Source organism: Catenuloplanes japonicus, from assembly GCF_000717135.1.
Classification (GTDB): domain Bacteria; phylum Actinomycetota; class Actinomycetes; order Mycobacteriales; family Micromonosporaceae; genus Catenuloplanes; species Catenuloplanes japonicus.
Genome location: NZ_JNXY01000025.1, coordinates 57,672 through 172,645, shown reverse-complemented (window position 1 = coordinate 172,645; position 114,974 = coordinate 57,672). Strand labels below are relative to the sequence as shown.

The 114,974-nt window shown below is 70.7% G+C and carries 105 protein-coding genes, 2 tRNA genes, 2 pseudogenes and 1 riboswitch (1 of these 110 only partly in view); of the genes and pseudogenes, 44 read left to right on the top strand and 65 right to left on the bottom strand.

The window, feature by feature from the left end; genetic code table 11:
• Positions 1-79: 79 nt before the first annotated feature.
• From OP04_RS31320 to OP04_RS31310, 3 genes are all read right to left on the bottom strand, one after another.
• Positions 80-874 carry a class I SAM-dependent methyltransferase gene (locus OP04_RS31320; RefSeq protein ID WP_232323804.1) on the bottom strand — a complete coding sequence of 265 codons (795 nt, stop codon included), beginning with the start codon at positions 872-874 and terminating at the stop codon, positions 80-82.
• Positions 875-1,095: 221 nt separating this feature from the next.
• Positions 1,096-1,305, bottom strand: coding sequence for a BldC family transcriptional regulator (locus tag OP04_RS52185; protein ID WP_033343489.1), 210 nt, complete (start codon positions 1,303-1,305; stop codon positions 1,096-1,098).
• Between the two features lie 379 nt (positions 1,306-1,684).
• Positions 1,685-2,527: a hypothetical protein gene (locus OP04_RS31310; protein ID WP_033343595.1), complete on the bottom strand. Its 843-nt coding sequence runs from the start codon at positions 2,525-2,527 to the stop codon at positions 1,685-1,687.
• A 165-nt stretch (positions 2,528-2,692) separates the two neighbouring features.
• Here OP04_RS31310 and OP04_RS48660 point away from each other — a divergent pair.
• Both OP04_RS48660 and OP04_RS31300 read left to right on the top strand, forming a co-directional pair.
• A pseudogene (locus OP04_RS48660) lies at positions 2,693-3,535 on the top strand (Leu/Phe/Val dehydrogenase).
• A 139-nt stretch (positions 3,536-3,674) separates the two neighbouring features.
• Positions 3,675-3,899 (top strand): DUF3073 domain-containing protein, encoded by a 225-nt coding sequence (locus tag OP04_RS31300; protein ID WP_033343488.1) that lies wholly within the window; start codon positions 3,675-3,677, stop codon positions 3,897-3,899.
• A 194-nt stretch (positions 3,900-4,093) separates the two neighbouring features.
• Here OP04_RS31300 and amcA read toward each other — a convergent pair whose 3' ends face one another.
• The 5 genes from amcA to OP04_RS52180 all read right to left on the bottom strand — a co-directional run bounded on the left by amcA (position 4,094) and on the right by OP04_RS52180 (position 9,006).
• The gene (gene amcA / locus OP04_RS31295; RefSeq protein ID WP_033343487.1) at positions 4,094-4,324 is read right to left on the bottom strand and encodes a multiple cyclophane-containing RiPP AmcA; all 231 of its coding nucleotides are present in this window, start codon (positions 4,322-4,324) and stop codon (positions 4,094-4,096) included.
• Positions 4,290-5,396 carry a cyclophane-forming radical SAM peptide maturase AmcB gene (amcB, locus tag OP04_RS31290; protein ID WP_033343594.1) on the bottom strand — a complete coding sequence of 369 codons (1,107 nt, stop codon included), beginning with the start codon at positions 5,394-5,396 and terminating at the stop codon, positions 4,290-4,292. Before amcB ends, amcA begins: the two co-directional genes overlap by 35 nt.
• 277 nt (positions 5,397-5,673) lie before the next feature.
• Positions 5,674-6,813, bottom strand: coding sequence for a phosphoribosylformylglycinamidine cyclo-ligase (purM, locus tag OP04_RS31285; protein ID WP_033343486.1), 1,140 nt, complete (start codon positions 6,811-6,813; stop codon positions 5,674-5,676).
• 107 nt (positions 6,814-6,920) lie between these two features.
• A complete protein-coding gene (purF, locus tag OP04_RS31280) occupies positions 6,921-8,522 on the bottom strand; it encodes an amidophosphoribosyltransferase (RefSeq protein ID WP_051799408.1) in 1,602 nt (533 codons plus the stop codon).
• Between the two features lie 130 nt (positions 8,523-8,652).
• Positions 8,653-9,006 (bottom strand): sterol carrier family protein, encoded by a 354-nt coding sequence (locus OP04_RS52180; protein WP_085066899.1) that lies wholly within the window; start codon positions 9,004-9,006, stop codon positions 8,653-8,655.
• A 369-nt stretch (positions 9,007-9,375) separates the two neighbouring features.
• On the opposite strand from OP04_RS52180, the gene OP04_RS54905 reads away from it, so the two are divergent.
• Positions 9,376-11,271 carry a hypothetical protein gene (locus OP04_RS54905; protein ID WP_033343485.1) on the top strand — a complete coding sequence of 632 codons (1,896 nt, stop codon included), beginning with the start codon at positions 9,376-9,378 and terminating at the stop codon, positions 11,269-11,271.
• A gap of 54 nt (positions 11,272-11,325) precedes the next feature.
• Here OP04_RS54905 and OP04_RS31270 read toward each other — a convergent pair whose 3' ends face one another.
• The 6 genes from OP04_RS31270 to OP04_RS31245 form a co-directional block, all read right to left on the bottom strand.
• Positions 11,326-12,078 carry a 2-phosphosulfolactate phosphatase gene (locus tag OP04_RS31270; RefSeq protein WP_033343592.1) on the bottom strand — a complete coding sequence of 251 codons (753 nt, stop codon included), beginning with the start codon at positions 12,076-12,078 and terminating at the stop codon, positions 11,326-11,328.
• 169 nt (positions 12,079-12,247) lie between these two features.
• On the bottom strand, positions 12,248-14,773 hold the full coding sequence (purL, locus tag OP04_RS31265) for a phosphoribosylformylglycinamidine synthase subunit PurL (RefSeq protein ID WP_051799389.1): 2,526 nt from the start codon (positions 14,771-14,773) through the stop codon (positions 12,248-12,250).
• Positions 14,770-15,465 (bottom strand): phosphoribosylformylglycinamidine synthase subunit PurQ, encoded by a 696-nt coding sequence (purQ, locus tag OP04_RS31260; protein ID WP_033343590.1) that lies wholly within the window; start codon positions 15,463-15,465, stop codon positions 14,770-14,772. The genes purL and purQ overlap by 4 nt, the downstream gene beginning before the upstream one ends.
• Positions 15,462-15,710 (bottom strand): phosphoribosylformylglycinamidine synthase subunit PurS, encoded by a 249-nt coding sequence (gene purS, locus OP04_RS31255; protein ID WP_033343484.1) that lies wholly within the window; start codon positions 15,708-15,710, stop codon positions 15,462-15,464. Before purS ends, purQ begins: the two co-directional genes overlap by 4 nt.
• 213 nt (positions 15,711-15,923) lie before the next feature.
• On the bottom strand, positions 15,924-17,339 hold the full coding sequence (gene purB / locus OP04_RS31250) for an adenylosuccinate lyase (protein WP_033343589.1): 1,416 nt from the start codon (positions 17,337-17,339) through the stop codon (positions 15,924-15,926).
• A gap of 195 nt (positions 17,340-17,534) precedes the next feature.
• Complete coding sequence (locus OP04_RS31245; RefSeq protein ID WP_033343483.1) at positions 17,535-18,821, bottom strand: acetyl-CoA C-acetyltransferase; 1,287 nt, start codon at positions 18,819-18,821, stop codon at positions 17,535-17,537.
• A gap of 39 nt (positions 18,822-18,860) precedes the next feature.
• On the opposite strand from OP04_RS31245, the gene OP04_RS31240 reads away from it, so the two are divergent.
• Entirely contained in the window at positions 18,861-20,225 is a 1,365-nt protein-coding gene (locus OP04_RS31240) for a 3-oxoacyl-ACP reductase (protein WP_033343482.1), read from the top strand.
• Positions 20,225-21,025 carry a MaoC family dehydratase gene (locus OP04_RS31235; RefSeq protein ID WP_033343481.1) on the top strand — a complete coding sequence of 267 codons (801 nt, stop codon included), beginning with the start codon at positions 20,225-20,227 and terminating at the stop codon, positions 21,023-21,025. Before OP04_RS31240 ends, OP04_RS31235 begins: the two co-directional genes overlap by 1 nt.
• Here the strand turns inward: OP04_RS31235 and OP04_RS31230 are convergent.
• The gene (locus OP04_RS31230; RefSeq protein ID WP_198154049.1) at positions 21,009-21,656 is read right to left on the bottom strand and encodes a TetR/AcrR family transcriptional regulator; all 648 of its coding nucleotides are present in this window, start codon (positions 21,654-21,656) and stop codon (positions 21,009-21,011) included. The two genes, OP04_RS31235 and OP04_RS31230, sit on opposite strands and share 17 nt — an antisense overlap.
• Before the next feature lie 59 nt (positions 21,657-21,715).
• Here OP04_RS31230 and OP04_RS31225 point away from each other — a divergent pair, with 59 nt between their 5' ends.
• The 3 genes from OP04_RS31225 to OP04_RS31215 are packed head-to-tail and all read left to right on the top strand — an operon-like array spanning position 21,716 to position 25,030.
• Positions 21,716-22,168 (top strand): SCP2 sterol-binding domain-containing protein, encoded by a 453-nt coding sequence (locus OP04_RS31225; RefSeq protein ID WP_033343479.1) that lies wholly within the window; start codon positions 21,716-21,718, stop codon positions 22,166-22,168.
• 4 nt (positions 22,169-22,172) lie between these two features.
• Entirely contained in the window at positions 22,173-23,384 is a 1,212-nt protein-coding gene (locus tag OP04_RS31220) for an acyl-CoA dehydrogenase family protein (RefSeq protein ID WP_033343478.1), read from the top strand.
• Between the two features lie 50 nt (positions 23,385-23,434).
• Positions 23,435-25,030: a diguanylate cyclase gene (locus tag OP04_RS31215; RefSeq protein ID WP_033343477.1), complete on the top strand. Its 1,596-nt coding sequence runs from the start codon at positions 23,435-23,437 to the stop codon at positions 25,028-25,030.
• Positions 25,031-25,185: 155 nt separating this feature from the next.
• Here the strand turns inward: OP04_RS31215 and OP04_RS31210 are convergent, their stop codons facing one another.
• The 4 genes from OP04_RS31210 to OP04_RS31195 form a co-directional block, all read right to left on the bottom strand.
• Positions 25,186-26,619 carry an FAD-dependent oxidoreductase gene (locus OP04_RS31210; RefSeq protein WP_051799388.1) on the bottom strand — a complete coding sequence of 478 codons (1,434 nt, stop codon included), beginning with the start codon at positions 26,617-26,619 and terminating at the stop codon, positions 25,186-25,188.
• Positions 26,620-26,658: 39 nt separating this feature from the next.
• Positions 26,659-27,801, bottom strand: coding sequence for a polysaccharide pyruvyl transferase family protein (locus OP04_RS31205; protein ID WP_033343476.1), 1,143 nt, complete (start codon positions 27,799-27,801; stop codon positions 26,659-26,661).
• Positions 27,802-27,912: 111 nt separating this feature from the next.
• The gene (gene purD, locus OP04_RS31200; protein WP_033343475.1) at positions 27,913-29,154 is read right to left on the bottom strand and encodes a phosphoribosylamine--glycine ligase; all 1,242 of its coding nucleotides are present in this window, start codon (positions 29,152-29,154) and stop codon (positions 27,913-27,915) included.
• A gap of 34 nt (positions 29,155-29,188) precedes the next feature.
• Positions 29,189-30,475 carry an adenylosuccinate synthase gene (locus OP04_RS31195; RefSeq protein ID WP_033343587.1) on the bottom strand — a complete coding sequence of 429 codons (1,287 nt, stop codon included), beginning with the start codon at positions 30,473-30,475 and terminating at the stop codon, positions 29,189-29,191.
• A gap of 127 nt (positions 30,476-30,602) precedes the next feature.
• On the opposite strand from OP04_RS31195, the gene OP04_RS31190 reads away from it, so the two are divergent.
• The gene (locus OP04_RS31190; RefSeq protein ID WP_033343474.1) at positions 30,603-31,610 is read left to right on the top strand and encodes a diacylglycerol kinase family protein; all 1,008 of its coding nucleotides are present in this window, start codon (positions 30,603-30,605) and stop codon (positions 31,608-31,610) included.
• 633 nt (positions 31,611-32,243) lie between these two features.
• The gene (locus OP04_RS55930; protein WP_232323802.1) at positions 32,244-33,797 is read left to right on the top strand and encodes a chromosome partitioning protein; all 1,554 of its coding nucleotides are present in this window, start codon (positions 32,244-32,246) and stop codon (positions 33,795-33,797) included.
• A 41-nt stretch (positions 33,798-33,838) separates the two neighbouring features.
• Here the strand turns inward: OP04_RS55930 and OP04_RS31180 are convergent, their stop codons facing one another.
• Positions 33,839-34,258 carry a DUF3151 domain-containing protein gene (locus OP04_RS31180; RefSeq protein WP_033343473.1) on the bottom strand — a complete coding sequence of 140 codons (420 nt, stop codon included), beginning with the start codon at positions 34,256-34,258 and terminating at the stop codon, positions 33,839-33,841.
• A gap of 263 nt (positions 34,259-34,521) precedes the next feature.
• On the opposite strand from OP04_RS31180, the gene OP04_RS31175 reads away from it, so the two are divergent.
• Both OP04_RS31175 and OP04_RS52170 read left to right on the top strand, forming a co-directional pair.
• Entirely contained in the window at positions 34,522-35,712 is a 1,191-nt protein-coding gene (locus tag OP04_RS31175; protein WP_033343472.1) for an LOG family protein, read from the top strand.
• A gap of 122 nt (positions 35,713-35,834) precedes the next feature.
• Entirely contained in the window at positions 35,835-36,041 is a 207-nt protein-coding gene (locus OP04_RS52170; RefSeq protein WP_085066897.1) for a hypothetical protein, read from the top strand.
• A gap of 60 nt (positions 36,042-36,101) precedes the next feature.
• Here OP04_RS52170 and OP04_RS31170 read toward each other — a convergent pair whose 3' ends face one another.
• The gene (locus OP04_RS31170; protein WP_232323801.1) at positions 36,102-36,638 is read right to left on the bottom strand and encodes a hypothetical protein; all 537 of its coding nucleotides are present in this window, start codon (positions 36,636-36,638) and stop codon (positions 36,102-36,104) included.
• Between the two features lie 78 nt (positions 36,639-36,716).
• Entirely contained in the window at positions 36,717-37,742 is a 1,026-nt protein-coding gene (fbaA, locus tag OP04_RS31165; RefSeq protein ID WP_033343470.1) for a class II fructose-bisphosphate aldolase, read from the bottom strand.
• A gap of 171 nt (positions 37,743-37,913) precedes the next feature.
• Between fbaA and OP04_RS31160 the strand changes: the two genes are divergently transcribed.
• Positions 37,914-38,117, top strand: coding sequence for a hypothetical protein (locus OP04_RS31160; RefSeq protein ID WP_033343469.1), 204 nt, complete (start codon positions 37,914-37,916; stop codon positions 38,115-38,117).
• Here OP04_RS31160 and OP04_RS31155 read toward each other — a convergent pair.
• Both OP04_RS31155 and OP04_RS31150 read right to left on the bottom strand, forming a co-directional pair.
• The gene (locus OP04_RS31155; protein WP_033343468.1) at positions 38,108-39,103 is read right to left on the bottom strand and encodes an LCP family protein; all 996 of its coding nucleotides are present in this window, start codon (positions 39,101-39,103) and stop codon (positions 38,108-38,110) included. The two genes, OP04_RS31160 and OP04_RS31155, sit on opposite strands and share 10 nt — an antisense overlap.
• Positions 39,104-39,107: 4 nt before the next feature.
• Positions 39,108-39,587 (bottom strand): SigE family RNA polymerase sigma factor, encoded by a 480-nt coding sequence (locus OP04_RS31150; protein ID WP_033343467.1) that lies wholly within the window; start codon positions 39,585-39,587, stop codon positions 39,108-39,110.
• Between the two features lie 272 nt (positions 39,588-39,859).
• Here OP04_RS31150 and OP04_RS31145 point away from each other — a divergent pair, with 272 nt between their 5' ends.
• The 4 genes from OP04_RS31145 to OP04_RS31130 all read left to right on the top strand — a co-directional run bounded on the left by OP04_RS31145 (position 39,860) and on the right by OP04_RS31130 (position 46,639).
• Positions 39,860-41,425: an LPXTG cell wall anchor domain-containing protein gene (locus tag OP04_RS31145; protein WP_033343466.1), complete on the top strand. Its 1,566-nt coding sequence runs from the start codon at positions 39,860-39,862 to the stop codon at positions 41,423-41,425.
• Between the two features lie 163 nt (positions 41,426-41,588).
• Complete coding sequence (locus OP04_RS31140) at positions 41,589-42,992, top strand: 3' terminal RNA ribose 2'-O-methyltransferase Hen1 (RefSeq protein ID WP_033343465.1); 1,404 nt, start codon at positions 41,589-41,591, stop codon at positions 42,990-42,992.
• Between the two features lie 59 nt (positions 42,993-43,051).
• On the top strand, positions 43,052-45,589 hold the full coding sequence (locus tag OP04_RS31135) for a polynucleotide kinase-phosphatase (RefSeq protein ID WP_033343464.1): 2,538 nt from the start codon (positions 43,052-43,054) through the stop codon (positions 45,587-45,589).
• A 141-nt stretch (positions 45,590-45,730) separates the two neighbouring features.
• Positions 45,731-46,639: a DedA family protein gene (locus tag OP04_RS31130; RefSeq protein ID WP_085066896.1), complete on the top strand. Its 909-nt coding sequence runs from the start codon at positions 45,731-45,733 to the stop codon at positions 46,637-46,639.
• A gap of 179 nt (positions 46,640-46,818) precedes the next feature.
• Here OP04_RS31130 and OP04_RS31125 read toward each other — a convergent pair whose 3' ends face one another.
• The 12 genes from OP04_RS31125 to clpB all read right to left on the bottom strand — a co-directional run bounded on the left by OP04_RS31125 (position 46,819) and on the right by clpB (position 57,589).
• On the bottom strand, positions 46,819-47,196 hold the full coding sequence (locus tag OP04_RS31125; protein WP_033343463.1) for an ArsR/SmtB family transcription factor: 378 nt from the start codon (positions 47,194-47,196) through the stop codon (positions 46,819-46,821).
• Between the two features lie 57 nt (positions 47,197-47,253).
• Positions 47,254-47,793: an orotate phosphoribosyltransferase gene (pyrE, locus tag OP04_RS31120; protein WP_033343462.1), complete on the bottom strand. Its 540-nt coding sequence runs from the start codon at positions 47,791-47,793 to the stop codon at positions 47,254-47,256.
• A gap of 303 nt (positions 47,794-48,096) precedes the next feature.
• Positions 48,097-48,897 carry an SDR family NAD(P)-dependent oxidoreductase gene (locus OP04_RS31115; RefSeq protein ID WP_033343461.1) on the bottom strand — a complete coding sequence of 267 codons (801 nt, stop codon included), beginning with the start codon at positions 48,895-48,897 and terminating at the stop codon, positions 48,097-48,099.
• A gap of 3 nt (positions 48,898-48,900) precedes the next feature.
• Positions 48,901-49,545, bottom strand: coding sequence for a hypothetical protein (locus tag OP04_RS31110; RefSeq protein WP_051799387.1), 645 nt, complete (start codon positions 49,543-49,545; stop codon positions 48,901-48,903).
• Between the two features lie 125 nt (positions 49,546-49,670).
• Positions 49,671-50,549: a hypothetical protein gene (locus OP04_RS53770; RefSeq protein ID WP_063746722.1), complete on the bottom strand. Its 879-nt coding sequence runs from the start codon at positions 50,547-50,549 to the stop codon at positions 49,671-49,673.
• A gap of 57 nt (positions 50,550-50,606) precedes the next feature.
• Complete coding sequence (locus OP04_RS31100) at positions 50,607-52,166, bottom strand: polyamine aminopropyltransferase (protein WP_033343460.1); 1,560 nt, start codon at positions 52,164-52,166, stop codon at positions 50,607-50,609.
• Complete coding sequence (locus tag OP04_RS31095) at positions 52,166-52,873, bottom strand: hypothetical protein (RefSeq protein ID WP_051799385.1); 708 nt, start codon at positions 52,871-52,873, stop codon at positions 52,166-52,168. The genes OP04_RS31100 and OP04_RS31095 overlap by 1 nt, the downstream gene beginning before the upstream one ends.
• The gene (locus OP04_RS31090) at positions 52,873-53,292 is read right to left on the bottom strand and encodes a DUF350 domain-containing protein (RefSeq protein ID WP_033343459.1); all 420 of its coding nucleotides are present in this window, start codon (positions 53,290-53,292) and stop codon (positions 52,873-52,875) included. The genes OP04_RS31095 and OP04_RS31090 overlap by 1 nt, the downstream gene beginning before the upstream one ends.
• A 32-nt stretch (positions 53,293-53,324) precedes the next feature.
• Positions 53,325-53,732, bottom strand: a complete 408-nt coding sequence (locus tag OP04_RS31085; RefSeq protein ID WP_232323800.1) for a DUF4247 domain-containing protein — start codon at positions 53,730-53,732, stop codon at positions 53,325-53,327.
• A gap of 17 nt (positions 53,733-53,749) precedes the next feature.
• Entirely contained in the window at positions 53,750-54,232 is a 483-nt protein-coding gene (locus tag OP04_RS31080) for a DUF2617 family protein (RefSeq protein WP_033343457.1), read from the bottom strand.
• Between the two features lies 1 nt (position 54,233).
• Complete coding sequence (locus OP04_RS31075; protein ID WP_033343456.1) at positions 54,234-54,860, bottom strand: DUF4178 domain-containing protein; 627 nt, start codon at positions 54,858-54,860, stop codon at positions 54,234-54,236.
• A 143-nt stretch (positions 54,861-55,003) separates the two neighbouring features.
• Entirely contained in the window at positions 55,004-57,589 is a 2,586-nt protein-coding gene (gene clpB, locus OP04_RS31070) for an ATP-dependent chaperone ClpB (RefSeq protein ID WP_033343455.1), read from the bottom strand.
• Between the two features lie 218 nt (positions 57,590-57,807).
• Here clpB and OP04_RS31065 point away from each other — a divergent pair, with 218 nt between their 5' ends.
• The 3 genes from OP04_RS31065 (at position 57,808) to OP04_RS31055 (ending at position 60,047) form a co-directional block, all read left to right on the top strand.
• On the top strand, positions 57,808-58,305 hold the full coding sequence (locus tag OP04_RS31065) for a cation:proton antiporter regulatory subunit (RefSeq protein ID WP_033343581.1): 498 nt from the start codon (positions 57,808-57,810) through the stop codon (positions 58,303-58,305).
• Between the two features lie 8 nt (positions 58,306-58,313).
• Positions 58,314-59,525, top strand: a complete 1,212-nt coding sequence (locus OP04_RS31060) for a cation:proton antiporter (RefSeq protein ID WP_033343454.1) — start codon at positions 58,314-58,316, stop codon at positions 59,523-59,525.
• A gap of 90 nt (positions 59,526-59,615) precedes the next feature.
• The gene (locus OP04_RS31055; RefSeq protein ID WP_033343453.1) at positions 59,616-60,047 is read left to right on the top strand and encodes a hypothetical protein; all 432 of its coding nucleotides are present in this window, start codon (positions 59,616-59,618) and stop codon (positions 60,045-60,047) included.
• Positions 60,048-60,221: 174 nt separating this feature from the next.
• Here the strand turns inward: OP04_RS31055 and OP04_RS31050 are convergent, their stop codons facing one another.
• From OP04_RS31050 to dnaK, 4 genes are all read right to left on the bottom strand, one after another.
• The gene (locus OP04_RS31050; RefSeq protein ID WP_051799384.1) at positions 60,222-60,662 is read right to left on the bottom strand and encodes a heat shock protein transcriptional repressor HspR; all 441 of its coding nucleotides are present in this window, start codon (positions 60,660-60,662) and stop codon (positions 60,222-60,224) included.
• A 20-nt stretch (positions 60,663-60,682) separates the two neighbouring features.
• Positions 60,683-61,894 carry a molecular chaperone DnaJ gene (gene dnaJ / locus OP04_RS31045; protein ID WP_033343452.1) on the bottom strand — a complete coding sequence of 404 codons (1,212 nt, stop codon included), beginning with the start codon at positions 61,892-61,894 and terminating at the stop codon, positions 60,683-60,685.
• A 93-nt stretch (positions 61,895-61,987) separates the two neighbouring features.
• Positions 61,988-62,776 carry a nucleotide exchange factor GrpE gene (gene grpE / locus OP04_RS31040; protein ID WP_033343451.1) on the bottom strand — a complete coding sequence of 263 codons (789 nt, stop codon included), beginning with the start codon at positions 62,774-62,776 and terminating at the stop codon, positions 61,988-61,990.
• 43 nt (positions 62,777-62,819) lie between these two features.
• Positions 62,820-64,706, bottom strand: coding sequence for a molecular chaperone DnaK (dnaK, locus tag OP04_RS31035; protein ID WP_033343450.1), 1,887 nt, complete (start codon positions 64,704-64,706; stop codon positions 62,820-62,822).
• Positions 64,707-65,121: 415 nt separating this feature from the next.
• On the opposite strand from dnaK, the gene OP04_RS31030 reads away from it, so the two are divergent.
• The 3 genes from OP04_RS31030 to OP04_RS31020 are packed head-to-tail and all read left to right on the top strand — an operon-like array spanning position 65,122 to position 69,684.
• On the top strand, positions 65,122-66,744 hold the full coding sequence (locus OP04_RS31030; RefSeq protein ID WP_408606797.1) for an ABC transporter: 1,623 nt from the start codon (positions 65,122-65,124) through the stop codon (positions 66,742-66,744).
• A 20-nt stretch (positions 66,745-66,764) separates the two neighbouring features.
• Positions 66,765-68,456: a GTPase gene (locus OP04_RS31025; protein WP_051799406.1), complete on the top strand. Its 1,692-nt coding sequence runs from the start codon at positions 66,765-66,767 to the stop codon at positions 68,454-68,456.
• 10 nt (positions 68,457-68,466) lie between these two features.
• Entirely contained in the window at positions 68,467-69,684 is a 1,218-nt protein-coding gene (locus OP04_RS31020; protein WP_033343448.1) for a hypothetical protein, read from the top strand.
• A 121-nt stretch (positions 69,685-69,805) separates the two neighbouring features.
• On the opposite strand, the gene OP04_RS31015 is transcribed toward OP04_RS31020, so the two are convergent.
• Complete coding sequence (locus OP04_RS31015; RefSeq protein WP_157240632.1) at positions 69,806-70,060, bottom strand: hypothetical protein; 255 nt, start codon at positions 70,058-70,060, stop codon at positions 69,806-69,808.
• Between the two features lie 376 nt (positions 70,061-70,436).
• Here OP04_RS31015 and pdhA point away from each other — a divergent pair, with 376 nt between their 5' ends.
• The 6 genes from pdhA to OP04_RS30990 all read left to right on the top strand — a co-directional run bounded on the left by pdhA (position 70,437) and on the right by OP04_RS30990 (position 79,596).
• Complete coding sequence (pdhA, locus tag OP04_RS31010) at positions 70,437-71,546, top strand: pyruvate dehydrogenase (acetyl-transferring) E1 component subunit alpha (protein ID WP_232323798.1); 1,110 nt, start codon at positions 70,437-70,439, stop codon at positions 71,544-71,546.
• A complete protein-coding gene (locus tag OP04_RS31005; protein WP_033343445.1) occupies positions 71,546-72,526 on the top strand; it encodes an alpha-ketoacid dehydrogenase subunit beta in 981 nt (326 codons plus the stop codon). The genes pdhA and OP04_RS31005 overlap by 1 nt, the downstream gene beginning before the upstream one ends.
• Positions 72,523-73,896: a dihydrolipoamide acetyltransferase family protein gene (locus tag OP04_RS31000; protein ID WP_198154046.1), complete on the top strand. Its 1,374-nt coding sequence runs from the start codon at positions 72,523-72,525 to the stop codon at positions 73,894-73,896. The genes OP04_RS31005 and OP04_RS31000 overlap by 4 nt, the downstream gene beginning before the upstream one ends.
• 210 nt (positions 73,897-74,106) lie before the next feature.
• Positions 74,107-74,244, top strand: coding sequence for a hypothetical protein (locus OP04_RS54900; protein ID WP_198154045.1), 138 nt, complete (start codon positions 74,107-74,109; stop codon positions 74,242-74,244).
• Between the two features lie 364 nt (positions 74,245-74,608).
• The gene (locus OP04_RS30995; RefSeq protein ID WP_033343443.1) at positions 74,609-77,743 is read left to right on the top strand and encodes a hypothetical protein; all 3,135 of its coding nucleotides are present in this window, start codon (positions 74,609-74,611) and stop codon (positions 77,741-77,743) included.
• A gap of 23 nt (positions 77,744-77,766) precedes the next feature.
• On the top strand, positions 77,767-79,596 hold the full coding sequence (locus OP04_RS30990; RefSeq protein ID WP_033343442.1) for an NHL domain-containing thioredoxin family protein: 1,830 nt from the start codon (positions 77,767-77,769) through the stop codon (positions 79,594-79,596).
• 301 nt (positions 79,597-79,897) lie between these two features.
• On the opposite strand, the gene OP04_RS30985 is transcribed toward OP04_RS30990, so the two are convergent.
• The gene (locus OP04_RS30985) at positions 79,898-80,647 is read right to left on the bottom strand and encodes a LamB/YcsF family protein (protein WP_033343441.1); all 750 of its coding nucleotides are present in this window, start codon (positions 80,645-80,647) and stop codon (positions 79,898-79,900) included.
• Between the two features lie 93 nt (positions 80,648-80,740).
• Here OP04_RS30985 and trhA point away from each other — a divergent pair, with 93 nt between their 5' ends.
• Positions 80,741-81,418, top strand: coding sequence for a PAQR family membrane homeostasis protein TrhA (trhA, locus tag OP04_RS30980; RefSeq protein ID WP_033343440.1), 678 nt, complete (start codon positions 80,741-80,743; stop codon positions 81,416-81,418).
• Between the two features lie 63 nt (positions 81,419-81,481).
• On the opposite strand, the gene OP04_RS30975 is transcribed toward trhA, so the two are convergent.
• A complete protein-coding gene (locus OP04_RS30975; protein ID WP_033343439.1) occupies positions 81,482-81,799 on the bottom strand; it encodes a DUF6458 family protein in 318 nt (105 codons plus the stop codon).
• Between the two features lie 108 nt (positions 81,800-81,907).
• Between OP04_RS30975 and OP04_RS30970 the strand changes: the two genes are divergently transcribed.
• Entirely contained in the window at positions 81,908-82,420 is a 513-nt protein-coding gene (locus OP04_RS30970; RefSeq protein WP_051799382.1) for a SixA phosphatase family protein, read from the top strand.
• A 3-nt stretch (positions 82,421-82,423) separates the two neighbouring features.
• Here OP04_RS30970 and OP04_RS30965 read toward each other — a convergent pair whose 3' ends face one another.
• A complete protein-coding gene (locus OP04_RS30965; RefSeq protein ID WP_051799381.1) occupies positions 82,424-82,708 on the bottom strand; it encodes a DUF6458 family protein in 285 nt (94 codons plus the stop codon).
• A 116-nt stretch (positions 82,709-82,824) separates the two neighbouring features.
• A complete protein-coding gene (locus OP04_RS30960; RefSeq protein WP_033343438.1) occupies positions 82,825-84,681 on the bottom strand; it encodes an acyl-CoA dehydrogenase in 1,857 nt (618 codons plus the stop codon).
• Between the two features lie 286 nt (positions 84,682-84,967).
• On the opposite strand from OP04_RS30960, the gene OP04_RS30955 reads away from it, so the two are divergent.
• The gene (locus tag OP04_RS30955) at positions 84,968-85,159 is read left to right on the top strand and encodes a hypothetical protein (RefSeq protein ID WP_033343437.1); all 192 of its coding nucleotides are present in this window, start codon (positions 84,968-84,970) and stop codon (positions 85,157-85,159) included.
• 16 nt (positions 85,160-85,175) lie between these two features.
• On the opposite strand, the gene OP04_RS30950 is transcribed toward OP04_RS30955, so the two are convergent.
• Complete coding sequence (locus OP04_RS30950) at positions 85,176-86,279, bottom strand: PP2C family protein-serine/threonine phosphatase (protein WP_033343436.1); 1,104 nt, start codon at positions 86,277-86,279, stop codon at positions 85,176-85,178.
• A 188-nt stretch (positions 86,280-86,467) separates the two neighbouring features.
• Between OP04_RS30950 and OP04_RS30945 the strand changes: the two genes are divergently transcribed.
• The 3 genes from OP04_RS30945 to OP04_RS30935 all read left to right on the top strand — a co-directional run bounded on the left by OP04_RS30945 (position 86,468) and on the right by OP04_RS30935 (position 88,223).
• Positions 86,468-87,010 carry a phosphoribosyltransferase family protein gene (locus OP04_RS30945; protein ID WP_033343435.1) on the top strand — a complete coding sequence of 181 codons (543 nt, stop codon included), beginning with the start codon at positions 86,468-86,470 and terminating at the stop codon, positions 87,008-87,010.
• A gap of 113 nt (positions 87,011-87,123) precedes the next feature.
• Positions 87,124-87,483, top strand: coding sequence for an S-adenosylmethionine decarboxylase (locus tag OP04_RS30940; protein ID WP_033343434.1), 360 nt, complete (start codon positions 87,124-87,126; stop codon positions 87,481-87,483).
• Positions 87,484-87,488: 5 nt separating this feature from the next.
• Positions 87,489-88,223 (top strand): hypothetical protein, encoded by a 735-nt coding sequence (locus OP04_RS30935; protein ID WP_051799380.1) that lies wholly within the window; start codon positions 87,489-87,491, stop codon positions 88,221-88,223.
• 2 nt (positions 88,224-88,225) lie between these two features.
• On the opposite strand, the gene OP04_RS30930 is transcribed toward OP04_RS30935, so the two are convergent.
• The 5 genes and pseudogenes from OP04_RS30930 to OP04_RS48645 form a co-directional block, all read right to left on the bottom strand.
• The gene (locus OP04_RS30930; protein WP_033343433.1) at positions 88,226-88,768 is read right to left on the bottom strand and encodes a GNAT family N-acetyltransferase; all 543 of its coding nucleotides are present in this window, start codon (positions 88,766-88,768) and stop codon (positions 88,226-88,228) included.
• 57 nt (positions 88,769-88,825) lie between these two features.
• A pseudogene (locus tag OP04_RS48650) lies at positions 88,826-89,199 on the bottom strand (type II toxin-antitoxin system VapC family toxin).
• The gene (locus OP04_RS30920; RefSeq protein WP_033343432.1) at positions 89,196-89,450 is read right to left on the bottom strand and encodes a type II toxin-antitoxin system Phd/YefM family antitoxin; all 255 of its coding nucleotides are present in this window, start codon (positions 89,448-89,450) and stop codon (positions 89,196-89,198) included. Before OP04_RS30920 ends, OP04_RS48650 begins: the two are co-directional and overlap by 4 nt.
• A gap of 242 nt (positions 89,451-89,692) precedes the next feature.
• Positions 89,693-89,763 (bottom strand) — tRNA-Gly (locus OP04_RS30910).
• A gap of 68 nt (positions 89,764-89,831) precedes the next feature.
• A complete protein-coding gene (locus tag OP04_RS48645; protein ID WP_051799379.1) occupies positions 89,832-90,341 on the bottom strand; it encodes a hypothetical protein in 510 nt (169 codons plus the stop codon).
• A gap of 85 nt (positions 90,342-90,426) precedes the next feature.
• Here OP04_RS48645 and dcd point away from each other — a divergent pair, with 85 nt between their 5' ends.
• Positions 90,427-91,008 (top strand): dCTP deaminase, encoded by a 582-nt coding sequence (gene dcd, locus OP04_RS30900; RefSeq protein ID WP_033343430.1) that lies wholly within the window; start codon positions 90,427-90,429, stop codon positions 91,006-91,008.
• 39 nt (positions 91,009-91,047) lie between these two features.
• Here dcd and OP04_RS30895 read toward each other — a convergent pair whose 3' ends face one another.
• The 7 genes from OP04_RS30895 to OP04_RS30865 all read right to left on the bottom strand — a co-directional run bounded on the left by OP04_RS30895 (position 91,048) and on the right by OP04_RS30865 (position 99,599).
• On the bottom strand, positions 91,048-91,956 hold the full coding sequence (locus tag OP04_RS30895) for a C40 family peptidase (protein ID WP_198154044.1): 909 nt from the start codon (positions 91,954-91,956) through the stop codon (positions 91,048-91,050).
• Between the two features lie 92 nt (positions 91,957-92,048).
• Positions 92,049-92,222, bottom strand: a riboswitch (cyclic di-AMP (ydaO/yuaA leader).
• 138 nt (positions 92,223-92,360) lie between these two features.
• Positions 92,361-93,110: a LamG-like jellyroll fold domain-containing protein gene (locus tag OP04_RS30890; RefSeq protein WP_033343429.1), complete on the bottom strand. Its 750-nt coding sequence runs from the start codon at positions 93,108-93,110 to the stop codon at positions 92,361-92,363.
• A gap of 150 nt (positions 93,111-93,260) precedes the next feature.
• Entirely contained in the window at positions 93,261-94,115 is an 855-nt protein-coding gene (locus tag OP04_RS30885) for a C40 family peptidase (protein ID WP_051799377.1), read from the bottom strand.
• A gap of 291 nt (positions 94,116-94,406) precedes the next feature.
• The gene (locus tag OP04_RS30880) at positions 94,407-95,420 is read right to left on the bottom strand and encodes a hemolysin family protein (RefSeq protein ID WP_033343427.1); all 1,014 of its coding nucleotides are present in this window, start codon (positions 95,418-95,420) and stop codon (positions 94,407-94,409) included.
• The gene (locus tag OP04_RS30875; RefSeq protein ID WP_033343426.1) at positions 95,413-96,702 is read right to left on the bottom strand and encodes a hemolysin family protein; all 1,290 of its coding nucleotides are present in this window, start codon (positions 96,700-96,702) and stop codon (positions 95,413-95,415) included. Before OP04_RS30875 ends, OP04_RS30880 begins: the two co-directional genes overlap by 8 nt.
• Before the next feature lie 147 nt (positions 96,703-96,849).
• Complete coding sequence (locus OP04_RS30870; RefSeq protein WP_033343425.1) at positions 96,850-99,006, bottom strand: (Fe-S)-binding protein; 2,157 nt, start codon at positions 99,004-99,006, stop codon at positions 96,850-96,852.
• 326 nt (positions 99,007-99,332) lie between these two features.
• Positions 99,333-99,599, bottom strand: coding sequence for a cell division protein CrgA (locus tag OP04_RS30865; protein ID WP_033343424.1), 267 nt, complete (start codon positions 99,597-99,599; stop codon positions 99,333-99,335).
• A 191-nt stretch (positions 99,600-99,790) separates the two neighbouring features.
• Here OP04_RS30865 and OP04_RS30860 point away from each other — a divergent pair, with 191 nt between their 5' ends.
• From OP04_RS30860 to OP04_RS30845, 4 genes are all read left to right on the top strand, one after another.
• Positions 99,791-100,591, top strand: coding sequence for a DUF881 domain-containing protein (locus OP04_RS30860; RefSeq protein WP_033343423.1), 801 nt, complete (start codon positions 99,791-99,793; stop codon positions 100,589-100,591).
• A 284-nt stretch (positions 100,592-100,875) separates the two neighbouring features.
• Positions 100,876-101,850 (top strand): class E sortase, encoded by a 975-nt coding sequence (locus OP04_RS30855; RefSeq protein WP_232323797.1) that lies wholly within the window; start codon positions 100,876-100,878, stop codon positions 101,848-101,850.
• 4 nt (positions 101,851-101,854) lie between these two features.
• On the top strand, positions 101,855-102,130 hold the full coding sequence (locus tag OP04_RS30850; protein WP_033343422.1) for a hypothetical protein: 276 nt from the start codon (positions 101,855-101,857) through the stop codon (positions 102,128-102,130).
• A 2-nt stretch (positions 102,131-102,132) separates the two neighbouring features.
• A complete protein-coding gene (locus OP04_RS30845; protein WP_033343421.1) occupies positions 102,133-102,783 on the top strand; it encodes an aminodeoxychorismate/anthranilate synthase component II in 651 nt (216 codons plus the stop codon).
• Positions 102,784-102,848: 65 nt separating this feature from the next.
• Here the strand turns inward: OP04_RS30845 and pknB are convergent, their stop codons facing one another.
• Genes pknB through OP04_RS30810 form a run of 7 tightly spaced genes read right to left on the bottom strand, consistent with a single transcriptional unit; the run spans position 102,849 to position 111,871 of the window.
• Positions 102,849-104,636, bottom strand: a complete 1,788-nt coding sequence (gene pknB / locus OP04_RS30840) for a Stk1 family PASTA domain-containing Ser/Thr kinase (protein ID WP_033343420.1) — start codon at positions 104,634-104,636, stop codon at positions 102,849-102,851.
• The gene (locus OP04_RS30835; protein WP_063746720.1) at positions 104,633-106,060 is read right to left on the bottom strand and encodes a serine/threonine-protein kinase; all 1,428 of its coding nucleotides are present in this window, start codon (positions 106,058-106,060) and stop codon (positions 104,633-104,635) included. Before OP04_RS30835 ends, pknB begins: the two co-directional genes overlap by 4 nt.
• The gene (locus OP04_RS30830) at positions 106,060-107,580 is read right to left on the bottom strand and encodes a penicillin-binding transpeptidase domain-containing protein (protein WP_033343419.1); all 1,521 of its coding nucleotides are present in this window, start codon (positions 107,578-107,580) and stop codon (positions 106,060-106,062) included. The genes OP04_RS30835 and OP04_RS30830 overlap by 1 nt, the downstream gene beginning before the upstream one ends.
• Complete coding sequence (locus tag OP04_RS30825) at positions 107,577-109,079, bottom strand: FtsW/RodA/SpoVE family cell cycle protein (protein WP_033343418.1); 1,503 nt, start codon at positions 109,077-109,079, stop codon at positions 107,577-107,579. Before OP04_RS30825 ends, OP04_RS30830 begins: the two co-directional genes overlap by 4 nt.
• Positions 109,080-109,110: 31 nt before the next feature.
• Complete coding sequence (locus OP04_RS30820) at positions 109,111-110,550, bottom strand: PP2C family protein-serine/threonine phosphatase (RefSeq protein WP_033343417.1); 1,440 nt, start codon at positions 110,548-110,550, stop codon at positions 109,111-109,113.
• Positions 110,547-111,032 (bottom strand): FHA domain-containing protein FhaB/FipA, encoded by a 486-nt coding sequence (locus OP04_RS30815; RefSeq protein WP_033343416.1) that lies wholly within the window; start codon positions 111,030-111,032, stop codon positions 110,547-110,549. Before OP04_RS30815 ends, OP04_RS30820 begins: the two co-directional genes overlap by 4 nt.
• A 5-nt stretch (positions 111,033-111,037) precedes the next feature.
• On the bottom strand, positions 111,038-111,871 hold the full coding sequence (locus tag OP04_RS30810; RefSeq protein ID WP_033343415.1) for an FhaA domain-containing protein: 834 nt from the start codon (positions 111,869-111,871) through the stop codon (positions 111,038-111,040).
• A 299-nt stretch (positions 111,872-112,170) separates the two neighbouring features.
• Here OP04_RS30810 and OP04_RS30805 point away from each other — a divergent pair.
• The 4 genes from OP04_RS30805 to OP04_RS30790 all read left to right on the top strand — a co-directional run.
• Positions 112,171-112,253: transfer RNA gene (locus OP04_RS30805), tRNA-Leu, on the top strand.
• Positions 112,254-112,558: 305 nt separating this feature from the next.
• A complete protein-coding gene (locus OP04_RS30800; RefSeq protein ID WP_033343572.1) occupies positions 112,559-113,638 on the top strand; it encodes an NAD-dependent epimerase/dehydratase family protein in 1,080 nt (359 codons plus the stop codon).
• A 32-nt stretch (positions 113,639-113,670) separates the two neighbouring features.
• Complete coding sequence (locus tag OP04_RS30795) at positions 113,671-114,441, top strand: WecB/TagA/CpsF family glycosyltransferase (RefSeq protein ID WP_051799404.1); 771 nt, start codon at positions 113,671-113,673, stop codon at positions 114,439-114,441.
• Positions 114,442-114,520: 79 nt separating this feature from the next.
• Positions 114,521-114,974 carry the start of a glycoside hydrolase family 88 protein gene (locus OP04_RS30790; RefSeq protein ID WP_033343413.1) on the top strand. It continues 923 nt past the right edge of the window, so the window shows 454 of its 1,377 coding nt (coding positions 1-454); the start codon lies at positions 114,521-114,523; its stop codon lies beyond the right edge, outside the window.

Here is a 114,974-nt window from a genome sequence, read left to right as displayed (position 1 = left end):
GATCGTCCGAGCAGGTGGGCCGATTTGTCGACTTTTTCTTTCGGAGCGGCCGAGTGGCCGAGCGATTCCGGCTGTTCTGTCAGCCTTGCAGCGTCAGTGTGGCGAGATAGTACGGACGGTCGGCATCGTCCACATCGGTGAGCCGCCACCGCGAGCCGGCCACCAGCGTGCGCAGCTCATCGACGGAACAGACCAGGTAGTCGAACCAGTCCGTGGTCAGCTCGCGGTAACGCAGCCGCAGCCGCAACTGCCCGCCCAGACGCCCGCGCGACCGGTTGAGCTCGTGGTAGCCGACGTGCACCGGATCCGTGGTGCCGTAGGGGTCGGTGCCGTGCGCGATCACCTGCGCGCCGGGCGCGGCCATGGCGGCCAGCGCGTCCAGGAACGCGGTGGCCCGGTGATGGCCCTCCAGCAGCCCGAGGTTGTTGCCGAGCAGCAGGAACGTGTCGTAGCGGACGCCCTCGTGCGCGTGCTCGTCGACCGTGGCCAGCACCGTGTCGCGCAGGCCGCGACGGCGGGAGACCCGGATCGCGCCGGGCGAGACGTCCAGCCCGGTCACCGGCGTGCCGGCCTCCTGCAGCGCCAGCGCGATCCGGCCGCCGCCGGTACCGATGTCCAGCGCCCGGCCGCGCACCCGGCTCAGCGCCCGATGGTCGTGCGGCTGCCACTCGTCCGGCCCGGCCAGGTACTGGTCCGCGGGGGCGCCGTTGATCAGGCCGTCCTCGCGCTCGATGATCTCGATGACCGGGCGTGGCACGCGGCCGCCGGCCAGCGGGCGCGGACCGACGCCGGTCCGGATCGCGTAGGCGTCGCGGAGCAGCTCGCCGAACACGTCGCCGACACGCGGCCTCGGCACGATCTGTTCGTTGTTCACGCCCGGAAGCCTGTCAGATGGGAGACAACGATTTCGCCCGCCGCGCGTTGAGCCGTTCGGAGACCGATTGCGTATGTAAGGTCAGCGAGCCACAACCGAAGAGAGAACCGATCAGAGTCTTCGCCCTCCCGCAGACAGAGCGAAGGCGGAGGAGCACACGGAAAGTCCGTGATTCCCTCCGCCCTGGCACTACCTACCGGCGGGTCGTGAAGAGCTGTCCGTCAGTCACCCTGACGCTGCGTGGGGATTTGCCCCTGCAGCAGGGCGCGAACCTCAGACTCACGGTAGCGTCGGTGGCCACCCAGCGTCCGTATAGCGCTGAGTTTGCCCGCCTTCGCCCACCGGGTCACGGTCTTCGGGTCGACACGGAACATCGACGCGACCTCGGCCGGCGTGAGTAGCGGCTCTGGTTCGTGCGTACGCGATGCCATCGGTCACTCCTCCACAGATACCTAAAGACATCGGCCGGGGTCCCGCCGGCCGACGCGTCTTTCATGGTCCGGCTAGTCCCCGATGTCCGACATGGGCCGAACGGACCAACGTCCCTGGATGGACGGATGAGCCATGACCGATTTATTGCGATTTTGTACGCCCAATACCTACTTATTTGGACGCTAAGTCACGCTTGGTAGCTGACTACTCACGAGTCTAGCCCTCCATGGGAGCGCGTCCATGGTCCGATTCGACCCGCAATGTTCACCATTTGCATGACATATCGATCCGGCGCCAGTCGATCGAGGGCTACCCCTACAAGAAGACGGCCGCGGGTAGGCGTGTCGTCACGCCCCGCGGCCGTCTAAATCGTCGCTCTCAGTTACATCGCTCCAGAAGCTGGACCGCCCGCCACCGCGCGACGAGCTTCTCGTACGCCTCGGTGGCGCCCTCGGAATCACCGTTCGCCAGACCGGCGAGGCCGGCCGCGACCAGCGACGGCGAATCGTCACCCTCCAGCTGATCGTCCGGCAGCAGATTCACCAGGCCGCCGTAGTCCAGCTCCACCACCGAGCGCGGGTGGAACTCCTCCAGCCACCGTGCGCCCTCCTCCACCGCCTCGGTGATCGGCGCGTCGCCCACGGTCTTGCGCAGCACCGACACGCCGCGGTGGGCACGCCGGCGGGCCTTGGAGATGTCGGTGCGGAAGCGCAGGCTCCGGCGGCCGCGGGGGCCGGTCACCAGCTCGCGCTCGCTCTGGTCCACGAAGACGAACCAGCGCAGCGGCACGCCCCACGTGGAGGCCTGCTCGTGCACGCGCGGCACGCCCTGCTCCAGCACCCGTGCGCCGCTGCGCCAGTCGTCCACCACGGCCTTGGCCTGGCCCGCCAGGATCGGCGGCACGAACGCGTCCGCGAGGACGGCAGGGACGCCGTCACGGGCGGAGAGCGCGGCCTCGGCGACCCGGAGCTTCAGGTTCCACGGACAGACCAGGATCGTGTCCTCGTCCTCCAGCACGTAGGCCTCGTCGGGGAGGTCGGGCAGCCGGGTCCAGCCGGCGCCGAGCGCCTCCAGGACCGCGGTGCGCTGCCGCCCGGGGCCGTCGCCGGTCGTGATCGCCCGGCCCTCCCGCGCGTACCGCCGCCAGAAGAGCTGACGTTCCCGGTCGAAAGCGGTCAAGGGCTCGTAGACCCGCAGGTACGACGCGAACAGTGACGACACGGCCCGATCCTTCCACGCCGCGGTGAAGAGCTCGCCCACAGCATCTCCGATCACGGTACTTATCGCCCACTCCAACGCCGAAGTCCTAGGGTTTGTAGAGGCACCGACAAACCTGCCTACGTCCTACCCGCCCCACAAGGGCGCCGCTACCGTCAGGGAGCAGAGATGTCCTTCTTCGCCAACGTCGACGACCAGGGACTGACCGGTCATGAACAGGTCGTCTTCTGTCAGGACAAGCAGTCCGGACTGAAAGCAGTCATCGGCATCTACTCGACCGCACTGGGCCCCGCGCTCGGTGGAACCCGCTTCTTCCCGTATCCGGACGAGGCGTCCGCGGTCGAGGATGTGCTCAACCTCTCACGCGCGATGGCCTACAAGAACGCACTGGCCGGACTGGACCTCGGCGGTGGCAAGGCGGTCATCTGGGGCGACCCCGAGCAGCTGAAGAGCGAGGCGCTGCTGCGGGCGTAGGTCGGCAAGTATCTGGTGGGGCATCTGATCGAGGACGGCGCGTCGGTGGTCGCCACGGACGTCAGTGCGGTGTCGCTGGAGTGGGCGCGCACGACGTACCCCCAGGTGGATCTGGTTTCTGACACGGACACGCTGATCACCTCGGACCTGGACGTCTACGCGCCCTGTGCGCTGGGTGGCGCGTTGAACGACGAGTCGGTGGCGCGACTGCGCGCCAAGGCCGTCGTGGGCGCGGCGAACAATCAGCTGGCACACCCGGGCGTCGAGAAGCTGCTGGAGGAGCGCGGGATCCTGTACGCGCCCGACTACCTGGTCAACTCCGGTGGCGTGATCCAGGTGGCCGACGAGATCGAGGGCTTCAATTTCGAGCGCGCGAAGCTCCGGGCAAGCAAGATCTACGACACGACGAAGAAGATCCTGCGCCTCGCGGAGGCGGACGGCGTGCCGCCGGCGGTCGCGGCGGACCGGCTGGCCGAGCGCCGAATGGCCGAAGTCGGGCGGCTTCGGGGGATTCTTCTGCCGCGCCGGGGCTTTTAACGACGCGCGAGGGGCAACGTGCGCTACCCGAGGTGCCGAACGTCGCCTCGCCCATGTACCGTAAGAGCCACGAGAGATGCCTGACGTCATCGGGGCCCGCCTTCGGGCTGCCCCGAATTCTGTGCGAGGGGGTCGAGCCATGGGGCGCGGCCGAGCCAAGGCCAAGCAGACGAAGGTGGCGCGGGAGTTGAAGTATCACTCCCCGAACACCGACCTCGCCGCCTTGCAGCGGGAGCTTACCGGCGGTCCGAATTCGGGCCACGACATCGACGACGAGCAACAACCGCGCGTCGACGATGACGACGAGGACGATACCGCCGACGACGACACGGATTCGTGGTCGTCGCCGCGGCGACGTCATTGATCGCTGGGCAACACTGAGCACGCGGGCCCCCCGCGTGCTCATGTGCGTCCGCATTCACCCTGAGGTGTTTCCACACCCCTCGCGGTGATGACGCGTGCGCGCATCCAGCGGTCTTCGTCATTCGTGGCGTTCATACAGAGGACCGGCGGATCGTTGCAGGGCAACTGCGACGATCCGCCGGTGTTCCGTGCCTATCAACGGCTGGGGCGGTTGTTCCAGTTGTAGAAGGTGGGGATGTTCTCGAAGTGGTTCCACGCGCACACGGCGCTGGAGCCGTCTGCCTCCGTGCGGCGGGAGCGTGCGTCAGCGGCCACTTCCAGCAGCGCGGCCAACCCGGTACCGGCGCTCCGGACCCGTTCGGCCACCGAGCCGGGAGCCTCCTCGGCGGCGTTATCCGGCTGCCGAGGGTTGGTGATCTCGGGCATGGTGCAGCACTCCCTCCAGTAAGCGGATCTTGCTGTTGCGGCAGTGGTTCGTCTCCGTGCCGTCGAAACGCCCGTGCTCGAAGTACCGGTTGGCGGCATGCGCGCCGCCGCAGAACTCGAAGTACGGGCACCGGGCACGGCACGCCTCCACGCCCGCCAGAAACTCGCCGATCCACGGGGTCGACGTCGCCTCCGCCAGGATGTGCTCCAGGCTCCGCTCCAGCACGTTGCCGCTGGTGAAATCGCCGTACCGCGGATCGGAGAAGCCCGCCAGCTCCGGCGAGAGCAGCACCACCGCGCCGTCGTGCGCGATCGTGGGGATCGGGTCCAGCCGGCGCGGCAGCAGCGCGCTCGCGGTGCCGTCCAGCACCGCGGCCGCGTACCGCAACGACAGCTCGATCTCCCGCAGGTGGATGCGCGGGTCACGGCGCCAGGCCGCCACCAGCTCCGACCAGAACGCGGTGACCGCCTCGGCCGGGAAGTCGTTGTCGCGCTTGTTGACACCCTCCTGCTCCTCGACGTTGATGCCGAGCACGTCACAGCCGAGCGCGAGGAAGTAGTCGTAGATCTCGGTGGCGAGCCCGGGATAGGGCGCGCCGACCACACAGAGTGCGGAGTAGTCGATGCCGTGCCGGCGCAACGTCTCGATGCCCCGGGCGATCCGGTCGTATGCGGGCCGGCCGCCCCGGGTGACCCGCTCGCCGTTGCGCTCGCGCGGCCCGTCCACACTCACGCTGACCCGCATGTCGTGCGCGGTGAAGAAATCGCACCACGCGTCGTCGATCAGCGTCGCGTTCGTCTGCACGTGGTGCTCGACGCCGGGCGCGAACGGGGCCATCAGCGCGGCCAGGTGCTCCCGGCCCGCGGCCAGCGGCTCACCGCCGTGCCAGACCACGGAGAAGCGGACATCCGCGGCCCACCTGTTCACCGGGATCGCGACCGCCTCGGCCACGGAGACCGGCATGCGCTTGTCGACGGCACGGAACGGCAGATAGCAGTACGTGCAGTCGAGATTGCACAGCGTCGTCGGCTGCATCACCACATAAGACGGTACGGTGGCGATCCCGCGCATGCCCGACTCGCCCACCGCACCTCCTCGGCCAGGACCGACGCTCAGGTGAGCGCCGGGTTATGCCGTTTCAGGCTAGGCGTCCATGTCCAGCCGGGTGAACCCCTCATCCCATATCTGGAGGATCACCCATGCAGCGTGCAACCATCCGGGGTCTTCGCAACCGGCCACGGATCCGAGGCCGCGGGAGCTCGCGGACGGTGACCACGCTGGAAGCGGGACATGGATATAAAAAAGCCGCGCAAGCGGCGAAGCTTGCGCGGCTCTCGTTCCGAACGGGTCAGCCGCGGGTGTGCTGGCCGATCATCTGGACCGTGCCGGTGCCCTCGATGATCTCGCCCGCGTGCCAGGCGTCGACGCCGCGGCCGGCCAGGAAGGCCAGCGCACGGTCCGCGTCCGCGGCCGAGACGACCGCGAACATGCCGACGCCCATGTTGAACGTGGACTCCATCTCCGGGTCCTCGATCCGGCCCTTGGACTGGACCAGCTCGAAGATCGACTGCGGCTTCCAGGTGGAGCGGTTGACGACCGCGTCCACGTGGTCCGGCAGCACGCGGACCAGGTTGCCGGGGATGCCGCCGCCGGTGACGTGCGCGAGCGCGCGCACCTCGCACTCGGCGATCATGCCCAGGCAGTCCTTGGCGTAGATCTTGGTGGGGGTGAGCAGCTCCTCGCCGAGCGTGCGCTGGCGGCCGAACTCCTCGACCACGGTGTCCAGCCGCATGCGGCCGGCGCCGAGCAGCACGTGCCGGACCAGCGAGTATCCGTTGGAGTGCAGGCCGGAGGAGCGCATGGCGATCACGACGTCGCCGACCTCGACGCGCTCGCGGCCGAGGATGTCCTCCTCGTCGACCACGCCGACGCCGGTGGCGGACAGGTCGTATTCGTCCGGGCGGAGCACGCCGGGGTGCTCCGCGGTCTCGCCGCCGAGCAGCGCGCAGCCGGCGTAACGGCAGCCGTCCGCGATGCCGGCACCGATCTCCGCGACCTTCTCCGGCTCGACCTCGCCGCAGGCGATGTAGTCCAGCAGGAAGAGCGGCTCGGCGCCGCAGGCCACCAGGTCGTCGACGACCATGGCGACCAGGTCGATGCCGACCGTGTCGTGGATGTTCAGCTGCTGGGCGATGACCAGCTTGGTGCCCACGCCGTCCGTGGAGGAGGCGAGGATCGGGTTCTTGTACTTCTTGGCGTCCAGCCGGAACAGGCCCGCGAAACCGCCCAGGTCGCCCATGACCTCGGGACGGGAGGCGCGGCGCACCTTGTTCTTCAGGAGCTCGACGGCGCGCTCACCGGCGTGGATGGAGACGCCGGCGTCCGCGTACGTGACCGTGCGCTTTCCCCTGCTCCGGCCGGCCCCGGCCTGCCACGGCTGCCGGTCACCGTTATCCGCGTCGTTGGCTCGCTCGGTCACGTGCGTCACGTATCTCCCCTTGTGCTCTCGCGTCAGGCCGGGCGGGCCGCCTTGCGCGCTTGACTGGCCGTACGGCCGCGACGTCACGGTTCTCGTGGGTCGCGGCGCGTGCGTGCCTAAGAATGATGCGGCTTGTCTCCGCCACCGGGCGAGGCGACCAGGTCCGCAGCATCGTTTTCCAGCTCATGATCCGGACCGGGGCCCGGGGCCCCGCCCTCCGTGGCCTGTGCGGGCACTGCCGGCATCCCGACGGAGACCCGGCGACCGACGCCTTCGAGCACATGCTTGCCGATCATGTCGCCGTCCGGCAACGCGATCGGGTACTCACCGTCGAAGCAGGCCCGGCAGAGCCGGGTCTTCGGCTGCTCGGTGGCGGAGATCAGGCCCGCCAGCGAGATGTAGCCGAGGGAATCCGCGCCGATCGCGCGACGGATGCCCTCCGTGTCGAGACCGTTGGCGATCAACTCGGCCCGGGTGGCGAAGTCGATGCCGTAGAAGCAGGGCCAGCGCACCGGCGGCGACGAGATCCGCACGTGGACCTCGAGCGCGCCGGACTCGCGCAGCATGCGCACGATGGCCCGCTGGGTGTTGCCGCGGACGATCGAGTCGTCGACCACGACGATCCGCTTACCGCGCACGTTCTCCCGGAGCGGGTTCAGCTTCAGGCGGATGCCGAGCTGACGGATGGTCTGCGACGGCTGGATGAAGGTGCGGCCGACGTAGGCGTTCTTCAGGAGGCCCTGGCCGTAGGTGATGCCGGACGCCTCCGCGTAACCGATCGCGGCCGGCGTGCCGGACTCCGGCACCGGGATCACCAGGTCGGCCTCGACCGGCGACTCCTTGGCCAGCTCGCGGCCGATCTGCACGCGGGCGGAGTAGATGTTCCGCCCGTTGATCGTGGTGTCGGGGCGGGCCAGGTAGACGTACTCGAACAGGCAGCCCTTCGGCTCCGGCGTCGCGAAACGCACGGACCGCAGACCGTCCTCGTCTATCGCGATCAGCTCGCCGGGCTCGATCTCGCGGACCACGCTGGCGCCGCAGATGTCCAGCGCCGCGGTCTCGCTCGCCACGACCCAGCCGCGCTCCAGGCGGCCGAGCACCAGCGGGCGCACGCCGGCGGCGTCACGCGCGGCATACAGGGTGTTCTCGTCCATGAACACGAAGCTGAAGGCACCGCGCAGCGTGGGCAGCACCTTCATCGCGGCTTCCTCGACCGACAGGTCGGGGTAACCGGCCAGCAGCGTGGTCACCAGCGAGGTGTCCGTGGTCGCGCCGTCGGAGCCGAGCTCCAGGCCGCGCGCGGTGACCTCGCGGGCCAGCTCCGCCGTGTTGACCAGGTTGCCGTTGTGGGCGAGCGCGATCGTGGTGCCGGCGGTGGTGGCCTTGATCGTGGGCTGCGCGTTCTCCCAGTTGTTACCGCCGGTGGTGGAGTAACGGGCGTGACCGACGGCCAGGTGACCGCGCAGGCTCGCCAGCGTGGGCTCGTCGAAGACCTGGGAGACCAGGCCGACGTCCTTGTAGACCACCACGCCGGAGCCGTCGCTCACAGCGATGCCCGCGGCCTCTTGACCACGGTGCTGAAGTGCATAAATACCAAAGTAGGTGAGCTTTGCCACTTCTTCACCCGGAGCCCACACTCCGAACACGCCGCAAGCATCTTGCGGGCCGGGCCTTTGGGGGTCGAGTTCGTGGCTCAACAGCCCGTCGCCTCGGGGCACCTGCTGCTCCATCCGTGTGCATCCGGCGGAAGTTCCGTCCGCCCCGAAACAGTGTACGCGAGGCCAGGCGATTAACAGAGAGCCACCTTTTTGCTGCCAGAGGTCGATCAAGTGGTTATCGCACGGGCGACTAGATAGGGATGTAGGCAGATATATCAGCACGGTTCCCGCTGATGCGCAGACGCCCGTGCGTAATCGCGTCTTCCCACGAGAGTCGTCCGGTCGCCAGACGTACCCACGTCTCTGGATCCATCTCGACCACATTGGGCGGTGTTCCGCGTGTGTGACGGGGCCCTTCGACACACTGAATCGCGCCGTACGGTGGAACGCGCACCTCCACCGAACGGCCGGGAACCCGCGCCGCGAGCGCGGCCAGAAGTGCACGCACCGCATCACGGAGAGCAATGCGTTCCGGCGTCTCCCCCGCATCGAGGGAGGCCAGCACCGCTGCTACGACTGCCTGCTTATCGTGCGGAGAGGACACGTCCGGACAATACGTTCCGACACCTCATGACTTCATAGCTCCCCTGGGTCGCGCATAAGGCACCCGACAAGGCATAGTGGCCCACGGTGTACTCAATCACGGGGTGAACCCGGCACGTCCGAGGCCGGGAGTCGATATCCCCGGAAGGCGGTGGACGTGACAGCACACCGAAGGACCTGGCGCGATTTGGCTGGTCAGACGGTCCGCGGCAGGCGTGCGCGTGCCGCCGGCCTGTTCCGCGCGGGTGTAGCGGTCCTGGCACTCACCGGCAGCGTACTTCTCGTCGCTCCGGCTCCTGCCCAGGCAGCGGCACCAGAACTCAGCATCACACTCTCCAATACGAATCTCACCGCCGGCCAGACCGCGCAGTTGAGATATACGGTCAAGGGCGACGACGACGACACGAACGTCACCGTGACGATCGGGTTGTTCGACGGCATCACCTGCTCCGGCGACTGCTCCCCGAGCGTCACCGGCGAAGGCTCGTTCACTGCGACGATCACGGGCGGTAACGTCGCCGCCGGTCAGACGAAGAGCGGCACGCTGCGGGTCACCGCCACCTCCAAGGGTCTCCTCGGCAACGACGAGACCAAGACCGTGGAGCGGGCGATGACGGTGAAGGGCCCGGATGCGGTCCAGACCGTCCAGAAGATCAGCGGCACCGTCGTCGACAGCAAGACCGGCGAGGGCGTCTCCGGCGCCTCGGTGGGGATGCAGGACGGCGCCGGTCACCGGTACGACGTCACGACGAACGGCAAGGGCACGTTCACGTTCAACGGCACGGCGGCCCAGCCGATCACGCCGGGCGCGATCAACATCATCGTGGTCGCGCGGGACTTCGAGCAGGGTGCCGCCACGATCAACGGCACCAACGGCGCCACGGTCTCCGGGGTGGCGTTCAAGCTCACCTCCACGAAGGCCGCCAGCCCGACGCCCACGCCGAGCGCGTCGGCCACCGCGGAGCCGTCCGAGACGCCGTCCGCGGAGGCGTCCGAGGGCGGGGAGGCAACCCCCGAGGCCACGGACGACGAGGCCGACACGAACAACGCGGCGAACTCGACGGACGACGACAGCGGCATCCCGTGGTTCGTCATCCTGATCGGCGCGCTGCTGGTCGCGATCGGCGTCGGCACCATCGTGCTCCTCTTCATCCGGCGTAAGCAGGACAAGGAAGCGGACGCAGCGGCGGTCAGCAACTACCAGAACCGTCCGGCGGGTACGCCGGGGGCCTACGGAGCGACGAACGACGCCACCCGCGTCGGCGGCGCCGGCATGGGCGCGGGCGGCATGGACGACGCCACCCGGATCACCACGCCGATGTCCGACGCGCCCACGATGATCACGTCGCGGGCCGCGATGGAGGAGTTCCCCGACCCGTACGGTGCTCCGCCGCCCGGTGCGCCCGGCGCGCCGAAGTGGGCCGGGAGCGACGACAACTACGGCGGCGGTGACGCCACGCGCGCCGGCTACGGCGACGACCGGGGCGGCTACGGCAGCGCCGGATCCGCGTCCGTGTCCGGCGGCGGTGGCTACGGCGACGGCGCGGGCGGCTACGACCGCGGCGGGTACGGCAGTGCCGGATCCGCGTCCGTCTCCGGCGGCGGTGGCTACGGCGGCGGTGGCCGCGGTGACTACGCCGGTCCGGGCAGCGGCGCGGGTGCGGGTGCTGGCTCGGTCTCCGGCGGTGGCGGTTACGGCGCCGGTAACGAGTACGACGAGCCCACCGGCCGGTACAACGGCGGCGGCGGCGACGGCTACAACGGTCAGGGCGGCGGCTACGGCGCCAACCCGGCCGGGCCGTACGGGCAGCGTGCCGACCAAGGCGGCTACGGCGCCCAGGAGATCGACTACGGCACGCAGAACCAGGGCGGCTCCGGGTACGGCGGCGGTGCCGGCGGCTACGGCGGCGGCGCCCAGGGTGCCGGTGGCGGCTACGGCGGAGGTTACGACCAGGCCGGCTACGACCAGCAGCAGGGCGGCTCCGGCGGCGGAGGCTACGGTGGCGGCGCTCAGGGCGGCTACGGCGGCGGCCAGGGTGGTTACGGCGGCGGCGAGCGCGGCGGTTACGACCAGGGTGGCTACGACCAGCAGCAGGGTGGCGGCTACGACCAGGGACGCGGCGGCGGTTACGGCGCGGACCAGTCGGGCTACCCGCCCCAGGGCAGCGGCGGCGACCGCGGTGGTTACGACCAGCGCGGCGGCGACAACACCAACCGCGGCAACAACCAGCGCGGCGACCGTCGCATCGACTGGATGGACGACTAGGCCGAACGGCTGACGAAACGGGCTCGTGCCACACGGCACGGGCCCGTTTCCCGTTCAGGCCCTGGCGAAGACCCCGCCGCGCAGCAGCGGGACGACGGTGGAGGCGTCGCGGGCCACCGCGGTCTCCACGTCCTCGCCGAACCCGCGGACGGCCAGGAAACGCCCGGAGGCGCAGCCGCGCACGGCGGCCGGCACGTCCGGCACGCTGTTCAGCGCGGCCAGCGTCACCGCGGCCTCGACGGAGAGGCCACCGCGCGCGCCGGACAGCCCGTCCAGCACGGAGGCGGCGCCGAGCAGATCCTCCACGCTCGGGCGCAGCGTGTCGTCGGGCCAGCGTTCGCCGGCCGCGATCACGCCGATCGGGGACTGCGCGGTGCCGTAGCCCTGGGCGAGCAGCCAGCGGGAGACCGCGCGGGCGTTGCGCAGGCAGCCGGCCACGACCGGCAGGCCGGTGGCGCTGGCGGCGGCGGAGATCGCGGACCCGTTCGGCGACGGCAGCACCAGGTCCGGCGTGGCGGGCGCGTGGCGCAGCGCGGCCGGGGAGAGTGACCAGGGGCGTTCCGGGCTCACGTCCGCGCGCGGGACGGCGGCGACCGCGCCGATCCGGGACGCGTACGCGTCCGCCTGCGCGCTCCACGGGAACGGGTGGACGCGCATCCCGCGCCCGACCGCGACGTCCACCGCGGTGGTGAAGGAGAGCACGTCGACCACGACCAGCGCGGCGCAGACGCGGCCGAGCTCGCTGGCGCCGGCCAGCCCCCAGTCGAACCGCACGCCCGCGCCCGGCTGCGCGTAGACCGCATCCACCGGATCAGCTTCGCCGCTCACCGTGTGCCCGCCCCGCCGTTCGTCGGGCGCCGCGCTCGCCGGCACCACCGCTGATCAGTCGCCACCATGATGCCGTCCCCGGGTGGCCGGCACGGAAGAGCCCGCCCCGGCGTCGGCCGGGACGGGCTCTGTGCTGCGGAAGGACGCGTTACTCCGCGGCGGGGGCGGCGATGCCGTCCTCGCTGCTCGGCTCCGCCTGGGTGCTGTCCGCGGTGGCGGCCGGCAGGCCCTCCTCCGCGGGAGCCTCCGAGTCGGGCGCCGAGTCGTCACCCACGACGACCACCGGGTCCCCGGAGGCTGCCGGCGCCTCGGACGCACCCGCGGCAACCGCTGCGGCCTCGGACGGGCCCGGGAAGGACGCGGCGCCGCCGAAGAGGCGCGGCAGCGTACCCGTGTGGGCTTCGCGCAGTTCGTCCAGCGGGATGCTGAACTGGCCGGTGATCTCGACCGCGTCGCCGGCGGCCTCGGTGGTGCCGATCGCGGCCCAGGGCAGCCCGTGCTCGTCGCAGAGCGCGGTGAACGCGGTCTCGTGCCCGCGCGGCACCGCCACGACGACGCGACCGGCGGACTCGCTGAAGAGGTAGACGAACGGCATCGAACCGGCGGTGAACTCCTCCGGCAGCTCGATCTTGACGCCGACGCCGCGGCGCAGCGAGGACTCGACCAGCGTCTGGATGAGGCCGCCGTCCGAGAGGTCGTGCGCGGCGGTCAGGTGACCCACGCGCGCGGCCTCGGCCAGCACCTCGGCCAGCGACTTCTCCCGGCCGAGGTCGACACGCGGGGGCTCGCCGCCGAGGTGACCGTGGGTGACCCACGCCCACTCGGAGCCGGAGAGCTCGTTGCGCGTCTCGCCGAGCAGGAAGACCAGGTCGCCCTCGGGATGCGCGGACGGCGTGAAGCCGATCGGCACCCGGGTGGCCACGTCGTCGATCAGTCCGAGCACGCCGACGACCGGCGTGGGGTGGATCGCGGCGGCGCCGGTCTGGTTGTAGAAGCTGACGTTGCCGCCGCTGACCGCGATGCCGAGTTCCTGGCAGCCGTCGGCGAGACCGCGGACGGCCTCGGCGAACTGCCACATGACGGTCGGGTCCTCCGGCGAGCCGAAGTTGAGGCAGTTGGTGACCGAGATCGGCTTGCCGCCGGCCACGGCCACGTTCCGGTACGCCTCGGCCAGCGCCAGCTTCGCCCCGTTGTACGGGTCGAGGCGCGCGTAGCGGCCGTTGCCGTCGACGGAGAGCGCGACGCCGAGGCCGGTCTGCTCGTCGATGCGGAGCACGCCCGCGTCCTCCGGCTGGGCGAGGACCGTGTTGCCGAGCACGTACCGGTCGTACTGCTCGGTGACCCAGGTCTTGTCGCACAGGTTCGGCGAGGCGATCATGCGCAGCACGGTCTCGCGGAGCGCGTCCGGCCCGACCGGGCGGGGCAGCGTCTCGGCGCGGTCCGCCCGGAGCAGGATCAGGTCGGCCGGCTCACGCATCGGCCGGTTGTAGACCGGGCCGTCGTCGACCAGCGAGCCCGGCGGCACGTCCACCACGGTGTGGTCGTTCCACGTGATGACCAGGCGATCGCCGTCGGTAACCTCGCCGATCGCGGTGGCGAGCACGCCCCACTTGTCGGCGATCTTCAGCACCTCGTCGAGCTTCTCCGGCGCGACGATCAGGAGCATGCGCTCCTGGGACTCGCTGGCCAGGATCTCGTGCGGGTCCATGGACGGCTCGCGCAGCGGCACCCGCTCCAGCCAGACGCGCATGCCGGCGGTGGCCGCGGCCGCGGTCTCGGTGAGCGCGCAGGTGAGGCCGGCGCCGCCGAGGTCCTGGATGCCGACGACCAGACCGGCGTCGTACAGCTCCAGGCAGGACTCGATCAGGAGCTTCTCCATGAACGGGTCGCCGACCTGGACGGACGGGCGGCGCTGCTCGCTGCCGTCGTCGAACGTGGCGCTGGCCAGCACGGAGACGCCGCCGATGCCGTCCCGGCCGGTCTTCGCGCCGAGCAGCACCACGATGTTGCCGGCGCCGGTCGCCTCCTTCTTCTGGAGGCGGTCGACCGGCAGCACGCCGATGCTGAGCGCGTTGACCAGCGGGTTGCCCTGGTAGCAGGGGTCGAAGACGACCTCGCCGCCGATGTTGGGCAGGCCGAGGCAGTTGCCGTAGCCGCCGACGCCCGCGACGACGCCCGGCAGGACGCGCTTGGTGTCGGGGTGCTCGGCGTCGCCGAAGCGCAGCGGGTCCATGACCGCGATCGGGCGTGCGCCCATCGCGAGGATGTCGCGGACGATGCCGCCGACGCCGGTGGCGGCGCCCTGGTACGGCTCGACGAAGCTCGGGTGGTTGTGCGACTCGACCTTGAAGGTGACCGCCAGCTCGTCCGAGATCTGGATGACGCCGGCGTTCTCACCGATGCCGGCCAGCAGGCGCTCGTTCTTCGGCGCCTTCTCGCTGAACTGCTTCAGGTGGACCTTGCTCGACTTGTAGGAGCAGTGCTCGCTCCACATGATCGAATACATCGCCAGCTCGGACTGAGTCGGCCGGCGGTCGAGGATGTCGCGGATCCGCTGGTACTCATCCTCGAGGAGGCCGAGCTCGGCGAACGGCTGGAGCTCCTCGGGGGTGGAGCCGGCGCGGTCGACCGTGTCGGGCGAGGCCACCGCGGTCTCCTTAACTGTCTGGGTCATGCGGGCACCGCCGCGGACTTGCCGGCCAGGTGAGCGAGGACGGAGGCGAACAGGCCGAGACCGTCGAGCGACGGCCCGGTCAGCGCCTCGACGGCGTGCTCGGGGTGCGGCATGATGCCGACGACGTTGCCGCGCTCGTTGGTGATGGCGGCGATGTCACGCTGGGAGCCGTTGGGGTTCCCGCGGATGTAGCGGGCCACGACCCGGCCCTCGGCCTCCAGCTCGTCCAGCGTGCGCTGGTCCGCGACGTAGCAGCCCTCGCCGTTCTTCACCGGGATCAGGATCTCCTGGCCGTCGGTGAACGTGCCGGTCCAGGCGGTGCTGGTCGACTCGACCTTCAGCCACTGGTCACGGTTGCGGAAGTGCAGGTGCTGGTTGCGGGTCAGCGCGCCGGGGAGCAGGTGCGCCTCGCAGAGGATCTGGAACCCGTTACAGATGCCGAGCACCGGCAGGCCGCCCTTGGCCGCGTCGATGATCGACTCCATCGCGGCGGAGAACCGGGCGATCGCGCCGCAGCGCAGGTAATCGCCGTAGGAGAAGCCGCCGGGGAGAACCACGGCGTCCACGCCGTGCAGGTCCGGGTCGGCGTGCCAGAGGCGCACGGCCTCGGCGCCGGCCAGCCGGACGGCGCGCGCGGCGTCACCGTCGTCCAGCGAACCCGGGAAGGTGACCACACCGATCCGCATGCTCAGGCCTCGACCCGCTCGTCGAGGTGGATCGTGAAGTCCTCGATGACCGGGTTCGCCAAGAGCTTGTCGGCGATCTCCCGGGCACGGTCCAGATCGGCATCGCCGGAGAACTCCAGCTCGATGCGCCGCCCGATGCGCACCGACGTCACGTCCGTGACACCGAGCCGGGGCAGAGCGTTGGCGACGGCCTGACCTTGCGGATCGAGGATCTCCGGCTTGAGCATGACGTCGACGACGACGCGAGCCACGAGGCACTCCTGACTGTTTGCGCTGTCCTGGCTGTCTGCCGGCCAGTGGTTACCACCCGGCTCACCAGCACCGGCCTGGAGGGGCAAGCGACCTCAGACTACCTGGTGGCCAGTGTGCCGAACTCACCGGCCGACCCGACCACCAGCGATTACCCGGGGAGTGATCGCCATCATTCCCCGGGTAATCGATAAACCGGTCATCAAGGTTGAAAGTTACAGAATTGGAGCGGGGCTGTAACCAGCGGCGACGGGGTGCGCGGCGACCACATCCGCGATGCGGTCCGCGACCGCGTGCACCTGCGACGGGGCGGCGCCGACGAATGCGGCCCGGTCCGCCACGAGCGCGTCGATCTCGGCGCGGCCGAGGTTGAGGCGGCCGTCCGCGGCGAGGCGGTCGAAGAGATCGTTCTCCGCGACGCCCTTCTCCCGCATGGCGAGCGCCACCGAGACCGCGTGCTCCTTGATCACCTCGTGCGCGACCTCGCGGCCGACCCCACGCCGTACCGCCGCGACCAGGATCTTGGTCGTTGCCAGGAACGGCAGGAACCGGTCCAGCTCGCGGCCGATCACGGCCGGGTAGGCGCCGAACTCGTCGAGCACGGTCAGGAACGTCTGGAAGAGCCCGTCCGCGGCGAAGAACGCGTCCGGCAGCGCGACGCGGCGCACCACGGAACAGGAGACGTCGCCCTCGTTCCACTGGTCGCCGGCCAGCTCGCCGACCATCGACAGGTAGCCGCGGATGATCACGGCGAAGCCGTTGACCCGCTCGCTGGACCGCGTGTTCATCTTGTGCGGCATCGCGGACGAGCCGACCTGCCCCGGCTTGAAGCCCTCGGTGGCCAGCTCCTGGCCGACCATCAGGCGGATCGTGGTGGCCAGCGACGAGGGCGCGGACGCGACCTGTGCCAGCGCGGCGACCACGTCGAAGTCGAGCGACCGCGGGTAGACCTGGCCGACGCTGTCCAGCACGCGCTCGAAGCCGAGGTGCCGGGCGACGCGCCGCTCCAGCTCCGCGACCTTCTCCGCGTCGCCGTCGAAGAGGTCCAGCTGGTCAGCGGCGGTGCCGACCGGGCCCTTGATGCCGCGCAGCGGGTAGCGGCGGATCAGGTCGTCGATCCGCTCGTACGCGATGAGCAGCTCCTCCGCGGCGGACGCGAACCGCTTGCCGAGCGTGGTGGCCTGCGCGGCCACGTTGTGCGACCGGCCGGTCATGACCAGGTCCGAGTGCTCGATCGCGAGCCGGGAGAGGCGGGCGAGCGTGGCGACGATCCGGTCGCGGACCAGCAGCAGCGAGGCCCGGATCTGCAGCTGCTCGACGTTCTCCGTCAGGTCGCGGGACGTCATGCCCTTGTGCACGTGCTCGTGGCCGGCGAGCGCACTGAACTCCTCGATCCGCGCCTTCACGTCGTGGCGGGTGATCCGCTCGCGGGCCGCGATCGACTCCAGGTTGACCCGGTCGAGCACGGCCTCGTAGGACTCGATCACGCCCTCCGGCAGCGCGATCCCGAGGTCACGCTGCGCGCGGAGCACGGCGACCCACAGCCGCCGCTCCATGCGGATCTTCTCTTCCGGTGACCAGATCGCGAGCAGCTCGGTCGAGGCGTACCGCCCGGCGAGAACATTCGGGATGCGCGGGCGCTCGGTTGCGTCGGGGAGGGAAGTCACGGCCGAAGTGTCTCACGTTCGCCCTGCGCCGCCCCGGGGCCGCCCACGGACAAGATCCACGATCCGCTATATCAAGGTCAAAACCAGACATAGGCGGAGCCTTTAGTCCGCCCAGGGGTGGGTGGTCGGGGCGGCAGCCGGGGTACGGGGTGAAGTAATTCACCGTTCGACGATGGCGACGACGCCGAGGCCACCGGCGGCGCAGATGGAGACGAGGCCGCGACCCTGCTGCCCACCGCTCAGCGACTTCGCCAGCGAGGCGAGGATCCGCCCGCCGGTGGCCGCGAAGGGGTGCCCGGCCGCCAGCGACGAACCGTTCACGTTCAGCTTCGCGCGGTCGACGGTGCCGAGCGGCGCCTCCAGGCCCAGCCGCTCCTTGCAGAACTCCGGCGACTCCCAGGCCTTCAGCGTGGCCAGCACCTGCGACGCGAACGCCTCGTGGATCTCGAAGAAGTCGAAGTCACCCAGCGTGAGCCCGTTGCGCGCCAGCAGCCGCGGCACCGCGTAGGCCGGCGCCATCAGCAGCCCCTCGTCGCCGTGCACGAAGTCCACGCCCGCGGTCAGGCTGTCGCCGAGGTAGGCGAGCACGGGCAGGTTGTGCGCCTTCGCCCACTCCTCGGACGCGAGCAGCACGGTCGACGCGCCGTCCGTCAGCGGCGACGAGTTGCCCGCGGTCATGGTCGGGTGCGCGCCCTTGGTGCCGAAGACCGGCTTGAGCCGCGCCAGCTTCTCCGGCGACGTGTCGGCGCGCAGGTTCTGGTCCTGCTTGAGCCCGAGATAGGGCGTCACAAGATCATCAAAGAAGCCCCGCCGGTACGCCTCCGCGAGCCGCAGATGCGACTGCAGCGCCAGCTCGTCCTGCTCCTCGCGGCCGATCTCCCACGTCTCGGTCGTGAGCGCCTGGTGCTCGCCCATCGACAGCCCGGTCCGCGGCTCCGCGTTGCGCGGCATCTCCGGCTTGAACGGCTGCACCGGGCGCAGCTTCGCGGCCGCCTTCAGCCGGGCGCCGAGCGTGCGGGCGGTGTTCAGCTCCAGCAGCGCGCGGCGGAAGTCCTCGTTCAGCGCGAGCGGCGCGTCCGACGTGGTGTCCACGCCGCCGGCCACGCCCACCTCGATCTGGCCGAGCGCGATCTTGTTGCCGACCAGGATCGCGGCCTCCAGGCCGGTGCCGCAGGCCTGCTGCACGTCGTAGGCGGGCGTGCGCGGGTCCAGCTGGGAGCCGAGCACCACCTCGCGCGTGAGGTTGAAGTCGCGGGAGTGCTTGAGCACGGCGCCGGCCGCCACCTCGCCGAGCACCTCACCGGCCAGGCCGAACCGGGCGACCAGCCCGTCCAGCGCGGCGGTCAGCATGTCCTGGTTGGACGCCTGCGCGTACCGGCCGTTCGACCGCGCGAACGGGATGCGGTTGCCGCCCAGGATCGCGACCCGGCGAATGCTCTGCTGCACGATTCTCCCCTCCGACTTACTCACGGGTAGGCTACGCCCATGGTGGACCGGTACGCGACCTTCGCCAACTCCGCCGCGGGGAAGGCGCTCGTCACGCGCCTCGGCCTGCCCACGCCGCCCCCGCTGCGCCGCTACTCCCCCGGTGATCCGCTGGTGACCGGCCCGGTGCTGGTCGACGCGGCGCCCGGCGGGCGGCTGGCGCCGGTGGTCAGGAAGGTGCTGGACGAGGCCGGTGTGACGCTGCGCGACCCGGCCGCGGCCGCGGTCGAGGCCGGCGCCTCGGCCACGCCCGGCCGGCTCGCCGCACTGATCTTCGACGCGACCGGCGTCACGGAGTCCGGGCAGCTGCGGGCGCTCTACGACTTCTTCCACGCGCAGGCGCGCACGCTGCTGCCGTCCGGCCGGGTGATCGTGCTCGGCACCGCGCCGGAGGACTGCGCCGCGCCGCGCGAGGCGGTGGCGCAGCGCGCGCTGGAGGGGCTGGTGCGCAGCATCGGCAAGGAGTTCGGCCGGGGCAGCACGGCGCAGCTGGTCTACGCCGTGCCGGACGCGCCGATCGAGTCCACGCTGCGATTCCTGCTCTCCGGGCGCTCCGCCTACGTCTCCGGCCAGGTCATCCGCATCGGCTCGGCCGCGGGCTCGGTCCCGGCCGGGGCGCCGGTCGACTGGGAGAAGCCGCTGGCCGGGAAGGTGGCACTGGTGACCGGCGCGGCGCGAGGCATCGGGGCGGCGATCGCCCGGGTGCTGGCCCGCGACGGCGCACGCGTGATCGCGCTGGACGTGCCGGCCGCCGGTGAGCCGCTGGCCGCGCTGGCCAACGAGATCCGCGGCGAGGCGCTGCAGCTCGACGTCACGGCCGCGGACGCGCCGGACCGGCTCGCCGGCTACCTGCGCGACCGGCACGGCCGGGTCGACGTGGTGGTGCACAACGCGGGCATCACCCGGGACAAGACGGTGGGCCGGATGAGCGCGGAGCAGTGGGACGCCGTGCTCGACGTCAACCTGTCCAGCCAGGAGCGGATCAACGACGCGATCCTGGAGCTGCTCCCGTCCGGCGGCCGCCTGATCCAGGTCTCCTCCGTCACCGGTATCGCGGGCAACCGGGGCCAGACCAACTACGCCACCACCAAGGCCGGCGTGATCGGGCTGGTCCAGGTGCTGGCACCGATCCTGGCGGAGCGCGGCGTCACCGTGAACGCGGTCGCGCCCGGCCACATCGAAACCGCGATGACCGCGCGCATGCCGGTCGCGCTGCGCGAGGCCAGCCGCCGGTTGAACAGCCTCAGCCAGGGCGGGCTGCCGGTGGACGTGGCGGAGACGATCGCCTGGTTCGCGTCGCCCGGCTCGTCCGGCGTGACCGGCAACGTGGTCCGCGTCTGCGGGCAGAGCCTGCTGGGCGCCTGATGTCCGTCTACCTGCGTGCCGCGCTCGGCCTGCTGCCGTTGGGCGCCCGGCCCGGCGTGCTGCCGGACACGACGCTGACCAGGACGGACATGGCGGTCGACCGGGAGCACCTCGCACGGTACGACCGGGTGTGCGGCTTCCGGCTCGGGGATGCGCTGCCCGCGACGTACCCCCATGTGCTCGCCTTTGATCTGGCCATGGAGCTGATGACGGATCGCGCGTTCCCGTTCCCGGTGATCGGCCTGCTCCACGCCACGAACCGGATCGAGGTGCTCCGGCCGCTGACCGCCGACGACCGCCTCGACCTGACCGTCCGCGCCGTCGACCTGCGCGACCACCCACGCGGCCGCCAGTTCGACATCGAGGCGACCGTGACGGTCGACGGCGAGCCGGCCTGGCGTTCCCGATCCGTCTACCTGCGCCGCGAGAAGCCGGGGCCGCCCTCCGGCGCCGATGGACCCGGCCTTCCCGCGCCGTCGTCCCGCTGGCGGCTGGACCCGTCGATCGGCCCCGCCTACGCGTCCGTCTCCGGCGACCACAACCCGATCCACACGTCCTGGCTCGGCGCCCGCGCGTTCGGCTTCCCGTCCCCGATCGCGCACGGCATGTGGACGCTCGCCCGCAGCCTGGCCGCGCTGGAGGGCCGCCTCCCCGCCACCGGCGTCATCGAGGCCACATTCCGCCGCCCGGTTCCGCTCTCGACGACCGTCGCTTTCGCCACCGACCGGCACACCTTCGCCGTCACCGACCCGCGCACCGGCAAGCCCTACCTCCTCGGCGCCGTCACCCCGCCTCGGTGACCCCGGGGTGCCAGGTGGCGCCGGTGAGGAGGCGGTCGGCGCCGAGCCAGGCGACGTTCATCATCTGGGTGGCGGTCTTGGCGGGGTCGGCGTCGGGGTGGTCGGTCATCCAGTCGGCGAGGGACTCGCCGGCGCCGACGAGGGCGTGGGCCATGACCTCCAGCTCGGTGTCGGTGGCCTCACCGCCGGAGCCGGTCATGGCGGCGCTGAGCAGTGCGGTCACCACCTGGACCATGCGGGCGCGCATGCCGGACAGCTCGGCGGCGAACGGTTCGAGGCCGCGGGCCTGGCGGTAGAGGACGGTCCAGCCCTCGCGGTTGGTGGCGACCACGTCGAAGAACGCGCGGACGCCGTGCCAGAGCTGGCGGTCGGCGGGGGCGCCGGGCTCGACCGCGCCGGCGACGACCTCGGTCAGGCGGGTGGCCTCGCGGCGCAGGCAGGCGAGGAACAGCTCCTCCTTGGTGCCGAGGTACGCGTACACCATCGGCTTGGAGACGCCGGCGTCCTCGGCGATCTCGTCCATCGACGCGGCATGATATCCGCGGCGGGAGAAGACGCGGGCGGCCGAGTCCAGCATCTGCCGCTCCCGGACGGCGCGCGGAAGGCGCTTGAAGGCGGGCACGCTTGTCAGCATACCTACCCGGGCGTAACGTTACGCGCTGGTAGATAAGCGGAGAGGACTGCTCGGACATGACCGATTTCGATCCCAACACCTTCGCCACGATGGAGCCCCGGGAGTTCGCGAAGATCGTCAAGTCGACGCCGGACGCGAAGATCGCCGAGGTGATGGGCGGGCCGCAGCGGCAGCTCATCCTGGACGAGGTCTTCGCCCGCATGCCGAAGCAGTTCCGGCCGGAGCGCGCGGGTGACACCAGCGCGGTCATCCACTGGACCGTCACCGGCCGGCCGGACGGCGGCGTGGACACCTACGAGATCGTGATCGACGGCGGCGTCTGCACGCTCTCGCCGAGCGTGGACCGCACGCCCAAGCTGACACTGACCCTGGCGCCGGTCGACTTCGTCAAGCTGATCTCCGGGCTCGGCAACCCGGTGATGATGTTCATGACGGGCAAGCTCAAGGCGGACGGCAGCATGGGCCTGGCCGCGCAGATACAGACGCTGTTCGACATCCCCAAGGCCTGACGCCGTGGAGTTCTCACTCGACCTCAACGACGAGCAGACCGAGCTGCGCGACTGGGTCCACGGGTTCGCACGGGACGTGCTGCGCCCGGCCGGCGCGGAGTGGGACGCGCGCGAGGAGACGCCCTGGCCGGTGATCAAGGAGGCGGCCAAGGTCGGGCTGTACGGGTTCGAGTTCCTGGCCAACGCCTGGTCCGACCCGAGCGGCCTGTCCATGCCGATCGCGAACGAGGAGCTGTTCTGGGGCGACGCCGGCCTGGCGATGTCGATCTTCGGCACCTCGCTCGCGGTCGCCGCGATCTTCGGCTCCGGCACGCCCGACCAGCTCGCCGAGTGGGTGCCGCCGTGCTTCGGGGACGAGTCCGCGCCCGCGCTGGGCGCGTTCTGCTCCACCGAGCCCGAGGCCGGGTCCGACGTGGGCGCGATCCGCACCCGCGCGGTCTACGACCAGGCCACCGACGAATGGGTGCTGAACGGGCAGAAGGCCTACGCCACGAACGGCGGCATCGCGGCGGTGCACGTGGTCACCGCCTCCGTCGATCCCGCGCTCGGCTCACGCGGTCAGGCGGCTTTCGTCGTACCTCCGGGATCGAAGGGTTTGTCGTCGCCCCGGAAGCTGGCCAAGCTCGGCCTGCGCGCCTCGCACACCGCGGACGTCTTCCTCGACGACGTGCGCGTGCCGGGGCGGTGCCTGCTCGGTGGCAGGGATGCGCTGGACGCGCGGCTGGCCAAGGCGCGTAACAACGAGCGCGCGGCCGGGCAGGCGTCGATGCGCACGTTCGAGCTGTCCCGGCCCACGGTCGGCGCGCAGGCGCTCGGCGTGGCGCGTGCCGCGTACGAGTACTCGCTCGACTACGCCAGGACGCGGGTGCAGTTCGGCCGGCCGATCGTGGAGAACCAGGCGATCGCGTTCGCGCTGGCCGACATGCGGATGGAGATCGACGCCGCGCGGATGCTGGTCTGGCGCGCCGCGTGGATGGGCCGCAACAACCGCCCGTTCGCGGCCGGCGAGGGCTCGATGTCCAAGCTCAAGGCCGGCGAGGTCGCGGTCGCGGTGACCGAGAAGGCCGTGCAGATCCTCGGCGGCGCGGGATATCTGCGCGAGCACCCGGTCGAGCGCTGGTACCGGGACGCCAAGATCTACACCATCTTCGAGGGTACGTCCGAGATCCAGCGCCTGGTCATCGCGCGCGCCATCTCGGGCCATCAGATCAGGTAGCCCCGCTCACATCGCCTCAGGCCGCGGCCCTCCCCCGCCGATGGAGGCGCGTGGTCACCACCGTGCTGTGCGTGCTCTTCCTGGCGGCGGCCGCGGTCTCGGCCGGCATCGCGCTGGTCGCGTGGCGACGACGCACGGACGCGTCCGGCTTCGGCGCGATCGCGTTCCTCAACGCGGGCCTGGCCGGCTGGTCCGCGCTCGACGCGGCCGAGCTGGCGGTCCGGGATCCGCGCCCGCTGGAGATCATCATGGCGGTCTCGTTCGTCTTCGTCTGCGCCGTGGTGGTCGGCTGGCTGCTGCTCTCCTACGCGCTCGCGGACCGCGTCTGGCACCCGAGCCGCCGCCTGATCCTGCTGCTCTCGATCGAGCCGGCGCTCTGCGTGCTCACCGCGCTCACCAACCCGTGGCACGGGCTGTTCGTCACCGGGTTCCGGCCGGCCGGGCTCGACGGCGGGCTGGTGGCCACGTACGGCCCGCTGTTCTGGGCGCACACGGTCTACAGCTACGCGGTGCTGGCGTTCGCGTTCTACCGCGTGGTCCGGCTCTGGTCCGCCACGTCGTCGCGCTACCGGGCGGCCACGTTCGCCGTGATCATCTCGCTGCCGTCCGCGATCCTGAACCTCGTCGGGCTGTCGATGAGCGGCCGGCTCACCGATCTCACCGCGCTCGGCTTCGTGATCACCGCGCCGGTCATGTACTGGATGGTGGTCCGCGAGTCCATGCCCGGCCAGGCGCCGGTCGCCCGCCGGCACGTCTTCGAGAAGATCGGTGATGCGGTCGTGGTGGTCGGCCGGGACGGCCGCATCCTGGACGTGAACCCGGCGTTCGAGGCGCTGATCCACCTGCTGGCGACGGATCGGCCGGACGGGCTGATCGGCCGCACCATGATCGACCTGCTCGGCCCGGCCACCACGCTGATGCCCGGCCGGGAGCTGCTCACCGGCGCCGACCGCGACCAGACGCTGGAGAACGCGTACGGCTCCGGCCTCGACCTGGACGTGCGCACCAGCCGCCTGTTCGGCCGCGGCGGGCGCTGCGTCGGCTGGGCGGTGGTGACCCGTGACGTCACCGACCTGAACCGGCAGCGACGCGAGCTGGCCCGCGCGAACGATCGCCTCCGCGACCAGCTCACCACGATCGAGCTGCTCCGCGCGGACCTCGCGGAGCAGGCACTCCGCGACCACCTCACCGGCCTGCACAACCGCCGGCACCTGATGGCCGGGCTCGCCCGCCTGGCCGGCGCCGGCGGCCCGCTCTCCGTCGCGCTGATCGACATCGACCACTTCAAACGCATCAACGACCGGTACGGCCACGCGGCCGGCGACACGGTCCTGGTCCGGGTGGCGGACGCGCTGCGCGACGCGGTCCGGCCCGGCGACCTGGTCGCCCGCTACGGCGGCGAGGAGTTCGTGCTGGTCCTGGCCGGGCCGGAGGCGCTGCCCCGGGTGGACGCGCTGCGCGAACTGGTCGCCACCACGCCGATCGAGGTCGGCGACGGCCGCACGGTCACGGTCACGTTCAGCGCCGGCATCGCGGAACTCACCGGCGGCGAATCCCCGGACGAGTTGCTGGAGAGCGCGGACACCGCGCTGTACGCGGCCAAGAACGCGGGCCGGAACCGTGTCGAGGTGCTGTCCCGGATCTGAACCGGCGGTGCTTTCGGCAGTTTCCCCTGTCCCGAGGCCGACTCGGCCACGTCGTGAGGCGCAGGCGACCAGAGGTGGCAAATTCTCCCCGGGAAAATTTGCCACCGGGAGTGGCGCCGAGCCCGGAGGAACGAAGCGACGACCAGAAGCCCAGCTCAGGCGAGACTGGCGCGCTGAGCGCGCAGCTCGCGCTGGACGGCCTCGACGGCGAGGTCGCGGGGCGGTTTGCCGTCGCGGGACGCGAGCGCGGCCGCGACGCCGGCGGCCTGGCCGGTGGCCATGGAGATCGGCATCACGCGGTACGACGAGTGCGCCACGTGGTCGCCGGAGATCGCCCGACCGGCCACCAGCAGCCGGTCCGTGCCGCGCGGGAGCAGGCAGCGGAGCGGGATGTCGTACGAGGCGCCCTGCGGCAGCCGCTTCAGCACCGTGCCGCGCCCGGTCGGGTTGTGGATGTCGACCGGGTAGGCGCCGCGCGCGATCACGTCGTCGAACTTGCGCGCGGTCAGCACGTCTTCGCCGGTCAGCGTGTACTCGCCCTGGATGCGCCGGGTCTCGCGCACGCCGACCTGCACGCCGCTCTGCACCGCGTAGGACTGCGCGAAGCCGGGCACCCGCTTCTGCAGGAACCGGACGATCTGCGCCATCTGCTCGTGGGCCACCAGCTCGGCCCGGGTCAGGTCCCAGACGCTGGTGCCGAGCACGCCGGTGACGCGCGTGGAGTTGACCGCGACCTCGTCGTCGTAGGGCGTGGCGAAGAAGAGCAGATCCTCGCGGGTGAGGTCGAGCTCGCCGGCCTCGGTGGCCTCGCGGATCAGGTCCCACAGGCCGTAGACGCCGCGCCACTGGTCGGGGTGCTCCCGGACGTACCCGTTGAAGGCTTCGTGGTGGAAACGACCCATCCGGAACATGAGCGTCATCGGCTGGGTGAGCCCGTCCTCGGGACGGCCGATCTCGTAGGGGGCGCCGGCCGCGGCGGCCAGGTCCCCGTCGCCGGTGCAGTCCACGACCACGTCCGCGTCGATGACGACCGGGCCGGACTTGCCCTCGAAGACCACGCGCACGCCGTCCGGCAACTGGATCAGGTCGGACGCGAACGAGTGCAGCAACAGGTGCACGCCGGCCTCGGCCAGCAGCTCGTACGCGGTCAGCTTGAACAGCTCCGGGTCGAACGGCACCGTGTAGCCGGTCTCCTGGCTGGGCTTGATCACGCCGCCCATCTGGTCGAGCCGGTCCAGCAGCGTCCAGAGCACACCGCCGACGACCGGCTCGCCCTCGCCGTGGTCGGTGGGCAGCAGCCGGGTGTCGTCGCCGCCGACCGCCTGTTTCATCTCGTTGTGGAACGCGGTCAGCGGCATGACGAGCGCGGCGGTCGCGTTGCCGCCGAGGAAGCCGTACCGCTCGACCAGCGTCACCTGGACGCCGGTCGCGGCAGCGCCGAGCGCCGCCCCGATCCCGGACGGCCCACCGCCCACGACCAGCACGTTCGTGCGGCCGGCGCGACGGGCGCGGCGGGGTGGCAGCTCGACGCTCTCCTCGTTCGCGGGTGGGGCCAGACTGGCGGTCGACACGTACGGCGACAACGTCATGCTGAATCCCCTACCCCGGTCGTGGTCTTGTATCCCTTTCTACGCGGCGATCAGAGTCCGTGGGCGAATGTTCTCAAGGACTGCACCGAGCCGCTCCCCGGTCTCGGCCGACCGGGTGCGCAGAACGGCCATCCGCTCGCGCGTGTCCGCGACCCGGGTGGGCCGCTCGTCCCACAGCCGGTCGACCTGCGCGAGCAGCGGTCCGACCGACTCGCGCATGACGCCGCGGAGGGCCGGTGCTCCCGCCTGCTGGGCGAAGTCGAAGACCTTCCCGGCGTACGGCAGGGGCAGGAACGGCACGCCGCTGAGCCCGTTGAAGATCAGGAAATGCAGGCGCATACCGACCGCCAGGTCCAGGTGCCGCATCAGGCCGAGCACCTGCCGCGGGCGGTAGTCGCCGTAGAGCACGCGGCAGTCCTGCACCGCGGTCATGTGGGAGAGCACCGCGTGCGAGTGGCGGATGTCGTCGCGCTCCATCGGCACGAAGAGCAGCTGGGCGTCGAGCCGGTGCACCAGGAAGTCGCCCATCTGGGCCAGCAGCTGGTGGTAGGACTCCTCGTCCAGGTGCTCGGCGGCCTTGCCGGGCTCGCGGACGCTCATCCCGACCAGGCGCCGGCCGGCCGGCACGCCCTCGGCGCGAAGCATGTCCTCGCTGAAGTCCTCCGGCTCGAGCAGTAGCGCCGGGTCGGCGGTCACGTGGATGGTGCGGGTGACGCCGGCCTCTTCGAGGACCAGGCGGGACTCCTCGTCCCGGACCGTGACCTCGACCGCCTCGGAGAGCACCTCGCGCACGATCGCGCAGTCCGTCTCCTCGGTGAGCGGGCCGGCGCCGAGCGCATATGTGAAGACCGGGACGCCGCGCTCCTGGGCCGCCTTCGCGACGCGCAGGTAACGCCGTGCCTCCGTGTTGTAGAGAATTCCGCCGCCGCCGAGGATCAGCAGGTCCAGCTCGCCCAGCGACGCGGCGGTCTCCTGGCGGCTGACGCCCTCCCAGCCGACCACCTCGACGCCCGGGTGCTTCTCCATGGTGTGCTCCGGGTGGCGGGAGAAGACCAGGATCCGGGCGTCCGGGCGCCGGCTGCGCAGATCGTCGAGCAGGCTGGTGAGGATGGCTTCGTCGCCGAGGTTCCGCCCCCCGTACGAGCCGAGCACGCCAACGGTGGGTCCGGTTCTGTCGAGCACCGCGCACCTCCCTACATCGTGTGCGAGTCCGGCGGACGCCGAACTCGCACGCTCCCTACCCCTTTTCTCAGAGTGACACACACGACGAATCGGACTTAGTATTTGCGCAGGTCAGACGTGCACGCGTCGTTCCGCAGCCGCGAGCGCGATGTCCGAACGGTGGTGCGAACCGGCCAGATCGATGCCGCTCACCAGCGCGTAGGCCGCGTCGCGGGCCGCCGCCAGGTCCGTGCCGGTCGCGGTCGCGCAGACCACCCGGCCGCCGGACGAGACCAGCGCGCCGTCCGCCCGCCGCGCCGTGCCCGCGTGGATCACGCCGGGCCGCTCCGCGCCGGTCAGCACGCCACCGGTCCGCGGCGCCTCCGGATATCCCTCCGAGGCCACCACCACGGTCACCGCGGAGCCGTCCCGCCAGGTCAGCGGCGGGTGCGCGGCCAGCTCGCCGGTCGCGGCCGCGCGCAGCAGCCCGGCCAGCGGCGTGGTCAGCATGGCCAGCACCACCTGCGTCTCCGGGTCGCCGAAGCGCGCGTTGAACTCGATCACGCGCGGGCCCTTCCCGGTGATGGCGAGGCCGACGTAGAGCAGGCCGGCGAACGGCGTGCCACGCTTGCGCATCTCGGCCAGCGTCGGGTGCACCACCTCGGCCATGACCTGCTCGACCAAGCCGTCCGGTGCCCACGGCAGCGGCGTGTAGGCGCCCATGCCGCCGGTGTTCGGCCCGGCGTCGTCGTCGCCGACCCGCTTGAAGTCCTGGGCCGGCATCAGCGGCAGCGCGGCCTCGCCGTCGGTGACCACGAAGAGCGAGACCTCCGGGCCGTCCAGGTATTCCTCGATCACCACGCGGCCGCACTCAGTGGCGTGCGCGAGGGCTGCGGAACGGTCGTCGGTGACCACGACGCCCTTGCCCGCGGCTAGACCGTCGTCCTTCACCACGTACGTCGGGCCGAACTCGTCCAGCGCGGCCGCGGCCTCCTCCGGAGTGGAGCAGGTGAACGCACGCGCGGTCGGCACGCCGGCCGCGGACATCACGTCCTTCGCGAAGGTCTTGGAGCCCTCCAGCTGCGCGGCCGGGCCGGACGGGCCGAAGCAGGCGATGCCCTCGGCCCGCACCGCGTCCGCCACGCCGGCCACCAGCGGCGCCTCCGGGCCGATCACGACCAGGTCGGCGCCGGTCTCCACGGCGAGCGCCGCGACCGACGCCGGGTCGGTCGCGGTCACCTCGCGCAGCTCGGCGATCTGGGCGATGCCGGGGTTGCCCGGCGCCGCGATCAACTGCTCGACGTCGGGGTCGGCAACCAGGCCGATGGCGAGGGCGTGTTCACGCCCTCCGGAACCGATGAGAAGTACGCGCACGCTGGGTGATGCTACCGACGTGCGTGGATCACGCTCAGATCAGCTCGTGCCGGACCACGTTCTCGTCCCGGCCCGGACCCACGCCGACCACGCTGACCCGCGTGTTGCACAGCTCCTCGATCCGCGCGATGTAACGCCGCGCGTTCTTCGGCAGCTCGGCCTCGGTGCGGGCCTGGGAGATGTCCTCCCACCAGCCGTCCAGCTCCTCGTAGACCGGCTTCGCGTGGTGGAAGTCGGTCTGCGTCATCGGCATGTCGTCGACGCGCTCGCCGTCGATCTCGTAGCCGACGCAGATCGGCACCTTCTCCAGTCCGGAGAGGACGTCCAGCTTGGTCACCACCAGATCGGTGACGCCGTTCAGCCGGGAGGCGTACCGCGCCACGACCGCGTCGAACCAGCCGCAACGGCGCTCCCGGCCGGTCGTCGTGCCGTATTCGTGGCCGATCTTGCGCAGGTGCTGGCCGAACTCGTCGAACAGCTCGGTCGGGAACGGACCGGAGCCGACACGCGTGGTGTACGCCTTGCTCACCGCGATGACCTTGGTGATCGCGGTCGGCGGGATGCCCGCGCCCACGCACGCGCCACCGGCCGTCGGGTTCGACGAGGTGACGAACGGATACGTGCCGTGGTCCATGTCCAGCATGGTCGCCTGCGCGCCCTCGAGCAGCACGGTCTCGCCGCGGTCCAGCGCGTCCCACAGGATCGTCCGGGTCTCCGCGATGTACTGCTTGAGCCGCTCCGCGTAGCCGAGGTACTCCTCGACGACCGCGTCCACGTCCATCGCCTTGCGGTTGTAGACCTTGAACAGGATCTGGTTCTTCTCGCGCAGCGCCAGCTCGAGCTTCTTGCGCAGGATGCCCGGGTCCAGCAGATCCTGGACGCGGATGCCCATCCGCGCGACCTTGTCGCCGTAGGCCGGGCCGATGCCGCGGCCGGTGGTGCCGATCCGCGACGAGCCCAGGTAACGCTCCACCACGCGGTCCAGCGCACGGTGGTGCGGCATGATCAGATGCGCGTCGCCGGAGATGCGCAGCCGGGAGACGTCGACGCCGCGCTCGTTAAGACCGTCGATCTCCTGGAGCAGGATCTTGGGGTCGACCACGACGCCGTTACCGATCACAATGATCGCGTTCGGAGACAGCGCGCCGGACGGCATGAGGTGAAGGGCATACTTCTGGCCGTCGGGAGTGATCACGGTGTGGCCGGCGTTGTTACCCCCGGAGTACCTGACCACGTAGTCGACCCGCTCGCCCAGCAGGTCGGTAACCTTGCCCTTGCCCTCGTCGCCCCATTGCGCGCCGAGAAGCACTATCGCTGGCATCTGAGAACCCGCCTCCGAGGGCTCGGGTGCCACGGTGGCGACCACACGGCAAGCCCGAGGTGTCAGGCTAACAAGAAGTTACGGCCACGTTGGAGATGGCCGCGAAGATCACGGGAGGCCACCGGCCGTGTACGACGTGGTGCTGCTCAGCCTCGCCTCCGGCGCGCCCGCCGGATCCGAGGCCTGCGGAATCGGCGGTTCCTGCTGCGGCGGAGCTGATCATCAAGGCGCTGAGCAGGTCACGGACCGCTCCTGCGCCGAACCGGGCACGCGCGTGCCGGTGCTGGCCTGCGGCGACACGCTGACCGCCGCCGGCGCCCGGGTGGAATATGTCACCGCCCGCTCGGATGCTGAGATCGACGAGGTGCTGGCCCGCCTGGACGGCCCGCCGCGCGAGGACGGTCTCACCTGGCCGGACACGGAGAGCAAGACCCGGGTGATCATCGCGGCCGCGTCCGACGCCCAGATCCGTGCCGTGGTCCGGCGCATGGTCCGCCGCTTCGCACCGCCGCCCAGCAAGCGTCCCGCCGACCTCGCCACCGCGCGTACCGTGCCGGACCTGCCCGCGCTCGGCGTGCTCCCGCTCGACCCGGCGCGCGCCGGCACGCCGGACGACCTGGTGGCGCTGCTCGGCCTGCCCCGCGAGCCCGCCGCGGTCGCCGCCGCCGTGCTCGGCGACCGCATTCGGCGCTTCGACCTGCTGCGTACCGACGCCGGATCCGTCACGCTGGACGGGACGCTGCTCGCCGGGAAGGGTGAGGACGGGAAGCCCTTGCCCTGGCGCGGCAGAGTGCAGGTGGACGATGCGGTGTTGAGCGACGGGGAAGAGGGCATTCTGGCCTGCGCGGTCGGCAACGCCGGCGGCTACGCACAGCTGGACGGCATTCCGCTGCTCAGCGGCGCCGACCCCGGCGACGGGACGGTGGAGGTCGCGGTAGCGGTGCCGGTGCTGACCAAGGCCCGTTTCCGCCGGTCACGCCTCCGGATCGAGGTGCGGCGGGCACGTGGCCGCGCCGCGTCCGTGCAGCCGCGGGACGGTGAAGTGCAGTTCGAGGACGACGGGGTGGCCGGCACGCTGAACCGCAAGAGGTCCTGGTGGACCGAGGCGGGCGCGTGGGCGGCTTACGTTAGCTAGCAGGGAAGGCAGCGCACGGTGGTCAATAGTTTCCTGTCGGACGCGGACGACGAGGAGCCGTTCTGGGCTCCGGACGACCAGGAACAGTCGCCCGCGGGCGACAACAGGAACAAGCCGGTCGCGCCGGTGCCACCGAACACGCCCCAAAACCAAGATCCAACCCACGATCCGGCGGTACGGCCGGCGCCGCCCGCGCCGGGGCCGCCTCCACCGATGCCGCCGCAGCCTGGGCCGCCGCCTCCGGGGCCGGTGCCCGGGCCGCCGCCAGGGCCTCAGCCGGGACCGCCGGGACCAGGGCCTCAGCCTGGGCCGCCGTTCGTGCCGCAGCCGGGGCCGCCGCCACCCGGGCCGAATCCGGGACCGCAGTACCCGGGGCCCCAGCCGGGACCGATGACCGGTCCGTACCCGGGACCGCAGCCGGGTCCCCACCCTGGCCCGCCCGGTCCCCACTCCGGGCCGATGCCGCCTGGGCCGATGCCGCCCGGCCCCGACCCGCGTGCGCAGGGCCGCGTCTCCATACCCGGACCGGACTCCCCTGGTCCCGGTCCGATGCCGCCCGGTCCCGGGCCCGCTTATCCCGGTCCTGGCCCGATGCCGCCGGGTCCCGGCCCCATGCCGCCCGGCCCTGGACCAATGCCGCCCGGCCCTGGCCCCGTGCCGCCCGGCCCGCACCAGCAGTACCCCGGTCCCGGGCCCGGCCCGCAGTACCCGGGCCCGCAGCCGCCGTACCCCGGTCCGCCGAACCAGGGCCCTCCGAACCAGGGCCCGCTGCCGCCGTACCCGGGTCCGCAGCCGCCGCCCGGCCCCTACCCGGGTCCGTCCCACCCGCCGACCTACCCCGGGCCGGCGCCGCAGTACCCGCAGAACAACCCGGGTCCGATGCCGCCCGGCCCCGGTCCCGCGCCCCAGCCACCGCTGCCGCCGCTGGTCCACCAGCAGCAGCCGCCGTACCCGGGACCGCCCGTACCCCCTGGTCCCGGTCCTGTTCCGCAGGAGCTGCCGCTGCCGCTGGCCGGGGACGAGCAGCCGCCGCGGCAGTTCCCGCGCCCGCCCACGCTGGACCGCCCGCCCTACCCGGGCCCGGACCAGAACCAGGGGCAGCCGGGTCCGCCCTGGCAGCCGCAGCAGCCGGAGTACCAGCCCGACTATCAGCAGAACTACCAGCAGGATCCGTACGCGCCGGTCCCCTACCCGCCGCAGGACGGCCAGCAGCCGCCGATGCCGGACAACGGGTGGGAGCCGGACCCGCACGACCCGACGCCGACCGCGGACGATTTCGCACGCCGCCGGACCATGAAACCGGCCGACCCGATCGCGACCATGGGCGGCCGCGCCATCCTGCGGAACGCCACGTTCGGCGTGGTCAAGCTGGGTCCGGGGCGTCGCGAGCAGGAGATCAAGAAGGACATCGAGATGGTCCGCCGGAACTTCGGCGGCCTGCGTCAGGTCACGATCGTCAACCCGAAGGGCGGCGCCGGCAAGACCATCGCGGTGCTGCTGCTGGCGATGACGTTCGGGCAGCGGCGTGGCGGGTACGTGCTGGCCTGGGACAACAACGAGACCCAGGGCACGCTCGGCATGCGTGCGCAGCAGGACTTCCACGCGCGTACCGTGCGGGATCTGCTTCGTGATCTGGTGAGTTTCCAGGGTGCGAGCGGCCGGGTCGGCGACCTGTCGCAGTACGTGCGGGCGCAGGGCGAGGGCATGTTCGACGTGCTCGCCTCCGACGAGTCCGCGACCGCGGGCGAGATCCTGACCGCGGACGCGTTCGCCGAGATCAGGGACGTGGTCAGCCGGTTCTACAAGCTGATCTTCGTGGACACCGGAAACAACGTCCGTGCGCAGAACTGGCAGGCGGCCATCGACGCCACCGACCAGCTCGTGGTGACCATGTCCGCGCGTAACGACTCCGCGGAGACCGCGGCCCGGATGCTCGACCACCTGGAGCAGACCGGGCGGCAGCGGCTGGTGCGGCAGGCGGTCACGATCGTGTCGTCGCCGTCGACAAAGCGCGACCTGGACACGGACGCGATCTTCCGGCACTTCGCGGCCCGGACCCGGGTGGTGCTCTCCGCGCCGTACGAGCGGACCGTCGACACCGGTGAGCCGCTGCGCTACGGCATTCTCTCCGCCGCCACCCGCGACGCGTGGCTGAAGATCGCCGCCGCGGTGGCCGAAGGGTTGTAGGCGCTGGTCCGGGGCAGTCCCCTGCCCCGGACCAGCGTGCGTCAGGCGCCGGCGAGCGCGTCCGCGGCCATCGGGTCGCAGTCGCGGAGGAACTGGGCGCAGCGGGCCGCCTCGTCCGACTCACCGATCGCGTCGGCCGCGCGGGCCAGCTCGTGCAGGCAGCTCAGGAAGCCGCGGTTCGGCTCGTGCGACCACGGCACCGGGCCGTGGCCCTTCCAGCCGTTGCGACGCAGCGCGTCCAGGCCGCGGTGGTACCCGGTGCGGGCGTAGGCGTAACCGGCGACGGTCTGTCCACCGTCGATCGCGCGCTTCGCGAGTGCGGCCCAGGCCGCGCTGCTGGTCGGGAAACGGGCTGCCGCCGCGGCGTACGCCTCGTCGGTGTCGGCCGCGGCCAGCACTGCCGCGGCCTCGTCGTCGGCGGGCAGCAGCGTGGCCGGTGGCTGTGGCATCAGATTCTGCATACCCTCATTCAACCCCGCCCGGGTACGACAGCCGGCCGCGCCTGGCCTGGCCGAACGGCTGAGTGTTTCGTCACGCTTGCAGCGCGTGCCGCCGGGCGACCGGTGCAGATCACGATGCGTCCGGCCGGTGTCCGCCCGTCCACCGGTCGACTAGAAACAGAGGTCCGGAGCCTCCCCAGGAACCGGAAAGTCGAGAGCCCGGCGTTCACCCCGCCGGGCTCTCCCCATTTACGCAGGTGACAGGCGTGCGGCAGACTTGAGCGGTGCCGACTCCCCCGCCCCGCGACGTCCTCGAACATCACGACCACACCGAGTCGGAGGTGGAGTCGCGGGCCGAGCTGGACCGTCATCTCGCCGCCGGGTCCCTCGCCGGTCTCGCCGTCCTCGGCCTGCCGCTCGACGTGGACCCGCCGGACCTGTCCGGCGTGGAGCTGACCGGCGCACACTTCCTGGGCTGCTCGTTCACGTCCGCCGAGGTGGTCGCGGACCTGGTCCGGCGTGGCGCGTCCGTGGTGCCGGCGCAGACCTCGATCCCGTACCCGACGCACCCGGCCCGGCTCTACACCGCGGAGGAGATCTCCGCCGGCTTCCCGGAGCACGGCTTCGACGGCATGTACGACACGGTCGTCTACCGCCACTTCCGCGACAACGGCGGCGCCGTGCCCGCGGTCCGGGAGGCGCTCGCCCAGCGCCTGCACGACCACGGCATCGACAACGCGCTCGCCTACGCCACCCACGCCTGGCTGGCCGCGCACGGCCCGGCCTCGGTGGTTGGCGTGATGGGCGGGCACGCGGTGGCGCGCGGCTCGGACGCGTACCGGCTGGCCGCCACGCTCGGCCGCTCGCTCGCCCGGCGGAACCGCCTGGTCGTCACCGGCGGCGGCCCCGGCGTGATGGAGGCGGCGAACCTCGGGGCGTACCTCTCCACCCGCTCCGAAGAGGATCTCGCCGAGGCGATCGACATGCTGGCCGCCGCACCGGACTTCATGGACCATCGCCCGTTCACCGAGGCCGCGCTCACGGTCCGCGCGAAGTTCGCCCCCGAGCCGGACCCGTCGCCGACCGCGTGGGCGCTGCGCGGCGGCCTGTCCATCCCCACCTGGCTCTACGGCCACGAGCCCGCCAACCTGTTCGCGGGCAGGGTGGCCAAATATTTCAGCAACGCGATCAGAGAAGACACGATCCTCCGGCTGTGCCGCGGCGGTCTGGTCTTCGCGCCCGGCCGGGCCGGCACGGTCCAGGAGGTCTTCCAGGCCGCCACCAAGACGTTCTACGGCACCGACGGCCCGAGCGGCGCCTACGTCTTCCTGGACACCGCGTTCTGGACCGAGACGCTGCCGGTCCGCGCGCTGCTGGACCCGCTCTTCGCCCAGTCCCCGCACGGCGACCTCACCACCTCCGTCCACCTCACCGACGACGTCCACGATGCCGTCTCGATCCTCACCAACCCCTAAATCAAGATCAAAATCTAGAAGCGGGAATATCAGCTTTTAAAGGCTTTTGACCTTGCTTTGGGTGGCCTTGCGGCGATCTTCTCGTGCTGCGGAGGTGGGCTCCATGGTCGACACTTACGGTCATGGAGGTTTTCCTGGTGGGGCTCGCGCTCCTGCTGTTGATCGTGCTGCTGGCGAGCCGGCGGGGGCGCAACAAGGGCAGGAATCGGCGTGGCGGCGGTGGGTTCTTCGGTGGAGACAGCGGAGACGGTGGCGGCTATGACGGCGGGAGCAGCGGGGACAGCGGAGGTGGCGGGGACGGCGGCGGTGGAGGTGGCGGCGGGGATTGACCCGTCAGGCGGACTTGGACCTGGGCGCCGGACGACCTGAGCGCCAGGCGGGACCGGGCGTCAGATGATCGGGACGCGGTGCCAGAAGCCGATGGGGAGGTTGACCTCGTCGGCGGTGGAGATGCCGTTCTCGTCGAGCGCGTTGTAGATCGCGAGGCGCACGTCGTCGAGGACCAGCTCGACCGCGTGCAGCACGCGCGGGCGCCAGTGGGACGGCATGATCCGCTCGATGACGTTGACCTCGCGGAGCCGGCGGCCGCGGAGTCCGGCCAGGTCGGGATGGGTGCCGGAGCGCCAGTCGAGGCGGATGCCGGGCCAGTCCAGCGGCGCGGTCATGTCGACCTGGCCCCAGGTGATCGCGCACTCGTCGAACTTGCGGTGGGCGATCTCCACGTTGAGGTCGCCGAAGCCGAGGATGACCGGGCCGCCCGCGAACCAGGTGCCGGTCTCCAGGTCCCACATCAGCCACGCGTCGTCGAGCCGCCGGTCGAGGACTCGGGTGAACCGGGCGCGGTGGGCGGCCGCGAGGGCACGGGCGCTGTACTGCCACTCCGGCTCGTATCCGTCGATGCCGAGCAACCCGCGACCTCCGTTCAAGTCGCTAGATCGTAACCACACGACGAACGGCCGGTCCCATGCGTGGGACCGGCCGCGTCGAAAACGGAACTAAAAGGATTACTTGCTCAGCGTGGTGCCGGTCGAGCGGAGGTGCTCGCAGGCCTCGACAACGCGCTTGGCCAGGCCGTTCTCGGCCAGCTTGCCCCAGGCGCGGGGGTCGTACGCCTTCTTGTTGCCGACCTCGCCGTCGATCTTCAGCACGCCGTCGTAGTTCTTCATGATGTGCTCGACGACCGGGCGGGTGAACGCGTACTGCGTGTCGGTGTCGATGTTCATCTTGACCACGCCGTAGTCCAGCGCGCCGTGGATCTCGGAGAGCAGCGAGCCGGAACCGCCGTGGAAGACCAGGTCGAACGGCTTGTCCTTGCCGTACTTGGCGCCGACCGCCTCCTGGATCTCCTTGAGGATCTCCGGGCGGAGCTTGACGTTGCCCGGCTTGTAGACGCCGTGCACGTTGCCGAAGGTCAGGGCCGTCATGTAGCGGCCCTTCTCGCCCAGGCCGAGCGCGGCGGCGGTGGCCAGGCCGTCCTCGACCGTCGAGTACAGCTTGTCGTCGATCGCGGCGGAGACGCCGTCCTCCTCGCCACCGACCACGCCGACCTCGATCTCGAGGATGATGTGCGCGGCCGCGGACAGAGCCAGCAGTTCCTCGGCGATCTGCAGGTTCTCCTCGACCGGCACGGCCGAGCCGTCCCACATGTGGGACTGGAAGAGCGGCGCGCGGCCGTTCGCGACGCGGTCCTTGGAGATCGCGAGCAGCGGGCGCACGTACGCGTCCAGCTTGTTCTTCGGGCAGTGGTCGGTGTGCAGCGCGATGTTGATCGGGTAGTTCTTGGCGACCTCGGTGGCGTACTCGGCCAGCGCCACCGCGCCCGTGATCATGTTCTTCACGGTCGGGCCGGAAGCGTATTCCGCGCCGCCGGTCGAGATCTGCACGATGCCGTCGGAGCCCGCCTCCGCGAAGCCCTGCAGCGCCGCGTTCAGCGTCTGGGACGACGTCACGTTGATCGCGGGGTACGCGAACGCGCCGGCCTTGGCGCGGTCGAGCATCTCGGCGTAGACCTCTGGGGAAGCGATAGGCATCGGAGCAACTCCTTGATCAGTGCGCTGGGTCCGGAACCCCCTGCGGGACCGCGTTGTCCTTCGCGGGCAGTATCCCGCACGCCTCATGTGTCGAAAACATCGCCCTGGAGTTACGGGCACGGGTTTTCGCTTGTCGATCCGGGAGGGCCGGGCAGGCCGTACCGTGAGATCATGACCCACCCCGAGGACCTGGTGCTGGACGATCCGGCCCTGCGCGATCGTGAGGCGGCGGAGGGCGACGTCGCCGAGCAGTCCCGCCCCGTGCGGTACGACGACGGCCCGGCCGAGCACGTCACCGTGCGTGACGAGGTCAACGAGGCAGACGCCGCCGAGCAGGCGCACGAGGTGGGACTGCCCGACGACGACTACCGCTGAGGCTGCTGTCCCGTGACGTGGTCCGGGTGCGCGGCGACGAACGCGGCGAGTGAGTCGTCCGCGATCGCGGTGAAGAGCGCGTCCGCCGTGCCCGGGTAGACCTGCTCGCGGATCTCGCCGTCGTCCAGCGGGATCGCGGAGTAACGCGGCGCGCCGATCCCGACGACCGGCTCGCCGGCCAGGTCGATGTCGCCGACCTCGCCGAGCAGCTTGAGCCCGGCGTCGTCCAGCGTGACGCCGTCACCGCCGATCTGGATCAGCGCGAGGAGCCCGGCGTCCGCCGCCTTCGCCGCCAGCGCGCCGAGACAGCGCTGGGCCGGCCGGTCCGGGCTGGCGTCGCCGTCCCGCACCTGGTGCCGCGCGCGGAGCAACGCGGTGGCGTCCGCGCCGTCGAGGTTCTCACATCCCGCGTCGAGACAGAGCTGGACGCCGCCGACCTCGTCGGTAAGCGCCTTGACCGCCGGGTAACTGACGGTCACAGTGCCGTCGAAGGTCAAACCCGTCAATTCCCGCACGGTACGCCGCATCAGGTCGGCACCACCGGCGTCGTACGCGACGCTCAGTTTCTCGCCGGCACTGTACTGCGGCACGACCACGTGCCCGTCGCGCGGAAGCGAGACCAGGTAGACCGCGTCCCGGGCCGCGGGCACGTGCGCGATCACCACGGTGTCCGCGCGGCCCTGGTCCACGCCGATGACCAGCACGTTCAGCGGGCGCGCCGCGGCGACCGGTGTCACCGGCGTCTCCGGCGGGGACGCCGAGGACGCGACCTCCACGGCCGGGGCGGCCGAGCCGCCGGTGTAATTGAAGAGCGCGGGCACGGCCAGCACGGCGGTGACCGCGAGCGCGGCGCCGGCGGACCGGACGACGAGCCGGCGGCGACGGCGGCGCACGGTGGTGACCTCGATGGCCTGGCGCAGCGGACCCTGGTCGGGCACGAGGTGCTCGTGGCGGGCGAACGTCTCCCGCAGTTCGTTCTCGATCATTTTCCTAGACCTCTACCAACTGTGCGCGGAGCGTGGTGAGCGCGCGCGAGATCGACGCTCGGACCGTGCCGACCGCGCAGCCGAGGATCTCGGCGATCTCCGCGTCCGGCAGGTCCTCGTAGAAGCGCAGCACCAGCGCGGCCCGCTGCCGGCGTGGAAGCCGGGACAGCCAGGCCCAGATCTGGTCGCGGTCCGCGGTGGCCTCGGCGTGGTCGACGGTGGCGGCGACGCCCTCGTCCGGGTCCGCGCGCAGCAGCACGCGTCGCAGCCAGGAGCCGCGGCGCCAGTCGAAGTACTGGTTGGTGAGCATGCGCCGCACGTACCGGTCCGGCGAGTCGGCCTTCGACACGCGACGCCAGTTCAGCTGGACGCGCACCATCGTCTCCTGCACCAGGTCCTGTGCCAGATGCGGATCCCCGGTCAGCATGACCGCGTACCGCGACAGCGCAGCCAGCCGCGAGTCGGCGAACTCCGCATAGTCCAAGGGGCACCTCCGAGTGCTCTCCCCTCAATGACGGTGAGCGGCCCCCACATCATTGCGTTCACTGGCAAGAAAGTTATCCACCGGCCCTGAGCTGCGGTTTTGCGGTTATCCCCAGAGTTATCCACAGCCTGCGGGTTATCCACAGCCGGGTTGTCCACAGGCCTGCACTCATCCGTTCGGCCAGACTCCCAGCTTTTGCCCAGGCAAGGGTCGCGATGCACGCATCGCCGAACCTAAGATCCACTCGCATTCACACACGGGAGGACTTTTCTGTGAATCACCTTGTCACCCGGCGCCTGTTCGCCGGGCTGGGAGCGGCGGTGACCGCCGGCGCGGTCGCCCTCTCCGGCACCCCCGCGTCGGCCGCCGTCACCGGCGTCGCCGCCTTCCTCTACGACGTCACCGTCGCGGTGGACTCCCCCGGCGTCAGCCGCTCAGTGAGCCTCTACGCCGAGCAGGAGATCGAGACCACCGACCTCACGCTGACCTTCGACACCGTGGGCCTGGCCGGAATCGCCACGCTCACGCCCGAGGTCGACCCCTGGTTCGACGACTTCGCCTGCACGACCGCCGGCACGGTCACCACCTGCGTGTACGCGCGGGAGTGGCCGACCTCGTTCGGTCCGGACGGGGTCTCCGGGCTGCTCAACTACACCATCGCCCCGGTCACCGGCGCCGTCGTGGACGCGAGCGGCACGCTGGCGTACACGATGACGTCGAACGGAATGTCGAGCAGCGGCACCAGCCGGGTCACCATCGGCGAGGGCGTGGACCTGGCGGCCTACGACGCCGCGCCGGTCACCGTGCCCGGAACGCCCGGCGGCACCGCGGTCACCCGCGCCGGCGTCAGCAACGTGGGCGCGAAGGACGCGGACGGCGTGGTGCTGTGGGTCGGCACCGAGCGCGGGATGCGCCTCAGCCGGGCCTACAGCAACTGCTGGTACCGGACCGACAACGACCAGGGCGCGTACTGCGAGTTCGACGAGACGCTGACGGCGGGCGGCCTGTACTCGACCGGCCTGACCTACGACGTGGACGCGTCCGTCCCGTCGCCGGGCCGGCGCATCTCGTTCCTCCAGTGGCTCACCCCGTCCGAGTTCACCGACACCCAGTCGCAGTGGGCGTTCGGCGGCACCACCTTCGCGAAGGGCACCGGCTCCGAGAAGCTGACGCTGACCTCGTCGGCCTCGGCCCGCCGCGCGCAGACCGACACCGACGAGACGAACAACTACAGCTACATCCAGGTCGAGATGACCGGCGCGAACCCGGCCGACCTCGCCGCGATCGGCACCACGGTGGACGGCGACGCCGGCGCCACCGAGGAGATCCGGGTCGGGATGCGCAACCTCGGCCCCGCGACGATCGACACGAGCTGGGGCGGTGTGCCTGCCGCGTTCCTCAGGGTGCGCGTTCCCGAGGGCACGACCGCGGTCACGGTCGACGAGAACTGCTTCGAGTTCGGCGAGGCCGCCGGCGGCTACGTCTGCGCCCACCCGGAGACCCGGTTCCCGGCCGGCACCGACGCGTTCTTCACCTTCACGCTGCGGATCGACAAGAAGATCACCAACGCCACCGGCCAGATCAACGTGAACGACAAGGACTTCTGCGCGGCCTGCGCGGGCGACGGGAACACGTCGAACGACGTGTCCTACATCGTCGCCAACGGCGACGGCACGGTGCCGGTGCCCGGCACCGGTGGCGAGGGCGGCGGCGGTGGCACGCTGCCGGTGACCGGCGTGCAGACCGGCCTGATCGGCGCGGCCGGCGTAGCGCTGCTGGCGCTGGGGGCGGGCGCGTTCCTGCTGGCCCGTCGTCGGCGGACCTCGTTCGTCGCGTAGCACTCCTGCTTCATCCGGCGCCCCGTCTGCCCTCGCGGCAGGCGGGGCGCCGGCGTTCTCGCCCCCTCGCGGCAGGCGGGGCGTCCGGTGTCTTTGTGACCGATCGGGCCGGTACACCCGAAAATTGAGCGAGATTCGCAAGATCGTTTGGGACGATGGGCGGGTGCTGATGACCGTCTCGACCACGCATACGCCGGCCACCGATCTCGGGTTCCTCCTCGTCAAGCATCCCGACAGGGTGCAACAGTTCGAGATGCCCGCAGGTCAGGCGTGGGTGATGTTCCCCGAGGCGACGGCCGAGCGCTGCACCGCGGCGCTGCTGCTGGACATCGACCCGCACACGCTGACCTCGGCCCGCAACCGCGCCAAGGCCCCCGAGTCCGCCGGCCTGGGCCAGTTCGTCAACGATCGGCCATATGCGGCGTCCAGCATGCTCGCGTCCGCGCTCGGCAAGGTCTTCCGCAGCGCGCTGCGCGGCGCGTCCAAGGATCGGCCGGAGCTGGCCGCCACCCCGATCCCGCTGGAGATCGCGGTGCCGGTGCTGCGCTGCCGGGGCGGCGCCGAGGTGGCCGCGCGCCTGTTCGACCCGCTCGGCTGGGCCACGTCCGTGACGCCGATCCCGCTCGACGACGGCTGGGGCGACAGTCGTTACGTGGAGCTGCGGCTGACCGGCACGCTGCGGCTCTCCGACGCGCTCAACCACCTCTACGTGCTGCTCCCGGTGCTGGACGACGCCAAGCACTACTGGGTCGCGCCGGACGAGATCGAGAAGCTGATCCGGGCCGGCGAGGGCTGGCTGGCCGACCACCCCGAGCGCACGCTGATCACCCGACGTTTCCTGTCGCACCGCCGCGCGCTGACCGGCGCCGCGCTGGCCCGGCTCGCCGAGGAGCACCGCCGGCTGGCCGAGCTCGACGAGCGCCCGGAGCCGGACACGGTGGACGAGCCCGAGGAGGAGCGCCGTCAGCCGCTGGCCGTGCAGCGCCGCGAGTCGGTGGTGGCCGTGCTGCGCGAGCTGGGCGCGGCCCGGGTGCTGGACCTCGGCTGCGGTCCCGGCGCGCTCCTGGCCGACCTGGTCCGCGACCGCCGGTTCACCGAGATCGTCGGGGCGGATGTGTCGACCCGGTCGCTGGAGATCGCGGAGCGGCGGCTCCGGCTGGACCGGCTGCCCGAGCGGCAGCGCGACCGGATCAAGCTGTGGCAGACCGCGCTCACCTACCGCGACGACCGGCTGCGCGGCTTCGACGCGGCCGTGCTGATGGAGGTGATCGAGCACGTCGACCCGCCCCGGCTGGCCGCGCTGGAGGACGCGGTCTTCGGCCACGCCGCCCCCGTCTCCGTGCTGGTGACCACGCCGAATGCGGAATACAACGTGCACTACGAGCTGGCCGGCATGCGCCACCACGACCACCGCTTCGAGTGGACGCGCGCGGAGTTCGCCGCCTGGTCCGCCCGCGTCGCGGAGCACTACGGATACACCGTGCGCCTGCACGGCATCGGCGAGCACGACCCCGAGTCCGGCGCCCCGACCCAGTTCGCCGTCTTCACCCGTGAGGTGTCCGCATGACCGGGCACAGCGAGGGGATCAGCCCCGGCACAGTCGGCGAGCGCAGCGGAGGAGGTGGCATGACCGAGCTGCTCATTCCTGACCTGTCCCTGGTCGCGCTGGTCGGCATCTCCGGCTCCGGCAAGTCGACGTTCGCCCGGCGGCACTTCGCGCCGACCCAGGTGCTCTCGTCCGACTACTTCCGCGGCCTGATCGCGGACGACGAGAACGACCAGACCGCCTCGACGGACGCGTTCGACGCGCTGCACTACGTGGCCGGCAAGCGCCTGGCCCGCGGCCGGCTGACCGTGGTCGACGCCACCAACCTGCAGGAGCACGCGCGCGCCAACCTGGTCAAGGTCGCGAAGGAGCACGACGTGCTGCCGGTCGCGATCGTGCTGGACGTGGCGGAGACGCTGGCCTGGGAGCGCACCGAGGCCCGCGCGGACCGCACGTTCGGCCGCGAGGTGCTGGTGCGCATGCGTCGTGACCTGCGGCGGTCACTGCCCCGGCTGCAGCGCGAGGGCTTCCGGAAGGTGCACGTGCTGCGCGGACCGGAGGAGATCGACGCCGCCACCGTGGCGTACGAGAAGCTGTTCAACGACCGCCGCGAGCTGACCGGCCCGTTCGACATCGTCGGCGACGTGCACGGCTGCCGCGCCGAGCTGGAGACGCTGCTGACCACGCTCGGGTGGGACGTGCATCGGGACGCGTCCGGCTACGCCGTGTCCGCGAGCCACCCGCAGGGGCGCACCGCGGTGTTCGTCGGCGACCTCGTGGACCGCGGGCCGGACACGCCGGGCGTGCTGCGTCTGGTCATGGGCATGATCGACGCCGGGACCGCGCTGTGCGTGTCCGGCAACCACGAGGCCAAGCTGCTCCGCAAGCTCCGCGGGCGGGACGTGCAGCTCACCCACGGCCTCGCCGAGTCGATCGCGCAGCTGGAGGCCGCGCCGCGCGAGCTCACCGACCGGCTGCCGCGCTTCCTGGACTCGCTGATCAGCCACTACGTGCTGGACGGCGGTCGGCTGGTGGTGGCGCACGCGGGCCTGAAGGAGGCGTACCACGGGCGCGCCTCCGGCCGGGTCCGCTCGTTCGCGCTCTACGGCGAGACCACCGGCGAGTCCGACGAGTACGGCCTGCCCGTCCGCTACCCCTGGGCGCAGGATTACCGCGGCAAGGCCATGGTCGTCTACGGCCACACGCCGGTGCTGGCCGCGGAGTGGGTCAACAACACCATCTGCGTGGACACCGCGGCCGTGTTCGGCGGCTCCCTGACCGCGCTGCGCTACCCGGAGAAGGAGCTGGTGAGCGTCCCGGCGGAGGCGGTGCACTACGCGCCGGTCCGCCCGCTGCACACGCTCCCCGGGGCACAGCGCCCGGCGGACGCGCTGGAGCTGTCCGACGTGACCGGCCGCCGCCACCTGGAGACCGGCTACGGCACCGTGACCGTCGCCGCGGAGAACTCGGCCGCCGCGCTGGAGGTGATGAGCCGCTACGCGATGGACCCGCGCGCGCTGCTCTGGCTGCCGCCGACGATGGCGCCGTGCTCGACCGCGCCGGAGGGCGAGTTCCTGGAGCACCCGGCGCAGGCGTTCGAGGACTACCGGTCCGTCGGCGTGACGAAGGTGGTGTGCGAGGAGAAGCACATGGGCTCTCGCGCGGTGGTGCTGCTGTGCCGGGACGAGGAGGCGGGCAAGCGGTTCGGCGTCTCGCTGGGCGCGGTGTGGACGCGTACCGGCCGGCCGTTCTTCGACGACGCCGCGATGACGGAGGAGCTGCTGCGCCGGGCCGGCGTCGCGGCCGAGGCGGCCGGCCTGTGGGACGAGTTGTCCACCGGCTGGGTGCTGCTCGACTGCGAGCTGCTGCCCTGGTCCGCCAAGGCCGGCGGCCTGATCCGGGAGCAGTACGCGAGCGTCGGCGCGGCCGCGAACACCGCGCTCCCTGCCGTGCGCGCGATGCTTGCGACCGCGGCCGGCCGTGGGCTGGAGGTGTCCGCGCTGCGGGACCGGATGGCCCGCCGGGGTGCGGACGTGGCCCGCTACCGGGATGCGTACCGGCGCTACGTGCGCCTGACCGACGGGCTGACCGGCATCACGCTGGCGCCGTTCGCGGTGCTGGCGGCCGAGGGCGTGTCGTTCGCGTCGCGCAACCACGGCTGGCACCTGATGCTGGCGGACCGGCTCTGTGCGGCCGACCCGGAGCTGTTCACGTCCACGCAGCGCCGGGTGGTGGACCTCGGCGACGAGGCCGCGGTCGCGGAGGCCACGGACTGGTGGTCGACGCTGACCGAGGCCGGTGGCGAGGGCATGGTGGTGAAGCCGTTCGAGGGCCTGGCCGTGAAGTCCGCGAAGGGCCGCCCGGTCCAGCCCGGCATCAAGTGCCGCGGCCGGGAGTACCTGCGGATCATCTACGGCCCGGAGTACACCGAGCCGGAGACGCTGGACCGGCTGCGGAACCGGTCGCTGGGCCGCAAGCGCGGTCTGGCGCTGCGCGAGCACGGTCTCGGTCTGGGCGCGCTGGACCGGGTCGCCGAGGGCGCGCCGCTGTGGCGGATCCATGAATTGGTCTTCGCGGTTCTGGCGTGCGAATCCGAGCCGGTCGACCCCCGTCTGTAACGGTAAAGGCACACAACGGTGAGAATGGCGCGGCCGGTAATCCGCCGGTCGCGCTTTCTTACGCATATTCTCAGGAGACGCTCAGCTCCGTAACAGATTCGCGTCTCGACGGCTTACGTGAAGGCGGTAACCTGTCTCCCCGTGGACAACGCCGACAACGCACGCTTCATCGTCGACACTTTGGCGATCAACCCTCTCGATCCGAAGGAACTGATCACCGCTGCCGGACTGTTCGGTATCTGGGGCATTCTCTTCGCGGAAACCGGACTTCTGGTCGGCTTCTTCTTCCCCGGTGACTCCCTTCTCTTCCTCGCGGGCGTGGCGGCGTCCTCGGTCGCCGAACAGATCTTCGGTGACGGCGTCTCGCTCTCGCTGCCCGGTCTGCTGATCGGCGCGCCGATCGCCGCGATCGTCGGCGCGCAGCTGGGCCACTGGCTCGGCGCGAAGTACGGCCGCCGGATGTTCGAGCGACCCGAGTCCCGCCTGTTCAAGACGGAGTACGTCGACAAGGCGGAGTTCTACTTCAAGAAGTACGGCCCGGCCAAGGCCGTGGTGCTGGCCCGCTTCATCCCGATCGTCCGCACGTTCCTGAACCCGGTCGCCGGCATGCTCGGCATGCCCGCCCGCCAGTTCTTCGTGTGGAACGTGGTCGGCGCGATCCTGTGGACCGACGGCATCATCCTGGCCGGTTACCTGCTCGCGGCGCAGATCATCAAGGTCATCAAGCCCGAGGACATCGACCACTACCTGCTGCCGGTCATCGTCCTGATCGTTCTGATCTCGGTACTGCCGGTCTTCCTGGAGTTCTTCCGGGAGCGCCGCGCGAAGGCCAAGGAGGCCGCGGCACACGCGCGCACGGCCGAGGCCGAGGCCCGCATCGTCGAGGCCGAGGCGAACATCGTGGAGGCGGTCGAGCACGTCGTCGAGGCGGCCACCCAGCAGATGCCCGCGGTGTCGGACCAGCGCCCCGGCCAGGTCTACGGCGGCGGGCGCACCAACCCCCAGCAGCCCGGCCAGGGGTACGACGACGGCCAGGGCTACCGTCGATAGAGCCTGACCGCGAGGTCGGCACACACGAAGAATGGCGCGGTCCCGAAAGGGGCCGCGCCATTCACGCACTCATGGTCGTCACATCCGGAGCACCGTCCCCACGACGCGCACCGGCTGCGCGCCGAATGCGACGGTCCGGTGGGCCGGACCGTCGCACCCGACGGTTAAGACCGTCAGACTCAGCGAGTCTTCTTGGTAGCCCGCTTCCGCGGCGGGGTGAGCAGGTCAGCGATCGTGGCGATCGCCGACGGCACCAGCCGGTAGTAGGCCCACACGCCGCGCTTCTCCCGCTCCAGCAAGCCGGCCTCGGTGAGGATCCGCAGGTGGTGGCTCACCGTCGGCTGGGACAGACCGAGCGGAGCGGTCAGGTCGCAGACGCACGCCTCTCCGTCCGGAGCGGACTGGATGAGGCTGAGAAGCCGAAGTCGGGCCGGGTCGGCAAGCGCCTTGAGGACACCCGCCAGACGCTCGGCGTCAGCTTTTTCAATCGGCTCGCCGGCAAGCGGCGAGATCTGAGGCATGGTCAGTTCGGCCAACGCAGTTCCCACGAAATCCATCCTTCCACCTACAGCATCGATTCGCCTGCATATCCGCAGGTCCGAATCGGTAAACTTTTAGGCCGTTAGGCCGAGGTCGGCCAATGTATAGGCCGCTCGATAGGGCAGTCCGGCGGCCCGCACCGCCTCGCCAGCACCACGATCAACAATAACCGCAACACCCACTACCTCGGCTCCGGCCTGTTGCAACGCCTCGACCGCCTGCAGCACACTGCCGCCGGTGGTGGAGGTGTCTTCGACCGCCAGAACTCGGCGACCGGCAACGTCCGGGCCTTCGATGCGACGTTGCAGTCCGTGAGCCTTACCGGCCTTCCGGACCACACACGCATCGAGCGGTCGATCTGAATCCTTCGCGGCGTGCAGCATCGACATGGACACCGGATCGGCGCCCAGAGTCAAGCCACCCACCACGTCGAAATCCCAGTCCGCCGTGAGGTCTCGCATCACCCGCCCAACGATGGGAGCCGCCGCGTGGTGCAGGCTTACGCGACGCAGGTCCACATACCAATCAGCTTCCTGCCCCGACGACAACACGACCTTGCCGTGCACCACGGCTAAGTCAGTGATGAATTTACGCAGGTCGTCGCGGTCACCCATGGCGTTGAGGGTACTGCTCAATGCTGAGAAGCGAACGGTCGACCCGGCTCGACGCGGAAAAATCGGTTGGATGGGGGAGTGAGTGACGTGATGGAGAGCTCATGAGTGAACGCTCCGACCAGCCCATCGAGGCCGATCGTCGCCTGAGGGTGACTCACCGGCCACCCAAAGAAACCATGACGGTAGATATTTGCTTCAACCGTCGAACGGGACAGACCGTGTCGGCGCTACCGCGCTAGGCGCAAATTTGATAGAGCACGATTCCTCGATCCGCGCGCGCTCATCGACGCTCCGTGGTCGCCGCTACCGACGACCCACGGCCCGGTTGCCCGCCTCGCTGAACCGGCGGACGAGCGCGTGCGGCGTGTGCCGCAGCGCGGTCGCGGCGACCTTGTAACGCAGCGTCGGCACGCTAACGTAGCGGCCTTTACGCAGGTCAGACAAGGCCCCGTCGACAACGGAATCGGCGTCGAGCCAGATCCAGCCCGGCGATCCGGCGGTCGGGATGCCCGCCCGCCGATGAAACTCCGTGCGCACGAACCCCGGACAGAGCGCGAGCACGCGAATGCCGTGGCGGCGCACCGACTGCGCGACGGACTCGCTGAAATTGATGACATAAGCCTTTGTCGCGGTGTACGTCGACCCGGGCGCCGTGACACCGAAGCCGGCGACCGAAGAGACGTTGATCACACTACCCGAGCGCCTTTCCGTCATTTGCGGCAAAACCGCAAAAGTCAGGCGCATGACGGCCTCCGCGTTCAGCCGCAGAATGCGCGTCTCGTCCTCCAGCGTGGAGCGCAGGAATGCCTTGTTCAGACCGATTCCCGCGCTGTTCACCAGAAGTTCGACCGGTGCGGCCGCATCCCGCAGACGCGCCTCCACGGCAGCACAGCCGGACTCGGTCGCCAGGTCCGCCGCGATCACGCTCACCGCCACGCCGTGCCGCGCGGACAGCTCCGCCCCGGACGCCGTCAGCCGCTCACGATCCCTCGCCACCAGCACCAGGTCCCACCGCTGCGCGGCCAGGCGCCGGGCGAACGCGGCACCGAGACCGGAGGTCGCACCGGTGATCAGCGCGACGCGGCGCGGATCCTGGTCGGGCACAGATCACCTCGGCGGGGGCGGGGGCGGCGCCCAGGGCGACCGGGTGGGGTCGGGGTTGGGCGGCACCGTGGGCATGGTCGGGTACGGAAACGGCACTACCGGCTGCCCGCCGGTCGCCGGAACATCCCGTCCGCGGACGGTCAGAAAAACAGCTACCAGAAAGTAACCAACTACTTGCGCTACGGCAAGCCCGATTCCGGACGCGGCCCACCAGTCCGGGTAGACGTTCGCGGACGCGGCCAGCACGCCGATCACGCCCGGATCGTCGGAGTTGAAATCGCGCTGCAACACGCCGACCGCGGTGCTGCCCAACCCACCGCAGAGGCCCGCCGCGCAGAGGACCCAGGTGGCCACGCGCGCGCCCGGCACGCCGCTGCGCACGCCGACCGCCAGCAGCACCAGCAGAACGCCGGCCACGCCGGAGAGCACCACACCGGCGATCGCGGTGGTACGGATGCCGGCCTCCACCCGCTCGGTCAGCGCCGGGTCGCCGCCGAACCGGCGCGCCTCCGACGCGAAGTCGCCCAGACCGTCCACGGTCAGCAACAGGTGCAGCGCGGCCGCCAGTATCCCGGCCACGCCCATCACGATCATCAACGTCGCGGCGAAGACCACCGTGCCCGGTGGACGCGTGGCGGGTGCCGACACCGCCGATCCCGAAACAACCACGCATTCCCCTCGAAGTGATGTGTCCCGGGCACGAACCTACTCGCCGGTCGCCTGAAAGAAAGCCCCGCCGGGCGCGTGGCACGGCGGGGTTTTCCAGGACGAACCTAGGGGCGCGGCGGGGAATCGTTTCCCGGCGGCGGATAGTCGGGCGGCGTGCCACCCGGCGGCGTGTCAGCAGGCGGCGCGTCGGCAGGCGGCGCGTCGGCAGGCGGCGCGTCGGCAGGCGGTGCCGTGGCGGCGGGCGGTGCCGTGGCGGGCGGCGGCGGGTAGTCGGGCGGAGTCGTCCCCGCCGGTGTCGTGCTCGTCTGGGGTGTCGCGGGCTGCGGCGGGTACGGTGCCTGGCTCGGCGGCGGGTAGGCCGACGGATATCCCGGGTACCCCGGCGTGCCCGGCGGCTGCCAGGCCGCGACCGGCTTGCGGAAGTAGTCGTTCGCCGGCGGCAGCGCCAGCAGCACCACCACCACGATCAGGCACAGCAGCGCGAGGATGCTGGTGGCCAGGCTCAGCGGCCCGGTCCAGGCCGGGATCGCGTCCTCCAGCCGGCGGGTCAGTTCCTCCGGGTCCGGCATGCCCGGCTGGGACGCGCCGCCGCCCATCCCGGTCAGCGCGCTGCTCGCCGCGTTACCGGCCAGACCGAAACCGGTGCAGCAGATGGAGAGGCCGCCGATGACCCAGGTGGTGATGCGCGACGGGTTCTTCCCCCGGTTGTTGAAGATCGCCAGGACCACGAAGCCGACGGCGATCAGCAGGTTGATGATCGCGCCGAAGATCATGGCGCCGACCAGCACGGTCTCCAGGCCCGCAGCCTCGGTCGACGCGTACACCTCGGTGTAGACGTCCCGGGTCGGCCCGACCGACACCAGCGACGCCAGCGCCTGGACCACCATCGCGGCGGCCACCACGTAGAGCAGATATCCGGCCACCGTCACGACGCCCGGACGGCTGCGAGCCGGCTGGACGTCCTGACTGTAGGGATTCGACACGACGCTCCCCTCTGTTCGATCAACTTCACGGATTCTCGTACCCATGAAACGCGCTCGTCAGTAACTTCGCCATTCGCTGCGCACGTACTCGAGCACGTGCGGTGAGAGCAACGTGGAGACCTGCACATCGCGCGGGCCGCGGTCCGGCGGGAACACCGCGCCGGCGGCCAGCACGGACGGCGACAGGAAGCGCGGCGGGGACGGCGCCTCCGCGCGCAGCGACGGCGCGGCCGCGTCCGGCGAGGCCAGCACGAATCCCCAGTCACCGAACGAGGGCACGTCCACGTGGTACGGCGTGGTGCCGAAACCCGCCTCGCGGATCGTCGCCTCGATGCACCAGAACGAGTTCGGCGCGAAGTACGGCGAGCCGGACTGCACGACCATCCGCGCGCCCTCGGCCAGCACGTTGCGGACCAGCGTGTAGAACTCGACGGAGTAGAGCTTCGCGGTCGCGGTCTCGTCCGGGTCCGGCATGTCCACGATGACGGCGTCGTACCGGGTGGTGGCGGAGCGCAGCCAGGCGAACGCGTCCGCCTCCACCAGTCGTACCCTCGGATCCTCGAAGGAATCGGTGTTGAGCGCGCGGATCTCCGGGCGGGTACGGGCCAGGCGCACCACGGCCGGGTCCAGCTCGACCAGCGTGGCCGAGGTGACGGACGGGTATCGCAGCACCTCGCGCAACGCCAGGCCGTCACCGCCGCCGAGCACCAGCACGTCCCCGCGCACGCCCGCCATGACCGGGTGGACCAGCGCCTCGTGGTAGCGGTACTCGTCGACGGAGCTGAACTGCAGGTCGCCGTTGAGGAAGAGGCGCATGTCGGAGACGCCGCCGGAGACGATCGGCACGGACTCGGTCAGCACGATCTCCTGGTACCGGCTGCGCTCCGCGTAGACGATCGGGTCGCGGTAGAGCTCCTGGCGCGCGCTCACCTCGAAATCGTGCGCGACCACGTAGGCGTAGCCCAGCGAAAGTCCGACCGCGAGCGTGCCGGCGCCGAGCGCGACCTTCGCCCGGCGGCTCATCGCCCTCCGGAAGACGGTGAAGACCAGGATCACGCCGGCCGCCGCGTTGACGGCGCCGACCACGAGCGCGCCGCGCAGCTGGCCGAAGACCGGGAGCAGCAGGAACGGGAACGCGAGGCCGCCGAGCAGCGCGCCCACGTAGTCGGCCGCGAACAGGTCCGCCACCGCGCTGCCGGCCGACTGCTCGCGGATGCGCTGGAGCAGCACCATGAGCAGCGGGATCTCGGCGCCGATCAGCATGCCGAGCACGAACGCGGTGCCGATCAGCGCGGGCGCGTACAGGTCGAGCCAGGCGAACGCGGCGTAGAGGCCGAGCACGGAGAGGCCGCCGAGCAGCGCCAGCAGCAACTCGATCGCGGCGAACGCGGGCGCGGCCACGTGCTGGAACGGCTTGGCCGCGAGCGCGCCGACGCCCATCGCGAAGACCATCACGCCGAGCACGATCGAGGCCTGCCCGACCGTGTCGCCGATCAGGTAGCTGCCCAACGCGACCAGCGCCAGCTCGTAGACCAGGCCGCAGGCGGCGCAGACGAAGACGGCCACCAGCACCGCGGCGCGGGCGATCCTCGGCCGGCCGGCGAACTCGACCTCCATCAGGTCCGGACCGGTTTCGTCACCTTGCCACGTTGCCACGCGCCGAACCCGACCGCGCCGAGTCCGAGCAGCACCATGACGCCGGCCGCGACCAGGAAGCCCCACTTGTTGCGCAGGAAGTCGTTGCCGGCCGGGGGCAGCGCCGCGACGGGCGCGCTCGACGCGGCGGACGGCGCGGTGACCGGCAGCGGCGTGGCGGCGCCGGCCTCCGTGGTGACCAGCGGCAGCGCCAGCGCGGCGTGCATCAGCACGAAGGCCGGCTCGTCGAGGAACGCGCCGCCGTCGAAGCCCATCTCGGCCAGGCGCCGCTGCAAATCCCCGTTGGTGACCCGGGTGCTGTTCGTCTTGACGCTCACGGTCGCGGAGTCGCTGATCTCGCTGCTGGCCGACGTGTAGGTGACGTTCGCGACGACCTCGACCCACTCCCGGCAGGCGCTGGCGTCCGAGTCGACCGGCGTGGACGGGCCGAGGCCGGAACCGCGGCTGACCGTGGCGCCGCTGCTGGACGACCCGCTCTGCAGGTGCCAGCCGTAGCACATGCCCTGGACCGCGGTGGCCGCGGCGAGCACCCGCGAGGTCTCGGCCGCTTCGTCGGTGGTGGGCGCCGGAATGACCGTGCTGTTGTCGGTCGCGCACCCGGCCAGAGCGGCGACCAGGATCGCGAGCGTGCCCGCGACCCTGGCGACTGACCTGGTGGTCCGGCTCATCAGCTGATCGCCGCCGCGATGATCGCACCGGCCGCGATGTGGATCGTGGCCGTGACCCAGACGGCCGGGTGCGGCTCCGGCTGGACCAGGATCTCGCCGAGCCGGCCCGGCGTCACGGCGTCCAGCAGCAGGAACGCGACGGCCATCAGCACCAGGCCGAGGAGGCCGTAGGCGAGCGTGCTGATCAGGCCCTGGATGAAGTCGTCGTGGCTGGCGACGATCGCGGAGACCACGATGATGCCGACGCCGATCAGGTTCGACACGAGGAGCACGGCCGCGTTGCTGTTCCGGTTCTCCCAGATCAGCACGTGCAGTTTGCCCGGCGTGGCGATGTCCACCAGCAGATAGCCGACGGACATCAGGGCAACGCCGATCACGCCGTAGCTGAGCGTGATCAGCAGGTCGGTAAGCAGAGCCATCGCCTGTCAGCGCCTTCCGTTCGTTTCGATCATCACTTTCCCGACCCTGGTCCGCCGCCACGCAGGCTGGTGCCACGGCCCCAGCCCCAGTAGCCGCCGACGTGACTGCTGTGCCGCCGGTACGCCGAGTCGATGTCCTCCACCAGGATCAGCGAGCCGATCGCGGCCGGCAGGATGACCACCGCATCGTCCGCGTACCGCATGTAGACGCCGCTCGCGTCCACCACCTCGTCCGCGGGCTGCCACGCGGTGCGGATCTGCGCGGCCACCGTGGTCGGCGCCTTGGTGGAGGTGTAGGCGAGCGCGTCGTTGCCGATGTCGTTGGTCGCGGACCGCGAGAACTTGTCGGCCACGTAACCGCGCACGGAGAAGTTGCCGTAGACGGTGGCCCAGCCGGCCACCAGCACGCCGACCAGGGCCAGCGCGATGCCCCCGATCATCCACTTGCGGTGCGGCGTCATACGGCCCCCAGACGTACGGAAGTGCTGGTCTCGACGAGCTCACCGGTCTGCGGGTACGCATGCCAGGTGCGCCACCCGACCGCGTCCGCCCCGTCCCGGTAGGCCAGCAGCGCGGTGATCGCGTCCGGGCTGCCCGGGAACTGGCCCACCAGCCCGTGCGGATGCCCGGACAGCTCCGCGCGCAAACGGCTCACCTCCGCGGACATCTCGGCGGCGGATAGCGTGTGGACCTCCGCCGCGAAGCGGTACCGGTCGTCCGCGACCGCGCCGGGCAGGTCGGGGCGGCGGCCGGGCAGGCAGGCCACGGTCTCGCTCAGATCACCCATCATCACCTGGTGGGACGCGCCGAGCAGGCGAAGCTGCAAGCCCAGCTCGGGAATCTCGAGCACGTGCAGCGCGGGCGCGGCCGGCAGACCGAGCGCGAAGCTCAGATCCGACGCCGTGGTGTCCGCGTACGGCAACGTCAGGTCGACCAGCATGTCACTGCGCCTGCGGGTAGATCCGGAACTCGGCGCGGACCAGCGACTCGCCGCGTGCGGCCTCCCACTTGCCGGCGTCGCCGTAGGACTCGAACGACAGCAGCGCGCCGTCCTTCGCCTCGTAGTCGTGGTACCGCACGGTGCCGTTGGCGTCCAGGCCGGTGGTGCCGCTGGAGGTGAACCGGGCCGTGCCGGTCTCGTCGCTGCGGTAGCTGCGGCCGTCGAAGTCGACGTTCTTCGGGCCGGGGGCCACCGCCGCGTCCGCCACCTCGTGCCAGAGCACGACCTCCAGGTCCGGGTCCTCCTCGACGGAGAGCCAGGCCTGGGCGCCGTTGGCGTCGTCGAGCAGGTGCTCGGTCCAGCCCCAGGAGCCCTCGGAGAGGCGGAGGCTGCCGCGGACCGCCCAGCTGGTGCCGCGGATCTCGACGATGTCGCCGGCCTTGAGCGTGCGCGGGTCGCCGCGCAGCGCGTCCTCGTCCTTCGTGTGGAACGGGTCCGCGCCCTTCGTGACGGGCGGCGGTGACGGCTTCTTCTGGGATTGACGCCACGCGATGACGGCGACCACGATGCCGAGAACCCCGACGAGGCAACCTATGCCAAGTACGACGCTGGCCATGCCACCGTTCACGACGAGGCTCCCTTCCCGTGCTGGTCAAGTGCTGTCGGTCGCCGACGGTAGCAAGCCCGGTCACCCCCGGTGGGGCTACGTGGGAACACCTTGTCGATATTGCAACGCTGAGGGGCCGGGAACCCCGGCCCCTCAAAGTTGCCTCAGGCCACGCCCACGATCAGGCCGTCGCCGAACGGGCCGGCGTCCACCTTGACCGTGTCGCCGTCCAGCACCTCGCCGGCGAGCAACGCCTTGGCCAGGCGGTCGCCGATCGCGGACTGGACCAGGCGGCGCAGCGGCCGGGCGCCGTAGAGCGGGTCGTAACCGCGCTCGGCCAGCCAGATCCGGGCCGCGTCCGTCACCTCCAGGCCCAGCCGGCGGTCGCTGAGCCGGCGGCGCAGCAGGCCGAGCTGGATGTCGACGATGGAGGTCAGCTCCGCGCCGGTGAGGGCGCGGAACACCACGATGTCGTCCAGCCGGTTGAGGAACTCGGGCTTGAAGTGCCCGCGGACCACGGAGAGCACGGCCTCACGGCGTGAGTCCTCCGGCAGCGTGAGGTCGGACACGATGGTGGAGCCGAGGTTCGACGTGAGGATCAGGATCGCGTTCCGGAAGTCGACGGTGCGGCCCTGGCCGTCGGTCAGCCGGCCGTCGTCGAGCACCTGGAGCAGCACGTCGAACACGTCCGGGTGGGCCTTCTCCACCTCGTCGAGCAGGATCACCGAGTACGGCCGGCGACGCACGGCCTCGGTCAGCTGGCCGCCCTCCTCGTAGCCCACGTAACCGGGCGGTGCACCGACCAGACGTGCGACGGAGTGCTTCTCGCCGTACTCACTCATGTCGATGCGGACCATCGCGCGGTCGTCGTCGAAGAGGAAGCCGGCCAGCGCCTTGGCCAGCTCGGTCTTGCCGACGCCGGTCGGGCCGAGGAACAGGAACGAACCGGTCGGCCGGTCCGGGTCGGCGATGCCCGCGCGGGCGCGCCGGACCGCGTCCGACACCGCGCCCACGGCCTCGGCCTGGCCGATCACCCGGGCCTGCAGCGACTCCTCCATGCGGAGCAGCTTGGCGGTCTCGCCCTCCATCAGGCGGCCGGACGGGATGCCGGTCCACGCGGCGATGACCTCGGCGATCTCGTCCGCGCTGACCTGCTCCTTGACCATCGGCGGCTCGTCGGACTCCGGCTCGTTCGCCAGCGTCTCCATCTCCCGCTCCAGCGCGGGGATCTCCTCGTACTGCAGGCGGGAGGCGAGCTCCCAGTCGGTCTGCCGCTGGGCCCGCTCCAGGTCCACGCGCATCTCGTCGATCTTCTTCTTCAGCTCGCCGACCCGGTTGAGGCCGCCGCGCTCGCGCTCCCACCGGGTGGTGAGCACGGACAGCTCCTCCTGCCGGTCCGCCAGGTCGCGGCGCAGCCGCTCCAGCCGGTCACGGGACGCCGGGTCGGTCTCCTTGGCCAGCGCGAGCTCGTCCATCTTCATCCGGTCGACGGTGCGCTGGAGCTGGTCGATCGCGACCGGGCGCGAGTCGATCTCCATGCGCAGCCGGGACGCGGCCTCGTCGATCAGGTCGATCGCCTTGTCCGGCAGGAACCGGTCCGCGATGTAGCGGTCGGAGAGCGTGGCGGCCGCGACCAGCGCGCCGTCGGTGATCTGCACGCCGTGGTGCGCCTCGTAACGCCCCTTCAGCCCGCGCAGGATGCCGATCGTGTCCTCCACGGTCGGCTCGCCCACCACGACCGGCTGGAAGCGCCGTTCCAGCGCCGGGTCCTTCTCGATGTGCTCGCGGTACTCGTCCAGCGTGGTGGCGCCGACCATGCGCAGCTCGCCGCGGGCCAGCATCGGCTTGAGCATGTTGCCCGCGTCCATCGAGCCCTCGCCCTTGCCGGCGCCGACCACGGTGTGCAGCTCGTCGAGGAACGTGATCACCTGGCCGTTGGAGTTCTTGATCTCCTCCAGCACGGACTTGAGCCGCTCCTCGAACTGGCCGCGATATTGCGCGCCGGCCACCATGGCACCGAGGTCGAGCGACATCAGCTTCTTGTCGCGCAACGACTCGGGCACGTCGCCCGCGACGATGCGCTGGGCGAGCCCTTCCACGATCGCGGTCTTGCCCACGCCGGGCTCACCGATCAACACCGGATTGTTCTTGGTACGTCGCGAGAGCACCTGGATCACCCGGCGGATCTCCGAGTCACGCCCGATGACCGGGTCGATCTTCCCGTCCCGCGCGGACTGGGTCAGGTCGATGCCGTACTTCTCCAGCGCCTGGTACGTCTGCTCCGGGTCGGCCGTGGTGATCCGGCGGTCTCCCCCGCGCACCGCGGGGAACGCCGCGACCAGCGCTTCCTCCGTCGCGCCGGCCTTGCGCAGCAGCTCGGAGACCGGGCCGCCGACGCGGGCCAGGCCGGCCAGCAGATGCTCGGTCGACGTGTACTCATCCCCGAGCGGGCGGGCGATCTGCTCGGCGGCACCGACCGCGTTCGCGAACTCGCGGGCCAGGCTGGGCTCGGCCACGCTGGAGCCGCGGGCGGAGGGCAGGTTCTCCAGGGAACGGGCGGCGGCCCGGCGGACGTCGGCGGGGTTGGCGCCGACCGCGCGCAGCAGGCCGGTGGCGGTGGACCCGCCGGTGTCGAGCAGGGCCAGGAGCAGGTGCCAGGACTCGACCGTCGCGTGGCCCCGCTGGCCGGCGTCGGCCACCGCGGCGGTGATGACTTCGCGGCTCTTGGTGGTAAGGCGTTCGGCGTTCATCGGCTCCCCATGATGGTTACCTTCAGGCGTGGTTCTATGACACCACCGAAGTTGAGTCTATGCCACTCAACTCTCGGTTGCCCACGTCACTCACGGCGTACCGTCGAATGGGTTTCCGCCCTGAACCGCCGTCGGCCTGGGAGGCTGGAACCCGGAAAAGACGGCATGCAGGTGATCGGCTCACAGACGTCGGAAAACGGTTGGGTAGCGTGTATCCCGTGCGAGTAAGGGTCGAACAGACAGCTCTCCCCGGCATAGGTGTGCGCCATGACCTCGTCATGGCCTCCGGCCGCCGGATCGGCGTGGTGTCACACCGCAGCGGTCGCCGCGACCTGGTGCTCTACGACCAGGACGATCCGGACGCCTGCATCGCGTCACTGCCACTCACCGACGACGAGGCCGAGGCGCTGGCCGACCTGCTCGGCGCCTCGCTGATGCTCGGCCAGCTGGCCGGGCTCCGTTCGCAGGCCGCGGGGCTGCTCACCGAGCAGATCTCGATCCCGGCCGGCTCCCCCTGGGCGCACAAGAAGCTCGGGGACACCAGGGCCCGCACCCGGACCGGCGCGTCCATCGTCGCCGTCCTCCGGGACCGCGAGGTGATCGCCTCACCGGTGCCGTCGTTCGCCTTCCAGACCGGTGACGTCGTGGTCGTCGTCGGCACACGGGAAGGACTCGACGGCGTCGCGGCCATCCTGGCCGAGTCGGATCCGGACTGAGTTCGCGTATGCACGACACCTCCATCCTTCTCATAGAACTCGGCACCGTCCTCCTCGCGCTCAGCCTCCTCGGCCGGATCGGGCGCCGGATCGGGCTGTCCCCGATCCCGCTCTACCTGATCGCCGGGCTCGCGTTCGGGCACGGCGGGCTGCTCCCGCTCTCCGCCAGCGAGGAGTTCATCGAGGTCGGCGCCGAGATAGGCGTCATCCTGCTGCTGGTCATGCTCGGCCTGGAGTACTCCGCGGGCGAGCTGGTCAGCAACCTGCGCTCGGCCGCGCCCGCCGGGCTGATCGACGCGGCGCTCAACGCGCTGCCCGGCGCCGCGTTCGCGCTGCTCATGGGCTGGGACTGGACGGCCGCGCTGGTGCTGGCGGGCATCACCTGGGTCTCCTCGTCCGGCGTGATCGCCAAGGTGCTGAGCGACCTCGGCCGGCTCGGTAACCGCGAGACGCCGGTGGTCCTCTCCGTCCTGGTGATCGAGGACCTGGCGATGGCGCTCTACCTGCCGCTGCTCACCGCCGTGCTGGCCGGCGTGTCGCTGGCGGCCGGCGCGACCTCGCTGGTGATCGCGGTCGCCACCGTGGTGGCCGTGCTGCTGGTCGCGATCCGGTTCGGTCACGCGATCTCCGCCTTCATCTCCGCGAAGGACGCGGAGTCGCTGCTACTGGGCGTGCTCGGCCTGACGCTGCTGGTCTCCGGCCTGGCGGACAAACTGCAGGTCTCGGCCGCGGTCGGCGCGTTCCTGGTCGGCATCGCGCTCTCCGGCCAGGTCGCGCACCACGCGGTGCTGCTGCTCACACCGCTGCGTGACCTGTTCGCCGCGGTTTTCTTCGTCTTCTTCGGGCTCTCCACGCACCCGGGCGAGATCCCGCACGTGCTGCTGCCCGCGATGGCGCTGGCCGTGCTGACCATGTCGACCAAGGTGCTGACCGGCTATCTCGGCGCGAAACGGGCCGGGATCGCGCTGCCCGGCCGGGTGCGTGCCGGTCTCGCGCTGATGCCGCGCGGCGAGTTCTCCATCGTCATCGCCGGGCTGGCCGTGGCGGCCGGCGTGGAGCCGCAGCTGGCGTCGCTCGCCACCGCGTACGTGCTGATCACGGTCGTGACCGGGCCGATGCTGGCCCGCCTGCCGGACATGGAGTGGTTCAAGGCGATGCTGCGCAAACGGTCCGCGCCGCCGGCCCGTGCCGTGATCCCCGCGCCCGAATCCCACCTATAAATGGCACGTCCATCGGGTTCCGATACGAGGTAGCTACGCGTTACCGTGTCGCCGCAATGAGCATTGGGGTGTAACAGGCTGGAGTCGCAGGTGAGCGTGCAACAGTCAAGCTTCCACGGTTTCGCGAATCCGGTCGATCCGAGCGCGGCCGAGCTTCGGGCCTGGGCCTACCAGCCCGACTCGGTGCCGCTGGAGTCGATGCCCGCGGACTGGGATCTGCTCGTGGCCGGGGATCGCCTGGTCGGCACCCTCTTCGAGCTGGCGATCGACCGGACCTGCCCGGCGCGCCGGTTCGCGCTGCACTGCCTCTACATCTACGCGGCCGACGGCATCCGGACGAAGTTCCGGGCCCACCCGAAACGGCGGCTGCGGAAGATGGTCGAGCAGGCGGAGGACGAGGGCGACGAGCTGATGGCGGTGTGGTCGCACAACGTGCGGGTGCTGCTGTCCAGTCCGGAGCTGTTCGACTACCACGACTGGTGCGAAGGGGGCCTGGTCCGGCAGTCACGCCGGCTGGGCTGACGCCGGGGTTCAATGGTCCGGGCGGGGACCCCCCGTGGATCCCCGCCCGAGCCGGCGCCGCGAGTCGTCATAGCAGGCCAGTGGCCTCGCGACTCGTCGTCGCGCACCCTGGGTGACCATAACCGCTCGCCGTCCGGCTCGGGCTGAAATCCGACATATCTCGTTTTTGCGGGTTTATCGCTGGGGCTTCTCCCGGGGGCGCCACACCACGAGCGCGGTCGACGTGCGGCTGGTCGGGACCAGATCCCGTCGCGGGTACGGCGACATGGACTCCAGCTCCGCGATCCGCCGATAGGCCGCCGCGAGCTGGTCCTGCATCTCCAGCACCTGCTGCTGCAGGTCACCGGCGAGGTGCTCCAACCCGATGATCCGCTTGATGCCGGCCAGGTTGACGCCTTCCTCCTGGCTGAGGCGCTGCACCTCGCGAAGCAGCGCCACGTCACGCGCGCTGTATCGCCGGCCACCGCCGGCGGCCCGGCCGGCCTGCACGAGACCCAGCCGGTCGTACTGACGAAGGGTCTGCGGATGCATGCCGGCCATCTGGGCCGCCACTGAGATGATCAAGACCTTGGCGTCCGAGAAACCCTCGATCGCGATGCGGATGCGTGCGTCCACGGTCTCGCCTCCTGCCTCGACTATCCCGCTTTACGGACCCGCGCCTCGAGGTGTTCCCTTGAGGCCGCCGGCGTCTGATCCGCGAACGACTCCAGTGCCTTCCGCGCCTCCGGAGTGACCTCCGTCGGCACCTGCACCTCCAGTGTGACCAGCAGATCGCCGGTTTCGCCATCCCGCTTCGGCACACCCTTGCCGCGAGCGCGCAGCACTCGCCCACTCGGAGTGCCTGGTGGAACACGAAGCGTCACTGCGCCGTCCATCGTGGGCACGCGCAGGTCGGTGCCGAGCACCGCCTCCGCGAACGTGATCGGCACGGTCAGCGTCAGGTTGTCGCCGTTGCGCGAGAACAGGTCGTCACGGCGCACCTTCACCAGCACGTAGAGGTCGCCGGGCGACCCGCCGCGATCACCGGGCTCGCCCCGGCCCGAGAGCCGGATGCGCTGCCCGTCCGCGACGCCGGACGGAAGCCGGACGTTCAGCGTGCGGGTCTTGGTGACGCCGCCGGTGCCCCGGCACTCCGTGCACTTGTCGTCCACGATGGTGCCGACGCCCTGGCACTCCTTGCACGGCTCCGAGAAGCTGAACGAGCCCTGGTTGCGCTGTATCAGGCCGGAGCCGCGGCAGGTCGGGCAAGTGCGCGGCTGGGTGCCGGGCTTCGCGCCGTTGCCGTGACAGACGTCGCAGACGCCGGGCGCCCGCAGCGTGATCGGCAGCGTGGTGCCCTGCACCGCCGCGGTGAAATCTATGGTCACCTCGGTCTCGACGTCCCGGCCGCGGTTCGGTCCCTGCCGACCGCCGCCGGCGCCGCCACCGGAGAATATCGATCCGAACAGGTCCGAGAACCCGGCGCCGCCGAACCGGCGGTCACCCGCGCTCGCACCGCCACCGCCGCCCGTGTTCACGCCGCCGAACAGGTCGGAGACGTCGAACGGGAACGAGCCGCCGCCCGGTGCACCCGGGCCGCCCGCGCGGGCATTGCGCCGGAACGCGCCGGAGCCGAAGAGCGCGCGCATCTCGTCGTACTCCTTGCGCTTCCGCTCGTCCGACAGGACGTCGTAGGCCTCGGAGACCGACTTGAAACGCTCCTCCGCCTCGCTGTTACCCGGGTTGTGGTCCGGGTGCAGCTCGCGGGCGAGTTTGCGGTACGACTTCTTCACGTCGTCCTGGGAGGCGGACTTCGGCACGCCGAGAACGGAGTAGAAGTCCTTTTCCAGCCAGTCCTTGGAACTCACCTAGCCACCTCCTTTGCTGGCCATCCAGCATCCCCAAGCGCATGAGACCGGCCGGGTGGCCCGCCGTAGCGGACCACCCCGACCGGTCGGAGATCACTCCGGGTCCGCGACCGCCACGAGAGCGGGCCGCAGCAGCCGGTTGCCGAGCTCGTAGCCGCGCCGCATCACGTCGATGCAGGTCGGCTCCGTCACGTCGGCGGAGGTCAGGTGCGCCACCGCCTCGTGCTTGTTCGGGTCGAAGGCGTCGCCCTTCTCGCCGAACGCGGTCAGGCCGAACTTGCCGAGCGCGGCCGAGAGCTGGTCCGCGACGCTGGCGAACGGGCCGACCAGGTCGCCGTGCTCGCGCGCCCGGTCCAGATCGTCCAGCACCGGCAGCAGCGCGGACAGCACCGAACCGGTGGCCTGCTCGCCCTGTGCGGCGCGGTCGCGCTCGACCCGCTTGCGGTAGTTCGCGTACTCCGCGGTGACCCGCTGGAGGTCGCGCGTGCGCTCCTCCAGGTCGGTGCGCAGCGCCTCGGTCTCGGCGGAGAGCGAGGACGTCTTGGCGGAGACCGGAGGCGTCTTGGCAGCGTGCCTGGCCGCATGCCTGCCGACCCGCTCCTCCACCTTCTCCTCCTGCTCCTCCGGCTCGGCCTCGACCGCCACCACGGTCTCCTCGGCGGCGGACTCCGCCTCCGCGGGCTCCTCGGGGACGACCACCTCGGCGTCGAGCACCTCGTCGGGCTCGATCACCACCGGCTTCTCGGCCTTCTTGACCCCGGGGTTGGCGACGGAAGGATCGATCTTCCGCCGGTCCCTTATGACGACCCGCTCGGAACCCTCGGAACGCTCGCGCTCCGCAGAGGATCCGGCCTTGTCGCCCGGCTTCTTCTCGTCGGTCATGCCCTCACCTCACCTCGCACACGTGCCACAGCGTCCCGTGGGATCACTTCTTGTTGTCCTCGTCGATGATCTCGGCGTCCACGACGTCGTCCTGCCCGGTCTTCGGGCCACCGGCCGCACCCGCGCCGGGAGCACCCGCACCCGCGGCACCCGGACCCGCCGCACCCGGCGCGCCCTCGGCACCGGCCTGCTCGGACTGCTGCTGGTAGAGCAGCGAGCCGGCCTGCTGGGACACGGTCGCCAGCTTCTCGTGCGCCGTCTTGATCGCCTCGATGTCGGTGCCGCCCAGCGCGCCGCGCAGCTCGCCCAGCGCCTCGCCGATCTGGTCCCGGGACTCGGACGGCAGCTTGTCGCCGCTCTCCGCCAGGAACTTCTCGGTCTGCCACTGCAGCTGCTCGGCCACGTTGCGGGCCTCGGCGTCGTCACGGCGGCGCTTGTCGTCGTCCGCGTGGTCCTGCGCCTCGCGCATCATGCGCTCGATGTCGTCCTTCGGCAGCGCGGAGCCGCCGGTGATCGTCATCGACTGCTCCTTGCCGGTGCCCAGGTCCTTCGCGTTGACGTGGACGATGCCGTTCGCGTCGATGTCGAACGTGACCTCGACCTGCGGCACGTTGCGCGGCGCCGGCGGGAGGCCGGTCAGCTCGAACGTGCCGAGCTTCTTGTTGTACGCCGCGATGTCCCGCTCGCCCTGGAAGACCTGGATCAGCACGGACGGCTGGTTGTCGTCGGCCGTGGTGAAGACCTCGGAGCGCTTGGTCGGGATCGTGGTGTTGCGCTCGATCAGCTTGGTGAAGATGCCGCCCTTGGTCTCGATGCCCAGCGACAGCGGGGTCACGTCGAGCAGAAGGACGTCCTTGACCTCACCCTTGAGCACACCGGCCTGCAGCGCGGCACCGACGGCCACGACCTCGTCCGGGTTGACGCCCTTGTTCGGGTCACGGCCGGTGAGCTGCTTGACCAGGTCGGTCACCGCGGGCATACGCGTCGAGCCGCCGACCAGGATGACGTGGTCCACGTCCGCGACGCGGATGCCGGCGTCCTTGATCGCCTGCTCGAACGGGCCCTTGCAGCGGTCCAGCAGGTCCTGCGACATGCGCTGGAACTCGGCCCGGCTGAGGGTCATGTCCATGTGCAGCGGGCCCGCCGGGCCGGCCGTGATGTACGGCAGGTTGATGCTGGTGGTGGTCGCGGCGGAGAGCTCGATCTTCGCCTTCTCCGCGGCCTCCTTGAGACGCTGGAGGGCCATCTTGTCCTGGCCGAGGTCGATGCCGTGCTCGCCGCGGAACGTCTTCACCAGGTGGTCGATGACCCGCTGGTCCCAGTCGTCGCCGCCGAGCAGGTTGTCGCCGGAGGTCGACTTGACCTCGATGACGCCTTCGCCCAGTTCCAGCAGCGAGACGTCGAACGTGCCGCCACCGAGGTCGAAGACCAGGACGGTCTGCTCCTTGGTGCCCTTGTCCAACCCGTACGCCAACGCGGCCGCGGTGGGCTCGTTGACGATGCGCAGGACGTTGAAGCCGGCGATCTCACCGGCCTCCTTGGTCGCGGTGCGCTGCGCGTCGTTGAAGTAGGCCGGGACGGTGATGACCGCGTCCGTGACCTGCTCCCCGAGGTACGCCTCGGCGTCGCGCTTGATCTTCATGAGCACCCGGGCGGAGATCTCCTGCGGGCTGTACTTCTTCCCGTCGATATCGATCGACCAGGTCGAACCGATCTCGCGCTTGACCGAACGAATCGTCCGGTCCGGGTTGGTCACAGCCTGCCGCTTGGCGACCTCGCCGACCAGAACCTCGCCGTTACGGGCGAAGGCCACGATCGAGGGAGTGGTGCGCGACCCCTCCGCGTTGGCGATCACGGTCGGCTCGCCGCCTTCGAGAACGCTCACGCAGGAGTTCGTCGTGCCCAGGTCGATGCCGACCGCACGTGCCATGTTTCTTCCTCACTTCACTGCTCGAACCGCACGACCACAGAGGTCGCGGGCTTCTTCCCACCGCGCCCGCCCCCGAGCGCGCTGCGGCGACAGCCGCAAGTTGAGTGGACCGGACTCAATAGTGCCACGATCACCAAAACCGTCAAGCCGAGAGTTGAGCGCGTCACGCGCAAGTTTATCCGTCAGAAGTCGGGGGTACCTCGAAACCCACCTGATCGGGCACCCTTAGGGCCTGGATTAACGCGGGCTCGCCCGGGTTGGTTCAGATCCGTACTCTGGCCGGGCGCTCGCGGGGAGCGTGACCGTGTCTCCGGGGAGAACTGTGCAGACTCGCGGTGAGCTCACCCCCGCCTCGCTGGCCGAGGCGCTCGACCACCTCCGCTCGGCGGTCGCCGATACGGCGTACCCCCTGGTCATGCCCTCTGCGGCGGACGCCCGGGAAGCCGCCGCGGCGCTCGTCGCCCAGCTCGACGACTACCTGATACCCCGGCTCGCCCGGCTGGACGCGCCACTGCTGGCCGTGGTCGGCGGATCGACCGGCGCGGGTAAGTCCACGCTGGTCAACAGCCTGGTCGCGGCCAAGGTGACCACGGCCGGCGTGCTCCGGCCGACCACCCGCGCGCCGCTGCTGGCCGCGAACCCGGCCGACCTCGACTGGTTCCGCCGCGGCGAGCTGCTGCCCGGTCTCACCCGGACCACGGAGCCGAGCACCGACCCGAAGAGCCTTCAACTCGTGGGTGTGCCGACAATCACGTCCGGTCTCGCGCTGCTGGACGCGCCGGACATCGACTCCGTCGTCGACGCGAACCGCGCGCTCGCCGGGCAACTGCTCGCGGCCGCGGATCTGTGGGTCTTCGTCACCACCGCGGCGCGGTACGCGGATGCCGTCCCCTGGGGACTGTTGCGCACCGCCCGGCACCGCGGCACCGTGATCGCCATGGTGCTGGACCGGGTGCCGCCCGACGCCGCGGAGGAGATCGCCGCCCACCTGAACGAGATGCTCCGGGAGAACGACCTGGGCGCCGCGCCGCTGTTCATCGTGCCGGAGACCCGGCTCGCCGTGGACGGACTGCTGCCGCCGTCCGCGATCGGCGACCTGAGCGCCTGGCTCGGCTACCTGGGCGCGGACGCGGGCGCGAGAGCCGCCGTGGTCCGCCGCACGCTGGACGGCGCGATCGCCGCCACGGCCGCCACCACCGCATCGCTGGCCACCGCCTCGGAGGAGCAGCTCGCCGCGGTGGAGACGCTCACCGAGCGGGTGGAGCACGCGTACCGCGCCGCGAACCGGGCCGTGGCCGCCGGCGTCGAGGACGGGCGGCTGCTGCGCGGCGAGGTGCTGGCCCGCTGGCAGGAGTTCGTCGGCACCGGCGAGCTGATGCGCACGCTGGAGGCGCAGATCGGCCGGCTGCGGGACCGCGTGGTCGCCACGCTCACCGGCCGGCCCGCACCCGGGCACGCGCTGCGGAACGCGATCGAGAGCAACCTGGTCACGCTGATCCGGGGCGCGGCCGACGAGGCCGCCGAGCAGGCGTACAGCGGCTGGCAGGCACACCCGGCCGGCGCCGCGCTGCTCTCCGCGCCGCTCGCCCACGCGAGCCCCGACCTGTCGGAACGGGCGGAACGATTGATACGCGACTGGCAGCGGCACGTGCTGGAGCTGGTCCGCACCGAGGCCGGCGACAAGCGTGCGGTCGCCCGCGGCACCGCGTACGCGGTCAACGCCACCGGGCTGCTGGTGATGGTGGTGGTCTTCGCGTCCACCGCGTTCATCCCGACCGGTGCGGAGGTCGCGGTCGCGGGCGGCACCACGGTCGCGGCGCAGAAGGTGCTGGAGGCGATCTTCGGCGACCAGGCGATCCGGCTGCTGGCCGCGAAGGCCCGCACGGATCTGCTGGACCGGGTCGCCGCGCTGCTGGCCGAGGAGTCCGCGCGGTTCACCGCGCTGGTGGGACCGGTCGAGGACTCCGCCGACCGGCTGAGAGAGGCGGCGCTGCTCGTGGAGACCTCACGCGCGCACGCGGGACTGGTGACGCCGTGACCGGCGGCCTGGTCTCCCGGATGCGGGACGCGCTCGCGCCGTCCCAGACGCTCGACGCGGACAGCCTGCTGCGCCGCGTGGAATCGCTGCGCAGGTTCCTGCGCGCGGTCGACGGCCTGCTCCCGCCGGACCGGCTGACCGGCGCGCACACCGTGGTCGAGCGCGCGGACGCCCGGCTGTCGCTGTCCCGCGAGCACACCGTGGTGGCGCTCGCCGGCAGCACCGGCAGCGGCAAGTCCAGCCTGTTCAACGCGCTCGCCGGGTTCGCGCTGTCACCGGTCGGGGCACGCCGGCCGACCACCGGCGAGGCGCACGCCTGCGTGTGGGGCTCGCTCGACGGGGCGAACGCGCTGCTCGACTGGGTGGGCGTGCTGCCCCGGCACCGGTTCGTCCGGGAGAGCGCGCTGGACGGCAACGACCACACCGCGCTGCACGGCCTGGTCCTGCTCGACCTGCCCGACTTCGACTCGGTACGCCGCGCCCACGCCACCGAGGTGGACCGGCTGCTCGGCCTGGTCGACCTGATCGTCTGGGTGGTCGACCCGCAGAAGTACGCCGACCGCGCCATTCACGACATCTACCTGCGCAAACTCCAGTCCCACGCGGACGTGACCGTGGTCGTGCTCAACCAGGCCGACCGGCTGGCCGGCGACGAGCAGGAGGCCGTGGTCGGCGACCTGCGCCGGCTGCTCACCGAGGACGGCCTGCCGGACGTGCCGGTGGTGGCCACGTCCGCGCTGCGCGCCCCCGCGCTGTCACCGCTGCGCATGCTGCTGGAGAAGACCGTCGTGCAGCGCCAGGCCGCGCTGATGCGCCTCTCCGCGGACGTGGACGCGACCGCGGACCGGCTCGGCGAACTGGTCGGCCCGGCTGCGGCCGAGGACGCGGTGGACCGGGCCGCCGTGGCCGCGCTGGTCGACGCGTTCGCCGTGATGGCCGGCGTGCCCGCGGTGGTGGAGGCGACCGAGCGCGCCTACCGGCACCGCGCCGCCGGGCTGACCGGCTGGCCGTTGCTGCGCGGCCTGCGCCGCCTGCGCCCGGACCCGTTGCGCCGCCTGCACCTCGACCTGCCCTCGGCCGGCCCCTCGGACGGGCTGCTGGACGGCCTGCGCGAGGACGAACCCGCACCGGTCGCCGCCACCTCCGTGCCGGACCCGGACGCGTCCCAGCGGTCCGCGGTCAAGCTCGCGGTCCGGCAGGTCGCGGACCGGGCCGCCGAGGCGCTGCCCGAGCCGTGGCGCCCCGGCGTGCTGGACGCGGCCCGCTCCCGCCTGGACGACGTGCGCGACTCGCTGGACACCGCGGTCGCCGGCACGGACCTGGGCCTGCGCACGCCGATCTGGCAGCGCGTCACCGGCTTCACCCAGTGGCTGGTCACGCTGGCCGCCGGGATCGGCCTGGGCTGGCTGATCGTCGGCTATGCGATCCGCGCGCTGGGCCTGCCCGCGCTGGACTACCCGGACGTCGGTGCCACCCCGCTGCCGACCGTGATGTTCCTCGGCGGGCTGCTGACCGGCGGACTGCTGGCGCTGCTCGTCCGCCCGGTCATCGCGTTCGCCGCCCGGCGGGCCCGGCGGCGGGCCGACCAGAGGCTCCGTGCCGAGGTCACCACGGTCGCCCGGCGGCACGTGGTGGCGCCGGTCCGGGAGGTTCTGCAGTCCTACGCGAGAGCGCGCGAGGCCATGGCCCTCGCGCGGTCCGATCACGCGTAGGCTCGACCCCATGCCCGCTCCCCGGACGCCGCACGATGCCGTGCTCGAGGCCGCCCGCGACGTCGTGAAACTCGACTGCGCCTACGACGCCGAGCTGCTCGGCACCGCGCTGCTGGGCAGCATCTACGACCTGGCGGAGAATGCCAGGGCCGATGCGCTGCGCACGTTCGTCGGCGAGTTCCTGACCGTCACGGCGGACCGGAGGACGCCCGCCGCGGCCGCGATCCGGCAGATCTTCGCCACGCTGGTCCCGGATGCGACCGGCGCGTCCGCGATGCGTCCCGCACCCGGCGCGCCGGCCTGGTCCGCGCTGCTCGGCCGCGTGCACTGCACCGGCACCTGGGCCTACGGCGACGTCTACGGCGACCAGACGACGTACATCGCGTCCTTCGCCTACGACGACGAGTCGCTCGGCGGTCCGGAGCACGCGGTGGTGACGCTGGTCGACCACAACATCGGCATCGCCAAGGACGTGTTCGTCAGCGGCTCGGCCGAGAAGATCGTCGCGCAGGTCCGCGCGCTGTGCGCCGAGGACGAGCTGACCTGGTTCCGCGACGAGGCGCCGGAGCGGCTGCGCGACCAGGTCGCCCGCCACCTGGCCATCACCGACGACCTGACCAGCCTGCCCACCGCGTCGTCGCTGTCCACGGACCGCGCGCTGGCCGGTGCCCGCCTGGCCGTGCTGCCCGGCGACTCCGTCGAGCTGCCCGGCGCCGCGACGCTGACCGACGCGTCCCGTTCCGCGCTGATCGCGGACTTCCTGCGTTCCCCCGAGGCCGAGTCGCAGCAGCTGGACCTGCTGGAGACCGAGGCCGAGCGCTCGTCCCTGCAGTTCAGCATCGGCCTGGTGATCGACCACGCCGCCACGCTGCCGGACGCGGACCCGTTGCGCTGGAGCCCCGCCGTCGCCGGCTTCTTCCTGCTCGACTGGGTGCACCGCCGCGCCGTGCTGGACGTCGACGACGCCGCCATGCTCCCCCGCGTCGTCCGCGCCTGGGCCGCCTACGCCCACCGCCGCCGCGAGCTCCCCGACGGCGCGATCTCCGCCTCCATCGCCGCGCTGGAGGACGTGATCCCGGAGTTCGTCCGCCTCTTCACCACCGGTGAGCAGCGCAGTCCCGCCACCGCGGCCGTCGCGCAGCTCCTCGCCGAGGGCATCGACCCCCAGGACCCCGACGCGCTCGAAGCCTGGCTCGAATCCCGCCGCCAGTCCCCCACCGAGGACTGAGTGGTCCGGCAGCGTTGCTCCCGCGGGCAAACCTCGCGTCGGGCTCCGCTGGCGCTCCGCACGACGCGAGGAGCCGGTTCCGCCGTGGTCCGGCACACCCACGGCTGCTGAGCGGCCGGGATCAGCGGCCGCCGTCGCGCAGGCGATAGGGCATCAGGACCACCGCGGGCGGCCCGAGCACGATCGAGGCCGGGGACGGCGGCGCCAGGAACGGGACGTCCGGGCCTGACGGCGTCGCCGAGGTGCGGGCGAGCGCGGCCGCGCCCGCGTTGAGCAGCGCCAGGAACGGCAGCGAGGCGAGCGCGACGAGCAGCGCGACCGTGCCGGCGAAACGGCGTGGCGAGCCGATCAATCCGGAGGCGCGACGCGTTGGCACTGGTGACACCCCGCCACCTCCTCTACTCTCGGTTCCGGAGTAGTAACGCTAAGTTCGTAGTATGGGCACGTTTAGTGCGAATTTCTGGTTTTGTTGTGCACGGCGAAACCTCCGCGACATTTTTGCGATCGAGGACATCTGTAATCCAGCTCACCTTCTTGCAAGGATGGGGGCAGGTCGGCCTCGACGTGACCGGGCGCACACCACCGCTCGGCACGGAAGCACCTGGCCGTCGCCCCTTCGCACCACGCGGCAACCCTCACCTGGGCTATGGCGTGGCCGACGGGACCGTTCCCCGGCAGCCGTCGGCGGAGCGGAGCGAGAGGCGTGCCGCGGACACCCCCCGGTCATGCCCGAGGTAGCAAGGGAGAAGCCTGTGGCCCAGGATGAAACGCTCGTTCAGCTCCTGACCCCCGATGGTGAACGGATCGACCGGGCGACCGGTCCGGACGGCACCGAATACTCCGTCGACTTCACCGACGACGAATACCGGGACCTCTACCGCGACCTGGTGACGGTCCGGCGGCTGGATGCCGAGGCGACCGCGCTGCAGCGGCAGGGTGAGCTGGGCATCTGGGCGAGCCTGCTCGGGCAGGAGGCCGCGCAGGTCGGTTCCGGCCGCGCGCTGCGCCCGCAGGACATGGTCTTCCCCACCTACCGCGAGCACGGCGTGCTCTACTGCCGGGGCATCGACCCGATCATGCCGCTGAGCCTGTTCCGCGGCGTCGACCAGGGCGCGTGGGACCCGATCAAGTACCGCTTCGGGCTCTACACGATCGTCATCGGCGCGCAGACGCTGCACGCGACCGGCTACGCGATGGGCATCACCAAGGACGGCAAGGTCGGCGGCGACGACGGCGAGGCGGTGATCGCCTACTTCGGCGACGGCGCCACCTCCCAGGGCGACGTGAACGAGGCGTTCATCTGGTCCGCGGTCTACACCGCCCCGGTCGTCTTCTTCTGCCAGAACAACCAGTACGCGATCTCCGAGCCGATCGAGCGCCAGACCCGGGTGCCGCTCTACCAGCGCGCGGCCGGCTTCGGCTTCCCCGGCGTGCGCGTCGACGGCAACGACGTGCTGGCCACCTACGCGGTCACCCGGCACGCGCTGGACCACGCGCGCGGCGGCCAGGGACCCACGCTGATCGAGGCGTACACGTACCGGATGGGCGCGCACACCACGTCGGACGACCCGAGCCGGTACCGGCCGCAGGCGGAGACGGAGGCGTGGCAGGCCCGCGACCCGATCGCCCGGCTGGCCACGTTCCTGCGCAGGCAGCAGATCGCGGACGACGCCTTCCTCGCGGAGGTGGACGAGGAGGCCCGGAAGACCGCGGTGCACCTGCGCGAGCGCGTGCTCACGATGGAGGACCCGGCACCGGGCTCGATCTTCGAGAACGTCTACCCGCACGGGTCCCCGCTGCTCGACGAGGAGCAGGCGCGCTTCGCGCAGTACCGGCAGTCGTTCGAGGGGAGCGCATACTGATGGCCGCAGAGGTTCTGACCCTCGGCAAGGCGCTGAACCTGGGTCTACGGCGCGCACTCGAACGGGATGCCAAGGTCGTCATCATGGGTGAGGACGTCGGCAAGCTCGGCGGCGTCTTCCGCATCACGGACGGTCTGCAGAAGGACTTCGGCGAGGACCGGGTGATCGACACCCCGCTGGCCGAGTCCGGCATCATCGGCACCGCGATCGGCCTGGCGCTGCGCGGCTACCGCCCGGTCTGCGAGATCCAGTTCGACGGCTTCGTCTACCCGGCGTACGACCAGATCGTCAGCCAGGTCGCGAAGATGCACTATCGCTCGCGCGGCCTGGTCCGCCTGCCGATAGTGATCCGCATCCCGTTCGGCGGCGGCATCGGCGCGGTCGAGCACCACTCCGAGTCCCCCGAGGCCTACTTCGCGCACACCCCCGGCCTCAAGGTCGTGACCTGCTCGAACCCGGCCGACGGCTACACGATGATCCAGCAGGCGATCGCGTCCGACGACCCGATCGTCTTCCTGGAGCCGAAGCGGCGGTACTGGGAGAAGGGCGAGGTCGACGCGGAGGCCCCGGCGTTCCCGCTGCACTCCTCGCGCGTGACCCGGCCCGGCGCGGACGTGACCGTGGTCGCCTACGGCCCGATGGTCCGCACCGCGCTGGACGCCGCCACCGCCGCCGGCGAGGACGGCCGCCAGCTCGACGTGATCGACCTGCGCAGCCTCTCCCCGCTGGACCTCTCGCCGGTCTACGACTCGGTCCGCCGTACCGGCCGGTGCGTGGTGGTGCACGAGGCGCCGTCCAACGTCGGCCTCGGCGCGGAGATCGCGGCCCGGGTCACCGAGGAGTGCTTCTACTCGCTGGAGTCGCCGGTCCTGCGCGTGACCGGGTTCGACACGCCCTACCCGGCCGCCCGGGTCGAGGAGGAGTACCTGCCGGACCTGGACCGCGTGCTCGATGCCGTCGACCGCACCTACGGCTGGTGAGCGCCATGACCCGGATCAAGGAGTTCACGCTGCCGGACCTCGGCGAGGGCCTCACCGAGGGTGAGATTCTCAAGTGGCTGGTCGCGGTCGGCGACGACATCGAGCTGAACCAGCCGATCGTCGAGGTGGAGACCGCGAAGGCCGCGGTGGAGATCCCGGCGAAATGGGCCGGACGGGTGTCCTCGCTCTTCTGCGAGGAGGGCGCGGTCGTCGCGGTCGGTTCCCCGATCATCGCCATCGACACGGACCCGGGCGCGGGTGACGTGCCGGCCGCACCCGCGACTGTGGACGGCGGACAGGGCGCCGCCGCCGGGCGTACCCCCGTGCTTGTCGGTTATGGACCTCGCACGACCGCGGCCAAGCGGCGCCCTCGGCGCGCCGTTCCAGAAGCACAGGCCGCCACGGTACGACCGGAGCCCGTTGCCCCCGCGGCCACGCCGGTCGCCGTGACCCCGCCGCCCGTGTCCGCGCCGCCGGTGCCCGCACGGCCGGCAGTCGTGGCCACGCCGGTGCTGGCCAAGCCACCGGTCCGGAAACTCGCCCGCGACCTGGGCGTGGACCTGCGCGGGCTGGCCGGCACCGGCCCGCTCGGCTCGATCACCCGGGAGGATGTCCAGCGCGCGGTCGAGGCCGCCACCACCCCCGCCCGGCCCGATGTCCGTTTTGACGAATCCCGCGAACAGCGTGTGCCGGTCAAGGGTGTACGCAAGCTGACCGCGGAGAACATGGTCGCCTCCGCGTTCACCGCGCCGCACGTCACGGAGTTCCTGACCGTCGACGTGACCCGGGGCATGCGCGCGCTGGACCGGCTCCGCGAACAGCGCGAGTGGCGGGATGTCCGGATTTCTCCGTTGCTGCTGGTGGCGAAAGGCGCGCTGCTCGCCCTCGCCCGTCACCCGATGATCAACTCCACCTGGGCCGGCGACACGATCGTCGTGAAGGACTACGTGAACCTCGGCATCGCGGCCGCCACCGAACGCGGGCTGATCGTCCCGACCATCAAGGACGCGGCCCGGCTGCCGTTGCGGCAACTGGCGGACGAGTTGAACGAGCTGGTCAGGACCGCCCGCGCGGGCCGGACCACGCCGTCCGACATGACCGGCGGCACGTTCACCATCACGAACGTCGGCGTGTACGGCGTGGACGCCGGCACCCCGATCCTGCCGCCCGGCGAGTCGGCGATCCTGGCGTTCGGCACCGTGCGCGAGGCACCGTGGGCCTGCAAGGGCAAGGTGAAGGTTCGCCAGGTCACCACGCTCAGCCTGTCGTTCGACCACCGGATCATCGACGGCGAGCTGGGGTCGAAGTTCCTGGCCGACATCGGCCGTTTCCTGGCGGATCCGGAGGCCGCGCTGCTCGCCTGGAGCTGATCTTCGCTGCTCAGAGTTCATCCATCGTGCCCCCGCCGGACACTCGGCGGGGGCACGGTCTTTCTTCTGGACATCTCATCTCCAACCGACGATCCTTAGGCGAGTGGCCGCGATCACCTTGAAATCGTTGGCAGGCGTACCCCCTGATGTGTTTGAATTGCACTACCAGATCGGGCGCCACCGATCGGAACACCAGGAGTGATGAAAGTCATGAGCATGATCAGCCGGATCCGGGCCAAGCGAGAGACCGCTCGTCGGAACCGCGCGATCGAGCGCGCCCTGCGCTCCGCGAACACCCCGGCGCTGCGTGACGAGATCCTTGCCATCGCCCAGCGTCACTACGGGTAAGCCACCAACCTCACTGCGTTGACCCGCGCGGCCGACTGATCGGCCCGGCACCGCAGAACCCCTCGGCCCGCCGGGTGAACGCGCCTGAAATATCGGCGCGAACCGCCCTGGCGGGCCGTCGTGTATCCGGGTCCGTATTTCCGACCTGCTATGGCGCCCGGTACGGTTGGGCACGGTCGCCACTCCATGGCCACCCATGTGTCCATCCCTCCGGCACCCACCGGCGGGAGGCATCGGGACCGGGGTCGCGACCCACCCGGCGCAGCTGCGATCCACGTGGCCGACGATCGGGCCGGGCGGCCCCCGTGGTCCTCCGAAAGCCCTGGCCAGGCGATCCGGCCGACACGCGATGGAGGAGGCGCAAATGACGTCCGAGGGCCTGCACAAGGCCGGCGACGAGCCGGCTGAGGCGGCGCCGGGCACCGGTGGCACACCGCCACCGGAGGGCGCCGAGAGCTTCAACCCCTACCGTTCCGGGGGCCACGTGCCGCCGCAGCAGCCCGCAGCGGGTTCCGCGCAGGCGCCCGGCATGCCCCAGCGCGGGATCGCGTCCGCCGGGGTTCCCCGGTGGCCCGCCGCGCCGAGCGCGCAGCCGGAGCCACCCGCGGACGGTGGCGCCAACGAGTGGCCGAGCCAGACCTCGTGGTCACCCAACGTGACCCCCGAGGCGCCCGCCACGCCGAACTGGGGACCGGCCCCCGAGACTTCCGCGCCCGCGCAGTCGCGCTGGGCGCCGGCCGCACCTGACCCGTCCGCCTCGTTCGGCGGCGCTCCCGCCACCGGGTTCGGCGGCCGGGCCACGGTCTCCGGCGCGGCCTCGGTGCCGCAGCCGTCCACGCCGCCGCCGGCTCCGGCCACGCCGCCGTCCACGTTCGGTGCGGAGCCCGCGCCGTACAACCCGTACGGCCAGCCCGAGACGAACGACCAGGGCGAGGCGTACGCGGAGGCGACCCAGCACTGGAAGGCCAGCACGTCGTACCCGGGCGCTTCGTACCCGGGCGCGGAGGCCGCTCCTCCCGCTCCGCAGCAACAGCCCTCCTGGGGTGCGGCCCAGCCCGCGCAGCCCTCCTGGGGTGCCGAGCAGCCGGCGTACGAGCGCAGCGGCCTGCCGCCGGAGGCCTGGGCCCCGGCGACGCCGTCCTCCCCCGCCGCACCGGCCGCCCCGGAAGCGGTTGCCGAGCCTCCGGCCGCCAACCGTCACGGGCTGCCGCAGCGTGCGCCCGGCCAGTTCGAGCCGCCGTCCGAGACCACCTACAGCGGCTTCGACCTCTCCAAGCGCCAGGGCGGCGGTCAGTCCGACGACGCCGGCGGGTCCGGCTTCGGTGCGGGCGCGTTCACGCGTGGCGCGGCCGCGGGTCACCAGGGTGACGAGACCGTGCCCGAGGAGCCGCAGCCCGAGCCGTGGAATCCGCCGGTACGGGTGCCGGGCGCGAGCTTCGCGTCCACGCCCCCGCCGGACAACCCGGAGTCCTCACGGACCTCCATGCCGACCTCGTTCGGCGGCTCGTTCAACGGCTTCGGCGCGGGGGGCAACCCGTCCGCGTCCGGCGGCAACCCGGCGGCGTCCGGTGGCTTCGGCCAGGTGCCGCCCGCGTCCGGCGGTTTCGGGCAGAACCCGGCGGCGTCCGGCGGGTTCCCGCAGAGCCCGGCGGCCTCCGGCGGGTTCGGGCAGAGCCCGGCGGCCTCGGGCGGGTTCGGGCAGGCTCCGGCCGCCAACGAGGGCTTCGGGCAGGCTCCGGCCGGTCGGGGCACGTTCGGCGGTGACGCGGCCTCGGAGAGCGGCGGCTACCGGGAGACCCCGGTGTCCCCGGCGCCCGAGTCCGCCGGTTCCGGTGGTTTCGGCACCTACGGCCAGGCCACCGCGCCGGCGCAGGGCGGCTCCTACGGCACGGCCACGCCGGACGACGCGGACGGCTCCGGTCGCTTCGCGGTGCAGCCCGGCGGCGGCTTCGGCGCGGACCCCGGCTTCGGGCCCGATTCCGGGTACGCCGCGCCGTACGGGTCCGAGCAGCAGCAGAACGACCCGGCCCAGGTGCCGCAGCCGCGCACGCCCACCGACTTCCCGCCGTCCGCGTCGCCCTACGGGCCGCCCGCGACCGGATCGGCCGGTGTCGCCCGCGCCGCGGTCGTACCGCCGTCCCCGTCCAACCCGGCGCCGGTCTCCGCGCCGCCGACCGGTGACCCGTCCGTCGAGCCGCCGGCCACCGGCCGCGCGGTCGCGGGCAGCGCCACCGTGCCGACGGCCAGCAAGATCACTCCCCCGTCGGACCAGCCGCTCCCGCCCGCGACCGGCAAGGGCCAGGCCCGGGTGTACGGCAAGGCAGCGGCACCGGAGCCGGACGGGTCCTCCCCGGTCTCGGGCGCGCCGGTCTCCGGCACCCCCGCTTCCGGCGGTGCGCCCGCATGGGGCGGCGGCGGTTTCGACGGTCCCGCCGCGGCCGGCCCCTCGTTCGCGCAACCGCAGCAGGAGCACGGGCCGGTCAACGGCTTCGCGCACGGGCCGCAGCAGCGTGAGGAGCCGCCGGCCGAGGCCGCACCGCCGCACTTCGCGGTCGGTGGCGGTCTGCCGTACCCGGGACAGGTCAAGGACGGCCGCTCGATCGACCCGCGCGGCTCGGCCTCGCCGGACGAGTTCGGCACGCCGCACCAGAGCTTCCAGCCCGAGTTCGGCCAGCCGGAAGGCGGGCAGTTCGGCCAGCCGCAGGAGTACGGCCGGCAGCAGGACTTCGGTCAGCCGCAGGGCTTCGGCCAGGCCCAGGAGTACGGCCAGGCTCAGGACTACGGGCAGCAGCAGGAGTACGGGCAGCCGCACCAGCAGGAGCCGCAGGCTTACGGGCAGCCGCAGAATTACGGCCAGCCCCAGCAGGACGACCCGTTCGGCCCCGGGCCGGGCGGGGGTGGCACGCCGCCGTCGTTCGGCAGCAACACGGCCGTGTTCGGCAGCGCGCCCGGCGCGCAGAACGGCCCCGGCTTCGCGCCGCAGCCCGGCGGCTTCGACCAGCAGGCCGGGCAGCAGCCCGCCGGCGCTGGTGGCTACAGCGACAGCGACCAGGACGCGTTCGACAAGTTCAAGGCCGCGGAGCCGGAGCCGGCGAAGGACCCGGTGCCCGCCCCGAAGAAGGGCGGCAACGGCGGCGTCCTGCTCGTGGTGATCATCGTGGCCACGCTGATCGTCGCCGTGCCGATGCTGATCGTGTGGCTGATCTCGTCCTCCAGGGAGTCGACGAACTCGCTCGACGTGCCGGTCGGCGGCTGCTTCCGCAAGGACGGCAACATCGCGGTGGTCACGGAGTGCACGCAGTCCGACGCGTACACCGTGGTGTCCCGGGTCTCGGCCAAGGAGCAGTGCGCCGACCTCAGCCAGCCGTTCCTTGAGGTCCGGCCCGGCGGCGACGTGCTCTGCCTGGCCCCGGCCGTCTCCGGCAGCACGACCACGCCCGTCACCGACAGCACGGGCACACCGGTCACGGGCGGCTCATCCGCGCCCGTGACCGGCTGAAACACCGCACAGAAGAAGGAACGATGAGCAACACACCGCAGGGCCGGGTCCGCGCACCCGAGCTCCGGGGGCGCGGCTGGCTGAACACCGGCGGCGCTGACCTCACGCTGGCCGGGCTCCGCGGGAAGATCGTCGTCCTCGACTTCTGGACGTTCTGTTGCATCAACTGCCTGCACGTGCTGGACGAGCTCCGGCCGCTGGAGGAGAAGTACGGCGACGTGCTCGTCACGATCGGCGTGCACTCGCCGAAGTTCGAGCACGAGCGCGACGCGGATGCGCTGGCCGCGGCCGTGGAGCGCTACGGCGTACCCCATCCGGTCCTTGATGATCCTGACCTGCTGATGTGGCAGCAGTACGCGGCGAAGGCCTGGCCGACGCTCGCGGTCGTAGACCCGGAGGGTTACCTCGTCGCGTCCATGGCCGGCGAGGGCCACGCGGAGGGCCTGGCCCGGCTGGTCGACGAGCTGATCACGGTGCACGACGCGAAGGGCACGCTGCGCCGCGGCGACAGCCCCTACGTGCCGCCGGCCGAGTCCGAGACCGCGCTGCGCTTCCCCGGCAAGGCCGTGCCGCTGCCGAACGGAAACCTGCTGGTCTCCGACTCCGCACGGCACTCGCTGGCCGAGATCACGCTGGACGGCGACGTGGTCCGGCGGATCGGCACGGGCGCGCGCGGCCGGTCCGACGAGTCCCCGACGTTCTCCGAGCCGCAGGGCCTCTGTCTGCTGCCGCCACACACCGCGGAGATCGCCGGCTACGACGTGGTGGTGGCGGACACGGTCAACCACCTGCTCCGCGGTGTGCGTCTCGCGGACGGCACGGTCACCACGATCGCCGGCTCCGGCCGTCAGTGGCGGTCCGCGCCGGACGGGCACGCGCACGACGCGCTCGCGGTCGACCTGTCCTCCCCGTGGGACGTCGCCTGGTACGACGACAAGATCATCGTTGCGATGGCCGGCATCCACCAGCTGTGGTGGTTCGACCCGATCAAGCGCACCACCGGCGTCTACGCCGGCACCACGGTCGAGGCGCTGCGCGACGGCCCGGTCCCGGACGTCTGGATGGCCCAGCCGTCCGGCCTGTCCGCCTCGCCCGACGGCAGCCGCCTGTGGATCGCCGACAGCGAGACGTCCGCGCTCCGCTGGATCGCCGACGGCGAGCTGCACACCGCGGTCGGCCAGGGCCTCTTCGACTTCGGCCACATGGACGGGCCGGCCGCGCAGGCACTGTTCCAGCACCCGCTCGGCGTCTGCGCGCTTCCGGACGGCTCGGTCCTGGTCGCGGACACGTACAACGGCGCGGTCCGCCGCTACTCGCCCGACTCCGACGAGGTCACCACCGTCGACCGCGGGCTGGCCGAGCCCAGCGACCTGATCCTGACGGACGACGGCAGCGTCCTGGTGGTCGAGTCCGCCGCCCACCGGCTGACCCGGCTCGCGCCCGGCGCACTCGCCGCCGCCGGCGTCTCCACCGACGGCACCCGCCATCGCACCGAGCGCCCGGCGACGCCGCTCGCGCCCGGCGAGACCACGCTGGACATCATCTTCACGCCCGCGCCCGGTCAGAAGCTCGACGAGACCTACGGCCCGTCAACGCGCCTGGTGGTCAGCGCCTCCCCACCCGAGCTGCTGCTGGACGGCGCCGGCACGACCACGACGCTCTCCCGGACCCTCCACCTGAATCCGGATATTTCCGGTGGAGTCCTCCAGGTCGTCGCCCAGGCCGCCACCTGCGACGTCGACGTCGAGCACGCCGCCTGCCACCTCACCCGCCAGGACTGGGGCGTCCCCATCAGCATCACCCCCGGCGCCCCGTCCCGCCTTCCTCTCATCCTCCGCGGGCTGGACAGCTAAGACGGCGCAGCCCCGGCACCCGCCGCCATGGCCCGGCCGGAATCCGCTGTCCGGCGCGTCGCCACCACGCGCGCGAGCGGCTGGGTGACGGGATCCGGAACGTATGGCGCGGCTGGGGACGGGGCGAGATGCGGGTCGCGCGGGGTGGGGTGACCAACGGCGGGACCGGCTCCGACCGGCGGGCCAAAGCGGAGCGCCAGCGGAGACTTCGGCCCGCCGGAGGTTTGCCCGCGGGAGCATGCGGACCGCCACCACGCCGGAAGCGGGAAATCTGGATCTGGATCTGGAATGTGGATCTGGGTCAGGCGAAGGAAGCCAGGGAGAGGTCGGCGTCCAGCAGGGAGGCGCGGACGCGGCGGGCCAGGTCGACGGCGCCGGCCGTGTCGCCGTGAAGGCAGATGGAGTCGACGCGGCAGGGGACCTCGGTGCCGTCGACGGCGGTGACGGTGTGTTCGACGGCCATCTGGACGACGCGGTCCGCGACGGCGGCGGAGTTGTGGATGACGGCGTCGGGGTGGGTGCGTGGGGTGAGGCGGCCGTCGGGGAGGTAGGACCGGTCGGCGAAGCCCTCGCCGACGACGCGGAGGCCGGCGTCGGCGGCCAGGCGGGCGAGCGTGGAGCCGGGCTGGCAGAGGACGGGGAGGCCGGCGTCGTAGTCGGTTATCGCGTCCACGACGGCGCCGGCCTGGAGTTCGTCGACGGCGGCGGTGTTGTAGAGCGCGCCGTGCGGCTTGACGTAGCGGACGCGGTCGCCGGCGATGCGGGCGAAACCGTCGAGCGCGGCGATCTGGTAGATGATCTCGTCGCGCAGGTCGTCGTGGCGGTAGTCGATGCGGCGGCGGCCGAAGCCGGCCAGGTCGCGGTAGCCGACCTGGGCGCCGATCGCCACGCCACGGTCTGCGGCGGCGGCACAGACCGCCCGCATGATGGACGGGTCGCCGCCGTGGAAGCCGCACGCGACGTTCGCGGAGGTCACCAGGTCCAGCAGTGCTTCGTCGTCGCCGAGTTTCCAGACGCCGAAGCCCTCACCGAGGTCAGCATTGAGGTCCATGGTTCCGCACGGTAGTCGCCCGCGCACGACACTCCAAACGCGGTGAGGCGCTTCACTACTGCGAGGTAACTTACGGTGCCGTAACCTAGATCTGTGACCTCCGAAGCCCCTGCTCGCCTCAAGCCGCTGGACCTCGGCAAGCCGCGCTTGCGTGGATGGTTGCACGCCTACGCGTTCTTCGTCGCGCTGGTCTGCGGCATCGTCCTCTGTTCCCTCGCGCTGGCCCGGCCGGGCTGGATTCCGGTGGTCAGCTGTGCGATTTACAGCCTCACCGTCTGCGGCCTGTTCGGCACCAGCGCCCTCTACCACCGGCGGGTCTGGAGCCCTCGCGGCTACCAGATCATGCGCCGGATGGACCACTCGATGATCTTCGTGTTCATCGCCGGTACGTACACGCCGTTCTGCACGCTGCTCCTGCCGTCTCCGAAGTCGGAGATCCTGCTGGGCGTCGTCTGGACCGGCGCGATACTCGGCGTGGCGCTGAAGCTCGTCTGGCCGCACCTGCCGCGCTGGGCCGGTGCGCCGCTCTACATCGCGCTCGGCTGGGCCGCGGTCGCGGTCCTGCCCGACCTGCTGCACAAGGGCGGCGTGGCCGCGCTGGTGCTGCTGATCGTGGGCGGTGTGATGTATAGCGTGGGCGCGGTCTTCTACGCGCTGCGCCGGCCGAACCCGTGGCCCAAGGTCTTCGGCCACCACGAGTTCTTCCACGCCTGCACGCTCGTCGCCGCCATCTGCCACCACATCGCGATCTACTTCGCGCTGTACGCCTGAACCGGTCACCGCACAAGGAAAGGGCCCGCATCATCGCGGGCCCTGTTCCTTACGGTGTTCTCGTTACAGCGGCTGCTGACGACGGACGCGGTACTGCTCCTCCACGACGCGGTCTTCCGCCGGCACGGCGACCGGGGGAGCGACGTGCGTGTGCGGGGGTGCGGCGGCCGGGTGCGGCGGCGCGATGACCTGACCCTCGGCCGGCGTGACCGGACGGCGGCGGCTCTGCCAGAACCAGATGGTCGTGACGAGACCCACCAGGCCGGCAAGGATGAGCACCCAGCCGACCACGTTGATGTCGATCCACCCCAGGTCGAACTCGACCGCGAACGCAAAGATCGCACCGAGCGCGATGAGGAAGATGCTTCCTCCGAAACCCATGCCTGGCCCTCCTTGGCTGACGGCCGACCCGAGGTGGCCGGCGCATTGCCGAGCTTGAGTGATGGCTTACCCACCCGTGCGGTTCATCAATCAGGCAAGCTGTATCGCGTGACGTCACGAACCCTGGTCCTGCTCCGCCACGCCAAAGCCGACCGCCCGGACGGCGTCGGTGACCTCGAACGCCCGCTGACCGAGCGCGGGCATGCGGATGCGGCCGCCGCCGGAGCCTGGATCGCCCATAACAACCTCCAGCCGGAGCTGGTCCTCTGTTCACCCGCGCGGCGCACCCGGCAGACCTGGCACGGCGTGGCGGTGGCGATGGCGGAGGCGGCCACCGAGGCGGGGTCGCCGACGGTCCGGTACGAGCAGGGCCTCTACGCCGAGGGCCACCACGCGCTGCTCTCGCTGCTCAAGACCGTGCCGGCGGAGGCCACGACCGTGCTGCTGGTGGGCCACAACCCGGATGTGTCGCTGCTGTCCGCGATGCTCGACCCGGACGGCTCCGGCGACTCGGACGGCCTGCGCACCAGTGGCCTGGCCGTGCACCGTTTCGACGGCGACTGGGCGGCGCTGGGCACGAGCGGTGCGGCGCTGGCCGACTCGCACACCGCACGGGGCTGAGCGTCAGCCCGGTGGCGCCGGTGGGTGCCGGATCTCGATCTCGGAGTCCGCGCCGAGGGGTGCGGCCGGATGGGCGTACCTGGTCTCGTCGACCACGTCCATCGGCAGGCCACGCGCGCGGCTCCGGCGATCGTTCCAGTACCAGATGGTGATCAGCAGCGCGGATGCGCCGGCCAGCATGAGGACCCAGCCGACCACGGTGAGGTCCAGCCACGCCGGCTCCGCGTGGACCGCGAAGGCCAGGATGGCGCCGATCGTGATGAGGAAGATTCCTCCGCCGATGCCCATGTGCACTCCCCCGTGCCGGAGATCTCAGGCTATATCGGCATAAGAAGGCTCGCAGTGGGCTACGAAAAAAGATCAGCGGGGGTACGCCGTACCCCCGCTGATCTTTGGAAAGCTCTTTAGAACTGGTCCTCCTCGACCTCCATCAGGTCGAGCGTCGCGCCCTGCACCACCCGGCGGTCCGCGCCGAGCCGCGGCAGCACCTCGTGGGCGAAGAACCGCGCGGCCGCGACCTTGCCCTCGTAGAACGCCTTGTCCGTCGCGGAGACCTCGCCGCCCAGCGCGGCCAGCGCGATCTCGGCCTGCTTCTGCAGCAGCCAGCCCACCACCACGTCGCCGAGGGCGAGCAGCACGCGGCGGGAGTGCAGGCCGACCTTGTAGAGCTCGTCCGCCTTGCCGCCCTGCGCGGCGCCGAGCCAGCCGGTGATCGTGCCGAGCATCTGTTGCAGCTCGCCGAGCGCGCGGCCGAGCTGGGCGCGCTCCTCCTTGAGCCGGCCGTTGCCGCCCTCGGACTCGATGAAGGCCTGGATCTCGCCGGCCACCCGCATCAGCGCCTGGCCGTTGTCCCGCACGATCTTGCGGAAGATCAGGTCGAGGCCCTGGATCGCGGTGGTGCCCTCGTAGAGCGTGTCGATCTTCGAGTCGCGGACGTACTGCTCGAGCGGGTAGTCCTGGAGGAAGCCGGAGCCGCCGAACGTCTGCAGCGACTCGTGGCCGAGCAGCTCGTAGGCGCGCTCCGAGCCGACGCCCTTGATCAGCGGGAGCAGCAGGTCGTTGACCTTCCGGCCGACCGCGGCCTTCTCCACGTCGCCGGCGGCCTCGGCCTTCGCGACCTTGTCCTGCCAGGTGGCGGTGTAGAGGACGAGCGCGCGCAGGCCCTCCGCGTACGACTTCTGCAGCATGAGAGAACGGCGCACGTCCGGATGCTTGATGATCTCGACGCGCGGCGCGGTCTTGTCCGACTGACGGAGCAGGTCCGCGCCCTGCTTGCGGCTCTTCGCGTAGTCCAGCGCGTTGAGGTAGCCGCTGGACAGCGTGGCGATCGCCTTCGTGCCGACCATCATCCGGGCGTACTCGATGATCAGGAACATCTGCCGGATGCCCTCGTGCACCTCGCCCAGCAGCCACCCCTTGGCCGGCGTGCCGTGCTCGCCGAACGTCAGCTCGCAGGTGTTGGAGACCTTCAGGCCCATCTTGTGCTCGATGTTGGTGGCGTAGACGCCGTTGCGCTCGCCGAGCTCGCCGGTCTCCTCGTCGAAGTGGAACTTCGGCACGATGAACAGCGACAGGCCCTTGGTGCCCGGACCGCCCGCGCCGTCGACGCCGACCGGGCGCGCCAGCACGTAGTGGATGATGTTGTCGGTCAGGTCGTGCTCACCGGACGTGATGAAGCGCTTGACGCCCTCGATGTGCCACGAGCCGTCCGGCTGCGGGATCGCGCGGGCACGGCCGGCGCCGACGTCGGAGCCGGCATCCGGCTCGGTCAGCACCATGGTCGAGCCCCACTGCTTCTCGATGAAGAGCTCGGACCACTTCTTCTGCTGCGGCGTGCCCTCGACGTGCGCTATGTGCGCGAAGGAGGGACCGGACGAGTACATCCAGAGCGGCGCGTTCGACCCGAGCACCATCTCCGCGATCGCCCACCAGACCGCGCGCGGCGCGGGCGTGCCGCCGAGCGCCTCGGGCAGGTCCAGCCGCCAGAACTCCGAGCCCATCCAGGCCTCGTAGGACTTCTTGAACGACTCGGGCAGCGGGGCGGTGTGCGTCACCGGGTCGAACACCGGCGGGTTCCGGTCGGCGTCGGTGTAGCTGGCGCCGAGATCCTCCTCGGCCAGCCGCCGCATCTCGGCGAGGATGTCACGGACCGTGTCGACGTCGAACTCGCCATAGGGAGCGACGCCGAACGAGCGGTCCGCCCCGAACACCTCGAACAGATTGAACTCGAGGTCCCGCAGGTTGCTCTTGTAGTGGCTCATGGGCGCCAGCCCCCGCTTCACGCTCGTTACCGGTCAGTAATGGCAACTGTATTACCGACGAGTAAGTACCGACAAGGCCGCCGGCGAAGTGACCGCGACCACACGCGCGGCACGATCGGCAAGCCGACAGCCCCGATTCACCCTTTTTGCCGCGTTTTTTGGGTGATGTCGGCCGTGAGGTCAAGCCGCCGCGCCGAACGGACCGCATCCTGGGCCGAGTCCATCTCGTTTGCACGGTACAAACGCCGCTCGGCGCTTGGCCGGGCCACCGTGTGGGAGGACGTCCATGCTGCTCAGCAACATCCGGGGCGCTCTGCGTCAGATACGTCAGGAACCGGAAGAGGGCTACGTCGGGCGTCATCGCGCACCGGAGGACGACTCGGACGAGGCGCAGACGACGATACTGCCGCCGATCACCGCGCCGATCATCCCCGGATCGCTACCGGTGCCGTCCCCGAGACCCGCGCCAGCGACGTAGCGCCCGCGGCGTAGCGTTACGAGCCGGCGGCGCCGACTTCCCAGCTCGGCATGGCCGCGTTCGCCACGGGCCGGGGGCCGGTGTACTCCATCAGCACCAGCGCGATGTCATCGTCCAGCCGTCCGTGCACCCACTCCTGCAGCGCGGACTCCAACGAGGCCAGTCCGTCACCGACAGTGCCGTGCCCGACCAACTGCCAGGCACGCTCGGCCGTCGGGAAGAACTCACCTTCCCGGCGCGCCTCGCCGAGGCCGTCGGTGAAGAGAAGTAGCCGGTCGCCGGGCTCCAGCCGTTCCACTCGCGGCTGGGCCTCCGGCCGAAAACCCAGCGGGGGTACGGGAGCGGGCGGATCAAGCGTGATCACCTTGCCCCGGCGCAGCAGCAGCGGGGACGGGTGCCCACAGTTGACGATGGTCAGCGTGCCGCCGCGCTCCTCGACCAGCACCGCGGTCACGAAGTCCTCGTCACCGACGCTGCGGGCCACGGCCCGGTCCAGGTCCGCGAGGACGGTGCGCAGGTCACCACGCTCGAACGCGACATGCCGGTACGACCCGAGCACGATGCTGGCGAGCCGGACCGCGTCCAGCCCCTTGCCACGCACGTCACCGATGATCATCCGTACCCCGTAAGGGGTGTCCAGCGCCTCGTAGAGGTCGCCGCCGATGTCCGCGGCCGCGGTCGCGGAGATGTAACGACCGGCCACCGCGAGCGTGCCGACGTGCGGGCCGATCGGGCGCAGCACCGCCTGCTGCGCGACCTGTGCCAGCTTGAACAGCTCGTCGATGCGGCGGGCCTGGCGATCGCGGATCGTCGCGACGCCGGCCGCGATGCCGGTGGACAGCCCCACACCGGCCACATTGACCGCGGCCGGGAACGAGGGGTCGAAGAGCACGAACGCGGCGCCGACCACGGTGGCCAGCGCGCCCACGGCCAGCACCACCCGCCAGGAGGCGAACGCGGCGGCCAGGAACGGCGCGGCCGCGACCAGCCCCACGTAGCTGGCGTCGGTGCCGTCGGCCATCTCGATCACGGACACGAGTGCGAGCAGCGCGACGGCCGCGCCGATGCCGGCGCGGGATCCGGGGCTGAGCGGGCGACGGCCCGTGAGGAGACTGTGCATTGGTCCGGGACCAGCATGCCTGATCGACCGACGGGACTGCACCAACTTGCCCCCTAGTCTGATGTCGATCTGACCGGACGGCGGGGTGGAGGGGTCGCCCGGCTGTCGCCCGATCGAGTCGCCCTTGTGGGGTGCGTTTCGGGGAGGCGGTGGGTTGCACCGTTGTGACGCGGGAGCAAGATGATCTGGTGTCGTCGGACCTTACCACCGAATTGATTGGCGCATTTCGCTGGAACGACCCGGGCCGGGACTTCCCGCACCTGGTCAGTGACCTCTCCGGCTGGTGGCGCTCGCCCACGATCGTCCGCGCGCTTGGCCCGGCGCTGGCCGCTCTGTTCCACGACGAGGCCCCGACCGTGGTGGTGGCGCCGGAGGTCACCGGCTTCATCGTGGGACCGCTGGTCGCGGTGGCCTTCGAGGTGGGGTTCGTCGAGGCGTACAAGGGAGGCCACTCCCCTGTCGCTGAGCCGATGACCTGGGCGAACGTGGCCTCCGACCACAAGGGCCGGCAGCTGTCGCTCGGCGTCCGCAGCCGTCAGCTGCGCCCCGGCGACCGCGCGCTGATCGTCGACGACTGGATCACCACGGGCGGCCAGTCCCGCGCGCTCGGCGAGATCATCGCGGCCTGCGGCGCCGTCACGATCGGCACGGCCGCGATCGTGGCCGAATGCACGACCGAGGTCGCGACCGCACTGCGTGTCCGCAGCCTCCTGAGGGCCGAACAGCTTTAGGCTTTTTGCGCCTTATCTCATTCGTTGGGTCATCTGGAAGAGCGGCTGCGCGCCGGGCCTACTGTGGACGATCATTTTGATCATCCTTATAGATCCACGCGAATCGAGCAACCGTGTCCGAATTCAGAGACCTCGCCCCCGGCATCACCCGCCAGCGGCTCGTCGTCGAGGGTTACCCGTCCTTCCCCGTCTCCGAGGTCCACATCCGGACGTACCTGCACGAGCTGTCCCAGGTCACCGGCATGGTCCCGCTCATCCCGCCGGTCACACACCGATCCACACGGTACGGCTGGGCCGGCTGGATCCACTGGGAGACCTCCGGCGCCCACTTCTACGCCTGGGACGACCCACTGCTCTTCTTCAGCGTCGACATCTACACCTGCAAGCCCTTCGACCCGGCCGCCGTCATCGCGTTCACCGCCGCCTTCTTCGCCGTCACCTCTCCCGCATCGATCGTGGCGAAGGAGTTCTGACCCGCATGCGCTTCATCTCGACGCTGGTCGGCCCGTCGTCGCCGCTCGCCGCCGCGGCCCGCACCGTGGAACGGTCGGTCTTCGCGGAGACGTTCGGCAACGACGCCGCCACCATGGAGACCGAGTACGGCCCCTACGAGCCCGCGAGCCGCTTCATCGTCGTGCTCGACCGGGCCCGGCAGCACCCCGCCGGCGTCATCCGTCTGATCGACGAGTCTCCCGCCGGCCTCAAGTCCCTCAACGACGCCCCCGCCCACATCGGCGGCACCGTCGCTTCCATCCGCGCACACCACCACATGACCGACGGCCGCCGCGCCATCGACGTCGCCACCCTGGCCGTCCTGCCCGGCTATCGCGGCGCGCGCTCCGCCCTGGTCAGCACGCTGCTCTACCGCACCCTCTACCGTGCCTTCACCCGCGACCACATCACCCACGTCGTCGCCATGATCGACGCCCCCGCCTACCGCAACCTCCGCCGCATCGGCACGCCTTTCGTACCCATGCTGGGCTCATCGCCCTTCTCCTACCTGGGCGCCCCCGAGACCCACGCCCTCTACGGCGACTTCCAGACGTTCGGCCCCTCGATCCGCGCCAACGCCATACGCTTACGCACCGCCGCCCGCCCGTCCCTGACCGACCTGCGAGCCCCTCGCCGCTGGCTGTTCCGCCGCGCCGCCGCCCACATCGCCACCACCATCATCACCGGCAAGGGCCTGGACCCTCACATCCACCTGGACTGACGTCAGAGTGCCGTGGCCTGGCGAGGATTGATGATCGAATACAGCAGCGAGTCACGCCACCCACCATTCGTGAAGACATGATCACGCAGGCGGCCTTCGTACTCCATCCCGACCTTGCCCGCAACAGCCACCGACGCGAGACTGTCCGGCCCGATGGCCGCGGTGATCCGATGAAGGCCCAGCTCGGCGAACCCGAAGTTCACCAGTGAACGAGCCGCCTCGGACGCATAGCCGTTGCCCCAGTGGTCGGCATGGATCGCATACCCGAGCTTCGCGGCCTCGACACCGCCGAGGGCGAGCCGGGCAAAGCCGATCAGCCTGTCGTCGGCAAGCGTGGCCGCAAGGTAGTACTCGTTCCGGACCTCGCACCGTGCGCGGTCGATCACGCCGCCGATCATCTCAACGGCCTGCTGCATCGTGCGGCTGTCGAAGGACAGAAACCGAGTCACACGGTCATCTCCGATGATGGCGTGCACGTCAGCCGCATCACCAGATCGGAACTCCCGGAGAGTAACGACACCACCCGCAAGGATCACCGGATACATCCCCCGATTCTGACCCAGCGCCCAGCCTGGCCCGTGGCCCGCCGATGGCCGTACGGGTCAGACCTTCAGGAGATCCACGTCGTACAGGCTCATCGTCGCATCGCGGGAGGTGAGGGTGAACCCTTCGACGGCGGCTTGAGCGATGAGCATCCGGTCGAACGGATCACGGTGATGCAGCGGGAGCCGACGGGCCGCGATCGCATGCGCGAAGGTGACAGGCAACTCGCGGAAGCCGGCATCGCGGATCTGCTCGGCCAGGTCGACCGGCCCGGCGAGTTTGCCGGCGGTCTGCTTGATGGGATCTCCCACAGGCTGACCGGCGACAGGTAGACGTCCGGGTCGTGGCGTAGACGATCGAGGATGTCCTCACCGAGGGTCGCGTCGCCGGTGATGGCCCAGAGCGCCACGTGGGTGTCCAGGAGAAGGCTCATCCACCGACCCCGAAGCCATCGGCGATCGCCGCGTTCGTCTCCGGCGAGTCCCAGTCACTCGAGAGGTCGACCTGCCCGGCCAGCGACCCGATGGCGGTGCGGTTGACCCGGCGCACCAGGAGGATCACCTTCGCCACAGGCGTGCCGGCCCGGTCAATGATGATCTCTTCGCCGTTCTCCACCCGCTCGATGATCCGCGACAGGTGAGTCTTCGCTTCATGCATGTTGAAGTGCACAGCCTCAGCAGACATCACATCACCCCCGCGCTTAGCTGACCACCTAGTCCGACTGCACCCGCCCCGCCCTCCCAGCGTCGAAGCCTGAAACCGCCGACCGCCGGCCCCGTACCCCCAAAATGGTTTTGATCTGAAGCAACCCGCGCCCGCCCACCCAACGCGACCACCAGACCGCGGGGTCTGGGGGCTCGGCCCCCAGGGATAATGCGAGAAGGCCCCTGTCCGCGCTCTCTGCGGACAGGGGCCTTCTGACTTCGAGCGGGTGACGGGAATCGAACCCGCACTGTCAGCTTGGGAAGCTGATGTTCTGCCATTGAACTACACCCGCGAGGTGCCGACTTACTGTACCTGGTTGTCCGATCCTGGCGCGAGCGCCATGCCTGTGAAAGCGCTGAGTCAGGCGGCGGGGCCGATGACAATTTCGACGCTGGGGGCGTGGTCGCGCCAGACCTGGACGGCGGGGCGGGCGTTGGCGTTGGCGGCGAGGGGGGTGGCGCCGCCGCGGCCGTGGCGGGCGAGCATGGCGACGTCGACGGTGAATTCGTAGAGGCGCCAGTCGACGTGGGGCTCGGCGCGGAGGTCGCCGGCGAGGCGGTGGATGCGGGCGATGTCGGTGACCGGGTGGGCGTAGCCGGCGAGGTAGGCCTCGTCGTCGCTGTCTTCGGGCGGGAAGCTGTGCAGCGCGTAGCGGCCGTCGAGGTCGAGGTCGCGGCGTTTCGGGGAGTCGACGATGAAGCAGAAGAGGCCCTCGGACGTGATGACCGGGGAGACGGGGTGGACTCGGGGGCCGCCGTCGGAGCGGACGGTGGCGAGGTAGCCGAGGCCGGGACCGTACTGCTGCATGAGCGCGCGGATGGCGGCGGCCAAGCCGGGTTGCTGGGAGGCGAATGCGGTCCAGGTAGCCATGCGGCAATCCTATCGAACACACGTTCGAACGGCCAGGTAAAACCGCCGCGCAAAAGGGCGAAACGGCGAAAGGTAGGGTGTCCGGATGCTTCTCTCCGACCGGGACCTCGTTGCCGAGATCAAGGCCGGCACGCTGGCCCTCGATCCGTTCGAGGCCGCGCTGGTCCAGCCGTCCAGCATCGACGTGCGGCTTGACCGGCTCTTTCGCGTCTTCAACAACCATCTGTATACGCACATCGACCCGTCGGTGCAGCAGGACGAGCTGACCTCCGAGGTGGACGTGCCGGCGGGGCAGCCGTTCGTGCTTCACCCGGGAGAGTTCGTGCTGGCCTCCACGTTGGAGGTGATCTCGCTCGGGGATCAGCTGGCGGGACGCCTGGAGGGCAAGAGCAGCCTGGGCCGGCTGGGCCTGCTGACGCACTCGACGGCCGGGTTCATCGACCCGGGGTTCAGCGGCCACGTGACGCTGGAGTTGTCGAACGTGGCGAACCTGCCGATCATGCTCTGGCCGGGCATGAAGATCGGGCAGCTGTGCATCTTCCGGCTGTCGTCGCCGGCGGAGCACCCGTACGGCTCCGAGGTCTACGGCTCGCGGTACCAGGGCCAGCGCGGCCCGACGCCGAGCCGATCGTGGCGTAACTGGCGCACCTGGCCGACGACGGCATGAAAAGAGGCCGCCCCCGCAAGAGCAGGGGCGGCCTTTCCGCTACAGCGGACTACCGAAGCTGTGGATCTGCATCGCGTCGATCTTCATCATCCGCACCGGTTCCGCCGGGTTGGGAGCATGGACCACCCACCCGTTCCCCACGTACATGCCGACGTGGCTGAGGTCGGAGTGGTAGAAGACGAAGTCGCCTGCCTGCAGGTCAGCCCGGCTCACCGACTTCATCATCCCGCGCTGCGCGGCCGCGTTGTGCGGGTACGAGATGCCCACCTTGTTCCACGCCGCGAGCATCAGCCCGGAGCAGTCGAAGGCGTCCGGACCGGCGGCGGCCCACACGTACGGCTTGCCGATCTGCGCGCACGCGAACTTGACCACGGTGCTGCGCTTGCCGCCCGGGTACTCGTACGGGCAAGGGGCCGGGGCCAGCGCGCCGCCGCCACCGTTGCCGTACACCTGGATGCGGAGCTTCTGCAGATCGTCGACCTTGGTGTTGATCTCCTTGGTCTTCGCCGCGAGCTCGGCCTCCTGCTTGGTGAGGTCGATGACGAGCGCGTCGAGCGGGGCCTTCTCGGCCTCCAGCTGATCCTTCAGCGCGACGACCTCGGCGATGTCCCGGCTCTGGACGCGGGCGAAGTGGTCGAGGATCTCGAGCTGGTTGGTCAGCGTGGTGGGCGAGCCGGTCATCAGGATGGACCCGAGCTCGCTCGCGGGGCCGGTCTTGTACTCCTCGGCCGCGATCGCGCCGACCCGGCCCATGACCGCGTCGACCTGCGTCCTGAGCGGCGCGATCTTCACACTGAGCGCCTCGGCCTGCTTCTTCTTCTTGTCCAGCTCCTGCCGGGTCGAGTTGTGCTTCTCGATGGTCGGCTCAAGATCGTGCCAAGCCTCATCGATCTGCTTTTCCACATCGGCCACGGACGGTTCGGCATGGGCGGCGGTTCCACCGAGCATGACCACCATCACGGTGGCCAGGGCGGAAATCGCACCGACGATGACGGACCGATTTCGGAGCGCAGCAATACCTGCCACCGAAGTCAAAGCTCCCTTGTGTCCCTGACCGCCTACCGGGTTAGCTGACGGGTTCGGGCGGGTGAGGCCGGTGCAGTAGCGCTCACCACAGGGTATCGCCCTACCGTCGGGAAACAGCCCGACGGATTCACCCCAGTGCTTCCTGGGTCCCCGGTTCGTCGAGGTCGACGATTCGGCGGTGTCAGGCTCGCGGCGATCGGGGGTGATCGTCCTTCATCGAGCCCGGCGAACTCCAAGGCTAGAGAGGCAAAACGGGCACCGCAAGCGGATCAACCTCATAAATCGGTACGTAAAAAGACGGTCGCAGAACGTTAGGAAACTGTCAGTTAATTGATGGTCACGTATACGTCATCGACGAGACCAGCATATTGATCGTTGTTCACGGTCACGCTCTTGCCGCCGATTCGCAGCGGTTCCGCATTCACGATGGACAGCGTGGCCGGCAGCTTCGTAGAGCCGCGCCGCACGCCGTCCACGGAGATCGACAGCGCACTGCCGGCCCGCACGCACCCCAGGGCATGCCAGCGGCCGTCCGCGACCCGCAACGGGGCTACCACCCGGTAGATGTGCGTCGGGCTCGCCACGACACAGCTGGGCCGGCCGGCGATGCCGTCGACCTGAAGCTTGTACTGCGTGCCGCCGCCGACGGAGAAGCCCTTCTGCACCACGTTCGCGCCGTCCGCGGTGTCGGTGGGCCGCATCAGCACCGCGGCGCCGTACTGGAGCCGCCGGACGCCGGGGTTGAGCACGGCGGGATCACCGCCCTCCAGGATCGTGCGGGGGCAGTTCTGCGGCAGCGCGGCGCAGCGGGCCGGGAAGACCGCGGCCCAGCCGGCACCGTGCCGGGAGAAGCCGAGCACGCCACCGACCGCGGACCGGGCACGCAGCAGGTACCGGCCGGAGGCGTCCACGACCGGCTTACCGGCGCCGGCGTCGAAGGTGAAACGCACCGAGACGGCGCGGGACACCGAGGCGACCGGAACCGTCGGGGCGGGCGCGGACGCCCGCGAGGAGGAGACCGCGATCGTGCCGGTCAACAGCGTGAGAACGACAGCGACCCGGCCCGCCAATTTCACCCAAATAACGCATGATTCGGACATTCCACCATTGTGGGGAGCGGTCGGTGTGCTACCGGGGGACCCACCGAGCGCATCCATGGAAATCATGCAAAAGCGGGAGCCCCCACCGGCCATCCGGTGAGGGCTCCCGCCAGGAAAAGCGAATCGTCAGCCGAATCGGCGGAAACCGACGACCGGCAGCACGCTGATGCTCAGCACCTCGACCGACATGCCCGGCTGCGGCGCGTGCACCATCTTGCCGCCGCCCAGGTAGATGCCGTCGTGGCTCAGGCCGCTGTAGAAGAAGACCACGTCACCGGCCCGCGCCTGGGCGGCGCTGACGGCGGTGCCCATGTTCCACTGCGCGGTGGTGCTGTGCGGGAGGCCGACACCGGCGGCACCCCAGGCGTAGGCGACCAGGCCGGAGCAGTCGAACGAGCCGGGGCCGGCGGCACCGTACACGTACGGCTTACCGATCTGCGCGCACGCGGTGGCCACGGCCGTGGCGGCCGCACCGGTCGCACCGGACGCCGAGCAGGAGCCGCCGCCGCTGCTGGGGACGTTGGCAACCGAGCCGTACGCCTCCGTCTGCATCTTCTCGAGCTCGTCGAGCTCCTTCTCGACCTGCGTCTTCTTGTCGGAGAGCTCCTTGTCGCGCTTCTCTCCGTCGGCGACGACCTTGTCGAGGTCGGCCTTCTGCTTGTCCATCTCGCTGCGCGCCACGGTCACCGCGTCGATGTCCGCGCGCTCGATCTCGGCCAGCCGGTCCAGGTAGACGAGCTGGTCGGTGAGCGCGGTGGGGGAGCTGGTGCGCAGGATGGAGTTGATGCCGGAAGCGGGACCGGCGCGGTACGACCGGTTGGCCATCACGCCGACCTTGTCGACCGCGACCTTCATCTGGTCGTTGAGCGGCTGCATCTTGGCTTCCAGCTCAGTGCGCTTCTTCTGGTTGGCCTTCAGTTCGCCGTGGACCTTGTTGTACTCCTCGACCATCGGCTCCAGCTCCTCCCACTTCTCCGCCATCTGAGCCTCGATCTGCGCGAGGGTGGGCTCAGCATGAGCGGGAGCGGACAGGAGCGTGAGGCTGAAGAGCACAGCCGCGCCGGCGGAGAGGAAAACACGAGTCGCAAAACGACGGGGACGCAACGAGAGCCTGGGCGTCACCGGGGCTCGCCTCCGAGGGGGGTGAGAGGTCTGCCGGACCCGGGTCATAGTACCGGCGTGGGACGAGGACTCACCTTAGGACGTTTACGCGTCCGTTATCAACCCAATGGCGATTACCAATTCGTACCGCATTCAAGCACTCACAAATCGTTACGCTAAATCGCCACCAACCACCGCAGTAAGCACATCGTCCAAAGTGAGAATGCCGAGCGGCGCACGTCCGTCGCTGACCAGAACCATGTGCCGGCGCTCGCGGCGCATACCGATGAGCAGATCCGCGAGGGTACGGTCCGGCGGCACCACCGCCAGCGGACGCACGACCTCCGGCGGCACGGGCAGGCGGCGCGCGGCCCCCTCGTACCCCAGGATGTCCTTGACGTGGATGAATCCCAGCACCCGCCGCGTCGACCGCTGCACGACCGGGAAGCGCGACCGCCCGGTCCGCGTGGAGAGCACCTCCAGCGACGCCGGCGACACGTCCTCGGAGACCGTCACCACGGTCAGCCACTCGCGCAGCGCGTCGGCCGCGGTCTGCCGGCTCATCGCGAGCGCGCCGGTGATCCGTGCGTGCTCCTCGCTGCCGAGCAGCCCCTCCGCCTGCGCCTGGCTGGCCAGCCCGGCCAGCTCCTCTGCGGTGAACACGGTCTTCACCGCGTCCGCGGACTCGATCCCCCAGATCCGCAGGATCTGCCGGGACGCCCACTTCATGGCCAGCAGCAGCGGCTTCGTGGCGGTGCAGAACGCCAGCATGGCCGGGCCGAGCCAGAGCGCGGCCGGTTCCGGGCCGGCCAGCGTGATGTTCTTCGGCACCATCTCGCCGAGCACGGTGTGCAGGCCGACGACCAGGCCGAGCGCGATCGTGAACGCGATCGGGTGGACGGCCGGCTCCGGCACGTGCACGGCGTGGAACGGCGCCTCCAGGAAGTGCGCGATGGCCGGTTCCGCGATCGCGCCCAGGCCGAGCGAGCAGATCGTGACGCCGAGCTGGGCGCCGGCGATCATCAGCGGGATCTGGTTCATCGCGGCCAGCGCGAGCCTGGCCTGCGCGGACGTCTCGGCCATCGGCTCGAGCACGGTCGGCCGCGACGCGATCAGTGCGAACTCGCCGCCGACGAAGAACGCGTTACCCAGCAACAGGAGCACGGTGAGGCCGATCTCAAGCATCGGGCGCCACGATCCTGACCTGCTCGATCCGGTGCCGCTCGACCTCGATCACGGTGAACTCCCAGCCGTCGTCCTCGACCGTCTCCCCCGGTGCCGGGATGTGGCCGAGCCTGGCCATCAGGTAACCGCCGAGCGTCTCGTACGGCCCCTCCGGTAATCGGAAGCCGGTCTGTTCCAGCAGCTCGTCCTCGCGCAGCACACCGTCGACCAGGCTGGTGCGCTCGTCGCCGGGCGCGGTCAGCTCGTCCGGATGCAGCTCGGCGACGTCGTGCTCGTCCGCGATCTCGCCGACCAGCTCCTCGACCAGGTCCTCCACGGTCACCACGCCGTCCGTGCCGCCGTACTCGTCGACCACGATGGCCAGGTCCGCGTTGCCGGCCCGCAGCGCCGCGAGCACGCCGTCCAGGTTCAGGCTCTCCGGGACCAGCACCGGCTCGCGCGCGACCGTCGCGACCGTGGTGGTGGCACGGCGGTGCAGCGGCACGCCGAGCGCGTCCGGCACGCCGACCACGCCGGTGATCTGGTCCAGCGTCAGTTCGTAGACCGGGAAGCGGGTGCGACCGGTCTCCCGGGCCAGCGTGATCAGCTCCGCGACCGTGGACGTGGACCGCAGCGCCACCACGTCCACCCGCGGTGTCATCGCCTCGGCCGCGCGCTTGTCCGCGAACCGGATCGTGCGACGCAGCAGCGTGGCGGTCTCCACCGACACCTCGCCGGCCTGGGCGGAGATGGTGGCGAGCAGGCCCAGCTCGTCCGCGGAGCGTGCGCTGGCCAGCTCCTCCTGCGGCTCGATGCCGAAGCGGCGTACCACCCAGTTCGCGGCGTTGTTGAGCGCGCGGATCAGCCAGCCGAACATCACCGAGAACACGCGCATCGGACCGGCCGTGACCAGGGCGGCACGCATCGGGCGGGCCAGCGCCGCGTTCTTCGGCAGCAGCTCGCCGAAGAGCATGGAGAACAGGGTCGCGATCACGAGCGCGAGCAGCGGCGCGACCGCCTCGGCCCGGACGCCGAGCAGCGGGCGCAGCACCGGGTCGATCAGGCTGGCCAGCGCCGGCTCGGCCAGATATCCGGTGAGCAGCGCCGTGATCGTGATGCCGAGCTGCGCACCGGAGAGCTGGAAAGACAGTTCATGAAGCGCCGCGCGTACGCCCCGGGCGCTGCGGTCCCCGCCGTCGGCCCGCCGGTCGATCTCGACGCGATCCACCGTGATCAGCCCGAACTCGGCCGCCACGAAGAACGCGTTTCCGGCTGTGAGCAGGGCGAATGCGACCAGCGGCAGCAGTGTGGTGAGTAGGAGCCCGTCGATGATCGATTCACCTCGGCCTTAGTCTGCCGGACGACGCCGTGGTCCGCAGACGACCGCGGCACCTGAGGTAGATCCTTGTCTGCCTCGGGTGCCGCGGTAAAGCATCAAAAGCTCAAAATCTTACGCAGAGGGTACGTTGCCCGCCTTGATCGACCGGAGCAGCACCGTCGCCACGTCCACGACCTCGACTTCCTCGTGCTTGCCCTTCGCGTTCACACCGTCGCCGAGCATCGTGAAGCAGAACGGGCAGCCGACCGCGATCGTCTGCGCGTTCGTGGCCAGCGCCTCCTCGGTGCGCTCGATGTTGATGCGCTTGCCGATCTTCTCCTCCATCCACATGCGCGCGCCGCCGGCGCCGCAGCAGAAGGACCGCTCCATGTTGCGCGGCATCTCGGTCAGCCCGTCCTTGACCGCGGAGCCGAGCACCTCGCGCGGCGGCGTGAAGACCCGGTTGTGCCGGCCGAGGTAGCACGGGTCGTGGTACGTGACGCCGCCGTCGATCTGGTTGACCGGCGTCAGTTTCCCGGTCGCGACCAGGTGGCTGAGCAGCTCGGTGTGGTGCACGACCTCGACCTCCAGGCCGAGATCCTGGTACTCGTTGCCGAGCGTGTTAAAGCAGTGCGGGCAGGTGGCGACGATCTTCTTGACGTTCGCCTCCTTGAGCGTCTCCACGTTCTGCTGGGCGAGCATCTGGTAGATGAACTCGTTGCCGATCCGGCGGGCCGGGTCGCCGGTGCAGGTCTCGCCCTCGCCGAGGATCGCGAAGTCGACGCCGGCCTCGTTGAGCAGCGTCGCGACCGCGCGCGTGGTCTTCTTCGCCTTGTCCTCGAACGCGCCGGCGCAGCCGACCCAGAACAGGTACTCGAAGTCCTCGTCGCCGCCGGCCCGCTTGATCTCGAAGTCCAGGCCCTTGGTCCAGTCCTCGCGGGTGTTCTGCGGGGAGCCCCAGGGGTTGCCCTTGTTCTCCAGGTTGCGCAGCATGACGCCGGCCTCGGAGGGGAAGTTCGACTCGATCAGCACCTGGTAGCGGCGCATGTCGACGATGTGGTCCACGTGCTCGATGTCGACCGGGCACTGCTCGACGCAGGCGCCGCAGGTGGTGCAGGACCAGAGCACGTCCGGGTCGATGACGCCCATCTCGGCCTCGTCGCCGATCAGCGGGCGCTTGCCCTCGGCCACGGCCAGCACGTCCATGTGCGCGAGCTGGGCCTCGGTGGCCTTCTCCTCGCCCATCAGATCCTTGCCGCCGCCGGCCAGCAGGTAGGGCGCCTTCGCGTAGGCGTGGTCCCGCAGGCTCAGGATCATGAGCTTCGGGGAGAGCGGCTTGCCGGTGTTCCACGCCGGGCACTGCGACTGGCAGCGGCCGCACTCGGTGCAGGTGGAGAAGTCCAGCAGGCCCTTCCAGGTGAACTGCTCGACCTGGTTGACGCCGAACTGGTCCTTCTCCGGGTCCGCCTCCTCGAAGTCGAGCGGCTTGCCCTCGCTCATCATCGGCCGGAGCGCACCGAGGCCGGAGCCGGCCGGCTTCGCGGGCTCGCGCTTGAAGTAGATGTTGAAGAACGCCAGGAACCGGTGCCAGGCGACGCCCATGGTGACGTTCAGCGAGATCACGATGAGCCAGGTCATCGAGATCATGATCTTGACCATGGCCGCGACGCTGGCGCCCGCCTCCCAGTCCGGGAGCACGGCGCCGACCGCGTGGCTGAGCGGCGCGGCCCAGAGCGGGTAGGCGAAGTGGCCGGTGGCGACCTTGAAGCCGCGGATCAGGAACCCGAAGATCAGGACCAGCAGCACGATCCACTCGACGAAGTAGCCCTGCCACATCGTGGAGCCGGTGAAGCGGGAGCGGCCGCCGGGCCGGCTCGGCCGGTTCGCCAGGCGCACCGCCATCAGGTAGACGATGCCGGCGATGCCGAAGATCGCGATCCACTCGGTCGCGAGGCCGAAGACCACCCAATGGCCGATGATCGGCAGCTCACCGGTGGGCGTGACGACCTCGAAGTACGCCTCCAGCACCAGCAGCGACAGCACGATGAAGCCGACCATCACGAACCAGTGCGCGGCGCCGATCAGGCTCCACTTGAACATCCGGGTGTGCAGCGCGGTCTCCCGCAGCATGACCACGGTGCGCGACAGCGGGTCGGCCAGCCGGTCGGGCGCGGGTTGCCCGAGCCTGATCACCTGGACGATCCGGCGGACCGCGCGCACCGCCAGCACGACGGCGACCGCCGTGATGGCGAAGGCGACGATCGTCGTCACGATCTGGACGCTGCCCATGCGAAGGCCTCCCGGGACTGCGGCGATGTTACGGCGGCGACACGAGCCTACGCGCGTGGTTACTCATGAGTAACACAAGGCGCGCCGTAACGTGAAGCATCTCGCAGCCGACGGGATCACCCTAGGTCGTACGCAAGCAGGCGGGAGCCGCGACGCGCAGTGTGATCCACCACGCGCGGCTCCCGCCGCCAAGCAAGGACTCAAACGGCACGAACCGCAACCGGGCCGCGAGCACCACCACCGAAACGTGGGGTGTCCGGGGGCTCGGCCCCCGGAGCAGAAACGACGCCCGCGACTCCGATCCGACCTCGCCTAGGCGAGCGTCCTCACCGCCACCGCGTGAAGACGATGAGGGAAGCGACCATCGAGCCGAAGCCGACGCCCAGGTTCCAGTAGCCCCAGGACATGACCGGGTACTGCTGGCTGGACAGGTAGTAGAGCACCAGCCAGGCGATGCCTGCGATGAGCAGCGCACAGGCGAGCGCCGGCACCCACACCGGGCTGGGCTTGCCAGCCGCCGCACCGGTCGTCGCCGGCCGGATGTCGGCGGGCGGGGTGTAGACCTTCTTCTTGCGGACCTGTGACTTAGGCACTGCATCTCCTGGTGGTTGCCATCGTGGCGCCGGGTCGCCCGCTGACCAGGCGACCGGTTGGCAGCGGCGGTGGTCCGTGGCGAAATACTGTTCGTTCGTTAGCGTAGTCAAGGCGGCGCGCTAAAGCATCGACGGGCCGCAAAGAAACTGTGACAGGTCGGCCGTCGCAGGACGGGGAGGACGGAACACGCGTGGAGTACACCGACGACGTCCGGTCGTGGCGGCAGGTGCTCGGGCGCGCCACCGGGGCCCTGCGGCCCGGCAAGCGCGGCCGTAAACCCACTGTCTGGTCGATCGGCACACCCGTGATCGCGCTGGCCGCGGGCCTGCTGTTCACCACCAGCGCCACCACGGCGGCCGGCACCGCGCTGCGCGAGGACCGCCGCCCCCAACTCACCCAGCTGATCGAGGACGAGCGCGACCGGGTGGAGAGCGTGCAGGAGCAGGCCGCGGCGCTGCGCGACGAGATCCGGGCCAAGACGCTCGCCCAGGGCTCCTCGGACAGCTCGGTCCAGGAGCAGAACACGCGCGCGGACAAATATCAGCAGCAGGCCGGGTTCACCGCGCTGGGCGGGCCGGGCATCCGCGTGGTGCTGGACGACGCACCGCGCACCGACTCGACGAACGGCGCCACCAACGATGACCTGGTCGTCCACCAGGGCGACGTGCAGGCGGTGGTCAACGGTCTGTGGTCCGGCGGGGCCGAGGCGATGTCGATTATGGGAGTACGGGTCATCTCGACCAGCGCGGTACGCTGTGTCGGAAACACGCTGCTTCTTCATGGGCGGGTCTACTCCCCGCCCTTCGAGATAATTGCGATCGGTGACCCGGAGCCGATGCGGCAGTCCCTCGCCGCCTCGTCCGGGGTCCAGGCCTTCCGCCAGGCGGTGGCCGACTATGGACTCGGTTACCGAGAGACCGTGGAAGGGAACACCACCGTGCCGGCGTATGACGGATCCACCGCCCTGCGCACGGCGACGGTCCCTGAGTGACCCCGATGAACGGCGACACCCCTCCCCGGCGTCGTGCACAGCCCGCAACATATGCGGCCAGCACGTATACGCCCGCGTCCGAAGAGCCGCCTCCGCCCCCGCCGCCGGCGGTGCGGCCCGCCGGGAGCGCGGCCGTGGACGGCACCGCGACAGTGCCGCGCGTCTACGGCGGCAGCGCGCCGAACCCGCCGACGACGTATGGGCGCAGGCCCTCGCCGTACCCCAAAAGCCCTGAAGGTCTTCAAAGCCCTTCAAGCCCGGCACACGGTACGGGTACGCCGTCCGTGACGCCCCCGACCGCCCCGCGTGCGGCCGCGCCCGGCGTGGACGGTGCCACGAGCCTGCTGCCACCGGTCGCGGCACGTCCCGCCTACCAGACGACGCATCCCGCCGCCGAGGCCACGTCGATGATGGGGACGATACTCAGCCCCGGGCCGGGCGGGCGGCGACGCAAGCCGGATCCGGAGGACGAGGCCCCGGCGGAACCGCCGAAGATCCCCCGAGGTGCCAAGGTGGTCCAGCTGCGCGCGCAGCGGACCGATGAGGGCTACAAGAGCGTCTACTCCGAGCTGACCCGGCCCACGATCTTCTCCCGGATCATGGTGGGCGTCCGCGGCGCCGGCGAAGTCATGATCACCTTCGGCCTGATCGTGCTGCTGTTCGCGGCCTACGAGGTGTGGGGCGCCGGCGCGGTCGTCGACGCGCACCAGGACGATCTGAACGAGCAGCTCAACCAGGCCTGGGACAACGCGCCCACGGTCGGCCCGACGCCCAGCGGTGTCGGCCCCACGGCCGGCGCGCCGCCCGGTGGCCCGATCGGCCGGCTCTGGATCCCGCGACTGGAGAAGAACTGGGTGGTCAACCAGGGCGTCACGCCGGACGACATCCGGTACGCCCCCGGCCACTACCCGAACAGCGCGATGCCCGGCGAGGTCGGCAACTTCTCGGTCGCGGGCCACCGCAACGTCGCCACGTTCTGGGCGCTCGACCAGCTGAACGAGGGCGATCCGATCGTGGTCGAGACCCGGGACACCTGGTACATCTACCAGGTCACCCAGGAACATGTGGTCAAGCCGACGCAGGTCGAGGTGGTCGCGCCGGTGCCGAATTATCCGGGGGCCGTGCCGACCAAGCACATGCTCACGCTGACGACCTGTCACCCCAAGCTGGACAACTACCAGCGGCTGATCATCCACGCCGAGCTGACCGAGCAGATGCCGCGGACCCCCGACGGCCCGAAGCCCTCGGTGCTGGAGTAACCGCATGTACGCATGGATCTGGCGCAAGCTGCCGTACGGCACCTCCGGCAAGATAGCCGGGTCACTGCTGATCACCGGCGTGCTGGTCGCGGTGCTCTGGTTCGCGGTCTTCCCGTGGGTCGAGCCGATCGTGTTCTCCGACGAGGTGCAGGTCGGCGACGACTACGGCACCTCGACGCAGAACGACCCGCTCGGTGGGGACGGCACGCCCGCACCCACCGACGAGCACGCCATCCCGTACGACACCCAGTCCAACAACCCCGAGCCGACGGCGAGCTGACGATGCGCATTCTCGTGATCGACAATTACGACTCGTTCGTCTTCAACCTGGTGCAGTACCTGGGCCAGCTGGGCGCCGAGTGCGAGGTCCGGCGCAACGACGAGATCTCCGTGGACGAGGCCGGCGGGTTCGGCGCGGCCGGGATCCTGCTCTCCCCCGGTCCGGGCACGCCCGAGCGCGCCGGGATCACCATGGACGTGATCCGGGCCTACGCCGGGAAGATCCCGCTCTTCGGTGTCTGCCTCGGCCACCAGGCGATCGGTGCCGCGTTCGGTGCCACCGTCACGCACGCGCCGGAGCTGCTGCACGGCAAGACCTCGCTGGTCACGCACAACGGTGCGGGCGTGCTGGCCGGGCTGCCGGAGCCGTTCACCGCGACGCGGTACCACTCGCTCGCGGTCGTGCCGGAGACGCTGCCGGACGAGATCGAGGTGACCGGCCGGACCGAGTCCGGCGTGGTCATGGCCATGCGGCACCGCACGCTCGCGGTCGAGGGCGTGCAGTTCCACCCGGAGTCGGTGCTGACCGAGGGCGGCCACACCATGCTGGCGAACTGGCTGGCCGCCTGCGGCCTCACCTCAGCGCTGGACCGCGCGCCGGAGCTGGCCGCCGAGGCCGAGGTGCGCCGCCGCGGCGCGTTCGTCTCCGCCTGATCGTCTTCCCTTGAACGGCCGAGGGCCGTGACCTTCGCGGTCACGGCCCTCGTCGTGTCGTTGTGTCAGTCGAACAGCCCGCCGCCACCACCGGAGGCGGTCGGCGTCGGCGTCGGCGTGCCGGTCGGCGGGTCGCTGTCGCCCGGGTCCGGCGTGGTGGCGCCCGGGTCCGGCTCCTCGTTCTTCTGCACCGTGATCTGGATCGTGCTGTTCTTCTTCACGGTCTGGCCCTGGTTCGGGTTCTGGTCGGTCACCGTCGGGGTCTGGTTCGCCGGGATCGACTCGCCCGGGAGCTCCGTCACCTTGAAACCGGCCTGCTCCAGGATCCCCCGCGCCGAGGCCACGGGCTGACCGACCACGTTCGGCACCTCGACCAGGTTGCCGCGCGACACATCGACCTGGATCGGCGTGCCCTTGGCGACGGTCTCACCCTCACGCTCGACCTTGACGACCTGGCCCGCCGGGGCCGCATTGTCCACCTCATTGCGGTCGGGCTTCAGGCCCCACTGCTCAAGGTTCGCCTTGACGGCGTCGTACTGCAGGCCGACACCGGCCGGCACCGTCACCTTGTCCGGCTCCTGGCACACGGTCAGCGTGACGGTGGAGTTGGTCGGTGCCCTGCTCTCCGCGCCCGGTGACTGCTTGATCACCTTGCCGGTCTCGCAGTTGTCGGTCTGCGGATCGGCGAACGCGGGGACGAAGCCGTCCTTCTTGAGCGCGGCCTCCGCCTCCTGCTGGGACATCCCGATGACGTTGCTGACCTGCAGGTCCGTGGTGTCGTTGCCATCGGTTTCGCGCAGTGCCATCCAGGCGATCAGGCCGATCACCACCAGCACCGCGACCGCGCTCAGGCCGGCCACGACCCAGGCGGAGGACTCCTTGCGCTGCTGCGGCGGCGGGTAGCCACCGCCCTGCGGGATCGCACGCGTCGCACCGGACATGTGCGGGGACGCCGGGCCCATGTACTGGGTCTCGTCCTCGCGCATCACCGGCGTGGCCATCACCGGGCGGCCGGTGGCGGCACGCAGCAGGTCCGCGCGCATCTCGCCGGCGCTCTGGTAGCGGTTGGCCGGGTTCTTCGACAGCGCCTTGAGCGCGATCGCGTCCAGGTCGGAGCCGGCCTCGGGGTTCAGGTCGCTCGGCGTCGGCGGCTCTTCCCGCACGTGCTGGTACGCGACGCTGACCGGGCTGTCGCCGATGAACGGCGGGTGGCCCACGACCAGCTCGAACAGCACACAACCGGCCGCGTAGACGTCCGACCGGGCGTCGACCGGCTCACCGCGCGCCTGCTCCGGCGACAGGTACTGCGCCGTGCCGATGACCGCGCTGGTCTGCGTCATCGTGGTGGCGCCGCTGGCCAGTGCGCGGGCGATGCCGAAGTCCATCACCTTGACCTGACCGGTCTGCGTCACCATCACGTTGCCGGGCTTGATGTCCCGGTGGATGATGCCGTGCCGGTGGCTGAACTCCAGCGCGGCGCAGATGTCGGCCATGATCTCGAAGGCCCGGCGGGGCTGGAACCGGCCCTCCTCGGTGAGGACCTCCTTCAGCGTCCGCCCGTTGACGAACTCCATGACGATGAAGGGCAGCTTCTCGCCGGTGGGGGCGATCTCCTCGCCCGTGTCGTAGACCGCGACGATCGCGGGGTGGTTCAGGGCGGCGGCGTTCTGTGCCTCCCTGCTGAAACGCATCTGGAAGGTGTTGTCACGGGCGAGATCGGTCCGGAGCATCTTGATCGCGACGTCACGGCCGAGCCGGAGGTCGCGGCCTTGGTGCACCTCGGCCATACCGCCATAGCCGAGCAGCTCGCCGACCTGATACCTGCCACCCAGCAGGCGGGCCTGCGCAGTCATCTCGTCTGTCGTCCTTCGGTCGAGGGGGGCTGGTTCGTCCCCGGCGCCGGCTCGTCGCCGGCATGGTCGCTGAACACATGCGGGACCGGTCGATCATTCTCGATCACCCGGTCCGGGTCAATTCGCTCATCCCGACGGTACGACGCAGCCGAGACAATGTCAGTTCCGGCGTTGCTGACGAGGCTCGTCACACCCGGGGGCGTGCCGAGACTCAAGCTACTGTTACTCCGCCCGGCGAGCCAGGCGATGACGCCGGCGCAGAGCAGGACCAGGAGGCCGAGCACGATGGCCAGCACGATCAGCACCTGGCGGCTGGTCGAGCCACCGGCCGGCGGCGGGTACATCGGCGCGTAGTGCTGCTGCTGCGGCGCCCCGATCGGGGGCGGAACCGTGGCGGCACCACGCACGTGAGGTCCCCCGATCGGGGGAACCGCACCGCCGGACATCGGCTGTCCGCTGATCGGCGGCTGCATGGCCGGTGGAAGCCCGCCCGCGCCGACCGCGGCCGGGGAGGTCGGGGACGCGGTGCCGGTGGCCGGCGGCGCGGAGACCCGGCCGGTGATCGGCGCGCCGGAGCTCGGACGGTTCGCCGGGCGCGGCGTGTTGGCCAGCGAGGACGCGGCCTGCCGGGCGACCACGGCCATCGCGGCCGCGCTCGGGTAACGGCTGGCCGGCTGCTTCGACATCGCGCGCTCGACGATCGACCGGACCTGCGGCGGAATGTCCGACGGCAGCGGGCGGGGCGCGTCGCGGACGTGCCGCATCGCGATGTCCAGCGGGTTGTCGCCCTCGAACGGGCGGCGGCCGGAGAGGCACTGGTAGGCGACCACGCCGAGCGCGTAGACGTCCGACGCGGGCGTGGCGACCTCGCCGGAGGCCTGCTCGGGCGAGATGTACGCCGCGGTGCCCAGCACCGAGCCGGCCACGGTCAGCGAGCCCACCATGTCCGACCGGGCGATGCCGAAGTCGGTGAGGACCAGCGTGCCGTTCGGCCGTACCAGCAGGTTTCCGGGCTTGACGTCGCGGTGCACGATGCCCTTCTGGTGGGCTGCGTGCAGCGCGTCCGCGGCCTGGGCGACCAGCGCCATGGTGCGGGCCGGGGTCAGCCGGCCGACCTTGCCGAGCGTGCGGGAGAGCGCGTCGCCCTCCACGTACTCCATGACCAGGAACGCGACCTGGCTGTCGCTGCCGTAGTCGTAGATGTCCACCACGCCGGGGTGGTTGACCGTGGCCATGGTGCGGGCCTCGCCGCGGAAGCGCTCGGCGAAGCCGTGCTCGTCCAGCAGCGCCGGCAGCAGGATCTTGACCGCGACGGTCCGGCCGAGCACCTCGTCGGTGCCCTTCCAGACGTCGCCCATGCCGCCGCTGGCGATGCGGTCTTCCAGGCGGTAGCGACCGCCGAGCATGGTCCCGGGGGCGATCATCACTTACCCGCCCGCTCGGCCGTGACGGCCTTCAGGATCTGGCCGGAGATGCGGGCCGCCTCGGCGGAGCCGCCGTCGCCGGCCGCTTCCAGGAAGACCGCGACGGCGGAGATCGGCTTGCCGTCCTTCATGGCGTAACCGACGAACCAGCCGTGGTTGTCCGTGATCCCGTTCTGCGAGGTACCGGTCTTGCCGCCGACGTCGTAGCCGGGGACCTGCGCGGACTTGGAACCGCCGTTGACGACGACGCTCTGCATCATCTTCTGCAGGTCGCGGGCCACGTCGCTGGACACGGAACGGCGCAGTTCCTCCGGGTTGACCGTGTAGTGCGTGGAGGTACGGTCCGGGCCGAGCAGCCGCTCCACCAGGTACGGCCGCATCTGGACACCGTCGTTCGCCACCGCGGCCGCGATCATCGCGCCCTGCAACGGCGTCATCCGCACGTCCTTCTGGCCGATCGCGGTCTGGGCCATCGCGGCCTTGTCCTCGGAGCCGTCCGCGTTCGCGACCTCACCGACGTGGCTGGACGCCACGGTCAGGCCGTTGTTCTCCTTCAGGTTCCCGCAGGTCAGCGCCTCGTCCTCGAACCCGAACGCCTCCGCCTTCTTCTTGATCACGTCCCGGCCGAGATCCACACCGAGCCGGGAGAAGCTCGTGTTGCAGGAGACGGTCAACGCCTCGATCATCGAGATCTGATCCTGCGGGCAGACACTCGGCGACGCGTTCGTGATCTCATGCGTCGTGCCGGGTGCCACGTACGACGGACCGGCCTTCAGCATCGTCTCCGGCGTACGACCGGCCTCCAGCGCCGCAGCCGAGTCGATCACCTTGAACACCGAACCGGGCGGCCAGGTGTCGGCCACCGCGCGGTTCAGCAGCGGCTTCGTCTTGTCGCCGTCCAGCGCGGCGAACGCGGCGTCCGCGTCCTTCTTGGTGTGGCTGGCCAGCTGTGTCGGGTCGAAGCTGGGCATCGAGACCATCGCCTGGATGCCGCCGGTGGCCGGGTCGATCGCCACCGCGGCGCCGACCTTCACACCGAGCTTGTTGTCCTTGAGCTGCTGGTACGCCGTCTCCTGCGCGGCCTTCGAGATCGACAGCAGCACGTTGCCGCCCGCCGACTCCTCGCCGGTGAACATCGCGCGGACCCGGTCGGTGAAGAGCTCGTCGCTCTGCCCGGAGAGGTACGCGTTCTCGAACCGCTCGACCGAGCTCGCGGTGTTGTAGACCGGCTTGTAGCCGATCACGTGCGCGTAGACGTCCTTGAACGGGTACTCACGCTGGTAGCGCAGCCGGCCGTCGGTGCCCTTGCTCAGCGCCACCGCCTCCGTGCTCACGCCGGCGGCCTTGACCTCGATGTTGCCGCGCTGCTTGCCGTACTCCACATCGCGAAGCCGGAACGCGTTCCGCTCATGGGTGCGGTACTCCTCACCCTTGGCGGCCTGCACCCAGTTGAGGTTCGCGAAGAGCAGGCCGAACAGGACCAGGATGACCACGCTGGCCTTGCGCAGAGGCGCGTTCACGGGCGGATCACCTCGGTCTCGGCACCGTGCAGCTGCTGCGGAGCGGGCTTGCCGCCCGGCGCCGCCGCGAGACCGCCGCCCGAGGCGAGCGGGCGGCGTGCCGCGTCCGAGATCCGGAGCAGCATCGCGACCAGCATCCAGTTGGCCATCAAGGAGGAGCCTCCGGAGGAGAGGAACGGGGTCGTCTGGCCGGTCAGCGGAATCAGGCCGGTGATGCCACCGATGATGACGAAGACCTGCAAACCGAGGGTGAACGCGAGGCCACCGGCGACCAGCTTGCCGAACGAGTCCCGGACGTCGAGCGCGGCCCGCAGCCCGCGCTCGACGATGATCAGGTAGAGCGTCAGCAGCGAGATCAGGCCGAAGAGCCCGATCTCCTCACCCATGCCGGCGAAGATGAAGTCGTTCTGGACCTCGGGGATGATGCCGGGGCTGCCGCCGCCGGGCCCGGTGCCGAACAGACCGCCGGTGCCGAACGCGAACAACGCCTGTACCAGCTGATAGCCGTCACCGTCGATGTCGCCGAACGGGTCGAGCCAGACCGTCGCGCGGTCGTAGAAGTTCGCGAACGGGCCGCCGACCAGCTCACCCAGGTAGTAGGCGAGGAACACGCCGCCGAAGAAGAGCACCAGGCCGATGATCAGCCAGCTCGACCGTTCGGTGGCCACGTAGAGCGTGACGACGAACATGCCGAAGTACAGCAGCGCGGTGCCCAGGTCCTTCACGAACACCAGGAGCAGCAGCGACATCATCCAGACGCCGAGGACCGGGCCGAGGTCGCGGCCACGCGGGAAGTCGATGCCCAGGAACCGCTTGCTGGCCAGCGACAGCACCTCGCGCTTGCGCACCAGGTAGAACGCGAAGAAGACGACCAGCGCCAGCTTCCCGAACTCACCGGGCTGGATGGCGAACGCGCTGCCGAACCGGATCCACAGCTTGGCGCCGTTGACCTCGGAGTACTGCGCGGGCAGCACGGCCGGGATCATGATCAGGATGATGGCGCCCAGGCCGAGCGTGTACGAGTACCGCGAGACGTTCCGGTGGTCGCGGATGAGCACCAGCAGCGCCGCGGCCAGGATCACCGAGATCAGCGTCCAGGCCAGCTGCCGGCCGCCGACACCGGCGAACGCGCCCCGGTCCGCAGCCTCGGCCACGCCGCTGACGTCGTCCAGGTCCAGGCGGCGGAGGAAGCCGACGCCCATGCCGTTGAGCAGCGCGGCCGCCGGGATCAGTACCGGGTCCGCGAACGGCGCGAGGAACCGCACCACCACGTGCAACGCCAGGAACACCCCGGCGAGCGCCGCGGTCGGCACCCAGAAGTCCGGGGTGATCGTGTCGAGCATGGTCGCCTCGACGGTCGCCGAGTACGCCAGCACCAGGAGCAGCGCCAGCGCCAGCAGCGCAAGCTCGCTGTTGCGGCGCTTGGTGCTGTCGATCTTGAGTCGCGGCATCTCGCCCGTGGTGGCGGGCGGAGATGCCGGTGCGGCTGGCGCTGTCACAGTTCTTCCCTGCGGTCGGTGGAGCCGGGGCTCAGTCGGCCGGCCGACAGGTCGCCGGATCGGCGACCGGCGGCGCGGGCGTCTCGGCGGCGGGCGTGGTCTCCGGTGCGGCGGGCGTGGTCACCACGGGGGTCGGGGTGACGGACGCGCCGGCGACCGGTGAGGCGGAGGCCTCCGGTGACGCCGAAGGGGCGGCCGGAGTGGGGGACGGTGTCGGATCCGCCGTGGGCGCGACCTGGCAGGCCGGCTTCAGGTTCGGGTTGGAGGGGGTGTCCGCGGTCAGCTCGTCGAGCCGGCGCTCCGCGTCCGTGCGATCGTTGGCGACGATCCCCTTCTTGACCCGCTCCTGTGCGGTGACGGTGAGATCCTCCAGCGTGGCGGCAGCACTGGTCTCCCGCACGTTGGAGAGCGCGAACCCGGCTATCTCCCCGGGCACGCCCTGGAAGACCGCGAGTTTGCCGTCGTCGGTGGCACCCACGTAGTACTGCGACTGCGTGTACTGCCAACCGCCCCAGACGCCACCGGCCAGCACCGCGAGCAGCGCGACCGAGAGCACGGCGGTGCGTACCGGGTGCCGGCGCGGACCGTCCGGCGCACCGGTGGACTCGGAGGATTCCTCCGTCTCCGGCTGGGCCGCACGAGGCGGGTTCAGCGCGGAGGCGCGGGCCGCGGGCGTGGACGTGTCCGTCACGGTGCCCAGACCCCGGTCACCGGCGGCGGCGCCGCCGACCATCGGGGCGAGCTCCACGATGTCGCCGTCCGTGGCGTCCGCGATCACGACCGTGATGTTGTCCGGGCCACCGCCGCGGAGCGCGAGCTGCACGAGCCGCTCGACGCACTGCTGGGGGTCGACGTACTCCCGGAGCGTGTCCGCGATCGTGTCGGCGCTGACCACGGCGGAGAGGCCGTCCGAGCAGATCAGGTAGCGGTCGCCGGGCAGCACCTGGCGAACGCTGTACTCAGGATCGATGTCCCGGCCGTCCAGCGCGCGGGTGAGCAACGAGCGCTGGGGGTGGCTGCCGGCCTCCTCGGGGCTGATCCGCCCCTCGTCGACCAGCATCTGGACGTACGTGTCGTCCTTCGTGATCTGCGAGAACTCGCCGTCCCGGAGCAGGTACGCCCGGGAGTCGCCGATGTGCACCATGCCGAACTTGGTGCCCGAGAAGAGAGCGGCGGTGAGCGTGGTGCCCATGCCCTCCATCTGCGGGTTCGCGTCGACGGTGTCGCGGAGCTGCTGATTGGCTGTCTCGACGGCGTTCCGTAGCGCGTCGACCAGGGCGCTGCCCGGCACGTCCTCGTCCAGCGGGGCCATCGCACCGATCACGATGTTGCTGGCGACGTCACCGGCGGCCATGCCGCCCATGCCATCGGCCACGGCAAGGAGCCGCGGCCCGGCATAGACGGAATCCTGGTTACCGTCTCGAATCAGACCGCGGTCACTGCGTGCCGCGTAGCGCAGGGTCAGAGTCATGGCCGCAACTCGATCGAGGTGCGCCCGATCTTGATCGGGACGCCCAGGGGGACGGGGGTAGGCCCAGTGACCTTAGCGCGATCTAGATATGTCCCGTTCGTCGAGCCCATGTCCTCAAGGAACCATTGGCCGTCTCGGGGCATCAGTCGCGCGTGCCGGGCGGACGCGTAGTCATCCGTGATTACCAACGTGGAGTCCTCGGCACGTCCAATAGTGATCGGCGCCTCACCCAGGGTGATGCGAGTACCGGCCAGCTGACCGGCCGTGACCACCATCTGGCGGGCCGAACGGCCACGCTTGACCTTCGCCGCAGGGCGCGCCTGATTGAAGGCCGCGCCCACCCCCCGCGGCGCGGCCACCAGACGGCTGGACCGCGCGCCGGCGAAAAGATCTCGCCGGATCACGCCGACCACCGTGAACACGAAGATCCACAGAAGGACGATCAGGCCTATCCGGGCGACAGTGAGGACAAGCTCTGGCAAGGCGCCTAACCGTCCACGCGGAAGGTCAGCGTCGTCGTGCCGAGCTGGACCATGTCACCGGGATTCAACGCGACCGCGGAGACCCGCTGCCCGTTGACCATCGTCCCGTTGGTCGATCCCAGATCGGTCAGCACCACCTGGCTGCCGTCGAAGTCGAGGCGCGCGTGCCGCCGGGAGATCCCGACGTCGGGCAGGCGAAGATTCGCCTGGTCGCCACGACCGATGACGGTCGAACCGATCTGCAGCGGGTAGGTGCGCCCGTCGCCGGAGACCAGACGGATGTTGCGACCGCCCGGGGCACCGCCGCCGTGCTGGTCGTAGCCACCCTGCTGGCCATAGCCGCCCTGCTGGTCGTAACCACCCTGCTGGCCGTAGCCACCCTGGTCGTAACCACCGCCGGCACCCTGGTCGTAGCCGCCCTGCATCGGGGCGACCTCGCCACCGGTGTAGACCTCGGCCGTGACCCGGAACATGCCGGTGTCAAGGCCGTCACCACGCTCGATCTCGACGATGACGTCGCCGTACACGGTCCAGGCCTGCTCACCGATGAACTCGGCCTGGGACTGCGCCAGCTCCTGCGCGAGGGCAGCAGCGTAGGGCGCCAGACGACTGTGGTCGTAGGGCGAGAGGTCGATCACGTAGCGGTTCGGGACCAGAGTGCGCCCGCCGGCCAGGATAGCCTTGTGCGCCTCTGCCTCTCGTTGCATGGCGTTGAGGATCTCCACGGGGTGGACGACCCCCTTGAAGACCTTGGCGAAGGCCCCTTCGACAAGGCCTTCCAATCGCTTCTCGAAGCGTTGCAGCACGCTCACCGGCTCCTCCTCGGGTTCCGAGGACATGATGGTATCCGGCCGCCGCTCACGCAGCTCGCGTGGCAAACGACCGCTGGTTGCCAGTCTTCATACAGCGACCGACGGGTGCCGTGCTACTCTTCCGAGGCATCACGGGCGGAAAGCTGCTCACAGCAAGGAAATCCGTGATGCGAGCCTTGGACAGCCTAGTCTGTCCGGGCAACCCCCAAGAACAACAGCAGCGGAGTTGTTATCGATGCTGCAGTTGATCTTGAGGTTGGAACGGAAAACCGGGAACCCCCGGCGCAAGGCCCCCAAGCCTATGCCCTAGGGTAGTTCTCAGCCACGGGGATGTGGCGGAATGGCAGACGCGCACGGTTCAGGTCCGTGTGTCCGAAAGGACGTGGGGGTTCAACTCCCCCCATCCCCACGAGAGTTCAGGGCCCTGTGTCCGCGGAAAGCGCGGACCGGGGCCCTCTCGTTATTCCGCTCCGGGGGCCGAGCCCCCGGAAGCCCCGCGGTGCGAGCGGTTGCGGTGCGTCGTGGCACCCGGCGGGCTTCGCCCTCCGAAGATCAAACCCCGCACCCCGAAGATCCAACCCCAAAAAAACTCAGGGCCATTTGTGGGTACGGGTGTGTTGCGCCCTTAAAGGTCTGATTTTTGGGGTTGCGGGATGGTTTGTGGGTCGTTGAAGGCAGGAAGAGCTTCGGCGGGTCGTGGACTTGGGGTGTTCGGTGAGTGTGGCGCTGGTAACCGGGGCCGGTGGGCTCATTGGGTCGGAGGCGGTGCGGCACTTCGCTGGGCTCGGGCTGGATGTCGTGGGGATCGACAACGACATGCGGGCGCAGTTCTTCGGGCGCGAGGCGTCGACCGCGTGGAACGTACGACGGCTGGGCCGCGATCTCCGCTCCGCTTACATGCACTTTGACCTGGACATCCGTGATCGGGACGGGCTCGGGTCGGTGTTCAAGAAATTCGGCTCGGATATCTCTGTTGTGATCCACACCGCAGCGCAGCCGTCGCATGACTGGGCGGTCAGGGATCCGTTTACGGATTTCGATGTGAATGCGGTCGGGACATTGAACGTGCTGCAGAACGTGCGGGAGCACTGCGAAGAGGCGCCGTTCATTCATTGCTCCACCAACAAGGTGTATGGCGACGGGGTCAATCGACTGCCGTTCGTGGAGCTGGAGACGCGGTTCGAGCTGGTGGACGGGCATCCCTGGGCCGGGGGTGTACCCGAGGAGATGTCCATAGATCAGGTCCTGCACTCGGTGTTCGGAGCGTCCAAGGTGGCGGCGGACGTGATGGTGCAGGAGTACGGGCGGTACTTCGGGATGCGGACCGCGGTTTTCCGCGGGGGAACTTTGACCGGACCCGCGCATTCCGCCACTGAGCTGCACGGTTATCTGGCTTACTTGATGCGGTGCAACATGGAGCAGCGCGTCTACAAGATCTTCGGCTACAAGGGAAAAATGGTTCGTGACTCTATTCACAGTCACGACGTACTGACGGCCTTCGAGGCGTTCTTTCGCGCTCCTCGATCCGGCGCCGTCTACAACCTGGGTGGCGGGCGCCGGTCGAACAGCTCGCACCTGGAGGCCTTTGCGCTGGCCCAGGCCATTACCGGGCTGGAGATGCGGACCGAGTACCTGCCCGATCACCGCGTCGGTGACCACCGCTGGTGGATCGGGTCGAACGCGGCGTTCGAGCGCGACTATCCGGCGTGGCGGCAGCGCTACGACGTACCGATGATCCTGCGGGAGATCCACGAGGCGAACGCCGACAAGTGGATCCCGGGGTTCGTGTCGTGATCACCCAGGGCAAACGCAACGTACTCGGCGTGATGGTCGACGCGGTCGACTACGAGTCCGCGATCACCCAGATCATCGGGGCGGCCCGGGACCGCCGGCCGTTCGCGCTGACCGCGCTGGCCGTGCACGGCGTGATGACCGGCGTGCTGGACCCCGCGCACAACGCGCGGCTCAACTCGTTCGACCTGGTCACGCCGGACGGGCAGCCGGTGCGCTGGGCGCTGAACCTGCTGCACGCGGCCGGGCTCACCGACCGCGTCTACGGGCCGGAGCTCACGCTGCGGGTGCTGGCCCGGTGCGCGGCCGAGGAGCTGCCAGTCTACCTCTACGGCTCGACCGAGGACACGCTCGCGCTGCTGGTCCCGGCGCTGTCCGGCATGTTCCCCGGCATCCGGATCGCGGGCGTGGAGTCGTCGAAGTTCCGGCCGGTCGAGGCCGGCGAGGACGAGGAGATCGCGGCGCGGATCAAGGCGTCCGGTGCGCGGCTGGTCCTGGTCGGACTCGGCTGCCCGCGCCAGGAGGTGTTCACGTACGCGATGCGGCCGTTGCTCGACATGCCGCTGCTGGCCGTCGGCGCCGCGTTCGACTACCACGCCGGCCTGCTGAGGAACCCGCCCGCCTGGATGCAGCGCGTCGGCCTGGAGTGGTTCTGGCGGCTCGGCCTGGAACCGCGGCGGCTGTGGCGCCGGTACATCGTGCTGAACCCGGCGTACCTGGCCCGGCTCGGCGCGCAGAAGGCCCGGCTGTGGGAGGCGCAACCGCCGGAACCGGCCAACGAACGTCCGCCGACGTTCTCGATCTGAAGAGGGCTTTTCTTCAGGCAAGCGCTTTCCTATGCTGTTGCGGCACGCCGACCACTCCGATCACCCCGGAAGGTGCCGCATGAAGATCGACGACGGGCTCGGCCCGGCGGACCTGCTCCCCCGCATCGCGCGGCTGTGGGAGGCCTCCGCCGCGAAGATCGACTCGATCGAGCAGAGCTGCCCGCCCGGCTCCCCCTCGCCGGTCTTCACGGTCGCGGGCCGCTACACCGCGCGCGGCTGGACCGAGTGGACCCAGGGCTTCCAGTACGGTTCCGCGATCCTCCAGTTCGACGCGACCGGCGACGAGCGCTTCCTGACGATCGGCCGGGACGCCACGATCGCGGTGATGGCCGGCCACGTCAGCCACATCGGCGTGCACGACCACGGCTTCAACAACGTCAGCACGTACGGCAACCTCTGGCGCCTGGCGAACGAGGGCCGGATCTCCGCGGACGATCGCCACTTCCACGAGCTGGCCCTAAAGATCACCGGCGCGGTGCAGGCGGCCCGCTGGCAGACCACGCAGGACGGCA

Excerpts from the sequence above, each read along its gene's own strand:
- OP04_RS52185 (WP_033343489.1), bottom strand. The coding sequence starts at position 1,305 with ATGGCATCGCGTACGCACGAACCAGAGCCGCTACTCACGCCGGCCGAG.
- OP04_RS31300 (WP_033343488.1), top strand. The coding sequence starts at position 3,675 with ATGGGGCGCGGCCGAGCCAAGGCCAAGCAGACGAAGGTGGCGCGGGAG.
- amcA (WP_033343487.1), bottom strand. The coding sequence starts at position 4,324 with ATGCCCGAGATCACCAACCCTCGGCAGCCGGATAACGCCGCCGAGGAG.
- amcB (WP_033343594.1), bottom strand. The coding sequence starts at position 5,396 with ATGCGCGGGATCGCCACCGTACCGTCTTATGTGGTGATGCAGCCGACG.
- purL (WP_051799389.1), bottom strand. The coding sequence starts at position 14,773 with ATGACCCAGACAGTTAAGGAGACCGCGGTGGCCTCGCCCGACACGGTC.
- OP04_RS31240 (WP_033343482.1), top strand. The coding sequence starts at position 18,861 with ATGGTGGACCGGTACGCGACCTTCGCCAACTCCGCCGCGGGGAAGGCG.
- OP04_RS31235 (WP_033343481.1), top strand. The coding sequence starts at position 20,225 with ATGTCCGTCTACCTGCGTGCCGCGCTCGGCCTGCTGCCGTTGGGCGCC.
- OP04_RS31225 (WP_033343479.1), top strand. The coding sequence starts at position 21,716 with ATGACCGATTTCGATCCCAACACCTTCGCCACGATGGAGCCCCGGGAG.
- OP04_RS31210 (WP_051799388.1), bottom strand. The coding sequence starts at position 26,619 with ATGACGTTGTCGCCGTACGTGTCGACCGCCAGTCTGGCCCCACCCGCG.
- OP04_RS31195 (WP_033343587.1), bottom strand. The coding sequence starts at position 30,475 with ATGCCAGCGATAGTGCTTCTCGGCGCGCAATGGGGCGACGAGGGCAAG.
- OP04_RS55930 (WP_232323802.1), top strand. The coding sequence starts at position 32,244 with ATGCCGCCCGGCCCTGGCCCCGTGCCGCCCGGCCCGCACCAGCAGTAC.
- OP04_RS31180 (WP_033343473.1), bottom strand. The coding sequence starts at position 34,258 with ATGCAGAATCTGATGCCACAGCCACCGGCCACGCTGCTGCCCGCCGAC.
- OP04_RS52170 (WP_085066897.1), top strand. The coding sequence starts at position 35,835 with ATGGAGGTTTTCCTGGTGGGGCTCGCGCTCCTGCTGTTGATCGTGCTG.
- fbaA (WP_033343470.1), bottom strand. The coding sequence starts at position 37,742 with ATGCCTATCGCTTCCCCAGAGGTCTACGCCGAGATGCTCGACCGCGCC.
- OP04_RS31160 (WP_033343469.1), top strand. The coding sequence starts at position 37,914 with ATGACCCACCCCGAGGACCTGGTGCTGGACGATCCGGCCCTGCGCGAT.
- OP04_RS31155 (WP_033343468.1), bottom strand. The coding sequence starts at position 39,103 with ATGATCGAGAACGAACTGCGGGAGACGTTCGCCCGCCACGAGCACCTC.
- OP04_RS31135 (WP_033343464.1), top strand. The coding sequence starts at position 43,052 with ATGACCGAGCTGCTCATTCCTGACCTGTCCCTGGTCGCGCTGGTCGGC.
- OP04_RS31125 (WP_033343463.1), bottom strand. The coding sequence starts at position 47,196 with ATGGATTTCGTGGGAACTGCGTTGGCCGAACTGACCATGCCTCAGATC.
- pyrE (WP_033343462.1), bottom strand. The coding sequence starts at position 47,793 with ATGGGTGACCGCGACGACCTGCGTAAATTCATCACTGACTTAGCCGTG.
- OP04_RS31100 (WP_033343460.1), bottom strand. The coding sequence starts at position 52,166 with ATGGAGGTCGAGTTCGCCGGCCGGCCGAGGATCGCCCGCGCCGCGGTG.
- OP04_RS31095 (WP_051799385.1), bottom strand. The coding sequence starts at position 52,873 with ATGAGCCGGACCACCAGGTCAGTCGCCAGGGTCGCGGGCACGCTCGCG.
- OP04_RS31090 (WP_033343459.1), bottom strand. The coding sequence starts at position 53,292 with ATGGCTCTGCTTACCGACCTGCTGATCACGCTCAGCTACGGCGTGATC.
- OP04_RS31085 (WP_232323800.1), bottom strand. The coding sequence starts at position 53,732 with ATGATCGGGGGCATCGCGCTGGCCCTGGTCGGCGTGCTGGTGGCCGGC.
- OP04_RS31080 (WP_033343457.1), bottom strand. The coding sequence starts at position 54,232 with ATGCTGGTCGACCTGACGTTGCCGTACGCGGACACCACGGCGTCGGAT.
- clpB (WP_033343455.1), bottom strand. The coding sequence starts at position 57,589 with ATGAACGCCGAACGCCTTACCACCAAGAGCCGCGAAGTCATCACCGCC.
- OP04_RS31060 (WP_033343454.1), top strand. The coding sequence starts at position 58,314 with ATGCACGACACCTCCATCCTTCTCATAGAACTCGGCACCGTCCTCCTC.
- grpE (WP_033343451.1), bottom strand. The coding sequence starts at position 62,776 with ATGACCGACGAGAAGAAGCCGGGCGACAAGGCCGGATCCTCTGCGGAG.
- dnaK (WP_033343450.1), bottom strand. The coding sequence starts at position 64,706 with ATGGCACGTGCGGTCGGCATCGACCTGGGCACGACGAACTCCTGCGTG.
- OP04_RS31030 (WP_408606797.1), top strand. The coding sequence starts at position 65,122 with ATGCCCTCTGCGGCGGACGCCCGGGAAGCCGCCGCGGCGCTCGTCGCC.
- OP04_RS31025 (WP_051799406.1), top strand. The coding sequence starts at position 66,765 with ATGCGGGACGCGCTCGCGCCGTCCCAGACGCTCGACGCGGACAGCCTG.
- OP04_RS31020 (WP_033343448.1), top strand. The coding sequence starts at position 68,467 with ATGCCCGCTCCCCGGACGCCGCACGATGCCGTGCTCGAGGCCGCCCGC.
- OP04_RS31005 (WP_033343445.1), top strand. The coding sequence starts at position 71,546 with ATGGCCGCAGAGGTTCTGACCCTCGGCAAGGCGCTGAACCTGGGTCTA.
- OP04_RS54900 (WP_198154045.1), top strand. The coding sequence starts at position 74,107 with ATGAGCATGATCAGCCGGATCCGGGCCAAGCGAGAGACCGCTCGTCGG.
- OP04_RS30995 (WP_033343443.1), top strand. The coding sequence starts at position 74,609 with ATGACGTCCGAGGGCCTGCACAAGGCCGGCGACGAGCCGGCTGAGGCG.
- OP04_RS30990 (WP_033343442.1), top strand. The coding sequence starts at position 77,767 with ATGAGCAACACACCGCAGGGCCGGGTCCGCGCACCCGAGCTCCGGGGG.
- OP04_RS30985 (WP_033343441.1), bottom strand. The coding sequence starts at position 80,647 with ATGGACCTCAATGCTGACCTCGGTGAGGGCTTCGGCGTCTGGAAACTC.
- OP04_RS30975 (WP_033343439.1), bottom strand. The coding sequence starts at position 81,799 with ATGGGTTTCGGAGGAAGCATCTTCCTCATCGCGCTCGGTGCGATCTTT.
- OP04_RS30965 (WP_051799381.1), bottom strand. The coding sequence starts at position 82,708 with ATGGGCATCGGCGGAGGAATCTTCCTCATCACGATCGGCGCCATCCTG.
- OP04_RS30960 (WP_033343438.1), bottom strand. The coding sequence starts at position 84,681 with ATGAGCCACTACAAGAGCAACCTGCGGGACCTCGAGTTCAATCTGTTC.
- OP04_RS30955 (WP_033343437.1), top strand. The coding sequence starts at position 84,968 with ATGCTGCTCAGCAACATCCGGGGCGCTCTGCGTCAGATACGTCAGGAA.
- OP04_RS30950 (WP_033343436.1), bottom strand. The coding sequence starts at position 86,279 with ATGCACAGTCTCCTCACGGGCCGTCGCCCGCTCAGCCCCGGATCCCGC.
- OP04_RS30935 (WP_051799380.1), top strand. The coding sequence starts at position 87,489 with ATGCGCTTCATCTCGACGCTGGTCGGCCCGTCGTCGCCGCTCGCCGCC.
- OP04_RS30930 (WP_033343433.1), bottom strand. The coding sequence starts at position 88,768 with ATGTATCCGGTGATCCTTGCGGGTGGTGTCGTTACTCTCCGGGAGTTC.
- OP04_RS30920 (WP_033343432.1), bottom strand. The coding sequence starts at position 89,450 with ATGTCTGCTGAGGCTGTGCACTTCAACATGCATGAAGCGAAGACTCAC.
- OP04_RS48645 (WP_051799379.1), bottom strand. The coding sequence starts at position 90,341 with ATGGCTACCTGGACCGCATTCGCCTCCCAGCAACCCGGCTTGGCCGCC.
- dcd (WP_033343430.1), top strand. The coding sequence starts at position 90,427 with ATGCTTCTCTCCGACCGGGACCTCGTTGCCGAGATCAAGGCCGGCACG.
- OP04_RS30895 (WP_198154044.1), bottom strand. The coding sequence starts at position 91,956 with ATGCTCGGTGGAACCGCCGCCCATGCCGAACCGTCCGTGGCCGATGTG.
- OP04_RS30885 (WP_051799377.1), bottom strand. The coding sequence starts at position 94,115 with ATGGCGGAGAAGTGGGAGGAGCTGGAGCCGATGGTCGAGGAGTACAAC.
- OP04_RS30880 (WP_033343427.1), bottom strand. The coding sequence starts at position 95,420 with ATGCTTGAGATCGGCCTCACCGTGCTCCTGTTGCTGGGTAACGCGTTC.
- OP04_RS30870 (WP_033343425.1), bottom strand. The coding sequence starts at position 99,006 with ATGGGCAGCGTCCAGATCGTGACGACGATCGTCGCCTTCGCCATCACG.
- OP04_RS30850 (WP_033343422.1), top strand. The coding sequence starts at position 101,855 with ATGTACGCATGGATCTGGCGCAAGCTGCCGTACGGCACCTCCGGCAAG.
- OP04_RS30845 (WP_033343421.1), top strand. The coding sequence starts at position 102,133 with ATGCGCATTCTCGTGATCGACAATTACGACTCGTTCGTCTTCAACCTG.
- pknB (WP_033343420.1), bottom strand. The coding sequence starts at position 104,636 with ATGACTGCGCAGGCCCGCCTGCTGGGTGGCAGGTATCAGGTCGGCGAG.
- OP04_RS30835 (WP_063746720.1), bottom strand. The coding sequence starts at position 106,060 with ATGATCGCCCCCGGGACCATGCTCGGCGGTCGCTACCGCCTGGAAGAC.
- OP04_RS30820 (WP_033343417.1), bottom strand. The coding sequence starts at position 110,550 with ATGACTCTGACCCTGCGCTACGCGGCACGCAGTGACCGCGGTCTGATT.
- OP04_RS30810 (WP_033343415.1), bottom strand. The coding sequence starts at position 111,871 with ATGTCCTCGGAACCCGAGGAGGAGCCGGTGAGCGTGCTGCAACGCTTC.
- OP04_RS30795 (WP_051799404.1), top strand. The coding sequence starts at position 113,671 with ATGGTCGACGCGGTCGACTACGAGTCCGCGATCACCCAGATCATCGGG.